This window comes from Lysinibacillus sp. RC79 (assembly GCF_041262405.1).
Taxonomy (GTDB): domain Bacteria; phylum Bacillota; class Bacilli; order Bacillales_A; family Planococcaceae; genus Lysinibacillus.
In genome coordinates, this window is sequence record NZ_JBGCCD010000012.1 from 57,672 (window position 1) to 143,281 (window position 85,610).

80 protein-coding genes and 1 riboswitch (1 of these 81 only partly in view) are annotated in these 85,610 nt (G+C 38.8%); of the genes, 7 read left to right on the forward strand and 73 right to left on the reverse strand.

Going from position 1 to position 85,610, the window contains the following annotated elements:
• The 19 genes from ABH968_RS13350 to ABH968_RS13440 form a co-directional block, all read right to left on the reverse strand.
• Positions 1-164 carry the 5' end (the start) of a flagellar hook-basal body protein gene (locus ABH968_RS13350; protein ID WP_370044609.1) on the reverse strand. 670 nt of this gene lie to the left of the window's left edge, so only the first 164 of its 834 coding nucleotides appear in the window; its start codon is at positions 162-164; the stop codon falls past the left edge of the window.
• A 21-nt stretch (positions 165-185) separates the two neighbouring features.
• Positions 186-1,181, reverse strand: a complete 996-nt coding sequence (mreB, locus tag ABH968_RS13355) for a rod shape-determining protein (RefSeq protein ID WP_370044610.1) — start codon at positions 1,179-1,181, stop codon at positions 186-188.
• Between the two features lie 459 nt (positions 1,182-1,640).
• On the reverse strand, positions 1,641-1,901 hold the full coding sequence (locus tag ABH968_RS13360) for a sporulation transcriptional regulator SpoIIID (protein ID WP_053484600.1): 261 nt from the start codon (positions 1,899-1,901) through the stop codon (positions 1,641-1,643).
• A gap of 298 nt (positions 1,902-2,199) precedes the next feature.
• The gene (locus ABH968_RS13365; RefSeq protein ID WP_370044612.1) at positions 2,200-2,868 is read right to left on the reverse strand and encodes a peptidoglycan DD-metalloendopeptidase family protein; all 669 of its coding nucleotides are present in this window, start codon (positions 2,866-2,868) and stop codon (positions 2,200-2,202) included.
• Between the two features lie 37 nt (positions 2,869-2,905).
• Positions 2,906-3,841, reverse strand: a complete 936-nt coding sequence (spoIID, locus tag ABH968_RS13370; RefSeq protein WP_370044614.1) for a stage II sporulation protein D — start codon at positions 3,839-3,841, stop codon at positions 2,906-2,908.
• Between the two features lie 485 nt (positions 3,842-4,326).
• Positions 4,327-5,640: a UDP-N-acetylglucosamine 1-carboxyvinyltransferase gene (gene murA, locus ABH968_RS13375; protein ID WP_370044616.1), complete on the reverse strand. Its 1,314-nt coding sequence runs from the start codon at positions 5,638-5,640 to the stop codon at positions 4,327-4,329.
• Between the two features lie 795 nt (positions 5,641-6,435).
• Positions 6,436-6,675: a DUF1146 family protein gene (locus ABH968_RS13380; RefSeq protein ID WP_370044617.1), complete on the reverse strand. Its 240-nt coding sequence runs from the start codon at positions 6,673-6,675 to the stop codon at positions 6,436-6,438.
• Positions 6,676-6,772: 97 nt separating this feature from the next.
• Positions 6,773-7,180 carry a F0F1 ATP synthase subunit epsilon gene (locus ABH968_RS13385; protein WP_100545243.1) on the reverse strand — a complete coding sequence of 136 codons (408 nt, stop codon included), beginning with the start codon at positions 7,178-7,180 and terminating at the stop codon, positions 6,773-6,775.
• Positions 7,181-7,204: 24 nt separating this feature from the next.
• Positions 7,205-8,620 carry a F0F1 ATP synthase subunit beta gene (gene atpD, locus ABH968_RS13390; protein ID WP_323654278.1) on the reverse strand — a complete coding sequence of 472 codons (1,416 nt, stop codon included), beginning with the start codon at positions 8,618-8,620 and terminating at the stop codon, positions 7,205-7,207.
• 49 nt (positions 8,621-8,669) lie between these two features.
• Positions 8,670-9,527 (reverse strand): ATP synthase F1 subunit gamma, encoded by an 858-nt coding sequence (gene atpG, locus ABH968_RS13395; RefSeq protein WP_370044620.1) that lies wholly within the window; start codon positions 9,525-9,527, stop codon positions 8,670-8,672.
• A 47-nt stretch (positions 9,528-9,574) separates the two neighbouring features.
• A complete protein-coding gene (gene atpA, locus ABH968_RS13400; RefSeq protein ID WP_370044621.1) occupies positions 9,575-11,083 on the reverse strand; it encodes a F0F1 ATP synthase subunit alpha in 1,509 nt (502 codons plus the stop codon).
• Positions 11,084-11,111: 28 nt separating this feature from the next.
• Positions 11,112-11,648, reverse strand: a complete 537-nt coding sequence (locus ABH968_RS13405; protein WP_370044623.1) for a F0F1 ATP synthase subunit delta — start codon at positions 11,646-11,648, stop codon at positions 11,112-11,114.
• Positions 11,645-12,166, reverse strand: a complete 522-nt coding sequence (atpF, locus tag ABH968_RS13410; protein ID WP_370044625.1) for a F0F1 ATP synthase subunit B — start codon at positions 12,164-12,166, stop codon at positions 11,645-11,647. The genes ABH968_RS13405 and atpF overlap by 4 nt, the downstream gene beginning before the upstream one ends.
• 173 nt (positions 12,167-12,339) lie before the next feature.
• Positions 12,340-12,552 carry a F0F1 ATP synthase subunit C gene (gene atpE / locus ABH968_RS13415; RefSeq protein WP_049668022.1) on the reverse strand — a complete coding sequence of 71 codons (213 nt, stop codon included), beginning with the start codon at positions 12,550-12,552 and terminating at the stop codon, positions 12,340-12,342.
• A 65-nt stretch (positions 12,553-12,617) separates the two neighbouring features.
• The gene (gene atpB / locus ABH968_RS13420) at positions 12,618-13,340 is read right to left on the reverse strand and encodes a F0F1 ATP synthase subunit A (RefSeq protein WP_370044627.1); all 723 of its coding nucleotides are present in this window, start codon (positions 13,338-13,340) and stop codon (positions 12,618-12,620) included.
• A 36-nt stretch (positions 13,341-13,376) separates the two neighbouring features.
• Positions 13,377-13,748 carry an ATP synthase subunit I gene (locus tag ABH968_RS13425; protein ID WP_053484445.1) on the reverse strand — a complete coding sequence of 124 codons (372 nt, stop codon included), beginning with the start codon at positions 13,746-13,748 and terminating at the stop codon, positions 13,377-13,379.
• A 518-nt stretch (positions 13,749-14,266) separates the two neighbouring features.
• Complete coding sequence (gene wecB, locus ABH968_RS13430) at positions 14,267-15,388, reverse strand: non-hydrolyzing UDP-N-acetylglucosamine 2-epimerase (protein ID WP_370044629.1); 1,122 nt, start codon at positions 15,386-15,388, stop codon at positions 14,267-14,269.
• Between the two features lie 207 nt (positions 15,389-15,595).
• A complete protein-coding gene (upp, locus tag ABH968_RS13435; RefSeq protein WP_370044630.1) occupies positions 15,596-16,225 on the reverse strand; it encodes a uracil phosphoribosyltransferase in 630 nt (209 codons plus the stop codon).
• A 126-nt stretch (positions 16,226-16,351) separates the two neighbouring features.
• Positions 16,352-18,496: an EAL domain-containing protein gene (locus tag ABH968_RS13440; protein ID WP_370044632.1), complete on the reverse strand. Its 2,145-nt coding sequence runs from the start codon at positions 18,494-18,496 to the stop codon at positions 16,352-16,354.
• A 171-nt stretch (positions 18,497-18,667) separates the two neighbouring features.
• On the opposite strand from ABH968_RS13440, the gene ABH968_RS13445 reads away from it, so the two are divergent.
• A complete protein-coding gene (locus tag ABH968_RS13445) occupies positions 18,668-18,811 on the forward strand; it encodes a hypothetical protein (RefSeq protein ID WP_370044634.1) in 144 nt (47 codons plus the stop codon).
• Between the two features lie 798 nt (positions 18,812-19,609).
• On the opposite strand, the gene glyA is transcribed toward ABH968_RS13445, so the two are convergent.
• The 25 genes from glyA to ABH968_RS13570 form a co-directional block, all read right to left on the reverse strand.
• Positions 19,610-20,851 carry a serine hydroxymethyltransferase gene (glyA, locus tag ABH968_RS13450; protein WP_370044636.1) on the reverse strand — a complete coding sequence of 414 codons (1,242 nt, stop codon included), beginning with the start codon at positions 20,849-20,851 and terminating at the stop codon, positions 19,610-19,612.
• Between the two features lie 60 nt (positions 20,852-20,911).
• Positions 20,912-21,454, reverse strand: coding sequence for a TIGR01440 family protein (locus ABH968_RS13455; RefSeq protein ID WP_370044638.1), 543 nt, complete (start codon positions 21,452-21,454; stop codon positions 20,912-20,914).
• 79 nt (positions 21,455-21,533) lie between these two features.
• On the reverse strand, positions 21,534-21,971 hold the full coding sequence (gene rpiB / locus ABH968_RS13460) for a ribose 5-phosphate isomerase B (RefSeq protein WP_370044640.1): 438 nt from the start codon (positions 21,969-21,971) through the stop codon (positions 21,534-21,536).
• Between the two features lie 768 nt (positions 21,972-22,739).
• A complete protein-coding gene (locus ABH968_RS13465) occupies positions 22,740-24,023 on the reverse strand; it encodes a methyl-accepting chemotaxis protein (RefSeq protein WP_370044642.1) in 1,284 nt (427 codons plus the stop codon).
• An 8-nt stretch (positions 24,024-24,031) separates the two neighbouring features.
• Positions 24,032-24,472 carry a low molecular weight protein arginine phosphatase gene (locus ABH968_RS13470; protein WP_370044645.1) on the reverse strand — a complete coding sequence of 147 codons (441 nt, stop codon included), beginning with the start codon at positions 24,470-24,472 and terminating at the stop codon, positions 24,032-24,034.
• Between the two features lie 24 nt (positions 24,473-24,496).
• On the reverse strand, positions 24,497-24,994 hold the full coding sequence (locus ABH968_RS13475; RefSeq protein WP_370044647.1) for a manganese efflux pump MntP: 498 nt from the start codon (positions 24,992-24,994) through the stop codon (positions 24,497-24,499).
• Positions 24,995-25,239: 245 nt separating this feature from the next.
• A complete protein-coding gene (locus ABH968_RS13480; protein ID WP_370044649.1) occupies positions 25,240-26,274 on the reverse strand; it encodes an L-threonylcarbamoyladenylate synthase in 1,035 nt (344 codons plus the stop codon).
• A gap of 101 nt (positions 26,275-26,375) precedes the next feature.
• On the reverse strand, positions 26,376-26,975 hold the full coding sequence (locus tag ABH968_RS13485; RefSeq protein WP_370044651.1) for a stage II sporulation protein R: 600 nt from the start codon (positions 26,973-26,975) through the stop codon (positions 26,376-26,378).
• Positions 26,976-27,019: 44 nt separating this feature from the next.
• Positions 27,020-27,880, reverse strand: a complete 861-nt coding sequence (gene prmC, locus ABH968_RS13490; RefSeq protein ID WP_370044653.1) for a peptide chain release factor N(5)-glutamine methyltransferase — start codon at positions 27,878-27,880, stop codon at positions 27,020-27,022.
• Positions 27,867-28,943 carry a peptide chain release factor 1 gene (gene prfA / locus ABH968_RS13495; RefSeq protein WP_370044655.1) on the reverse strand — a complete coding sequence of 359 codons (1,077 nt, stop codon included), beginning with the start codon at positions 28,941-28,943 and terminating at the stop codon, positions 27,867-27,869. The genes prmC and prfA overlap by 14 nt, the downstream gene beginning before the upstream one ends.
• A 184-nt stretch (positions 28,944-29,127) precedes the next feature.
• Positions 29,128-29,700 (reverse strand): thymidine kinase, encoded by a 573-nt coding sequence (locus tag ABH968_RS13500; RefSeq protein WP_049668006.1) that lies wholly within the window; start codon positions 29,698-29,700, stop codon positions 29,128-29,130.
• A gap of 121 nt (positions 29,701-29,821) precedes the next feature.
• Positions 29,822-30,025, reverse strand: coding sequence for a 50S ribosomal protein L31 (gene rpmE, locus ABH968_RS13505; protein ID WP_370044657.1), 204 nt, complete (start codon positions 30,023-30,025; stop codon positions 29,822-29,824).
• A 566-nt stretch (positions 30,026-30,591) separates the two neighbouring features.
• A complete protein-coding gene (locus ABH968_RS13510) occupies positions 30,592-31,641 on the reverse strand; it encodes an NAD(P)/FAD-dependent oxidoreductase (protein WP_370044659.1) in 1,050 nt (349 codons plus the stop codon).
• A gap of 44 nt (positions 31,642-31,685) precedes the next feature.
• Positions 31,686-32,636 carry an ABC transporter substrate-binding protein gene (locus ABH968_RS13515; RefSeq protein ID WP_370044661.1) on the reverse strand — a complete coding sequence of 317 codons (951 nt, stop codon included), beginning with the start codon at positions 32,634-32,636 and terminating at the stop codon, positions 31,686-31,688.
• A 59-nt stretch (positions 32,637-32,695) separates the two neighbouring features.
• Complete coding sequence (locus tag ABH968_RS13520; RefSeq protein WP_370044662.1) at positions 32,696-33,730, reverse strand: FecCD family ABC transporter permease; 1,035 nt, start codon at positions 33,728-33,730, stop codon at positions 32,696-32,698.
• Complete coding sequence (locus tag ABH968_RS13525) at positions 33,727-34,779, reverse strand: FecCD family ABC transporter permease (RefSeq protein ID WP_370044663.1); 1,053 nt, start codon at positions 34,777-34,779, stop codon at positions 33,727-33,729. Before ABH968_RS13525 ends, ABH968_RS13520 begins: the two co-directional genes overlap by 4 nt.
• A gap of 44 nt (positions 34,780-34,823) precedes the next feature.
• Positions 34,824-35,618, reverse strand: a complete 795-nt coding sequence (locus ABH968_RS13530) for an ABC transporter ATP-binding protein (protein ID WP_370044664.1) — start codon at positions 35,616-35,618, stop codon at positions 34,824-34,826.
• 75 nt (positions 35,619-35,693) lie between these two features.
• Positions 35,694-37,418 carry an ABC transporter ATP-binding protein gene (locus ABH968_RS13535; RefSeq protein ID WP_370044665.1) on the reverse strand — a complete coding sequence of 575 codons (1,725 nt, stop codon included), beginning with the start codon at positions 37,416-37,418 and terminating at the stop codon, positions 35,694-35,696.
• 294 nt (positions 37,419-37,712) lie between these two features.
• Entirely contained in the window at positions 37,713-39,620 is a 1,908-nt protein-coding gene (locus tag ABH968_RS13540; protein WP_370044667.1) for a helix-turn-helix domain-containing protein, read from the reverse strand.
• Positions 39,621-39,833: 213 nt separating this feature from the next.
• Positions 39,834-41,117 (reverse strand): transcription termination factor Rho, encoded by a 1,284-nt coding sequence (gene rho / locus ABH968_RS13545; protein WP_370044668.1) that lies wholly within the window; start codon positions 41,115-41,117, stop codon positions 39,834-39,836.
• Between the two features lie 275 nt (positions 41,118-41,392).
• Positions 41,393-42,349, reverse strand: a complete 957-nt coding sequence (gene glpX, locus ABH968_RS13550; RefSeq protein WP_100546229.1) for a class II fructose-bisphosphatase — start codon at positions 42,347-42,349, stop codon at positions 41,393-41,395.
• A 95-nt stretch (positions 42,350-42,444) separates the two neighbouring features.
• Positions 42,445-43,731, reverse strand: coding sequence for a UDP-N-acetylglucosamine 1-carboxyvinyltransferase (locus ABH968_RS13555; RefSeq protein WP_370044670.1), 1,287 nt, complete (start codon positions 43,729-43,731; stop codon positions 42,445-42,447).
• A gap of 61 nt (positions 43,732-43,792) precedes the next feature.
• The gene (fsa, locus tag ABH968_RS13560; RefSeq protein ID WP_053484463.1) at positions 43,793-44,443 is read right to left on the reverse strand and encodes a fructose-6-phosphate aldolase; all 651 of its coding nucleotides are present in this window, start codon (positions 44,441-44,443) and stop codon (positions 43,793-43,795) included.
• Between the two features lie 227 nt (positions 44,444-44,670).
• Complete coding sequence (locus tag ABH968_RS13565; RefSeq protein ID WP_370044672.1) at positions 44,671-45,525, reverse strand: class II fructose-bisphosphate aldolase; 855 nt, start codon at positions 45,523-45,525, stop codon at positions 44,671-44,673.
• Between the two features lie 366 nt (positions 45,526-45,891).
• Entirely contained in the window at positions 45,892-46,248 is a 357-nt protein-coding gene (locus tag ABH968_RS13570; protein WP_370044674.1) for a response regulator, read from the reverse strand.
• 156 nt (positions 46,249-46,404) lie between these two features.
• Here ABH968_RS13570 and ABH968_RS13575 point away from each other — a divergent pair, with 156 nt between their 5' ends.
• Complete coding sequence (locus ABH968_RS13575; protein WP_370044676.1) at positions 46,405-46,935, forward strand: DUF2529 family protein; 531 nt, start codon at positions 46,405-46,407, stop codon at positions 46,933-46,935.
• Between the two features lie 164 nt (positions 46,936-47,099).
• On the opposite strand, the gene ABH968_RS13580 is transcribed toward ABH968_RS13575, so the two are convergent.
• The 20 genes from ABH968_RS13580 to ABH968_RS13675 all read right to left on the reverse strand — a co-directional run bounded on the left by ABH968_RS13580 (position 47,100) and on the right by ABH968_RS13675 (position 73,081).
• Complete coding sequence (locus tag ABH968_RS13580) at positions 47,100-48,692, reverse strand: CTP synthase (RefSeq protein WP_370044678.1); 1,593 nt, start codon at positions 48,690-48,692, stop codon at positions 47,100-47,102.
• A 430-nt stretch (positions 48,693-49,122) separates the two neighbouring features.
• Entirely contained in the window at positions 49,123-49,260 is a 138-nt protein-coding gene (locus ABH968_RS13585) for a hypothetical protein (RefSeq protein WP_370044680.1), read from the reverse strand.
• Between the two features lie 366 nt (positions 49,261-49,626).
• Complete coding sequence (gene rpoE, locus ABH968_RS13590) at positions 49,627-50,169, reverse strand: DNA-directed RNA polymerase subunit delta (RefSeq protein ID WP_370044682.1); 543 nt, start codon at positions 50,167-50,169, stop codon at positions 49,627-49,629.
• Positions 50,170-50,320: 151 nt separating this feature from the next.
• Positions 50,321-50,482 carry a hypothetical protein gene (locus ABH968_RS13595; protein WP_370044684.1) on the reverse strand — a complete coding sequence of 54 codons (162 nt, stop codon included), beginning with the start codon at positions 50,480-50,482 and terminating at the stop codon, positions 50,321-50,323.
• Between the two features lie 147 nt (positions 50,483-50,629).
• Entirely contained in the window at positions 50,630-53,878 is a 3,249-nt protein-coding gene (icmF, locus tag ABH968_RS13600; protein ID WP_370044685.1) for a fused isobutyryl-CoA mutase/GTPase IcmF, read from the reverse strand.
• A 415-nt stretch (positions 53,879-54,293) separates the two neighbouring features.
• The gene (locus tag ABH968_RS13605; RefSeq protein WP_370044687.1) at positions 54,294-54,929 is read right to left on the reverse strand and encodes a TetR/AcrR family transcriptional regulator; all 636 of its coding nucleotides are present in this window, start codon (positions 54,927-54,929) and stop codon (positions 54,294-54,296) included.
• Positions 54,930-54,932: 3 nt separating this feature from the next.
• Positions 54,933-56,069 carry an acyl-CoA dehydrogenase gene (locus ABH968_RS13610; protein WP_370044689.1) on the reverse strand — a complete coding sequence of 379 codons (1,137 nt, stop codon included), beginning with the start codon at positions 56,067-56,069 and terminating at the stop codon, positions 54,933-54,935.
• A 318-nt stretch (positions 56,070-56,387) separates the two neighbouring features.
• The gene (locus ABH968_RS13615) at positions 56,388-57,524 is read right to left on the reverse strand and encodes an acyl-CoA dehydrogenase (RefSeq protein ID WP_370044691.1); all 1,137 of its coding nucleotides are present in this window, start codon (positions 57,522-57,524) and stop codon (positions 56,388-56,390) included.
• A 69-nt stretch (positions 57,525-57,593) separates the two neighbouring features.
• Positions 57,594-58,445 carry a 3-hydroxybutyryl-CoA dehydrogenase gene (locus ABH968_RS13620; protein WP_370044736.1) on the reverse strand — a complete coding sequence of 284 codons (852 nt, stop codon included), beginning with the start codon at positions 58,443-58,445 and terminating at the stop codon, positions 57,594-57,596.
• The gene (locus ABH968_RS13625; protein ID WP_370044693.1) at positions 58,445-59,650 is read right to left on the reverse strand and encodes an acetyl-CoA C-acetyltransferase; all 1,206 of its coding nucleotides are present in this window, start codon (positions 59,648-59,650) and stop codon (positions 58,445-58,447) included. Before ABH968_RS13625 ends, ABH968_RS13620 begins: the two co-directional genes overlap by 1 nt.
• 231 nt (positions 59,651-59,881) lie before the next feature.
• Entirely contained in the window at positions 59,882-62,071 is a 2,190-nt protein-coding gene (locus tag ABH968_RS13630; RefSeq protein WP_370044694.1) for a heterodisulfide reductase-related iron-sulfur binding cluster, read from the reverse strand.
• A gap of 433 nt (positions 62,072-62,504) precedes the next feature.
• Positions 62,505-63,068 carry a cob(I)yrinic acid a,c-diamide adenosyltransferase gene (locus ABH968_RS13635; RefSeq protein WP_370044696.1) on the reverse strand — a complete coding sequence of 188 codons (564 nt, stop codon included), beginning with the start codon at positions 63,066-63,068 and terminating at the stop codon, positions 62,505-62,507.
• A gap of 5 nt (positions 63,069-63,073) precedes the next feature.
• Positions 63,074-64,540 (reverse strand): adenosylcobinamide amidohydrolase, encoded by a 1,467-nt coding sequence (locus ABH968_RS13640; protein WP_370044698.1) that lies wholly within the window; start codon positions 64,538-64,540, stop codon positions 63,074-63,076.
• Positions 64,537-65,538 carry a FecCD family ABC transporter permease gene (locus tag ABH968_RS13645; RefSeq protein WP_370044700.1) on the reverse strand — a complete coding sequence of 334 codons (1,002 nt, stop codon included), beginning with the start codon at positions 65,536-65,538 and terminating at the stop codon, positions 64,537-64,539. The genes ABH968_RS13640 and ABH968_RS13645 overlap by 4 nt, the downstream gene beginning before the upstream one ends.
• Positions 65,535-66,500 (reverse strand): ABC transporter substrate-binding protein, encoded by a 966-nt coding sequence (locus ABH968_RS13650; RefSeq protein ID WP_370044701.1) that lies wholly within the window; start codon positions 66,498-66,500, stop codon positions 65,535-65,537. The genes ABH968_RS13645 and ABH968_RS13650 overlap by 4 nt, the downstream gene beginning before the upstream one ends.
• A gap of 249 nt (positions 66,501-66,749) precedes the next feature.
• Positions 66,750-66,932, reverse strand: a riboswitch (cobalamin riboswitch).
• A gap of 86 nt (positions 66,933-67,018) precedes the next feature.
• The gene (locus ABH968_RS13655) at positions 67,019-68,686 is read right to left on the reverse strand and encodes an acyl-CoA dehydrogenase family protein (RefSeq protein ID WP_370044703.1); all 1,668 of its coding nucleotides are present in this window, start codon (positions 68,684-68,686) and stop codon (positions 67,019-67,021) included.
• Position 68,687: 1 nt separating this feature from the next.
• Complete coding sequence (locus tag ABH968_RS13660; RefSeq protein ID WP_370044704.1) at positions 68,688-70,190, reverse strand: class I adenylate-forming enzyme family protein; 1,503 nt, start codon at positions 70,188-70,190, stop codon at positions 68,688-68,690.
• The gene (locus tag ABH968_RS13665) at positions 70,183-70,572 is read right to left on the reverse strand and encodes a MerR family transcriptional regulator (protein ID WP_370044706.1); all 390 of its coding nucleotides are present in this window, start codon (positions 70,570-70,572) and stop codon (positions 70,183-70,185) included. The genes ABH968_RS13660 and ABH968_RS13665 overlap by 8 nt, the downstream gene beginning before the upstream one ends.
• Before the next feature lie 410 nt (positions 70,573-70,982).
• The gene (gene argS, locus ABH968_RS13670; RefSeq protein WP_370044737.1) at positions 70,983-72,650 is read right to left on the reverse strand and encodes an arginine--tRNA ligase; all 1,668 of its coding nucleotides are present in this window, start codon (positions 72,648-72,650) and stop codon (positions 70,983-70,985) included.
• Entirely contained in the window at positions 72,650-73,081 is a 432-nt protein-coding gene (locus ABH968_RS13675) for a YwiB family protein (RefSeq protein WP_370044708.1), read from the reverse strand. Before ABH968_RS13675 ends, argS begins: the two co-directional genes overlap by 1 nt.
• Before the next feature lie 205 nt (positions 73,082-73,286).
• On the opposite strand from ABH968_RS13675, the gene ABH968_RS13680 reads away from it, so the two are divergent.
• Positions 73,287-74,216: a threonine ammonia-lyase gene (locus tag ABH968_RS13680; RefSeq protein WP_370044710.1), complete on the forward strand. Its 930-nt coding sequence runs from the start codon at positions 73,287-73,289 to the stop codon at positions 74,214-74,216.
• A gap of 73 nt (positions 74,217-74,289) precedes the next feature.
• Here the strand turns inward: ABH968_RS13680 and ABH968_RS13685 are convergent, their stop codons facing one another.
• The 6 genes from ABH968_RS13685 to ABH968_RS13710 all read right to left on the reverse strand — a co-directional run bounded on the left by ABH968_RS13685 (position 74,290) and on the right by ABH968_RS13710 (position 78,439).
• Positions 74,290-75,051 carry a CPBP family intramembrane glutamic endopeptidase gene (locus ABH968_RS13685; protein ID WP_370044712.1) on the reverse strand — a complete coding sequence of 254 codons (762 nt, stop codon included), beginning with the start codon at positions 75,049-75,051 and terminating at the stop codon, positions 74,290-74,292.
• A complete protein-coding gene (locus ABH968_RS13690; RefSeq protein WP_370044713.1) occupies positions 75,048-75,617 on the reverse strand; it encodes a TetR/AcrR family transcriptional regulator in 570 nt (189 codons plus the stop codon). The genes ABH968_RS13685 and ABH968_RS13690 overlap by 4 nt, the downstream gene beginning before the upstream one ends.
• A gap of 485 nt (positions 75,618-76,102) precedes the next feature.
• Complete coding sequence (locus tag ABH968_RS13695; RefSeq protein WP_370044715.1) at positions 76,103-76,879, reverse strand: CPBP family intramembrane glutamic endopeptidase; 777 nt, start codon at positions 76,877-76,879, stop codon at positions 76,103-76,105.
• The gene (locus tag ABH968_RS13700; RefSeq protein WP_370044716.1) at positions 76,876-77,202 is read right to left on the reverse strand and encodes a TetR-like C-terminal domain-containing protein; all 327 of its coding nucleotides are present in this window, start codon (positions 77,200-77,202) and stop codon (positions 76,876-76,878) included. The genes ABH968_RS13695 and ABH968_RS13700 overlap by 4 nt, the downstream gene beginning before the upstream one ends.
• A complete protein-coding gene (locus tag ABH968_RS13705; protein WP_370044718.1) occupies positions 77,193-77,444 on the reverse strand; it encodes a TetR/AcrR family transcriptional regulator in 252 nt (83 codons plus the stop codon). The genes ABH968_RS13700 and ABH968_RS13705 overlap by 10 nt, the downstream gene beginning before the upstream one ends.
• 611 nt (positions 77,445-78,055) lie before the next feature.
• Entirely contained in the window at positions 78,056-78,439 is a 384-nt protein-coding gene (locus ABH968_RS13710; RefSeq protein ID WP_370044719.1) for a winged helix-turn-helix transcriptional regulator, read from the reverse strand.
• 164 nt (positions 78,440-78,603) lie between these two features.
• Between ABH968_RS13710 and ABH968_RS13715 the strand changes: the two genes are divergently transcribed.
• A complete protein-coding gene (locus ABH968_RS13715) occupies positions 78,604-79,320 on the forward strand; it encodes a 3-ketoacyl-ACP reductase (protein WP_370044721.1) in 717 nt (238 codons plus the stop codon).
• Positions 79,321-79,554: 234 nt separating this feature from the next.
• On the opposite strand, the gene speB is transcribed toward ABH968_RS13715, so the two are convergent.
• The gene (gene speB, locus ABH968_RS13720) at positions 79,555-80,427 is read right to left on the reverse strand and encodes an agmatinase (RefSeq protein ID WP_370044723.1); all 873 of its coding nucleotides are present in this window, start codon (positions 80,425-80,427) and stop codon (positions 79,555-79,557) included.
• Between the two features lie 453 nt (positions 80,428-80,880).
• Here speB and ABH968_RS13725 point away from each other — a divergent pair, with 453 nt between their 5' ends.
• Positions 80,881-82,935 carry a transglycosylase domain-containing protein gene (locus ABH968_RS13725; protein WP_370044724.1) on the forward strand — a complete coding sequence of 685 codons (2,055 nt, stop codon included), beginning with the start codon at positions 80,881-80,883 and terminating at the stop codon, positions 82,933-82,935.
• Positions 82,936-83,290: 355 nt separating this feature from the next.
• Here ABH968_RS13725 and ABH968_RS13730 read toward each other — a convergent pair whose 3' ends face one another.
• Complete coding sequence (locus ABH968_RS13730; protein ID WP_370044726.1) at positions 83,291-83,806, reverse strand: YwhD family protein; 516 nt, start codon at positions 83,804-83,806, stop codon at positions 83,291-83,293.
• Positions 83,807-83,975: 169 nt separating this feature from the next.
• Between ABH968_RS13730 and ABH968_RS13735 the strand changes: the two genes are divergently transcribed.
• Both ABH968_RS13735 and ABH968_RS13740 read left to right on the forward strand, forming a co-directional pair.
• A complete protein-coding gene (locus ABH968_RS13735) occupies positions 83,976-84,161 on the forward strand; it encodes a 2-hydroxymuconate tautomerase (protein ID WP_370044727.1) in 186 nt (61 codons plus the stop codon).
• Between the two features lie 223 nt (positions 84,162-84,384).
• Positions 84,385-85,053: a class A sortase gene (locus ABH968_RS13740; RefSeq protein WP_370044729.1), complete on the forward strand. Its 669-nt coding sequence runs from the start codon at positions 84,385-84,387 to the stop codon at positions 85,051-85,053.
• A 50-nt stretch (positions 85,054-85,103) separates the two neighbouring features.
• Here ABH968_RS13740 and ABH968_RS13745 read toward each other — a convergent pair.
• On the reverse strand, positions 85,104-85,610 hold a 507-nt coding region (locus ABH968_RS13745; protein ID WP_370044731.1), incomplete at its 5' end, for an LPXTG cell wall anchor domain-containing protein.

Consider the following 85,610-nt stretch of genomic DNA (forward strand, 5'->3'; position numbering starts at 1 on the left):
GTTTTTCCTACACTTGACATGAGCATGTCTGGAAATGAGCGAATTGTTGATTGGTCTGCTTTAAATCCTGGTGTATTTGCATTTGATAAATTATTGGTAAGTAATTCTGTTCGTCTTTGTTGTGCAATCATACCAGTTGCAACTGTATAAAACCCTTTAAACAAAGGAATCACCTCATTGTATTTTTATAAGGATGCGGGCACTCGATCAATATTTTCAAGCATAATGCCTGTACCGATTGCTACACAATCCATAGGTTGCTCTGCAATGAACACAGGTACCTTTAGCTCTTCGATTAATAGCTGGTCCATACCGTGTAGTAATGCACCACCGCCAGTAATGATGACCCCACGATCAATTATATCAGCCGATAACTCTGGTGGTGTTTTTTCTAAAACATTTTTTGCAGATTGGACGATCATAGCAACCGATTCATGTAATGCACGTTCAATCTCCTCTGAGTGAATCGTTATTGTACGTGGTAGACCTGTCACCATGTCTCGGCCACGAATATCCATTGAATCGTCTCGGCTACCTTTAAAGACTGTACCGATAGTAATTTTTATGGCTTCTGCAGTACGTTCACCAATTAGCAATTTATATTCTTTTTTAATATATTGTAAAATATCATTATCAAAAATGTCTCCTGCCACTTTAATGGACTCGCTCGTTACAATATCACCCATTGATAGGACTGCAATATCTGTTGTTCCGCCGCCAATATCGACTACCATATTGCCGCTAGGTTGGAATATATCCATGCCTGCTCCAATAGCTGCAACTTTTGGTTCTTCTTCTAAGTATACTTTTTTTCCACCTGATTTTTCTGCAGCTTCACGGATAGCTTTTTGCTCAACACTAGTAATGTTTGTTGGACAGCAAATTAAAATACGTGGCTTAGCTAAAAATCCTTTGACGTTTAATTTGTTGATGAAATGTTTTAGCATCGCTTCTGTAACGTCAAAATCTGCAATGACACCATCTCGTAGTGGACGAATTGCAGTAATATTACCCGGTGTACGCCCTACCATTTGGCGAGCCTCTTCCCCCACCGCTAATACTTTATTTGTTTTTTTATCAATCGCCACAACAGATGGTTCATTTAAGACGATTCCTTTACCTTTAACGTGTATTAATACGTTCGCAGTTCCTAAGTCAATGCCAATATCTTTCGAAAACATTTTATAATTTCTCCTTCCCGCCATTTCCAACTACATAACGTTCATTTTTATCTGTTTATCTAGAATATTTTATCATATCCTATTGGTAATTACACCTAATTTTAGTGAATAGAACTTCATTCTTTCAATTATATGAATACTTATTGAAAAGAAGAAATCGTTTAAATAATTTTTTGTATTGTTTCATTATTGAAAGTTTGGGATGACATATTTCAAACGTATTTATGTGAATAAGTTGATTGGAGTGGAGACTGGGCGACTCCTTGGGGATCAGCAATAGAGGAACGAATGCTAAAACCATCACATCCTGTGATAACGCCTTCGTGATTAACATCGTGTTAGCCCGACGCCCCCAGGAAAGCGCCCAGTCGGAACGGAAATCGACCACACGTTATTTTGAGTAGCCTTTTATGAGGATATATGTATCTAGCTTGTCCTTTGCATCAAAAAAAGAACGAATCATTCATGACTCGCTCTTTCTTTCCACTTGTTTTTCGTTGCCTCTCCTCCACGAATATGACGTACGGCCTTATGGTAGGCGAGTATTTCCTTTACTTGCTCAGCTAATGCTTCATGAATTGTTGGTAGTCGCTCTGTTAAATCTTTGTGCACCGTACTTTTTGAATAACCTGTCATTTTCGCGAGGACACGCACAGTCTCACGCGTCTCAATCAATAATTCACCGAGGCGTATGCAGCGCTTCCGAATGTGCTCGTGCACGTTCTTCGTCCTTTCCACACAATTTCACAAATGGCATCAGATGCACGTCTGCGCATTTCTTCACCTTATGTGAGGACAAAGCTATTCAGAACACATTTTACATTTTCACGATAAAATACCGATTTTTTATGCATTTTTTAGTATTCGTTTCTCTCAATGTAAATTATCATTTACTATATTTGAAATCTACGAATTTTCCTATCATCAATTATGCCTCAGTTTGGATACCCGCTGAAAAGTGGCTTAAACCAGTAGAAGTCTCTCGCCTATAGAGGTGAGAGACTTCTACTGAAATAAGTTAAAAGGCTAGTAATTTTTTCGGATTAATATATTTCCCGTTTTCTAGTACTTCAAAATGCAAGTTAACGCCAGCTGATTGGTTCCACTCATTGTCAGTCGCTTTTCCAAGTACTTGACCTTGTGTTACCTCATCGCCTTCCTTGACAGCAATGTCTTTTACAGAGCTATAATGTGTTTCCTTACCATCTGCATGCTCAATAACAATTTTATTGCCTGTAAATGCATCAAGTTTTACTTGTTTTACTTTACCACTTAGAGCAGCAAGTACTTCAAATTCTTCACCATTCATAGAAAGAGTAATACCGGAAGATGTCGTAAATGTTTGATTAAATACCATTAGTGCTTTTTCACGCGACTCTGCATTAGCCTCTACTTCATAAAACTCTTGTGAAACTTGAATCTTACTAAGATTCGCTTCCTTGAACGGGTACTTCATTGTTTCTGTTTTTGCATTTGTTTCAACTACAGGACCTGAATCTACTTCTGCTACATTTGTTGACGGAGCCTCTTCTACTTTTGATACGAGACTATTGTAACCAAGCAGCAAACCTGCTAGCATTAGAGCCCCACCAGCGTAAACAACTGGCCAAAACCATGGTTTCTTCTGTAATTGAACTTTTTCATCTTGTTGATTCTGAGAAGTTTTACTATTTTTATCCTCTCTCATTTTCATCACCTCTAATTGCAGTGTGAACAACTAGAAGTTATTTTAAACATGCATCTATCTTTTTTATTTCAATATCTTGATAATAATAGTGTAAAATTTCGGCAGCATTTTTCCCATCACTTGCCAAAGCCTCTGCTCCATATTGACTCATTCCTACCCCATGCCCGTATCCTTTCGTGCTCACTTGCACTTTTCCAGCGGTGGAATTATATGAAATTTTAAAATCCGTTGATGATATTTGCAAAAGTGTTCGAACTTCTCGCCCTGACCACACATTCTTACCTAACTGCATGCGTTCAACACGTCCTGTATCATTTAAAAAGAACTGTGCACGGTTGAAATCACTTGCTTGCCATTTAATAGGCCACAGTGCATTCCATTCAGATAATGTCCATTCTTTCATCGCTGAAAACTTTGGTGATGATAGATCCGACATACTCGCAACGCTTTGTAAATAAGGTACATCATTGCCACTAAAATCGTAGGCACTTTCTGTTTTCCCATTGCTAGTAGAGTGAAACATTGCCGTAATTAATTCATTATTATATAGAAGAACTTGTCCTTTCGTTTCGTTAATAGCCTCGACAATTTTCTTTTCATTCCCCGGGAAATTGCTAGTCCAATTCGCTTTTCTTTGCTCCTTATCGTAAAAAACTTGTCTAGCAACAGTAGGAGCGATGGCTATTTTACCGTAATTTGTCGATTTCAACGCGTATGTCCTTGCTGCAATAGCCTGCGCCTTTAAAGCTTCTTTTTTAAATGAAACAGGCATTTCTGCAGCTACTACACCAGTTATATACGTTTCTAAAGAGATTTTCTCCTGTTGCCCCTCCACTTCTATGAATATTTCACAAGCTTGCTCTGCTGTTGAAGGTGAATCCTCAACCGTGCGTCTCTCATTAAATGCCACAGGAAGCATATATAATGCACCAATCAAACAAATTATGCCTATACTCATTATCCATTTTTTCATAAGGAATAATATGCTAGAACTCTTCAAAATATGTGGCCGTTGGCGGAGGTAAAGCATGGTAAACATGATTGGGGGCTGCACATGTAAAGCATGAGCGTTAGGTGGCACGGAGGTTAAAACCGTCTTATCTAGTGACAATGTATTTGCGGAAAAGAAGCGTTTTCCGCCTTATGAGAGGATGTTAGTTCCTATTTAGCGCTTTTAAAATGTATGCCATGCCATGTTATAAGGTGATTGGAGTGGAGGCTGGGCAACTCCTTGGGGATCAGCAATAGAGGAACGAAGGCTAAAACCATCACGTCCTGTGATAACGCCTTCGTGACTAACATCGTGTTAGCCCGACGCCCCCAGGAAAGCGCCCAGCCGGAACGGAAATCAACTTCACGTTATGGTGAGCGATTTTTAGGCTAACACTTCACTTTCGCCAGCATGGATTAAACTATAAAAAAACCCTCTGCATCTAAGCAAAGGGTTTATAAATCTATTTAGTTTGTTGGTAATTCAACAGTTGTTTTCTCTTTAATGATAACTTCCTCAAGTGGTACACGTTCAATGTGTGCGCCAAGTGCAGCCAGCTTGCCATGGAAATCGACATAACCGCGATCTAAGTGATGAAGCTTTGTAACTCTAGTCACACCTTCAGATACAAGACCTGCTAAAATTAGTGCAGCCGCAGCTCGTAAATCAGTCGCCATTACTTCAGCACCCTGAAGGTTTACAGGCCCTTCGATAAACACAGAACGTCCTTCTATTTTAGCACCGGCATTCATACGGCGGAACTCCTCAACATGCATAAAACGATTTTCAAAAACTGTTTCCGTAATAATACTCGTACCTTCAGCCGTTAACATCAAGGCCATCATTTGAGATTGCATATCTGTCGGGAAGCCTGGATGCGGCATAGTTTTAATATCAACAGCTTTTAATGTTTTAGGAGCACGTACACGGATTCCTTCATCTAGTTCAGTTATTTCTACACCCATTTCACGCATCTTTGCAATTAATGCTGTCATATGCTCAGGGACTGCATTTTCAATCGTTACATCCCCTTTAGTAATTGCTGCTGCAACCATAAATGTGCCAGCTTCGATACGGTCAGGAATAATATGATGTTCTGTTCCATATAATGTATCGACTCCTTCAATACGAATCGTATTCGTACCTGCACCGATAACACGACCACCCATACTATTAATGAAGTTTGCAAGGTCTACAATTTCAGGCTCTTTCGCTGCATTTTCAATTACAGTTGTTCCTTGCGCTAAGGCTGCAGCTGTCATAATATTTTCTGTTGCCCCAACACTTGGGAAGTCCAAATACACATTTGCGCCTTTTAAACGTCCTTCTGCCTTCGCCTCTACATATCCATGACCAAAAGAGATTTTTGCTCCCATAGCTTCAAAGCCCTTTAAATGTAACTCAATTGGACGGGAACCGATTGCACAGCCCCCAGGTAAAGCAACACGAGCATAGCCATTTCGAGCAAGTAAAGAACCCATCACTAAAATCGATGCACGCATTTTACTGACAAACTCAAATTGAGCTTCGCTAGAAAGTTCTTTTGTTGTATCTATATATACTGTATTGTCCTCAGGTATATATGTAACTGCCGCATTTAGACTTTTTAGTACTTCATTTATAGTAAAGACATCTGCTAAGTTAGGGACTTCTTTAATTACATTTTCTCCTTTAGAGGCAAGTAAAGCCGCTGCTAGGATTGGTAACACCGCATTTTTTGCGCCCTCTACGCGCACTTTCCCCTGTAGCTTTTGGCCGCCAGTCACTATTATTTTTTCCACCCTATGTCCCTCCGAATTCAATCTATTAATCTATCAAAATTTTATTTTAAAAAGAAGTATAATGTCATAATCAGTAAACAAACAACTTTATAGTACAACTTTTCTTACGCTCGTTCAAGCATCCAAATCACTATTTTACGTCATTTATTGATATTTTGCTATTTATTTATTGTACGCATGAAATTTTTTTTTGTGAATGACCAATAACACGGAAGAAAAGCGGAAATTTCTAATATATACCCAAAGATATGTGAACAAAAAACAAAATCTATGAATTTCATCAATTATGCCTCGGCATAATTGGTCCGGAATCGGCTTTGTGCTTAGGCCTGCACGAGGGCCGACACGATGTCGGTCATTTCGGTAATGCCACAGGACGTGGCGTTTTTACCGATGCAGGTCAGTTAGCCGTTATCGCATGGATGCGATGATTTTAGGCTAACATCCTTTATTAACTCCTTTCCGATTTCCGTGACATCCGCCGGAGGCTTAGGCCAACAGATGTTTTTTGTGCGAAAGCGTAGTGCTAACGCAGCGGCAGCAACATGATGTTGGTCACTCAGTCGTTGCCACAGGACGTGGCGTTCTTAGACTGAGTTCCTCTATTTCAGCGGATGTTTGTATAAAAGTAACTTAAACTCGCATTCATCTCACCACCTATAGAGATGGGAGACTTTTACTGAAAGAAGTTAAAACTGATTTTTACATATTTCAAAGGACCACATAAATTATGTTATAAAGCCCTGTGAAACATGTAGATTCAATTACTAACATAAAGATAGTAATAAGGGGCTATTAAAATAAATACGGAAGCTTCCCTGACCAGTTTGAAATTTGCAGAAAGAAATTAGAAACGGCTGATCCTATCGCAATACTCAATAAAATATAAATTAATTGGATTTGAAAAACTTTATTCTTCTTAAAGATTTTTTCTAGCATAAACGCTTGTAGCGCATAAAAAGTAATAGCGATAAAAAATATATGCGAAAAAATCCCTATTAAAGCTTCTTGCCCTATTGCCTCATATATTTCCATGTTGGTTCCTCCATATTAATTTCTCTAGCGATACTCTCAAACGGTTGCATAAAGTTAAAAAACGGACAGATGTTGAATCTGCCCGTTAAAATTCGAATTAGATATTACCCTCATGAACGTTGATACGATTCAACGCACGTTTTAATGCTAGGTCAGCACGTTTGAAATCAATGTTATCTTGTTTATCTTGAAGACGACCTTCAGCACGTTTAACGGCTTCTTTAGCACGTTTAACATCGATGCTTTCAGCAATTTCAGCAGACGGCGCTAAAATTGAGATTTTTTCAGGGCGAACTTCAATGAAACCACCGCTTAAAGCTACAAGTTCAGTTGAACCGTTTTCTTTTTTAAGCTTCACTGCACCAATTGCAAGTGGAGCAACCATAGGAATATGGCCTGCAAGAACACCGATTTCACCTGAAGTTGTTTTAGCGATTACCATTGATACTTCAGAATCGTATACCGGGCCGTCGGGAGTGACAATATTGACTAGAACTGTCTTCATATTTTTTCCTCCTCGTCCCTAGTATTAAACCTCTACGCCCATGCTTTTCGCTTTTTCAACTACTTCATCAATAGAACCAACTAGACGGAAAGCATCTTCTGGTAGGTGATCCCATTTGCCATCAAGGATTTCCTTGAATGAGCGAACAGTTTCTTTAACAGGTACATAAGAACCTTTTTGACCAGTAAATTGTTCCGCAACGTGGAAGTTTTGAGATAAGAAGAATTGAATACGACGAGCACGTTCTACTGTTTGTTTATCTTCATCAGATAATTCATCCATACCTAAGATAGCAATGATATCTTGTAATTCACGGTAACGTTGGATTGTACGTTGTACACCAGTAGCGATTGCGTAGTGCTCAGCGCCTACGATTTCTGGTGATAAAGCACGAGAAGTCGAAGCTAATGGGTCAACCGCAGGGTAGATACCCATTTCTGATAATTTACGCTCAAGGTTAGTAGTTGCATCTAAATGGGCGAAAGTTGTAGCTGGAGCCGGGTCAGTATAGTCATCGGCTGGTACATAGATCGCTTGAATAGAAGTTACAGAACCTTTGTTAGTAGATGTGATACGTTCTTGTAATTTACCCATTTCAGTTGCAAGTGTTGGTTGGTAACCTACCGCAGAAGGCATACGACCTAATAGGGCAGAAACCTCAGAACCTGCTTGTGTGAAACGGAAGATATTGTCGATGAATAAAAGTACGTCAGCACCTTGCTCATCACGGAAGTATTCTGCCATTGTAAGACCAGTTAAAGCTACACGCATACGTGCACCTGGTGGTTCGTTCATTTGACCGAATACCATCGCTGTTTGCTTGATAACGCCTGAATCGCTCATCTCGAAGAATAAGTCGTTCCCTTCACGAGTACGCTCACCTACACCAGCGAATACAGAGATACCTGAGTGCTCTTGTGCGATGTTGTTGATTAATTCTTGGATTAATACAGTTTTACCTACACCGGCACCACCGAATAGACCGATTTTACCACCTTTGATATATGGTGCTAATAAGTCTACTACTTTGATACCTGTTTCAAGAATTTCAACTGTAGTTGAAAGTTCATCGAAAGATGGTGCTTCGCGGTGAATTGAATCACGACGAACGTCAGCTGGAATCTCTTCACCTAAGTCGATTACTTCTCCAAGTACGTTGAATACACGACCTAAAGTAACTTCACCAACTGGTACTGAGATAGCTTTTCCTGAGTCTGTTACTTCTGCTCCACGTTGTAAGCCATCAGTAGATGACATTGCAATTGTACGAACAGAATCATCACCTAAATGAAGAGCAACTTCTAATGCAAGAATTGTTGGTTCTTCATTAGGACGTTCAATCTTAACTGTTAGTGAGTTATAGATTGCTGGTAATTGGCCATTGTCAAATTTTACGTCAACAACTGGACCCATTACTTGAATAACATGTCCTTTATTCATTACTGTGTATCCTCCTATCGTATTCTTATACGACATTGGGAAGCTGGGCCTATTCTAAGGCTGCAGCTCCACCAACGATTTCTGTAATTTCTTGTGTAATCGCCGCTTGACGCGCACGGTTATATTGCAATGAAAGGTCTGAAATAAGATCAGATGCGTTATCAGTTGCATTTTTCATAGCCGTCATACGAGAAGCATGTTCACTTGCTTTTCCATCTAATAATGCGCCGTAAACTAAGCTTTCCGCGTATTGTGGAAGTAATACTTCAAGAATTGCTTCACCAGATGGCTCAAATTCGTAAGAAGCATTACTGCTAGCAGGTGCAAGATCCGTTAATGGAAGAAGTTTTTTCTCTGTCACTTCGCTAGCAATAGCGCTGACAAAGTGATTGTAGTACATATAAAGTTCATCATACGTACCGTCAATGAACATACCAACAGCTTTACGAGCGATTTCTTTAATATCAGCAAATGATGGTTGGTCCGGAAGACCGATAACATCGCTGACGACATTATGATCACGTTTCACAAAGTAGTCACGAACAACACGACCTACTGCTAAAATCACGTATTCGTCTTTAGATTTATGACGCTCGTCAATTGTACGTTGTACTTGACGTAGGATACTTGAGTTGTAAGCACCTGCAAGACCACGGTCAGAACCAATGACTAAGTAAGCTGTTTTCTTAACAGGACGAGCAGTTAACATTGGATGTCCACTGTCTTTTGTCCCTGAAGCGATCGCGCCTACTACGTCCTGGATTTTTTCCATGTAAGGAACGTACGCTTTAGCGTTTTGCTCTGCACGACGTAACTTGGAAGAAGAAACCATCTGCATCGCTTTCGTAATTTGTTTCGTACTCTTTGTAGAATTAATACGACCTTTTATTTCGCGTAAGTTTACCACTGGTATTTCACCACCTTTTGTTTTTTAATCAAGTGACTAGCTCGAACTTATTCTGATTTAGCGAAAGTTTTTTTGAACTCAGTTAAAGCTGCTACGTAATCAGCATCAGGAGCAAGTTCTTTTGTAGTACGAACGTGATCTAAAACGTTTGTGTGGTTTGTATCTAACCAGCTTAAGAATTCACCTTCAAAGCGAACGATATCTTGTACTGGAATATCATCTAAGTGACCTTTAGTTAATGCATAAAGGATAGCAACTTGCTTTTCAACTTTAAGTGGTTTGTTTAGGTCTTGTTTAAGAACTTCAACCGTACGTTTACCACGCTCAAGTTTAGCCAGTGTGATTTTATCTAAATCAGAACCGAATTGAGCAAATGATTCAAGTTCACGGAATGCAGCTAAGTCAAGACGTAGTGTACCCGCAACTTTTTTCATCGCTTTAATTTGAGCAGATCCACCAACACGTGATACAGAAAGACCCGCGTTAATCGCTGGACGTACACCTGAGTTGAATAAGTCAGATTGTAAGAAAATTTGTCCATCAGTGATTGAGATTACGTTAGTTGGGATGTATGCAGAGATATCCCCAGCTTGTGTCTCAACGAATGGAAGAGCTGTAATAGAACCATTTTGATATGTTTCGTTTAACTTCGCAGCACGTTCAAGTAAGCGGCTGTGTAAGTAGAAAACGTCACCAGGGTATGCTTCACGACCTGGAGGACGGCGTAGAAGAAGTGAAAGTTCACGGTAAGCTGATGCTTGTTTAGAAAGATCATCATACACGATTAATACGTGCTTACCTTGTAACATGAATTCTTCTGCCATAGAAACACCAGCAAATGGTGCTAAGTATAGTAATGGAGCTGGTTGAGATGCAGCAGCAGTTACAACGATTGTATAATCTAATGCACCGTGCTTACGTAACGTTTCAACTACACCACGTACAGTTGATTCTTTTTGACCGATGGCAACGTAGATACAAATCATATTTTCACCAGTTTGGTTTAAGATTGTATCGATTGCTACTGATGTTTTACCTACTTGACGGTCACCGATGATTAACTCACGTTGACCACGACCGATTGGTACTAAAGCGTCAATCGCTTTGATACCAGTTTGTAGTGGTTCGTGTACTGATTTACGAGCCATTACACCGAAAGCTGGACTTTCGATTGGACGAGATTTTGTTGTGTTGATTGGACCTTGTCCATCCACTGGTTGACCAAGTGGGTTTACAACACGACCAATTAGTTCTTCACCAACTGGTACTTCCATGATACGACCTGTACGACGAACTTCATCGCCTTCTTTGATGTCAGCGTATGGACCTAAGATTACGATACCAACGTTACCTTCTTCTAGGTTTTGAGCCATACCCATAACACCGTTAGAGAACTCTAGAAGTTCTCCAGCCATGGCGTTGTCGAGGCCATGAGCAAGAGCGATACCGTCACCAATACGGATAACTGTACCAACTTCGCTTACTTTAAGTTCAGATTCATAATTCTCAATCTGTTGTTTAATCAGACTGCTGATTTCTTCAGCCTTGATGCCCATGTATGTCACCTCTCACATTTCTAAATTATTAACCGATTAATTCACGTTTTAGGCGCTCTAGCTTGTTCGCTACTGAGCTATCATAAATATGATTACCGATTTGAACACGAATACCACCAAGAAGTGATGGATCAATTTCGTTTGTAATGTTTAATGATTGTTTTCCTACAAGTTTCGCAAATGTTGTAGAAATATTAGCGCTTTCTTCAGCAGAAAGTGCACGAGTAGAGAATACTGTTGCATCTGCAGTACCTTGTGCCTGTGCAGCAAGCTCAGCATATGCGTTAGCAATAAGCTTCAGTTCGTTTACACGTTTTTTCTCAACAAGTAGTTGAACTGCGTGTACAACCTCTGGAGTTGCACCTGCAAAGATTTCTGCTACCATTTGTTTCTTACGTTCGATAGAGAACTTAGGAGCATTTAAAAGTGTTAAAAAATCAGGAGATTCTTTGACAACCTTTGTTAGCTCGTTTAAGTCTGCTCCAACTTCAGCAAGAATGTTTTTTTGTTGCGCTAATTGAAAAAGCGCTTGTGCGTAACGTTTTGCTACAGTTGAATTACTCATCGAGCTTCCCCTGCCTTCGCAATCGTCTCTTCAATTAGAGCACGGTTGTCTGCCTCAGAAATCTCTTTGCTAAGGACTTTAGATGCTGCAAGTACAGATAATGAAACGACTTCATCACGTACAGCTGCAATAGCTTTTTCTTTTTCAGACTCAATTTCACGTAAAGCCGATTCTTTTAAGCGGTTTGCTTCATTGCGAGCTGCAGTAAGAATTTCTTCTTTTTGCGTTTCGCCTTGCTTCTTAGCGCCTTCAACAATCGATTGTGCTTCCGTACGAGCTTCTTTAAGAAGGCTCTTTTGTTCTTCTAAATATTGGTGAGAATCTTTGCGGGCTTTTTCAGCTGCTTCGATTTCACTAGCTACTAATTCTTCACGTTGTTGCATGATGCCCATAAGTGGACCCCAAGCGAACTTTTTAAGTAAAAGCATTAACACTAAGAAGATAATTAATGTTGCGGCGATATCACCACCATTGAAACCTTCACTAGCGTTGCCTAGTACAAGATAATCTAAAAACACGATTGTTTCACTCCCTTCAAGAGCTTTAACTTCAACATAATAATTTAATAACTTGAAAAACTACCTATTTTAAAAAGCTATATTTACACATAGCTTTTATCAGTTCCAAAATGAATGGCGAAGTTTCATCTGGAGATTCCTGCTTCGCCACTAGAATTCAGTGTACAACTGAATTATTTGTTCATTACGATGAATGCGATTACTACTGCGATGATTGGTAGGGCCTCAACTAATGCTACCCCGATGAACATTGTAGTTTGAAGAACGCCACGAGCCTCTGGTTGGCGAGCGATACCCTCTACTGTTTTTGAAACGATAAGACCGTTACCGATACCTGCACCAAGTGCACCTAAACCGATTGCGATTGCTGCTGCTAATAAACCCATTTGAAAATTTCCTCCTTGGAATTGTTTGTTTTTTTTTAGTTCAAGCATAAGATATATGCTTTATATTAATGGTCATCGCTCACTTTATGAGCCATGTATACCATTGTTAACATTGTGAAGATAAAGGCTTGGATAAAGCCGATGAAAATAGAGAAACCTTGCCATGCCATCATTGGAACAATTGCTCCGATGAATCCAATAGCACCTGATGATGCTAAACCTGCGATTAAGCCAAGTAAAATCTCACCTGCATAAATGTTACCGTAAAGACGAAGACCTAATGTTAAAGTGTTCGCAAATTCTTCAACGATTTTTAGCGGGAACATGAATGACATTGGTTTGAAGAATGTACCCACATAATGGCCTGTCCCCTTCATTTTAATACCATAGAAATGTGTTAAGGCTAAAATCATTGCTGCAAGCGTCATTGTAACAGTTGGGTCAGCTGTAGGAGATTTCCACCAAAGTTCGCCGTTATAGGCGATAGAGAATGGAAGACCTAATAAGTTAGATACAGCGATAAACATAATAAGTGTGATACCTAATATGTGGAATCGTCCACCAGTTTTCCAGTCCATATTGCTTTTTATGATGTTCTTTACGAAATCCATAATCCATTCCATAAAGTTTTGCATGCCAGTAGGTTTTAACTTTAGGCTTCTAGTTGAGATAAATGCGATTAAGAAAACGATTACGGCCGCAACTAGTAACATCATAACAGTTGAAAGGTTGAACGTTAGCTTGAACAAACCAAAATCAACTACTTGTAATGGAGCTTCATGATTCATTGTTATTTTTCACCTCTCTTTCTAATTTAAAGCACATTAGCGGTTCCTTACATGTGACACAATTCTCTCGACAAAGAGAAAAACGTACGGAATCATTAGCCCTATGACCGTGCTAATTAAGTGAAAATAGTTTGGCAACGAAATGGCTAAAGCGACTGCCGCTACACCTGATGCAAAGCGAAGCGCTGTACCAAGTGAGCCTACTTTCTTCCCTTCACTAATGGATCGATCAAACTTGTCCATACGGCGAACTAAAATCCAAAAATTATACGTACCAAAGAATGCACCGATTGCGATGCCCGCAAAAACCGTCTGATAGGGTGTAAATCCCCAGCCTAATGCACAGAGTGCGAGCAAAAAAAATAACGCTCTCTTCTGCACAGCAATAATGTGATGCAAATCTAGCATTGGTTTATAATCTCCTGAATCATTTTTTCGAGTAAAGAAACGTTTGCTGACCACTATGTGAAATCAGAAAAGAGCAGTGAAAAACACTACTCACAGCGGAATAGTAACGGGAGAGCGTCATTTTGAAATTACAGGTGTAAATCCCAAAAAATATCTTACACCCCGAAACGCACAAAACGTTGCAAATCGACAGCTTATGGTTTGAACTGTCAATTTAGTAGAAACTTGATGTAACAAGTGTTTCAACCTCTATTTACGATTTGAAACCCTTATCATTATTACCCTTTGTAAGCATACAATAGGAGATATTTGAAGTCAATTAGTAAAGGAGAAAAACTTCACAGCCACTATACTCTTGTCAAATTGTTGACAAATTTGTGTATGGAAATTCATAGTTTCAAAATCAAAGTTCACGTTTGTGCAAAAAAAAGCTAATTTACGACACATTTATGCTCGCAAATTAGCTCACTCATCACGGTTAGTACATTAGACTTATTTTTCGTTTTCAATAAGGGATATTACTTGCTTTTTTGTAAAAATCCCAAAAGAGCCTTCACAATACGCTCAGAAGCGTGTCCATCACCATAAGGATTTGACGCTTTTGCCATTGCTTCATAGGCATTTGTATCTTCTATTAATTGCTTAGCTAGAGAGTAGATTGTTTCTTCTTCCGTTCCAGCTAGCTTAAGAGTCCCTGCTTCAATACCTTCTGGGCGCTCTGTTGTATCTCTAAGTACTAAAACTGGTTTACCTAATGAAGGTGCTTCTTCTTGGACGCCACCAGAATCAGTTAAAATCATATAAGAATTAGCCGCAAAGTTATGGAAATCGAAGACCTCAAGAGGTTCAATTAAATGTACACGCTTATGATCTCCTAAAATCTCATTAGCTATTTCTCGTACAGCTGGGTTCATATGGACTGGGTAAACAACTTGTACATTCTCATGCTCTGCTAAAATTCTAATAATCGCTCTAAACATATGACGCATAGGTTCACCTAGATTTTCACGACGATGTGCTGTTAATAAAATCATACGATCCGAACCTATTTTTTCTAACACAGGATGTGTGTAATGTTCACTTACTGTTGTCGCTAATGCGTCGATAGCTGTGTTACCTGTCACAAAAATAGTCTCAGGGTTTTTATTTTCATCTAAAAGGTTTTTCTTTGATACTTCTGTCGGTGCGAAATGAAGGTCAGCCATGACACCTGTTAACTGGCGATTCATTTCCTCTGGGTATGGTGAATACTTATTCCAAGTTCGAAGACCTGCTTCTACATGTCCGATAGCAATTTGGTTATAAAATGCAGCTAGGCTTGCAATGAACGTTGTTGCTGTATCGCCATGTACTAAAACAATATCCGGTTTTGCTTCTTTCATGACTTTGTCTAAGCCTTGTAATGCATTAGTCGTCACGTCAATTAATGTTTGACGATCCTTCATAATATTTAAATCGTAGTCTGGTGTAATTTTAAATGTGTCTAAAACTTGATCGAGCATTTGGCGATGTTGGGCTGTTACCGTCACAATCGATTCTATTTGCTCAGGATGCTTTTGTAACTCCAATACAAGTGGAGCCATTTTAATAGCTTCTGGTCTCGTACCGAAAATCGTCATTACTTTCCATTTTTTCATCAAAACGATTTACACCGTCCTTTGTTATATTTGTATGAAAAGTGCTTTACTTCCATTGATCTGCGTCATATGAGAAAAGTGCCGGACTTCAAGAGAAGTAATTCGCCTAACATACTATGAAACGTCCTTCAATATTGAAGGACGCTCTCAAAAGTTATAAGTTGCCAAAAATTACATACTAAATGAATTCAACTGGTAAACTGTTCAGTATTATTTCGTACCGAATAAGCGGTCGCCTGCATCACCTAAACCAGGGACAATATAGCCATGGTCATTTAATTTTTCATCAAGTGCAGCGATATAGATATCTACATCTGGATGCTGTTCTTGAATTTCTTTTACACCCTCTGGCGCTGCGATTAAGCACATGAATTTAATGCTTTTCGCACCACGTTTTTTCAGTGAGTTGATCGCTTCCACTGCTGATCCACCTGTTGCAAGCATTGGGTCTACAATGATGAAATCACGTTCTTCAACATCTGCAGGAAGTTTTGCATAGTATTCTACAGGTTTTAAAGTTTCTGGGTCACGATAAAGACCGATATGACCAACTTTTGCAGCTGGAATTAGATTTAATACACCATCTACCATGCCAATACCTGCACGTAAAATCGGTACAATCGCAATTTTCTTACCAGAAAGTACTTTTGTCTTAGCGACTGTAACAGGTGTCTCAATTTCAATTTCCTCTACTGGCATATCACGTGTAATTTCGAATGCCATTAATGTTGCAACTTCGTCTACTAGCTCACGGAATTCTTTTGTTCCTGTATTCTTATCACGAATATAAGTTAACTTATGTTGGATTAGTGGATGATCAAATACGTATACTTTGCTCAAAGGGATTCGCTCCTAACCGTTCGGATTTCATTTTTATCTCACCTAGTATAACAGAAAAAAGGAGTCGTCTCAAAAATAAATTTGGGACAATTCCTTTTCAAGAATGTTTACTACATATAAAAGCGATTATTCATCAAGTATTGCATCTAACTGTTCTATTGTCATCGGCTTATAATAGAAGTAACCTTGTCCTATTGTACAGCCGAGTGCGCGTAAAATCTCAACCTGCTCTTTACTTTCAATACCTTCTGCGACTGAAGTCATTCCTAAATTTAATGCTAATTGAATAATGGATCGGACAATAGCGAGTGTCGCAGCATCATTAATAGCATTAATAAAGCTTCGATCTATTTTCAATTCAGTAAACGGCAGTCTTTGTAAATAACTTAGTGATGAGAAGCCTGTTCCAAAATCATCCACCGAAGTTTCAAAGCCGTACCCCTTTAATTCCTGAATAATAGAAAAAGCGGTCTGAAAATCAACTAGGCCAATAGTTTCCGTTACTTCTAAAATGATATATCTCGGATCTATATCGTATTTCTGAACAAGCTCCAATGTATCCTGCACAAAATTAGCATAGTAAAAATGATCAGGCGAAATATTTACTGCTACCTTCACTAATTTTTTCCCTAATCTTTTACGCCCTGCTAACCACGAAAGAACTATCTCTAATATTTGAATATCGATTTCTCGTACCTTTCCCGCACTTTCTGCCACTGGAATAAAGATTGCCGGAGACACGAAACCGAGTTTCGGAGAAATCCAGCGAGCGAGCGCTTCAATACTTTGAATTTCACCTGTCCGTAAATCAACCTTTGGCTGTAAATTCACCGAGATTTCTTTGTTTTTTAATGCTTGTGCCAAATGGTTTAACACTGTCATTTGCTGCTCAAGCACATCATTTCTTTCTTGCGTAAATATTTCCGTATGAGTACCTGGTTTATTGGCCGCAAAGGATACAGCATTATCTGCAAAGCGAATTGCATCAACCATTTTTATCTCATCATTATATAAAGCAATTCCAGTTTTCAGTGTAATATAAATTTGCTTGCCACCTACAATAAAGGGCTGACGAATAATCTCTTTTATACGCCTTTCATAATTTAAGAAACCTTCATCGGATGTCGCATTTGAAATGATTAAACTAGAGCTTGTAAACCTAGCGATATATTCGTTATGCTCATACTTCTCTTCATTTAGACGTTTGGCAATTTGTCTTAAAAGCTCATCTCCCGCTTCACGACCATATAACTCGACAATTTGAGGGAATTCGCTCGGCTTTAAAATTTTGATATTGCCATTTTGACCGCATTCTTTTTCTACCTTGTTTAAAAAACCATGTCGATTAGGCAGCCCCGTTGTGATATCGGTATAGGCTAAATCCCATATCCTTTTTTGTGTTTTTGCATACGAATATGCCAATGCAACAAGAGCACCAATTTTCCGAAACAAACTTTCAAAAAACTTCTGGTCATGTTGCTCTAAAAATATCGCAAATAATCCAATTGCTTGCTGTTGTTGATTGTATATTGGCATAAACCATCCAAATAGCTTTTTAGAGGAATTGGCAAACATTTTATGTTCTATTGGAATATCAATTTCATCCAAGCTCTTAACGAGAATGGATGTCTCTCCTTGCATAACTCTCTTAAAAAATTCATTGTTTTCACAACGCTCCGGTAAACCTTTTGTTTTATCGTTCCCACTAAAAATTCGTAATTGATCTGCCTCCGTTTTGACAAGTACCATACTTGATATATCTGGCATAAAAAATTCATCAAGACTACTGCAAATAATGCTCATCTTTTTATCAAAGGAATTGTCCTTTTCAATCGCTTCGTACATAGCTTTCTCAAGGCGCATTAAAAATTCATCGGTGTGATAGTACGTAACATCCTTCACAAGTACTAGTACAAATAATGTTTCATTTTTATTATTTTGAAATGGGAGTGCTTGTATCTCTGCCCAAAAAGGAGGTTTATCGAAACAATTATAGTGCCATTTTGCTTGCACTATGACTCCGCTATGTATTTTTTGTTTAATCTTTTCAATAGTTGTCTGTTCTTCGTTTCCCATCAATAAAAAATAATCGTTATTTATTATTTTTGAACGTGTAGTATTTGTAAGCGTACAAAAAGAATTATTACATTCTATTACGCAATGATTATTTGTTGCATCAAAAATAACGTAGCTTTCTTTAGAGTTATCACCTAACCTACGAATTGTATTTAATAGCATTTCATTTTCTATGTACATTGTTTTAGTAACCATCCAGTCCCTCCTCCCTCTATCTCTATCAATTATGCCTCGGCATATTTGCGTCCGGAATCGGCTTTGTGCTTAGGCCTGCAGATGTTTTTTGCGCGAAAGCGAAGCGGCAGCAGCAGATGTTTTTTGTGCGAAAGCGCAGTGCTAACGTAGCGGCAGCAACGTGTTTTGTCTGTGCGAAAGCGAAGCGACAGCAACAACGTGTTTTGTCTGTGCGAAAGCGAAGCGACAGCAACAACGTGTTTTGTCTGTGCGAAAGCGAAGCGACAGCAACAACGTGATGCAGGTCAGTTAGCCGTTATCGCATGGATGCGATGATTTTTAGGCTAACATCCTTTATTAACTCCTTTCCGATTCTGTGACATCCGCCGGAGGCTTTAGGCCAACAGATGTTTTTTGCGCGAAAGCGTAGCGTCAGCGGCAGATGTTTTTTGCGCGAAAGCGTAGTGCTAACGCAGCGGCAGCAAGGTGTTTTGTCTGTGCGAAAGCGAAGCGACAGCAACAGCACGAAGTTGGTCACTCAGTCGTTGCCACAGGACGTGGCGTTCTTAGACTGAGTTCCTCTATTTCAGTGGATGTTTGGACACCCGCTGAAAAGTAACTTAAACCTGCATTCATCTCCCCACCTATAGAGGTGGGAAACTTCCGCTGAAAGAAGTTAAATCTCTCTAATATTGTACATAAAAATTCAATAAATTGTCACTTTTATGAAAAATTTTCTTCGCAAGGGGACATTATCTGTCTCACTCTACTATAATATATCCTTTTCTACTAAGTTTATGTAAATAAATTCAAAAATAGGAGTATTTTATTTCTATGTTAACAAAAAACTGCTCATCTTCAAAACGTGTGGTTGATTTCCGTTCCGACTGGGAGCTTTCCTAGGAGCGTCCGATAAGCTGCTTGTGCCAACAGATGTTTTTTGCGCGAAAGCGAAGCGGCAACAACACGGGGTTGGTCACGAAGGCGTTATCACAGGACGTGCTCTTAGCCTTCGTTCCTCTAACTTCCAGGGTCTCATCTGTGACGCTGATGCCCAGCCTTCACTTTTAACTAATAAAAAAAGCTGTGGTTAAAGTGCAATCTATCACTTTAACCACAGCCTTATCTATTAAATTATGCGTATAATGGATGTTTGTCAGTTAAAGCTTTGACGCGAGCTTTTGCTTCCGATTTAACTGCTTCATCTTCTGGGTTTTTAAGAACCGCAGCAATAATTAAACCAACTTCTTTCATGTCCTCTTCTTTGAAGCCACGAGATGTCACAGCTGGTGTACCAATGCGGATACCAGAAGTTACGAATGGAGATTCTGTATCGTAAGGGATTGTATTTTTATTTGTTGTAATGCCTACTTCATCAAGTGCATGCTCTGCTACTTTTCCTGTTAAGCCAAGAGATTTCACATTAAGAAGTAACAAGTGGTTATCCGTACCACCAGATACAATTTCAACATCTTCTGCAATTAATACTTCTGCTAAAGCTTTAGCATTAGCTTTAATTTGTTTTGAATACTCTTTGAATTCTGGCTGTAATGCTTCACCGAATGCTACAGCTTTTGCAGCGATTACGTGCATTAATGGTCCACCTTGGATACCCGGGAATACAGATTTGTTAAGCTTTTGCTCCCATTCTTTCGAAGCTAGGATTAAACCACCACGTGGGCCACGTAATGTTTTATGTGTTGTAGATGTTACAAAATCAGCGTATGGCACTGGTGATTGGTGCTCACCAGTAGCTACAAGACCAGCGATATGTGCCATATCCACCATGAAATATGCTCCTACTTCATCAGCGATTTCACGGAATTTAGCAAAATCGATTTCACGTGGGTATGCAGATGCTCCTGCAACAATTAGTTTTGGCTTATGCTCTAACGCTTTTTGGCGCACATCTTCATAATCGATTACTTGAGTATCTTTTGTTACGCCATATTCAACGAAGTTATATAGAATACCTGAGAAGTTTACAGGAGATCCATGTGTTAAGTGACCGCCATGAGATAAATTCATCCCAAGTACTGTATCACCTGGTTCTAAAATCGTGTGGTATACAGCCATGTTTGCTTGTGCACCTGAGTGTGGTTGTACGTTTGCATATTCTGCACCAAAGATTTCTTTCACACGGTCACGTGCGATATCTTCCACAACATCTACGTGTTCACAACCGCCATAGTAGCGTTTACCTGGATAACCTTCAGCATATTTATTTGTTAGAACAGAACCTTGTGCTTCCATTACCGCTTCAGATACAAAGTTTTCTGATGCGATTAACTCAATATTTGCTTGTTGGCGTTTTTTTTCCGCAAGAATTCCGTCTAATACTGCTTTGTCTTGTACTGCTAATTTTTCGTATGCCATGTTTGAAAAAGCCTCCTAAGTATAATCGTTATTTGTATACCACTGATTTCAGAGGTAATTTTATTTATATACTGCACGCTCTCCACCAATCAGCTTCGGACGTGTTGTTGCAATTGTTACAACCGCTTCTCCTACCATTCGCACAGAAGTACGAACTGGAACAGCTACTGCCTTTAAATGCATACCTATGAGTGTTTGACCAATGTCAATACCTGCATTTGCTTGCACAGCTTCCACAACAACTGGATTTGTAAATTGCGTAAACGCATAAGCGGACATCGAGCCACCTGCTGTACGAACTGGCACAACTGCTACTGGTTCATAACCAAATTGTTCTGCTGTTGTTGCTTCCATTGTAATAGCACGATTAATATGCTCACATCCTTGGAACGCTAGATGTAGTTGATGTTTCTTTGCAAATGCCTGCAACGGCTCAAAAATCGCCTCTGCAATTTCCAGCGCGCCTGCTGTGCCAATTTTCTGACCAATCACTTCAGATGTCGAGCAGCCTACGACAAAAATAGTATTTGGTCGTAGGGTTACCTGCTCTTCAAATTCACTGAGTAACTGAGTCAAATGTGTTCGTATTTGTTGTACACCCACTATGCTCAGCCCCTTTATTTCTAAATTATTTATGTCACACTAAACTTAGGACATATGTCAGCAAACTTAGTTGCTTTTCTTATTGCTCAAGCTCAGCAATTTTTTCAATGCGGCGCGTATGACGACCACCTTCAAAATCTGTTTCAAGCCATACTTTAGCAATTTCACGTGCAAGGCCTGGCCCAATAACACGCTCACCCATCGCTAAAATATTTGAATCGTTGTGGCAACGCGTTGCTTTCGCGCTGAATAAATCATGCACTAAAGCACAACGAATCCCCTTAACTTTATTTGCAGCAATGGACATCCCAATGCCTGTACCACAAATTAAAATACCTTTATCAAATTCCCCGCTAGCAACACCTTCAGTAACTGGTTTTGCATAATCAGGATAGTCTACTGAATCCGCAGATTGTGGACCAAAATCTTCGTAGCTAATATGTAGCTCATCTAACAGCTGCATAATCTCACGACGTAAGTTATTGCCTCCGTGATCAGAAGAAATTGCTATTCTCACTGGGTTCCCTCTTTTCGAATTATAGTCAACACTAGTGTACCACTTCTATCTCAAGAATAACATGATTTTTCTTGCATTTTTATGCTGATTTCTCCTAAAAGACGAACAATTCTTGTAAATTCACATAAAATCATTCACTTTTAAATTCATTTTCCTGTGGATATTGTGAATATCATGTTGATAAATTCGGATAATGGTTATTTGTTGTAATATTCTAGCTTCTAAAGTTTTTTTACCTTTTCAATTACAGTGGACATACTATATCAATATTTTTCTATGCATTACCAATAGTTAGCGATATAGAGAGATTCTATGCTAAATGCGAGTGTGGCGTAATGTGAAGCCTTTTTAGTTTGATGTTCTATCTGTTGATGTAGCTCTTCTTTCCGTCGTTGCTGCTCTTCTTTCCGTCGCTTTGCCTATTCTTTCCGTCGTTGCTGCTGTTCTTTCCGTCGCTTCGAGTTCTATCCGTCGCTTCTGTTCTTCTTTCCGTCGCTCTGCCTGTTCTTTCCGTCGTTGATGCTCTTCTTTCCGTCGCTTCGAGTTCTATCCGTCGCTTCTGCTCTTCTTTCCGTCGCTTTGCCTATCCTTTCCGTCGTTGCTGCTGTTCTTTCCGTCGCTTCGAGTTCTATCCGTCGCTTCCGTCGCTTCGAGTTCTATCCGTCGCTCCCAACTCTTCGGGTACCATATACAAGCCTTAATACACTATAAAAAAAACTGTAGCAAACTCGATACTTACTCGAGTTTATCTACAGTTTAAAATCATATTTATGCTTGTCTATCAAATTGTTGGATCATTTTATGCAGTTCTTCTGATTGTATCTTTAAGCTTTCTGCTAGTTTTTCTACTTGCTCAATGGCGTATGCTTGTTCTTCTGTTGCGCTGCGAACTTCCTGTGCACCTGCTGACGTTTCTTGAGCAATGGCTGCAACTTCTTGTGATTGACGAGCAGTTGTTTCAATATTATGCATTTGCTGTTCAATTAGTGAAGAAATTTCCACAATCGATGTTGCCATTTCGTGTACACTTGAAGACATACCTTCTACCGCTGTCGTAGTTTCTGATACACGTGCAGCTTCTTTTGTCGCAAATGTCACCTGATGATTCATTTGTTTTACAACAATCTCAACGTTTTGTTGCATAGATTGAACAAGGGAAGTAATGCCTTGTACCGCCTTCGCACTTTCATCAGCTAAACTACGAACTTCTTCAGCTACAACAGCAAAACCTTTTCCATGTTCTCCAGCACGTGCTGCCTCAATTGAAGCATTTAAAGCTAGTAAATTTGTTTGTGCTGCAATATCGCCAACTAAGCTAATGATACGCTCTACCTGTCCAGCGTTTTCCTCTAATAGGCGAATGCTTTCTAATGCCTCATTATTGCCAGCCGCAATTTGTTGAATACTATTCACTAACGTTTCGATCGCTTTTGTTGTTGTCGTTAAATTATGTAGAATCTCTTTGGATTGTGATGCAGATGCCTCTGCTCTACTATTGACTTCTGTTGCGAGAGCTCGTACATCTTCAATAGCTTCAGCTGTATCTTGTACTGCTGTAGCAGACGCCTCTGCTCCTGTAGAAATATGTTTTACGGTAGAGGCAATATTCTCTGCCTTTTTTGTTGCAACTGCAGCTTCATCAGATAGTTGAATTATCGATTGATTTGTTTGTTGGAAGTTAAGATCTATACTTTCAACCATCTGTCGTAAATTTAATACCATTTGTTGAAATGCCTCTGCCACAGAACGAATCTCATCACTTGTTTTCGGCATTTCTACATCCTGTCCAATTTTCCCTTGTGCTACACGGGAAGCTGAATTTTCGAGCTGCTGTAAAGGTTTAATTAAGATTACACTGAAAACTGCAGCCAAAATACCCGACCACACAATCCCTGACACATAAGTAAAAATTTCAAACAGTTTACGATTAGTCTCTGGGAAAAAGGTAGGTTGTAAATATTCGATGAAAATAAAACTGATACTGTACGTGATTAGTGCAAGTATACTGACAAATAATACTAGTTTAAGTCGTAAGCCAAACTGTTTTTTCATAGCGACCCTCAATCCTCTTCAAGTTTTTTTGCTAGTCGTTCTACCAATTCCGTTAATTCTGCAAATGTTACTTCATAGATTTCTTTACTACCTCCGTAAGGATCTACAACATTTCCTACGCTACCTTCACTTGTATATTCTTTTAAAGTAAAAACTTTTTGTTCTGCATTTGGAAAATGAGCGATGATTGTATCTTTGTGAGCTGTTGTCATTGTTAAAATTAAATCAGCCCACTCCATTTCAATTATTGATAATTGTGTTGCTAAATGCTGATGCGTCATATTTGCTTCATATAATACTTGTTGTGCATGTGCAGACATTTCCGCATTTGGCATGGCATAAATGCCCGCTGAACGGACCTCTACATTGTCAATTTGTTTATGTTTTAAAATTACCTCTGCCATTGGACTGCGACAAGTATTCCCGGTGCAAACAAATAGTATTTTCATACTTATCACCCTCCACTGTTTTCTCTATTGCCGGATAGCTAGTACACTCATAATGATAAAAAAAATTCCTGTAATTATTTGAAATTTATTGCCAAGCAAGACCTGACTTCTTCGTGCAATGACTAATGACCCATAAGAGCAAATAAGCGCACTTACACCTGCACTTATAATAAATACTGTTTTCTCTAAGTGTAGCATACCAAAAGAAACACTTACTGAAAAGGTATCTAGGCTTGCAGTCACAGCTAAAAGTATTGGTGAAATTGTCACCTTTTCATCTTTTCGCGAAAATAATAGTAAATGTAAGCCCATGCAAAATAATAAAATACTTGAAATCCATTGTCCCCACTCTAAGAGGAAATGCACTAAAAAGTGTCCTAATTCGAAACCTAATAACGGGAAAAGCATATGCAAAGCAGCTGTCCAAACTGACAAAAAAAATCGATATCTAACATTTGGTATCAATACATATAAACCAATCACATCTATAGACGTTATTATACCTGCAAGAATTCCCTGCAAGAAAGCACTCCTTCACTCTCTAATATTTTATCATTTTATGCTCGGAAATACAGTATTATCATAATACAATTTCCTTACAAAGAGGTGTTAAAAGTCACTCAACAATGAACAATCGCCTTCCGTTATGGTAAAAACTCGCTACGCTTTCCACAACTATAGCTCAAGTACAAAAGTCTAAGTATCTTCAATACAAAAAATAGCATGCTAGAAGTTACTTCTAACATACTATTTTTATAGGTATTTTATTAACGAGTATACCATTTTCCTCCAGCCGCTTTCTCAAGTCGATTCATAATGGCAGCTCCTACCCCTTCAGTCGATGTAGTAGTCGCTAGGATAATTGTAGCTGCTGTTTTATCGCAAGCTCTTAGGGCATGGTACAATGTCGCACCCATTTCTTCTTTACTACCAGCTTCTCCTACTGAGAAATAAAAATCAGCCTTACTGTCAACAAAGCTAGCTGGTGCAAGTAACGCTACTTTATACCCTTGTTTTTGTAATTGATGTACAGCCTCATGGACTTTCTTCAAATCACATTCAATTAATAGTACAGGTGCGTTAGGAGCATAGTGTGTATATTTCATACCAGGGGCTTTTGGAGTAGCCTCTAATTTTTGCTCTATTTTTGAAGGTTGAAGTACTTGACCAATCTTAGCCTCTAACATTTCCTTCGTAATTCCACCTGGACGCAAAATTACTGGAGGTTCATGTGTTACATCTAACACAGTGGATTCGAGTCCAATCCCAGTAGAACCTCCATCTAAAATATAAGGTATGTACCCTCCCAAATCATCCTGAACATGTATTGCTTCTGTAGGACTTGGCTTCCCACTACGATTAGCACTCGGCGCAGCAAGTGGCTTTTTTAATTGTTGTAGTAAGGCGAGCGCAACTGGATGATCTGGCATACGAATGCCGACAGTCGTTAGACCAGCTGTCACACTGTTTGCCAGCACGTTTGGTTTTACAGGCATGACAAGTGTCAGCGGACCTGGCCAAAATAAATCCATGCATTTTTTGGCTACTTCTGAAATATGTTCTATATAGAGTTCAACTTCTTCTTTCGTGCCAATGTGAACAATTAGCGGATTGTCTGAAGGACGACCTTTTGCTTCAAATATCTTTTTAACTGCTGCATCATTTGTTGCAACAGCTCCTAGGCCATAAACCGTTTCTGTTGGAAATGCCACGACTCCACCTGCATTTAAGATATCCACAGCCTGTGTATAATTTTTCTGACTATTCACATTACTGTCCACAATCTTGCAACCGGTTTCCATAATTAAAACCTTCCTTCAATTATTCGTTTTCACTGAATTATCCACATAATGTTTATAACTTACTAAAAATTGTGTATAAGTTGTCTGAATTCGTGAACAATTCATTCAAAAAAACCTTTAATCCATTCCCATATAAAAAATGTAACGTGTTCCTTCTCTTCTTTTGGTTCTACTTTTTGTTCTTCTTTATCGGGCTCACAAATTGATGGGAATATGCTACACCACCAGTTATCACCACGTGCATCACCGATTTTCACGACAATCGAATGATATAAATTTTGTGGATAAAGTACAGCGTTCTGTCTTTTTGGTGGAAATAAGTTATCCCCAAGTACAACTTGTGCATGAAGTTGTGGATAATTTTCTTTTATTTCTGCTTCAATTTCTTGTTTTAATGAAAGTATTTGCTCGTTATCCACAGTTTTAGATCCAGCACTAGCGACTACTTGCTTGAAATACGGCTTTAAATTTTTGACAAGCTGCTCCTTTTCAAGCTGATCCTTTGTCGTGTTGCTATTGGCAATAACGCGTATACGAAAATCATTTTCTTGTTCATGATTGCTAGCTTCTTTCGCAAAACCTACTAATGATGGAATATATAAAATACATAATTGTAAAGCAATCGCAATTAATACTAATCTTGCAAAAGCTAGTAAAATATTTTGTTTAGGTAATCTAATAATCTTGTATTCGTTTAACATAAAAATCCCTCCTTGCTCAACATTGTTGGCAAGAAGTAGATAGTTTATACATGAATTTCACAAAAAATCATTCGAGGCTTACCATTTATATCTTTTTCTATTGAAATTGTAGCTTGTGGAAAACTATTTTTAAAGAATTGAGCCACCTTCTCCCCTTGTGTATAACCGATTTCAAGACCAATGAGGGCAGGTTTATTCATAAGGGGCGGAAGTTGCTCAGCTAATTTTCTATATAAAATAAGCCCGTCTTCTTCTGCAAAAAGAGCACTATGTGGTTCATGCTCCAGCACAGTACTTGACATCTCTTTCGCTTCATCAAAAGCAATATACGGTGGATTCGATAAAACGATATCAAATTTCTCACCTGCCAGAGGCTTTGCTAAATCCCCTAGTTGAAAATCAATATCCGCCGCCAATCTTTGTGCATTTTTATGTGCTGTAGTTAAAGCGGCTTCGGATAAATCAGTGGCTACGACCGTTAGCTCTGGACATTCTAGCTTCATAGAAATAGCAATTGCACCACTGCCCGTTCCGATATCTGCAAGCTTCAATTCTTGATGATTAAATATTTTGTTCATGCGATTGATTGTTCCAAGCACTAATTCCTCGGTCTCAGGTCTAGGAATAAGTACTGACTCATCGACAATAAATGAACGACCATAAAATTCTTCACTACCGACGCAATACTGTACAGGTCGTCCACTTGCATGCTCTTCGATGAGTTCTTTAAATTTTTCTTTTTGTTCAGCTGTTAATACGTCTTGAAGGTGTAGCATTACTTCTGAATAGCTAGTGCCAAGTATATGCTGCATGACAATACGTGCTGCGGTTTCCTCACGACCATTATCCACTAAAAAAGAAGAAGCCCATTGAAGGGCCTCCATTACATTATTATAGGTCATCATTTAATCGCTCTAACTTTGATGCTTGCTCCTCTAAAATGAGCGTATCAATGATTTCGTCTAGTTTACCTTCGACGATTTGATCTAGTTTTTGAATCGTTAAACCAATACGGTGGTCTGTTACACGGTTTTGTGGATAATTGTATGTGCGAATACGCTCAGAGCGATCGCCTGAACCTACAGCTGATTTACGTGTGGCATCGATTTCCTTTTGTGCTTCTTGCAGATACATATCAGCAACACGAGCACGCAGAATTTTCATTGCCTTTTCACGGTTTTTAATTTGTGATCGTTCATCCTGCATCGATACAACAACACCTGTCGGTAAGTGAATCATACGCACAGCTGACATCGTAGTATTTACCGATTGACCACCGGCACCAGAAGATGCAAATGTATCAACTCGGATATCTTTTTCATGGATCTCAACATCTACTTCTTCAACCTCAGGTAAGCAAGCAACTGTCGCTGTCGATGTATGAATACGTCCTTGAGATTCTGTTGCAGGTACACGTTGTACACGGTGCGCACCATTTTCAAATTTGAATTTTGAATAGGCACCTTGACCGTTAATCATAAAAATAACTTCTTTATAGCCGCCCATTGCGTTTGGCGTCGCTTCCATTACGTCAATTTTCCAGCCTTGTGTCTCAGCATAACGAGAGTACATACGGAACAAATCTCCTGCGAAAATATTCGCCTCGTCTCCACCAGCTGCTCCACGAATCTCCATAATAACGTTTTTATTATCATTTGGATCTTTCGGAATTAATAGAATGCGTAAACGTTCTTCCAACTCTTCTTGCTGATCTTTTAGTAAGTTGAATTCTTCTTTCACCATCTCGTGCATATCAGGATCTTTTTCATTATCTAGCATTTCACGTGTATCCGCTAATTGCTCTTTTACACTTTTATATTCACGATAAGCTTCTACAGTTTCTTGGATATCTGATTGCTCTTTGGAATATTCACGTAATTTTTTACTATCATTCACAATATCGGGATCACTTAAAAGCTCTGTTAGCCTTTCGTAACGATCCTCTACTGCTTGTAATCGATCGAACATGGATTTCACCTCTATTAAATTTTTATGAAGTTTGCTCTTTTGTAACTGCAGAGAAACTTTAAATTAGAATTACGCTAAGCGCGTAAGAATATTTTTGAACATTTTTCATTTCCACTACTTAGTATAAGGAAATTTCCGCATGTATGCTACTTTTTCTTAGTTCAATCAACTCAATCAGTTTACATTATAGCGGCGGATGCGCGTGACACTTTCGACAAACTGGATAGTAGGAATCATTCCCGCCAATTTGAATTTGATCACCTGTATAAACAGGCTTTCCACTTTCATCAACACGTAAATTCATTGTCGCTTTTTTATGACAGAACCAGCAAATCGTTTTCATTTCCTCAATTTTATCTGCATATGTAAGCATGTACTGACTGCCTTCAAATAGCTCATTTTGGAAATCGTTTTTTAGACCGAAGCCCATGACTGGAATATCTAACTCATCTACGATATATGCTAACTGCAAAACATGCTCTTTTTTTAGAAATTGTACTTCATCAACAAGTACACAATATGGTTTTACAGCATTGTTTTTTACTAGCTCAAAAATATTTGTATCATCATTAACAGGAATGGCTTGTTGACGTAAGCCTACTCGACTTGAGATAAAGCCTACTTCATCTCGCGTATCTATGCCTGGTGTAAACATCATTACAGGTTTTTGTTGTTCTTCATAGTTATGCGCAACTTTTAGAATTTCTATGGATTTACCACTATTCATTGCACCGTGTTTAAAATATAGCTGTGCCATTTTTGTCTTCTCCCTTTCTTCTTGTCGATCTGGATACTGAAAAGACTCGCATCAACGTATTTCCTTGATATACTGAAAAAAATACCTGCCAAGCACATGCTTGGCAGGTATTAAACTAACATTAGTTTTTAAGACCGTATTTTTTGTTGAAACGATCCACGCGACCATCAGCAGACGCGAATTTTTGACGGCCAGTATAGAATGGGTGACATTCGTTGCAGAACTCGACAACGATGTTTTCTTTTACTGAACCAGTTTTGAAAGAGTTACCACAAGAGCAATTTACTGTTGCTTCTTTGTAATCTGGATGAATTCCTTGTTTCATATTCGTTTTCTCCTCTCGCCCTGAACCATCTGGAACAGAGTATTATCGAACTGTACCTTACATAGCCCGAATATGTCGGCTACATATGTACACGTTGCATACTTAGCAATATTACCATATGAAATATACATTTGACAATAGTTTTGAATGTATTAACGATCAGTTATTTAAAAAATTTAAACACTTCTCCGATTGCAGAATCTATCATAAATGAGAAAACAATCGAAGATAAAATAACTGTTACTACTTTCTTTTTTTATGTTCATAACTAGTGGAACCTTCTTTATACCTCGATTGCAACTTTACTACAGTATGCACAAAACAATACTTCCTCACTATTTTGCTCCCCGCAATTTGTGCGAAATTCCACTAATAATACCCATTCCCTATACATTATAACAAAATTATACAACGGAAAATTGTAAATTAATACATTTGGTTACTATATTTCTTCATACCTTTCTTATGGTAAAAAATTCACCATCGACTATTGCTAGTCAATGGTGATTCATGTTTATAGTTTGCCTTTAGATTTTTATTTAACTTCCCTTCAAAAAAATTAATAGTTAACCGCGTACTTCACGATAGTCATTATCCACTAATCCTATTTTTTTATTTCGTTCTTTGAATCGAATATTGTGGGAAGACACGTACGCCACTTTTGGTGCATCCGGCTCTAAATAAAGCTTTGCACTATTCAATGCTAGAATACCATCTGTAAATGCACCTGCTATTAATCTTACCTTAGAAGGATGATCTACAAAATCTCCTGCACCATAAATACCTTCTATATTTGTTTCACGCTTTTCATTGACAATAGCTACTCCGTCTTGAATATCTAAGCCCCACTCTTCTAGTGCGCCATAATCACATTTTAAGCCATGATTAACGATGACTGCATCCACTTCTAATTGTTCTATTTCGTCCGTTTCTTTATTGGCGATTGACACGGACTGTATTAAATCACCATCACCATGCAATTGCACCACTTCATAAGGTGTTTTTATAGATACAGAGGATTCGCGCATTTTTAGTACATTTTTTTCATGACCACCAAATTCATCACGTCGATGAACAATTGTTACACTAGCAGCAATTGGCTCTAGCTCATTTGCCCAATCTACAGCAGAATTACCACCACCAGAAATTAAAACATGCTTATTATGGAAAATTTCTAACTCCTGTACTGTGTAATATAAATTTGTCACTTCATAGCGATCTACTCCTGCTATCTCGAGCTTTTGCATAGAAAGTACACCGTATCCAACTGCTAAAATGACCGTTTTCGAATAGTGTTTCTCACCTGTTGAAGACGTTAATATAAATGTACCATCACTCTGTTTTTCTAATTTTTCAACTTTTTGATTTAAGACAATAGTTGGGTCAAATGTTTTTGCCTGTTCAACTAGTTGTTCAATTAGCTGTCCACCTAATATTGGTGTTACAGCACCAACATCCCAAATCATCTTTTCTGGATAAATTAACATTCGACCACCAAGCTGAGAGCTATATTCTATAATTTTCGTCTTTAAGTCGCGCATCCCACTATAAAAGGCTGTATAAAGTCCTGCGGGTCCCCCACCAACAATCGTTACATCATACATTTCTAACGTCATATTCGAAATTCCTCATTTCATCTTTTTTGTACAAACATGACCATTTATTTTTCACTCTTTTTCTTTTCTAACAGCATATTTGTCACTTCTTCTACTTGTGCAAGTACAGCAATCGGGTCAAACGGCCAAAATCTTTTAGCATCTAAATAAAATACATTGTTATTTTTCACTGCATCCATTGACTTCCACAGAGAATCTTCTCTGTTTAACTTACCACCATTTGTTTCATCTAAGAAAATATAGTCTCCCGCATATTCAGGTAATACTTCATAAGAAACTTGCTTGTACGTTTCCCCTGTTTCAATTAACTCCTTTTGAATACTTTGGGGCGCTTTTAGTTGCAATTGCTTATAAATGGCTTGCCCGCCGCGATAAATACCGTCACCGTATAAATAAAAATCTTTGCCCAATACCCCAAAGATAGAAAACGTTTCATTTGGATCTAAAACTTCTGCTAACTTTTCACGATTTTCTGATACTTTCTCTGCAAACATTTTCAGCCAAGCTTCTCCTTCAGCTTGTTTTCCTAAAATTTCAGCAAGCCCTTTTACTTCTTCTTCCACACTACGGTAGGTTTCGTACAGCAAAACAACCGTTGGCGCTATTTTTGATAACTTTTCATACGATTCTGCATCCGCTGTAATAATTAAATCTGGCTTCAACGCTAAAATAGATTCAATTGCACTTTCTCCTGTATTTTCTATATCATCAATTTGGTCTTGAATGTGGACATTTTCTAAATCTCGTTGTGTCGCACCTACTGGCATTACCCCTAATAGTAATGAAGTTGGCAAATATCCATCCACTACAAGTCGCTCAACTTTCGTAGGAATTTCAATTTCTCCATTAATAGTGGGTACCTTTTTCGTCGTACCTCCTGTCTCTTCTTTAGTATTACTGTTCACTTTATTATCCTTAGAGGTCTCATCATTGCTGCTACATCCCACAAGCATAAGTGTTAATATAATTAAAAAAATAGTTAGCTTTTTCATCATTCCACCCTACCTTTGATAATAACTTTCATTCTCAATCAAAAATTTTGAAATGCTTCCTTTTATTCCTTTAAACGCGCTAATAAATATAAGAAATATGGTGCTCCTAAAACTGCTACAACAATTCCGGCTGGTATTTCTGATGGCTCTAAGATCAAGCGACCGATTGTATCAGCCATTAACACTAATAATCCCCCTAAAAGTGCGGCAGCTGGCAGTAAAAACTGATGTTTAGCCCCAACGAGCTGACGTGCCAAATGTGGAGCGATTAATCCAACAAATCCAATACCCCCACTTACTGACACACTTGCCCCAGCTAACCCTACAGATGCTGCAAGAAGCCAACGACGCTCCCTTTCAATAGAAGCTCCCAAACCGACTGCTGTTATTTCTCCTAAATTTAAAACATTCAATACGCGGGACTTTGAATACACAAATGGTAGTAAAATTAGTAACCATGGCAATAAAGATAATACGAATCTCCAATTCGATCCCCAAATACTCCCCGCCAGCCACGTTGCAACGAATTGATAATTTTCAGGTGTTAAACGCAGCGTCAGCACAATCATCGCTGAGCTAATACCCGCTGCTACTGCAATCCCTGTTAATATTAAGCGCATTGGGGTAATTCCTTCATGACGTCGATAAGAAAGTGTATAAATTAAAACAGCTGTCATCCCTGATCCTACAAATGCTAACACTGGCAGTAAGTATACAGGTGCTGCTTTAGTAGATGGAAAAAATGAAATATAAAGCATAACTGCAAGTCCAGCTCCTGCATTTATACCCAAAATGCCTGGGTCAGCTAGAGCATTTTTAGAAATGCCTTGTAAAATAGCCCCTGAAACTGCTAAGCCCATCCCCACTAAAACAGCGATAACAATACGAGGTAGCCTAAATTCAAATAAAATAAGTTGCTGTTGGGCATCCCCCTGACCAAAAAGTGTTTGAATAACCTCCATTGGTGTTAGCTTTATAACCCCTGTATTCATACTAATGACAAATGTGATGACAATTAGTAAAGCTAGCGTACCCAGAATTAAGAAGTTTTTCTTTTTAACTTTTTGTTGAGTTAATGTTAAAAAACTATTACTCATAGTTCTTTTCCTCCTTTACGGGCTATATATAGGAAGAATGGAACTCCAATAAAGGCAATTAGCGCTCCAATTGGTGTTTCGTAAGGTGGATTCATCATCCGTGCAACAAGATCAGCCAACACAACAAGTAATGCTCCATATACTAATGAACACGAAATAATCCAACGATAATCGTGTCCAACTATGTATCTCATAAAATGCGGAACTATTAATCCAACAAACCCGACTGCTCCTACGACTGATACTGCCGCTCCTGCCAACACTAAAACAATCACCATTCCCCATATTTTTACTACTTTAGTACGTTGCCCAAGTCCTAGGGCAATTTCTTCGCCTAAACTCAGTAAAGTAATGGAGCGTGATAAAATTAGAGCTCCAATCATTGCCGCCAGTATCCATGGCGACAATATTTGAAGATGATACCATTTTGTACCTGAAACACCTCCTGCATACCAGAAGGCTAAGTCTTGTCCAATACGATAATAAAGGGCAACGCCTTCCCCTAGCGCACCTAATAGAGCACTTACAGCAGCACCTGCCAACACTAATCGCATTGGTGTTAGACCACCTTTTGACAGCGAACCTACGCCATAAACAATCGCAACACCTAAGCCCGCTCCAACAAATGACCATAAAATTATATACATGTACGATAAATTAGGGAAAAAAGCAAAGCAGATTGCTAGCATAAACGCGGCCCCAGAATTTAACCCTAATAATCCAGAGTCAGCCAATGGATTGCGTGTCATGCCTTGCATAATCGCACCTGCGACCGCAAAGCATCCACCTACTAATCCTGCGCCTAACACTCGTGGTAATCGAATATCATGTATAATTTGATGTGTTGTTAAATCCGGTGAAAAATGAGTAATAGCTGTCCATACAGTACTCAACGATATATCTGCCGCACCAAATGAAATAGACAAACCGATTGCAAATATTAACCCTATCACCCCAACAATTATAGCTACTACACCACGGACTGGATGAGATCGCTGCTGTAGTTCCTCTAAATCTCTAAGCCCTCCTACTCCTGTCGACGTAGTCATACACTTCCTCCTTAATCCTTACGATTTCAATTTCCTACTTAACGCTATTCTTTCATGTCGTACAGTTGGTAAGATAAGCAAATTGGATTTTTACTATATGGGCAGACAGCCATTTCCGCATCAATATTGAACACCTTTTGTAAATTTTCCTTTGTCATCACTTCATTTGGCTGACCATTCACAATTAATTGTCCATCTCTCATAGCAATCATAAAGTGAGAAAAACGAGAAGCATGGTTCAAATCATGTAATACCATCACAATCGTTCGTCCTTCCTCTTTATTTAACTTTTGTAACAGTAATAAAATATCAAGCTGATGTGCTAAATCTAAATAAGTAGTAGGTTCATCAAGTACTAGAATATCTGTTCCTTGAGCTAATGCCATGGCAATCCATACTCGTTGACGTTGACCACCTGATAGTGCCTCTATCGGACGGTCACTAAACTCTCTAAGACCTGTAACATCAATAGCCCAATGAATATATTCATAATCTTCCTTGTGCAATGTACCAAACCCTGCTTGATGAGGAAAACGGCCATAGGATACTAGTTCAAAAACTGTTAATCCTCCTGGGGCTGTTGCTGTTTGAGGCAAAATTGCCATTCTTTTCGCCACTTCTTTTGTCTTTAATTGATGAATTGCTTTTCCATCTAAGTAAACTGCTCCATCTTGGGTCCGTAGTACACGCGCAACGGCCTTTAATAAGGTAGATTTGCCACAGCCGTTTGGACCAATAATCGTTGAGATTTGTCCTTTTGGAATTGCCACACTTAAATCATGTACAATGAGCGTCGAGGAGTAACCAATAGCCACACGATCTATTTCAAGAACTGACATATACAACTTCCTTCCTTTTATCAATTTCGCCTTGGCGTAATTGCGCTGAATGACGATGAAATGACAAATTACCGCTTAGATTTGCAAGCCGAATTGCGCTGTATACAAACCATAATAAGCATTTTTTCTATCCATTAATTGCTCATGAGTACCTTCTTCAATAATTCCTTTTTTCGATACAACGACAATTCGATCAGCATCCTTTATCGTTGCTAAACGGTGTGCAATCACTAATGTTGTACGGCCTATTGCTAGTTCGTTTAAGGCTTGTTGAATTGCCAGCTCGGTTTCTGTATCCAAAGCAGATGTTGCTTCATCCAAAATCAATACTTTAGGATTTTTCAAGAATATACGTGCAATCGATAATCTTTGCTTCTGTCCGCCTGATAATTTCACGCCACGTTCACCAATTAATGTATCCATGCCATCAGGTAGAGCTTTAATGACATCTGTAAGCTGCGCTCGCTGTGCAGCAAACCAAATATCTTCCTCACTCGCGTTTAAATCACCATAAGCAATATTTTCTCGAATTGTGCCATCAAACAAAAAGACATCCTGTTGAACAATTCCTATATGTGAACGTAAAGATTGCAGCTTAAAATCTCGTATATCAATGCCATCAATTTTTATTGAACCTTCATTTACTTCATAAAAACGTGGCAATAAACTGCAGATGGTAGATTTCCCCGCACCAGATGGACCTACTAGCGCAACCGTTTCACCAGGATGTACCTTTAAATTAATATGATGTAAGGCATGATTATTTTCAGAGTAACCAAACGATACATTATTAAATGTAATTTCTCCTCCAATTTCATTGATAGCTTTTGCCTCTGGACGATCTGCAATTTCAGGTGCTGTTTCTAGAAATTCAATGTATCTTCTAAACCCTGCCATTCCTTTCGGATAACTTTCAATAAACATATTAATTTTATTGATTGGGTTTAAGAGAATACCTGATAATAAAATAAATGCAATGAATTCACCATTTGTTAAATGGCCATTTAAAACGAAATATGCACCTACAAGTAGTGTGAATAATGACAAAATTTTTGTGAGAATGCCTGAAATCGCTTCATTCCAAGCCATTACTTTATAGGAAAAAAGTTTTGTCATTCTAAATCTTTCATTGTTTGCCTTAAAGCGTTTAATCTCATGCTCTTCATTCGTAAAGGCTTGTACAACACGAATACCACTTACATTATTTTCAACACGTGCATTAAAATCTGCAATATCCCCAAACATTTGACGGAATGCTTTGGACATTAACTTTCCAAAAATAATCGTTAAAATTAAGATGATTGGAACCAGTAGGAAAATTAGTATTGTAAAGGTTGGATCAATGTAAAACATAACACCGAATGTACCTACAATCGTCATTGCAGCAATGAACATATCCTCTGGTCCATGATGTGCAAGTTCACCAATGTCCATTAAATCATTCGTTAATCTTGAAACTAGGTGCCCTGTTTTATTGTTATCGAAATAACGAAACGAGAGCTTTTGAACGTGACTAAACGCTTCCCTTCTCATATCCGTCTCAATATTGATGCCTAACATATGTCCCCAATACGAAACAATAAAATCAAAAATAGAATTAATTATGTAAAGCATTAATAGCAATAAACTCGCCATGAAAATCCACTTTAGTTCACCGTCTGGTAGAATATCATCAATCACCTTATTTAAAACGATTGGAAATGCTAATTCGATAAGGGCTACTAGTATGGCACAGGAAAAATCCAAAATAAATAATCCTTTATAGGGCTTGTAATATGAAAAAAAACGCTGTAATAACATTGAGAAGCCTCCTATTATCAATATCATTCATAGTGTTCTAGTAAATAAGCTACCCGATCATACATAGGTAGCTCACATTTTTTTGCCATCTTCATTCAGGTGTGTGGATTAACCGTTTTTTTCATTCAAATTAATTCGAAAACGCTGATTTCCGCTACAGGCTACTCGCTTTCCTGCGGGAGTCGAGTAGCCCTACGCTACAATTAGTTAAAAACGGGAATATATTAGCAAAATAGCAACAAAATAATCCTTTTAATAAACCTATTTTTTCCTAATCAACACGCCTGATCTTCATTATTTCTGTTGAGCCTTTGTAAACTCTACTATTTTGTCAGCCATATCTTCGGCTTGATGTAATCCAGAGAGTGGATCAGAAGCAAAATAATATTCTGGTTCTAATTCTATTGTTTTATTATTTTTGACAACATCGAGATTTTTCCAAGTGGAAGGGAATTTCTCTTCTTTATTAAAGAAATTAATAACAAAAACATAATCCCCAACATAGTCTCCTACCACTTCATAGGAAATTTCATAACGCCCACCTGTAAAATCTTTTGTATCAAAAAGCTCCTGCACCTTTTCTTGAGGCTTCATACCAAGTATTTGATAAAGTGCTCTACCACCTGACACACTTGAATTCCCTACAATTGTTGCATTTTTTTCGAATACGTCATAAATAGTAAAAGTAGCTCCTTCTGGGATAACATTATTTATTTTTTCCTGTGCTTGCGCTATACGATTCTCAAAATCTTGAACAAATGCGTTAGCTTCGTCCTGACGACCTAAATATTCTCCCATCGCTTTAATTTCCTCGGTAGCCGATTTATGCGCTGTTTCCGAAAATACAATAGTTGGTGCAACCTTTTCATATTTTTCTACATCTTCTTTATTCCATGTAATGATTAAATCTGGCTTTAATTCTAAGATCTTTTCTAATGATGCACTCCCATCTGTACCAATGTTGGAAATTCCACCTTCCTTGTAATACGATTTTAAAAATGCTGCAAAGTCTAAATTAGCTGTCACTGCTCCTACTGGAATAACATCCAACGCTAGAATTTGTCCAAGATACCAGTCTGTCACTACCCGTTCTGCTTTTACTGGAATCTCTACTTGTCGTCCACTATCATCTGTCACAGTTCTAGTCTTTACTTCTTCTGACTTAGGTTCATTCTCTTTATGTTCAGTAGATTGTTTTGTATCTTCTCCACATGCTGCAAGTAAAACGAACAAACTTAGCAAAAATGGTATCTTTACATGCCTACTTATTTTTTTCATCATTATGTTATTTTCCTCATTTTCAAATTGTATTGCTTGCGCGAGCTGATTCTTATTGTATTGAAAATGATTCTCATTTGTAATGGCGATTTCGGACAAGTTTGATGTATATTTCAGCCTAAAATTACTTGGTGCCATATTTGTTGCCTTTTTAAAAACCCGACTAAAATAATATTCATCTTCAAATCCAAGCGAAATAGCTATTTCTTTTATGCCGTATTGATTTGCTACCAAGTATTGCTTTGCCTTTTCTATTCTCAGCTGTTGTAAATAAATTTGTGGACCTACTTCATAACGAGCCTTAAAAATACGTAATAAATGACGTGCACTAATGTTAAGTAAATCAGCAAGTGCCTGTATGGATAAAGATTCATGTATGTTTTGCTCTATATACAGACGTGCTGCTTCTGCCCTATCAATGTCGTGCGGTTCCCCCTGCCCCTCAGCTAGTTCTCGAAAAACACGATAAACGAACTCATAAAAGGATGCTTTCACTGATAAATGTTCTTGAATAGAGCCCGACTGCCATTTGCCGTACATATCTTGCAAAATTGTATGCAGGGCTACTGGATTTGCAGGTATACAAGAGAAAGTTGTTTGGAATGGCTGATATTGCATCTGTAAATGTTGCATAAAAGCATCTTTGTAAATTACATCCCCTTTATAGGAGATAAGGAAGTAGCTAATGCTATCTGGTGCCGTAATATGGAGGGATTGGGACTTTCCAATATGGAAAATACTAAAGCGCTGTACATGATAAGGTTGCTCATCAATGACAATTTCTGCATCTCCTGCTGTCATGATAAGGAATGCGCTATTTTTTAAAACCTTTGTCATTCGAACATCGGTATTACTAACATAGTCAATTTGCTTCAACTGGATATTTGCATTTTGCCATAGAAGCATATAAGCATCATAATTCATCTCTGTCTCCTTAAAAATAAGATTTCATGCTACCATTATATTGGTAATGATAATGATTATCAATTTCATTATGATTTTGCGAGATAAAAATGTATAACTAGTCAAAGCGAGCCTATATTTATCGGAACAATCTCAGTTTTTATGTAACGCTATGCCCCTTTTTAATCAAAAAAAAATCACCATCGACTATTGCTAGTCAATGGTGATTCATGTTTATAGTAAGCCTTTACCTTTAGTAGCTTTTTTCATATCTTCATTTAACTTTTCAAAGAATTCTTCATTTGATTTTGTCGTACGTAATTTTTTCATGAAGCGCTCCGCAAAATCAGGTGCGTCCGAGAATGTTTTACGAATTGCCCACAGTTTTTCAAGTTGCTCAGGCTCAAGAAGAAGCTCTTCCTTACGTGTACCTGAACGGCGGATATCAAGCGCAGGGAAAATACGACGCTCTGCTAATTGGCGATCAAGATGAAGCTCTAAATTACCTGTTCCTTTAAATTCTTCATAAATGACCTCATCCATACGAGATCCAGTATCCACTAAAGCTGTCGCTAAAATTGTTAAGCTACCGCCTTCTTCAATATTACGTGCAGAACCGAAGAATCGTTTTGGTCTATGGAAGGCAGCCGGATCAATACCACCTGAAAGCGTACGACCGCTCGGAGGAATAACTAAGTTATAAGCTCGTGCTAAACGTGTAATAGAGTCCATTAAAATAATAACATCACGCTTATGCTCAACTAAGCGGCGTGCACGTTCTAATACAATTTCTGCAACTTTCACATGATTTTCTGGAACCTCATCGAAAGTCGAGCTCACTACATCCGCATTCACTGAACGTTCAATATCAGTTACTTCCTCAGGGCGTTCGTCAATAAGTAATACAATTAACTCCGCCTCCGGATAATTTGTTGTAATAGAATTCGCGATTTCTTTTAATAATGAAGTTTTCCCTGCCTTTGGTGGTGCAACGATTAATCCACGTTGCCCAAAGCCTACAGGTGCCACTAAATCCATAATACGAGTCGATAAATTACGTTGAGTTGTTTCAAGCTTAATTTGTCGGTCAGGATATAAAGGCGTTAATGCAGGAAAATGCACACGTTCCTTTGCTACCTCTGGGTCTTCGCCGTTAACAGCATCTACCTGTAGTAGTCCATAATAGCGTTCGTTTTCTTTAGGTGGACGTACTTTACCAGATACCTTGTCCCCATTTCGTAGGTCAAAGCGACGAATCTGAGAAGCAGAAATATAAATATCCTCTTTACTTGGTGAGTAGTTAATTGGTCGAAGGAAACCAAAGCCCTCTTGCGAAACAATTTCTAGTACACCTTCCATAAAGAAATAGCCCTCTTGCTCCGAACGTGTTTTCAAAATAGCAAATATTAATTCTTTTTTCGTTAGCTTGCTATAATATGAAATTTTATATTGGCGTGCAAGGGCGTAAAGCTCTTTTAACGTCATGTTTTCTAATTGAGCGATTGTCAATGCAGACATATGCACAACTCCAGTCTTTTTCAAAATATAATTGCCATTTTTGGGGTTATTAAAGAAGTTTTTTACGATAGGCTCTGTAATCATTTCGTACCTGTCATCATTTTCATTCATAAGTCAGAAATGAAGCAGTTTGAAGCAAAGCGATAGGTACTTTAATTAACTATGCAAAACATTAAAGCATAACTAGCCTTATAAAACTATGGGATGGTTGAAAATTTAGAAGAAGGTACCTAGCGCAAAAAGATGCACTAGGTATATTTTAGAAGAAATTTTTATTAATAGCTAGGTTTTTTATCAAGAGCGTGACGACCTTCTACAAAACGCACAGTTCCAGATTTAGCTCGCATAACAACTGAATGCGTTAATGCATAGGCTCCTTTATATTGAACGCCTTTTAAAAGCTCACAATCTGTTACTGCAGTCGCTGCAAAAATAGCATCGTCACCTTTAACTAGGTCATCTAAATAAAGAACTTTATCTACGTCTACACCCATTTTTTTACAACGCTCTAACTGTTCCTCGTCTTCTGGCACTAGCTTAGCTTGGAAGTCTCCACCTAGACATTTTAATGCAACAGCTGAAATAACACCCTCTGGAGCACCACCTGTACCAAACATAATATCAATGCCAGTTTCATCAAAAGCAGTATTGATAGCTGCTCCAACGTCGCCGTCTTGAATAAATTTAATACGTGCCCCAGCTTCTCGGATTTCATCAACAATTGCTTGGTGACGTGGTCGATCTAAAAGTGTAGCTACTACGTCTGAAATATCTTTATTTTTAGCTTTTGCTACCTGTAATAAATTATACGTAACAGAAGCGTTAATATCTACCTTACCTGCTGCTTCTGGACCTACTGCAATTTTCTCCATGTACATATCAGGTGCGTTTAACAGATTACCTTTATCTGCAATAGCAAGAACTGTCATTGCACCATTTGTACCCTTCGCTACAATATTTGTACCTTCTAATGGGTCAACTGCGATATCTACTTGAGGCCCTCCATTACGTAGGCCAAGCTCTTCACCAATATAAAGCATTGGTGCTTCATCCATTTCGCCTTCACCAATCACTACTGTAGCATGCATTGGAATTGTATCGAACATCACGCGCATCGCTGTCGTTGCTGCATCATCTGCCTCAATTTTTAAACCTCGACCCATCCATTTCCCGGATGCGATTGCTGCTGCTTCTGTTACTCGTACTACTTCCATCGATAAACTACGTTCCATTGTTTTATTTGCCTCCCGTTATCGGCATATTTCTTCACCGAAACATTCAAATTACCTCTATTGTAACATAGTTAGTACAAAACTTTTAGCTCTCATTATTCCTTTGTCTCTGCTACGCGAGCCATTATTGTTTCACGTCGAATATCAGCGCCTAAATCACGTAATTTCTCAATAAGTGAGCTATAACCACGCTCAATATGATAGATATCATGAATTTCTGTTTCGCCTTCAGCTAAAAGGCCTGCTAATACTAATGCGGCACCAGCACGAAGATCTGTAGCTGTTACAGTTGAACCATGTAATTTACTAGGACCTGTAATCATAGCTGTATTTCCTTCAACGCGTGCATTGGCATTCATACGACGAAGTTCATCAATATGCTTAAACCGAGCTGTATAGATTGTATCTGTTACCTTTGAGGAACCAAATGCTTGAGACATTAACACAGAAAGTGGTTGCTGAATATCCGTTGGGAACCCCGGATACACTAATGTTTTAACATCAACGGCTTGCAATGAGGAGAGGTCCGTTTTTGGCACAAAAATACTTTCATCACTGATTTCAATTTTTACGCCCATTTCACGAAGCTTTGCAGTAATCGCCTCTAAGTGCAATGGAATAACATTATCGATTGTAACGCCTTCACCTAAAGCGGCAGCCATAATCATAAACGTAGCAGCCTCAATACGATCTGGAATAATCGTATGCTCCGTACCATGAAGCTCCTCTACGCCTTCAATACGGATGACACTTGTACCCGCACCTTTAATATTAGCTCCCATGTTAGTGAGAAGAGTTGCTACATCAATAATTTCCGGTTCTTTTGCTGCATTTTCAATAACCGTACGTCCCTTCGCGAGGACAGCAGCTAACATAATATTAATTGTTGCGCCAACACTGGCAACGTCTAAATATATTTTTGCGCCAATTAATTCATCAGCACGTAAATAAATTGCTCCATGCTCATTTGTGATTTTCGCACCTAATGCCTCAAAGCCTTTTATATGTTGGTCAATAGGACGTGGCCCTAAAAAGCAGCCTCCTGGTAAACCAATCACAGCTTTTTTAAAGCGACCAAGCATTGCTCCCATTAAGTAATAAGAGGCACGAAGCTTTTTCACGTTGCCGTTTGGTAATGGCAAAGCAATCATATCTGTTGGATCAATTGTCATTTTGCCATCCTCAAATGAAACTTCTCCACCAATTTCCTCTAATAAAGCCTTTAACGTCCATGCATCGGAAATTTCTGGTATCCCTCCGATTATCACTGGAGAGTTCGCCAAAATTGATGCTGGAATTAAGGCAACTGCACTATTTTTTGCACCACTAACTTTTATTGTACCCTGTAGACGATTTTCGCCTGTAATTTTATAAACATCCATTTTGCGTTCTCCCTCATGATTGGAAAGTAATTTTCTACAATTGGCTCACTATATAATCTTATTATTCGCCTTTTCTCTTATTCCAATCCGCTAAAAATCCTTCAATTCCTTTTTCCGTTAATGGATGATGGAAAAGTTGCTTTAATACTTTAAAAGGAGTAGTTGCAATATGTGCACCAGCAAGTGCTGCAGCTGTTACATGCTGCGGATGACGAATAGATGCAGCGATAATTTGCGTGTCGATATTATGAATTGTAAAAATATCTGCAATCGTTTCAATTAGTTCTACACCGTTTTGACCCATATCATCTAGACGACCGATAAATGGTGATACATATGTAGCACCCGCACGAGCAGCCATTAATGCTTGGTTTGCACTGAAGATTAATGTTACGTTCGTTTTAATTCCTTTGTCTGCAAAGAAGCGACATGCCTCTAAGCCAGCTGGAGTCATTGGCAGTTTAACTGTAATATTTGGCGCAATTGCAGCCAATTCTAAGCCTTCTTTAATCATACCTTCCGCGTCTAGAGCAATTACTTCCCCACTCACTGAGCCATCTACAAGCTCTGTGATTTCACGAAGTCGATCATGGAAAGAAACATTCTCTTCTTTAGCAACTAACGATGGGTTTGTTGTAACACCTGATAAAATACCCCATGCGTGTGCTTCTTTAATCTCTTCAAAGTTTGCTGTATCAATAAAAAATTTCATAATATTCCCTCCTGATCACTGTTTTGGCTCACTTACCATACTTGAGGTTGATTATTCACATGACATACGTTTAACAAATGTCATCCACAACTTTTGGTAATGAGCCTTATATTTGAATTTTCGCCAAAAATTTTTTATTTCAAAATTAAGAGAAGGTCGATAAAAGCATCAACACTTCTCTTATTATGTGTATTCATCTGTATTTTTGTAACATATAGATACAAAAATTATGCTTTTTGTGCACTACCAAATTCACGGATTTTCCCAATAACTGTTGCTTTAATCGCTTCACGTGCTGGAGCAAGGAATTTACGAGGATCATAAACAACTTTATCATTATCAAGAACTTCACGGATTACTTTTGTAGCAGCAATTTGATTTTCAGTATTAACATTAATTTTTGCTGTACCTAATGAAATTGAACGTTGAATATCTTTTGTTGGAATACCTGTACCACCATGTAATACTAATGGAAGATCTGCTAAGTTTGAGATTTCTTCCATTTCTTTAAAGCCTAAGTTTGGTTCTCCTTGGTAAGGACCATGTACAGAGCCAAGCGCTGGTGCTAGGCAGTCGATATCTGTTAGCTCAACCATTTTACGGCATTCCTCTGGATCAGCATACATAATACCACCGATAACGCCATCCTCGTCACCACCTACTGTTCCAAGCTCAGCTTCAACAGAAACACCTTTCGAATGAGCGTACTCAACTACTTTTGAAGTAGTCGCAACATTTTCCTCGAATGGATGATGAGATGCATCAATCATAACGGAAGTAAAGCCTGCATCAATGGCTTCTTTACATTTTTCAAAGCTTGAACCATGGTCAAGATGAATAGCTACAGGTACTGTAGTGCCATAAGACTCCATTAAACCTTTTACCATGTGTACAACAGAGATGAATCCGCCCATATATTTACCTGCGCCTTCAGAAACGCCTAGAATAACTGGAGATTTTTCTTCTTCTGCTGCTTGTAAAATTGCTTGAGTCCACTCAAGGTTGTTGATGTTGAACTGACCAACCGCATAACCTTCTGCTTTTGCTTTAATTAACATCTCTTTCATAGATACTAATGCCATACTAAAAATCCTCCTCTTAGGACTATTCTTTTTACATAGATATGCTATTTAATCATAGCAAAAATAACAGCCCCTGAAAAGCAGGGGCTGTTATTTTCTGCACGAAAGCGAAATGCAACGGAGCGGCAGTGCCAACCGTAGTGTAGTGCAACGGAACGAAGGTTACGTGAAAGCGAAGTGCAACGTTGCGACAGCGTCTTCTTTGCTACACGAAAACGAAGAGCAAATACAAAAATTTCTTCAGTACCAAAGCAAAGATACACTCAAAATATATTTTGGAAGCAAGTGAATATGAAACGGTAGTAAATTACTACAAATTGTCTAACAACCATGAAAAACAGGCGGTGTTGACCACTGCCTGTTCATCTAAACTTTTAATGTTTTATTAACTTCATCACGTACTTCAAAAATATCAAAAGGCTTAGTAAAGTATCGAATTGCTCCTAAATCTAATGCCTCCTGTACAACATCCAATTCCCCATATGCAGTCATCATGAATACCGGGAGTTGTGGCCACTTCTCTTTTAAGCGCTTTAAAATTTCTATGCCATCCATCCCTGGAATTTTCATGTCTAATAGGACACAATCCATTCCCTCCTCAGCAAACTTCAGTGCTTCCATACCATTTGCAGCTAAATATGTACCATAACCTTCCTTTTTCAACACTTCATTTAAAAGCAAACGAATTCCTGGTTGATCATCGACAATTAGTAATCGTTTCACATTTCATTCCGCCCTTTTTGAGTTATTATTCTTGCACAAAAACTTCCTATATTATGTATTATTCTCCTTTAACCTATTAATACCTTCTAGTATTATAAATTATCTACTTTTGCTTTATGCTCTTTTCAAACCTATAATATTGATTGAGGTGGGACCATGTCAAAAATTCTAACAACACAATTGAGTGGATTATTACAAAGAATAACACAAAATGAAGAAGAAGCTATTGAAGAGACAGCGCGATTACTTGCACAAGCGGGTATTGGTGAAGGTAATGTCTATTTCGCATGCTTTGGTGAAATGCAAGTTATCGAATTAAATGCATGTCAAGCTGCGGAACGTTTTACTAAGTTAGTCCCTTGGACAAAAGATACAGTTATCACGGAAGCTGATCGTGTATGCATTTTTACACGTAGTGCACATGATGAGGATGCATTATCCTTAGCACAGCAATTAAATAATCAGTTTATTCCATTTGCAGCAGTTGCTAGCGAGGCTGCTAATTCCGAAAACCCACTAGCAGATTTAGCGTATACGTATATTTCAACACGCATACGAGGTGGTTTATTACCGAACGATTTAGGAAAGCGCATAGTTGTGCCACATGCTATTGCTGCCCTTTTTGTTTATGAAGCAGTAAAAATCGCGTATGATGAAATGCTTGGACTTGATGACGAAGAGTTATAAAAATCCCATCAATTTCGCCTTGGCGTCATTGATGCTGTCGCGCAAATAAACAATGCGTTCGGAGGCTTTATCTTCATTCAATAGGCATACTATCGCTACCAAAATAATTGATGAATGAAGATAAAAAAGAGTTGTCTCAGCACTTGAGACAACTCTTTTTTTCATTATTTGAATGTTGCTCCGATAAAATCACGGAACAATGGCTGTGGACGATTTGGACGTGATACAAGCTCAGGGTGGAATTGGCATGCTACGAAGAAATTCTTTTCTGGTAACTCGATAATTTCCACTAATTTCCCGTCAGGACTTGTACCTGAGAAGACAAAACCTGCAGCTTCCATCGCTTCACGATATTCATTGTTAAATTCATAACGATGGCGGTGGCGCTCATAAACAAGCTCTTGACCATAGGCTTTGCTTGCCTTTGAGCCATCTTTTAACTTACATGGATATAAACCTAAACGTAATGTACCACCGATGTCTACACTGTCGTTTTGATCTGGTAGGAAGTCAATAATAGGATATTCAGTATTTGGATCAAGCTCTGTAGAATGCGCTCCTTTTAAACCAAGTACGTTACGAGCAAATTCTACTGTTGCCAGTTGCATACCTAGACAAATACCTAAGAATGGTACATTATTTTCGCGAGCATATTGTGTCGCTAAAATTTTACCTTCAACTCCACGATCACCGAAACCACCTGGAACTAGAATGGCGTCAGCCCCTTTTAATAACGTAGCAACATTGTCAGCATCTACATGTTCTGCATTAATCCAGTCAATTTCAATATCAGAATTAAATGCATAGCCTGCATGTTTTAATGCCTCTACAACAGAAATGTAAGCATCTTGTAGTTCTACATATTTACCTACTAATGCTACTTTTCGTTTATTTGGTAAGCTCTTCACTTTTGCTACAAGCTCACGCCATTCTTCCATATCCGCCTCTGGTGCTTCAATGCCAAAATGGTCAAGCACGATATCATCGATATCTTGTGCATGTAGGTTTAAAGGTACTTCATATAAATGTTCTGCATCGCGAGATTCAATAATTTCGTGTGGCTGAACATCACAGAATAAAGCTAATTTTTCTTTCATCTCTTGAGGCACTTCTTGCTCTGTGCGCACAACGATAATATTTGGCTGAATACCTAAAGAACGTAATTCTTTTACAGAATGCTGAGTTGGCTTTGTTTTTAGCTCACCTGCAGCTTTAATATAAGGAATAAGTGTACAATGCACATACATCACATTGTTATGACCTAAATTCGTTTTCATTTGGCGAATTGCTTCAAGGAATGGCAATGACTCAATATCCCCAACTGTTCCGCCTACTTCTGTAATAACTACGTCTGCATTTGTTTCGCGACCAGCTCGTTGAATACGATCTTTGATTTCATTTGTAATGTGAGGAATTACTTGTACTGTTCCACCGTTGTAATCACCGCGGCGTTCTTTTTGTAATACAGACTGATAAACACGACCTGATGTTACTGTAGAATGTTTTCCTAGGTTAATATCAATGAAACGTTCGTAGTGACCTAAGTCTAAGTCAGCTTCTGCGCCATCATCTGTTACGAAAACCTCACCATGTTGATAAGGACTCATTGTACCTGGGTCAATATTGATATATGGGTCAAATTTTTGAATCGTTACTTCTAATCCACGATTTTTTAATAAACGACCTAGAGATGCTGCTACAATCCCTTTTCCAAGTGATGACACAACCCCACCTGTTACAAAAATATACTTCGTCATGAAAAAATTCCTCCTTATGTTGTTCTAGAAATTGCTAGTAAGAAAAGTGCATTCACGCCACATGCTGATTCTAAGCATTGGTGCAAATATCTCTACAGGCTAAGAAAATTAATTTTCTTAGCCCTAAAATAAGAAAAGCCGAGAATGCCTACAAAATTGTAGTCGATTCGAAGCTGTAATCGTTTCTATCTCTTTTCTACTTTCCCTTTAAAAAGTTCTAACATATACTCAGTCACCGTTTATTATACATCATGAATAATTTAGAGCGTTACTATTCATTCCGTAGCTATAAACATGGGAGAACTTGACTGAATAAAGATCAATTATGCCTCGGCATAATTGCGTCTGGATTCGGCTTTGTGCTTGCACAAAGAACTCCTTTCCGAATTCCGTGACATCCGCCGGAGGCTTTAGGCCAACACGATGTTGGTCACTCAGGCGTTTTCACAGGATGTGAAGTTCTTAGCCTGAGTTCCTCTATTTCAGCAGATGTCTTTTGTGCCGAAAGCGTAGCGACAGGTACAGGTGTTTGGACACCCGCTGAAAAGTAACTTAAATCTGCATTCATCTCACCACCTATAGAGGTGGGAGATTTCTGCTGAAAGAAGTTAAAAAATAAAAAAACGCCCCTCCTGCATAGGTTTGCAGGGGGAGCGTATTACATACACGGTATTTCTCCTTTAATTAAGGAGCCCAAGTAAAAGATTAAACGTAACCGCGATAGAAGTCAAGATTTTTCACCACAAGGATAAAAGAAAGAAAATTTCAAAGAGTAATTATCATCAATTATGCCTCGGCATAATTGCGTCCGGAATCAGCTTTGTGCTTAGGCCTGCACGAGGACCGACACGATGTCGGTCATTTCGGTAATGCCATAGGACGTGGCATTCTTAGACTGAGTTCCTTTATTTCAGCGGATGTTTGCTGAAATAAGTTAGACTTCTTCCTCTTCTTCTTCAAGTTCTTCATCATCATCGATAAAGTCTTCGTCGATTTCCTCATCGATTTCTTCTATATCCTCTTCTTCAAAGTCGATATCTGCTTTATCATCTTCTTCTTCTTCTTCATCTAGATCATCTTCTTCAACGAATTCTTCATAATCTTCATCAAAGTCAATGTCTTCCTCTTCTATATCTTCATCTAAATCATCTTCATCCTCAACGGCAGCTTTAGATTTTTTCTTATGAGTTTTAACAGAAGGAGCTGTTTCTTCTTCAATCTGTTCAACTTTATACCATTCACGTAAGCCCCAGCCTGTTTCCTGATTAAATAAGAAGCGGCCATCTACATTTAAATCTGTGTAAAATTGTAGTAGGCGAGCTTTCATTTCTTCATCACTACGGCCCACAAACTCTTGTATAATTGTTAATAAGTCATTAAAAGACACTGAGGCACGTTTTTCACTTAAAATTGCATAAGCTAAGTTAATTAACGATTCTTCCGTTAACTGTTCTTTTGTCATTTCACGAAAATTCATTCGTGCACTTCCTTTCCCTCATCACAATGGACGTTTTAAAATTCATATAGCTTTATTTTCGGAGCGCAGCAAAAAAGGCCGCACAAAAGTAACTTTCCATATCATAAGCATAATACCCATTATATACAAAGTTTTATCCTCATTGCTAGCTTCAATTACTGTTTTTTATATCACGCATTTTTTTTATCCCACAGTAAAACAAATAGACAGATAATAATAGTAAAGGAACAGCACCAATTTGCTTATCATACAGGAAAATAACTCCTAACACTAAAGCTAAAATAATGATGTAGTTAATAGCTGATTTCATCATCTACTGCGCCTCCCCTTTTTTTACATTTCTATTATAACGGAAATAAAAAGAAGTGCCTAATCCTAAGACTAGACACTTAAAACTACACAAACATTTTGTACAAAATAGAATAGATGTTATACAGCCAGAAGATATGCACGTTTAGAATTACATATTACGACGATATTGTCCGCCTACCTCATATAAAGCATTTGTGATTTGCCCTAAACTAGCGACTTTTACGGTTTCCATAAGCTCCGCAAAAATATTACCGTTGTTTACAGCTACTTGTTGTAAACGAGCAAGGGCCACTTCGTTCTCTCCTTCATGTTGCTTCCAGAAGGCTTGTAAATTATGAATTTGCGTCTCTTTTTCTTCCGTCGATGCACGCGCAATTTCCATATTGTTAATTTCATCTTCTGAAGGAGGATTCGGATTTAAGTATGTGTTCACACCAATGATTGGTAACTCACCAGAATGCTTTAGCATCTCGTAGTACATGGATTCCTCTTGAATCTTGCCACGTTGATATTGTGTTTCCATTGCACCTAGCACGCCACCACGATCATTGATACGATCAAACTCTTCTAGTACCGCTTCTTCTACAAGGTCTGTTAACTCCTCTACGATAAACGCTCCTTGTAATGGATTTTCGTTTTTCGCTAAGCCATGTTCCTTCGTAATAATCATTTGAATGGCCATTGCACGACGTACAGATTCTTCCGTAGGCGTTGTAATGGCCTCATCATATGCATTTGTATGCAATGAATTACAGTTATCCTGTAATGCCATTAACGCCTGTAACGTTGTGCGGATATCATTAAAATCAATCTCCTGTGCATGCAAACTGCGTCCAGATGTTTGGATATGATATTTTAATTTTTGTGCTCGTTCATTAGCACCGTACTTATCACGCATTACAACTGCCCAAATACGACGGGCTACACGTCCAATAACTGTGTACTCTGGATCAAGTCCGTTAGAGAAGAAGAATGATAGATTTGGCGCAAAGTCGTCAATATTCATTCCTCGACTTAAATAATATTCCACATACGTGAAGCCATTTGCTAATGTAAAGGCCAATTGTGATATCGGGTTCGCACCAGCTTCGGCAATATGGTAACCAGAAATAGATACTGAGTAATAATTACGAACTTTATGATCGATAAAGTATTGCTGAATATCTCCCATCATTCGTAACGCAAACTCTGTTGAGAAAATACATGTATTTTGCCCTTGATCTTCTTTTAAAATATCTGCTTGCACGGTTCCACGTACAACCTGTAATGTTTTCTCTCGTGTCTCCGTAAATTCTTCAACTGTCAAAGGTCGACCAAGCTCTTCCTCACGTAGTTTCACTTGTTGATCAATAGCCGTATTCATGAACATCGCCAAAATAACCGGTGCTGGACCGTTAATTGTCATCGACACTGAAGTTGATGGTGCACATAAATCAAAGCCTGCATAAAGCTTTTTCATATCTTCTAGTGTACAAATGGATACACCTGACTCTCCAACCTTCCCATAAATATCTGGTCGGTAATCTGGATCCTCACCGTATAGCGTTACCGAATCAAATGCTGTTGATAAACGTTTTGCATCATCATCCTTCGATAAATAATGGAATCGTTTATTTGTACGCTCAGGCGTTCCCTCGCCAGCAAATTGTCGCTTCGGATCTTCACCTTCACGCTTAAATTGGAATACCCCTGCTGTATACGGGAATTCACCAGGTACATTTTCTTTATAAACCCAGCGTAAAATTTCACCATAATCTACGAATTTCGGCAAAGCAACTTTAGGTATTTTTGTACCAGAAAGGCTTGTTGTCTTTAAAATTGTTCGAATTTCCTTATCACGAACTTTCGTGACAAATTCGTCTCCAGCATACGCTTCTTTTAAAGCATGCCAATTATCTAATATACGTTTAGACTCAGCCGTTAATTCATCTCTAACACCTTCCGCTAAAGAAGTGAGGGATGCGACAAGTGCATCATTTGGCGCTTTTTCATTAATCGTTGCAATAGCTCCCTCTAATTGGAATAGACGACGAGCAAATTCCACCTGCTGCTCTGATTTTTTATGATAGCCACGCACAGTATCTGTAAGTTCTCGTAAATAATAACGACGGTCGTTTGGAATGATCACATCTTGTTTTTGAGTTTTCGCAAATTGCTCATAACCCGTTTCCCAATTACTTCCTACCTTCATATTAATGATATTTACTAATGCAGCGAATAAAGCATTCGTTCCTTTATCATTAAATTGACTGGCAATCGTACCGTACACAGGCATAGTATCTATCGATTCATCCCAAAGCTCTCGTGAACGTTGATATTGCTTTTGTACTTGACGTAGCGCATCCTCAGAGCCTTTGCGTTCAAATTTATTGATGGCGATCACATCCGCAAAATCAATCATGTCAATTTTTTCAAGCTGTGTTGGAGCACCAAACTCACTTGTCATTACATACATAGATAGATCAGTGTATTTTGTAATTTCCGCATCACCCTGACCAATACCACTTGTTTCTACAATAATTAAATCATAACCCGCTACACGCGTTACATCTAGCACATCCCCAATGGAAGCAGTAAGCTCTGTACGAGATCCACGGGTTGCTAAACTACGCATATATACGCGATTATTGAAAATCGCATTCATACGAATTCGGTCACCAAGTAAAGCCCCACCTGTTTTTTGCTTTGTCGGATCGACAGAAAGAATAGCTACGCGCTTATCCGGAAACTCCTTCAGGAAACGACGAATTAATTCATCCGTTAAGGAAGATTTACCCGCACCACCTGTCCCTGTAATACCTAATACAGGTGTTCCATTTGAGCGTTTACGAGCTTCCTCTAGCATCTTTTTCGTTTCTTCATCATCATTCGACTCAGCAGCAGTTATTAAATTTGCTAAAATTTCTGGTGTTTCTGTCGATAGAGCATCAAGTTTTTCTTGATAGTTACCTGTAGCAGTTGGGAAATCAGTTCCTTTAATTTTCTCATTAATCATCCCTTGTAACCCTAAGATACGACCATCCTCCGGAGAGAAAATCCCTGCAATCCCGTAACCATGTAGCTCTTTAATTTCACGTGGTAAAATAACACCACCGCCGCCACCGTATATTTTAATATGTGGCGCCCCTTTTTCACGCAGCAAATCATACATATATTTAAAGTATTCCATATGCCCGCCTTGATAAGAAGATACCGCAATGCCTTGAGCATCCTCTTGAATAGCAGCATTTACGACTTCTTCCACGGAGCGGTTATGTCCTAAATGGATTACCTCTACACCGCTTGATTGTAAAATACGTCGCATAATGTTAACCGAAGCATCATGTCCATCAAAAAGACTCGATGCTGTTACAAAACGTACGTGATTTTTTGGACGATATACTTCTACCTTTGTCATATGAAATCCCCACTTTCTCCCCTTAATGTTCTTTATCAGCTTACCATCATAACGAGGGGTTGATTTCCGTTCCGACTGGGCGCTTTGTCGCTGCCGCTTCGCTTTCGCGCAGATAAAACATTTGTTGCTGACGCTTCGCTTTCGCACAGAATACATCTGCTTCGCTCCAGGGTCTCGGGCCAACACGATGTTGGTCACGAAGGCGTTATCACAGGATGTGATGGTTTTAGCCTTCGTTCCTCTATCGCTGATCCCCGAGGAGTCACCCAGTCTCCACTCCAATCAACTTATTTACATTGCATGCGTTTTTAACAAATACTATCCCCTACTTTTGGTGATGAGCCTTTTTATTCATAAAAAAAATCGGTAATTGCAATGTCGCACTATGCAATTACCGACAACCCCTTTACGGAACTTATTTGAACCCCTTTATGCCTGAAATAAACAATGTTATTTGCATTTCAATAAAATCGTCAATAGAGTGCTGACGGTGGAGCGCCCATTTACGGAATGCCCAGCTTTGTCCAGAAACGACTAAGTTATTTGCTGCCAAATGAATTTGTTTATCGGTCATCGTTATTTCACCTGACTGCACACAGCGTTGTAGTAATCGCTCAAAAGTACCAACCATTTCAAACTCCTTACTAAATACATATCGCTGCGCTTCTTTTGACAATGATTTAGTTTCCTGATACATGATTGTCAGCTCATCAACCATACTATCAATTTGCAAGAAATACTCTCGAATCATTTCCTTTAACTCTTCTATAGTTCCTGCCTTAATCTCATAACTTGAAAGTCGCTCCATCGCATGGTGATAAATGCTATCACATACAAGGTAAAGGACGTCTTCCTTAGTACGAATATATTCATATAATGTTCCGATACTAAAGCCTGCAGCTTTTGCGATTTCTCTCGTCGTAGCACGATGAAAACCTTTTTCTCTAAATAATTTAATGGCTCCCTCTATCATTTGTTCTCGACGAATGGCGATGAGATTTTCATCTTTTACCGTTGACTGTACTTGGGGTCTTTTATCTCTTTCTGTCATACGTTATTTTGTCAACATACGGGAGATAACAAGTCGTTGAATCTCTTGTGTACCTTCGTAAATTTGTGTGATTTTTGCATCACGCATGAAGCGCTCAACTGGATAATCTTTCGTATATCCATATCCACCAAAGACTTGAACCGCCTCAGTCGTTACATTCATCGCAGTATCGCCAGCCATTAATTTTGCCATTGCAGATGCCTTACCATATGGTAGACCATTTGATTCCAACCAAGCCGCTTGGTATGTAAGCAGTCGAGATGCTTCAATTTGAGTTGCCATATCCGCTAGTTTAAAGGATACACCTTGGTTGGCAGTAATCGGTTTGCCAAATTGCACACGTTCTTTTCCATATTCGACCGCTGCATCCAATGCTCCTTGTGCAATCCCTACAGCTTGTGCCGCAATACCATTACGTCCTCCATCAAGTGTTGTCATCGCAATTTTGAAGCCTTCTCCCTCAGCTCCAAGCATGTTTTCTTTCGGAACACGACAGTTATCAAAAATAATTTCAGTTGTAGGAGATGAACGAATTCCTAGTTTTTTCTCCTTCTTCCCTACCGAGAAACCTTCATAGCCAGCTTCAACGATAAAAGCAGTTGTGCCATGTTTAGCTTCTGGATCTGTTACTGCAAATACAACATATGTATCTGCTACTCCACCATTGGTAATGAAAATTTTCGAGCCGTTTAAAATATAATCATCGCCATCACGTTTTGCATATGTTCTCATGCCACCAGCATCAGAACCTGATCCTTGCTCTGTTAAGCCATATGCACCGATATGTTTACCTTCTGCCATTGGACGAAGATATTTTTGTTTTTGTTCTTCATTACCGAATTTAAAGATCGGCCAACCAGCAAGCGAAGTATGTGCAGATAAAGTTACCCCCGTTGAAGCACATACACGTGATAATTCCTCTACAGCAATGACATATGCAAGATAATCAAAGCCTGCACCGCCATATTCTTCTGGCCATGGAATACCTGTTAAGCCTAGCTCCGCCATTTTATCGAAAATTGCACGATCGAACTCTTCGTTCTCGTCACGTTCAGCTGCTGTTGGTGCTACTTCATTAATAGCAAAATCACGAATCATTTCGCGTAATTGCTCATGCTCTTCTGATAATTGAAAGTTCATTGTCCATTTCCCCTTTTTCATTAGACTCTGATAGTGCTATATTGTTGATTGCTATATTTAATAACGTTTCTGTGTTATTGTTTCGGCAAGCTGAGCAAATCTATTGGTTACCTGATCAGTTCTTCGAAGTACCTGAGCGATTCATTGCTTGACCTGATCAGTTCTCCGGATTACCTGAGCGTTTTATTGGTTTACCTGATCATTTCTTCGGATTACCCGAGCAATTTATTGATTTACCTGATCATTTCTTCAGTTACCCGTTCCCCTGAGCAATCGACATCATCCGTAAGAAATCAATTTCGCCACATGCATCAGACTTCATTTAAGTAAATGTTTACTAATGACTAGCTTTTGAATTTCACTTGTACCCTCGTATATTTCTGTCACCTTGGCATCTCGGAAATAACGCTCTACGGGATAGTCTTTTGTATAGCCGTAGCCACCAAAAATTTGTATAGCGTCAATCGCTGTTTGTACGGCTGTACGAGAGGCAAAAAGTTTCGCCATCGAGGCCTCGGCTCCGCACGGCAACCCTTTTGTGCGTAAATCTGCTGCTCGATAGACTAGTAATTTTGCTGATTCTACGGCAGTTGCCATATCAGCAAGCTTGAAGCCAACCCCTTGTTGCGCTGCAATAGGCTTTCCAAATTGAACACGCTCTTTTGCATATGCAGTAGCTGCCTCTAGTGCTGCTTCAGCAATGCCTAGAGCTTGTGCTGCGATTCCAATACGGCCAACATCTAAGTTAGCCATTGCAATTTTAAAGCCTTCCCCTTCCTCCCCAAGAAGGTTCGTGGCAGGAATGCGACAGTTGTCGAATGTTAGTTGAACTGTACGTGAGCCGTGTAGACCCATTTTATGTTCGTCTTTCCCTATGATTAAGCCCGGTGTTCCTTTTTCAACAATAAATGCTGAAATACCACGTGTTTTTTCAGTTGGATTCGTTGAGGCAAATACAATATAAACATCTGCTTCTCCACCGTTTGTAATAAACACTTTGGAGCCGTTGATGACATATTCATCTCCATCTCGCACCGCTTTGGATTGTAAAGAGCCAGCATCAGAACCCGCGCTAGGCTCTGTTAAACAAAATGCCCCTAAATATTCACCTGCAGCAAGCTTTGGAACATAACGTTTCTTCTGTTCATCGTTGCCGAAATAAATGATAGGATTTGTTCCAACCGAAGTATGCACAGATAAAATAACCCCCATTACTGCGCTAACCTTCGATAGTTCATTGATAGCAATTATGTACGATGTAAAATCCATCGCTGAGCCGCCTAATTCTTCAGGCGTCGTGATCCCCATTAAACCTAATTCTCCCATTTGTGCAAGGAGTTCGCGTGGAAACTCTCCTGCCTCCATACGTTCTACCCACGGTTCTATTTTATCCTGAGCAAAATTGCGAACCATATCACGCATCATTATTTGTTCATCTGTAAATTGTAAATGCATCTATAATGTCACCCCTGTACGTTGTCCCGTAGCATTACTTTTCGTTTGAATTGTCCCATCCCCATAGGATTATTCATAAACGTAAAAGCCTCTTCCAGATTTTTTACCTAGCCATCCTGCTGCCACATATTTACGAAGCAATGGACAAGGTCTATATTTACTATCCCCTAAGCCCTCATGTAAGATCTCCATGATGGATAGACATGTATCAAGACCAATAAAGTCTGCTAATGTCAACGGACCCATCGGATGATTCATTCCGAGCTTCATCACATCATCAATAGCTTCTTTCGATGCTACACCCTCATACAATGCGTAGATCGCTTCATTAATCATTGGTAATAAAATACGGTTCGAAATAAAGCCTGGGAAGTCATTTACTTCCACTGGAGTTTTCGATAATTTTACTGTCATGTCTTCAACCGATTTGTAGACTTCATCACTTGTTGCTAACCCTCTAATAATTTCTACAAGCTTCATAACAGGTACCGGATTCATAAAGTGCATACCAATCACTTGCTCTGGACGATTTGTTACAGCTGCAATCTCCGTAATTGGTAAAGATGATGTATTCGTAGCTAAAATGGCATGTGCTGGTGCAATCTGATCAATTTGCTTAAAGATGGATTGCTTCACTTCCATATTTTCCACAGCTGCCTCGATGATAATATCTACGTCACTAGCATCCTGTAAATCTAGTGACATACTAATACGACCTAAAATAGCCGCCTTCTCATCCTCAGTTTTACGACCCTTTTCGACATCACGTGTCAGGTTTTTCGTAATGACTCCTAAACCACGTTCGAAAAATTCTTGCTTCATGTCGTTCAGTTGGACATTATAACCAGCTTGTGCACAAACTTGTGCAATGCCGGAGCCCATTTGTCCAGCACCAATAACCATCACTTTTTGAATTCCCATCATTCGTGTCCCCCTGTTTTCGGTACTTCAATCATAATCGCATCGCCTTGCCCTCCACCTGAGCAGATTGCAGCAATTCCGATACCGCCACCACGACGTTTTAATTCATGTGCAAGTGTTAAAATAATGCGTGCTCCAGATGCTCCGATTGGATGACCTAGTGCAACTGCACCACCGTTAACATTGATCTTTTCAGCATCTAAATCCGCCAGCTGCTTGCTGACAAGGGCTACTGCTGCAAATGCTTCATTGATTTCGATCAAATCAATGTCAGTTAATGATTTCCCTGTCTTTTTCAGTAATTTGTTAATGACAAGTCCTGGTGTTTGCGGGAAGTTCTCTGGCTCAATAGCGATCTCTTCATGGCCGATAATCACTGCAAGCGGCTCTCTACCTTCACGCGCTGCACGTTCCTCACTCATTACTACTAAGGCACACGCACCATCGTTAACACCAGGTGCATTCCCTGCTGTAATCGTTCCGTCCTTGTCAAAGGCTGGCTTGAGTTTTGCAAGTACCTCCATTGACGTACCGACTCTTGGTGCCTCGTCTGTGTCGACATGAAGCGGTTCTCCCTTACGTTGTGGAATTTCCACAGGCACGATTTCTTCAGCAAAGTAACCTTTCTCAATTGCTGCAAGTGCACGTTCATGACTGCGAACTGACCAAGCATCCTGCTCCTCGCGGCTTAACGAATATTCTTTGGCCGTTGTATTACCGTAACTTCCCATATGTGGCCTTGCCTTATCAAAGGCACATGTTAAGCCATCATATAGCATGCCATCCACCATTGTTGAGTCGCCCATGCGTAAGCCTGTTCGACCATTTTGTAGATAATACGGTGCATTGGACATGGACTCCATACCACCAGCGATAATTACTTCTTCGTCCCCTAATCGAATTAGCTGATCCGCTAGTGTTACAGCACGCATCCCTGACGCACAAACCTTGTTAATCGTTTCTGTTTTCACTGCTACTGGTAAATTTGCTTTGATCGCAGCCTGCCTTGAAGGAATTTGGCCCTGTCCCCCTTGTAAAACGGAGCCTAAAATTACTTCATTCACTTCATCAGGCGAAATATTCGCTTTCTCAAGTGCCCCTTTTATGGCGATTGCGCCTAAATCACTCGCGCTTAATGCTGATAGTGAACCTCCAAACTTACCAAATGCAGTTCTTGCTCCTACTAAAATTACTGCTCTATTCAAGTAAAACACCCCTTTTGTTTTACGTTCTAGAAGAAGTATAAGAGCATTTGCGTTGACTGAACGCTCGCTCGACCTCTTGCGATGAAAAATGGGAGTTTATAGATCAACTCCCATTTCCATTTAATCTTATTCTACAAAACAATTATTTATTGTGCAATTTATATTTTTCAGATAACTAAAATATTTCTGCAATAACCATTATTTTTCTGCGTTAGTTTCTGCATTCTTGTCTTATTCGACACTGTCTACAGCAGCTACTACTCCTTCAACCATTACATCCACTGCTTCTTCAACAGACTCTTCGACAGCTTTCACTTTTTCACCAAATACTGAACGCTCCAATAGTTCTGCAACATCGAATGTACTGATTATATCTTCAACCTCTTTTGCCTTTGTACCATCCTCAAGCATTGTTAAGCAGTAAGGACATCCAGAAGAAATAACTGAAGCATCCGTTGCTAAAGCTTGCTCTGTTCTTGCTACGTTAATACGGTTGCCGACATGCTCTTCCATCCACATTAAGCCGCCACCTGCACCACAGCACATTGCTGACTCACGATTACGCTCCATTTCCACAAGCTTAACACCTGGAATACCACGTAATATCTCGCGTGGTGCATCATAAACATCGTTATAACGACCTAAATAACAAGAATCGTGGAAAACAATCGTTTCATGAACTTCGTAATTTAACGCTAGACGATTTTCATCAATCAATTGATTCAATAGTTCAGTATGATGGTAGACCTCGCCCTTCCAGCCAAAATCTTGGTATTCATTTTTAAAGATATTGTAAGCATGCGGGTCAATCGTAACGATTTTCTTCACGTCGTTTTTCTCAAATTCATCAATATTCGCTGTTGCCAGCTCTTGGAATAAGAATTCATTTCCTAAACGACGAGGAGTGTCCCCTGAGTTTTTCTCTTTATTTCCTAAAATCGCAAACTTCACACCTGCCTCGTTTAATAAACGACAGAAAGCTAAGGCAATTTTTTGCGAGCGGTTATCAAATGCACCCATTGAACCTACCCAGAATAAATATTCCATTTCCTCGCCTGATTTTTTCAGCTCTTTCACTGTTGGAATATGAATTGTTGGATCTAGGTCACGCCAATTTTCTTTTTCTTTACGGTTTAAGCCCCAAGGATTGCCTTGACGCTCGATATTTGTCATCGCGCGTTGTGCATCAGGGTTTACTTTCCCTTCAGTCATTGTTAAGTAACGACGTAAATCAATAATTTTATCGACATGCTCGTTCATAACAGGACATTGATCCTCACAGTTACGGCAAGTTGTACATGCCCAAATCTCTTCTTCTGTAATGACATCGCCGATTAAAGAAGGGCTGTAGATATCTTCAATGACTGCCCCCTCAGCACCAGCTGCCATCGCTAGCTGATTCCCCTTTGTTTTCGCAAAGAATTGATAAGGTACCCAAGGCTTTTGCTTTGTCACAACAGCACCTGTAAATGTTAAATGATCTCGTAGCTTCACGATTAAATCCATCGGTGATAGCATTTTCCCTGTTCCTGCTGCTGGACACATATTTGTACAACGTCCGCACTCTACACAAGAATATAAATCTAGCATTTGTTTTTGTGTAAAGTCTTGAATACGTCCAACACCAATTGCTGGAATATCCTCTTCATCTTCAGCATTTTCTAATGCTTCAAAGTCGATCGGTGTTAGCGTACCTGTACGATCTAAACGGTTCATGTACACATTAATCGGGCTTACAATCAAGTGGAAGTGCTTCGATTGTGGTACATACACTAAGAATGTCAAAAGAGTTAATAAGTGCGCCCACCACATTACATAGAAAACAACAGCCGCTGCTGATGCTGGCAAAAAGCCAAAAATAGCAGCAATGCCAGAAGCAACTGGCTCTGTATAAGTTAGTCCTTCACCATGCCAAATTATTCCCATACCATTTGCAAGCAATGTGGATACCATTAACCCGCCAATGAATATTAAGACAAGTCCATTTTTCCAACCTCGTTTTAGACGTACTAGCTTTTCTACATAACGACGGTAAAATGCCCACACAACCGCCACTAAAATCATTAATACTACAAGCTCTTGGAAGAATGTAAACACACTGTAGAAAATGCCAAGTGGCAAATGTGATCCAGGTGCTAACCCCTTCCAAATTAAATCAATGGCCCCTAGCTGCACCATTAAAAATCCATAGAAGAACATGACGTGAATTAAACCACTCTTTGGATCTTTTAATAGCTTGTTTTGGCCAAGTACATTAACCATAAGATATCGAACTCGTTCTTTAACACTTTCATCAAACTCAACCTTTTTCCCCAATTGCACAAATTTATAGCGTGTTTTTAACAGATAGAAGAACAATCCTACTGCATAAAGCACAACCACGACTGTTAGAACAATGTTTGCAATTACTAATGGACTCATGGTTGGTCCCCCCCTTAGTTTGTCGTAAGTTTCTCTCTTTGTGATAAATTTGCTAGTTCATACGTAAATGTACGTCATTCCATCATTATATTCCTATTCTAATAAATGAGTGAGCATTCAGTCAACATAAAACGGAAATATTTCTGATAATTTTATATTCTTACATTTTACAAGAAAAAAAGCCACCCTGAATTTTTCAAAGTGACCATTTTTTTGCATTATTTTCAATACTAATATGAGTTCTCACCATAACGTGGGGTTGATTTCCGTTCCGACTAGGCGCTTTCCTGGGGGCGTCCGATGAGCCGCTTCGCTTCGCTGCAGGGTCTCATCTGTGACGCTAATCCCCAAGGAGTCGCCCAGTCTCCACTCCAATCAACTTATATATGGCATACGTTTTAAGAAATGTCATCTACAACTTTTTGTGAACAGGCTATTTTTTAAAGACATTGCCGCTTCGGATATATTCAACATCCGCGACATTCAATCTAAAATTAACAACACGTGCAGCTGCAAATAGATAATCAGATAGACGATTTAAATATTTTTGTACAATCGTCGGTACGTCTTCGATTTCCTTCATAAGCGTTACCATTTGACGCTCTGCTCGACGTGCTATTGTGCGACCTATGTGTAAAGTTGCAGATGCTGGTGCACCACCTGGTAAAATAAAGCGCTGTAACGGTGGCGCTTCATCTGACAATGCATCAATACGAGATTCCAACACCTCAATTGGCTGCTCTGTCAGCTTATAATGACGCTCCTTCATGACGTTAGCGAGGTCGCCGCCTGCATCGAAAAGCTCATGCTGAATCGTTTCTAAATCAATTAGAATATCCTTGAATAACTCACGATCTAGTTCACTAACAGCCTTACCAATAAAAGAATTTAATTCATCGATGGCCCCATATGTCTCTACGCGTAAGCTATCTTTATCAACACGCCCCCCGATAAGACTTGTTTTCCCCGTATCGCCTGTTTTTGTATAAAGCTTCATTTCTCTCATCTCCTAAAATTATTTTTGTAATTTTTTATCGCCTGCACAGTTGTTTCAAAAACACCTTTACCGATAATCTTACCTACATCAGTAATGGGGCCACCGTACAGCATTTCTTCCCCTTTTTGTGTCGCTGCAATCAATAAACTATCTGTAGCTGTACCTGTCGCAATCGTACCACTAAGCTCATCACGAATATTTTCTGATTGCAATGCCTTTGTTTTCGCCTCATTAGCTGTCATCATTGCTTGGAAAAACGCTTCTTCTGATAAACAACCATTAACGATGACCCACGTATTTATAGTACCAATATGTGGTTCATCTTGTCTTTCATGTGCACGAGACACATCAACAGCATTGCCAACTCCAGCCGTAACGGCAACTAGGACACTGCCAAAGGAAGCTTTAAATTCATTAATAGCTACTAGATTTGTTGGGACAGCTGTTAACATGACGACGGTGTTTGTAGATGAAAAATGCTCCTTTAGTAAAAATTCAGCGACCTCTCTCTTTACATCATAAATGACATAATCTATTGGTACAGAGCGATTTAGCAGACAATCATACCAACCGATACCCGGATTATGGACAGCTGAGGACACTGTTTTTAAAGGAAACTCTGATTGAAGCTGAATGTAACGATCTGTAATAGTGAAATTTTCTTTTTTAATGACAGCACGTTGCTGATGTTCAACTGAGGCTGGCATCATGGTAATTTGAGGCTTTGGGATTTCTGGATGTGCATAAGTTGCAACTCGGGCATGATAGACGTCTTCGATTTGCGAAGCGATTAATACTTCATGTGGCGCCCCCAATGCCCGCATCCGTCCTTCCTCCATTAGTAATAATTCATCACAATAGAGAGAAGCTAAATTCATATCATGCAGCACCATAATAACGGTTAAACCACGTTCAATTGCTTCCTTTCGCACCATATCTAAAATTTGACGTTGATGAGCAATATCTAGATGGTTCGTTGGCTCATCTAGCAGCAATATTTCCGCTGTTTGTGCAAGAGCTTGAGCTACAAAAACTCTCTGTTGTTCACCGCCCGACAAGAATTCCATCGATGTCTGTTCATAGCGTTTCACACCTGTTTGTATCATTGCATGTTGAACTGCTTGTTCATCACGATCAGTCCAGCTTGAAAAGAAGCCCGTTTGATGTGGATAACGTCCAAGTGAAACTGCCTCCCGTACACTGTTTGAAAAGGCATTAGCATGTAATTGTGGTAGCACCGCCATTTTTTTTGCTAATGCACGAGCATTGTAAGAACTAATATTTTTACCATCTACTAATATAGTGCCTGCAGTTGCTGGTAGTATGCCACTTATTACTTTTAACAGCGTGGATTTCCCGCTACCATTCGGCCCTAAAATCCCTAGTATTTTTCCTTTTTCAACGGAAAAACTAATATCATGGACGATCGGTACATCTTCATAGCCACCAGAAAGATGTTCAACAACAATCATGCCCGTACCCCCTTGCCTCTACGTTGCTTATAAAAAATATAGGAAAAAACGGGCGCCCCAATAAATGCAGTAATGACACCAATCGGTAGCTCTCTTGGTATAATAATTGTTCGTGCTATTAAATCACAAATAATCAACAAAGTTGCTCCATTTAAAAATGATAATGGCAATAAATGACGATGATCGGAACCCCAAACCATTCTCGTCATATGAGGAACAACTAAACCGACAAAGCCAATCGTTCCAGAAACCGCTACCGCAGCTCCTGTCAACATTGATCCACCCACTAAAATAATATATTTACTACGCTTAACATTGACACCTAAATGCTTCGCGCGTTCTTCACCATATAACAGAACATTTAACTCGCGTCTTTGTGTCCAAAGCATAATTGAGCCAATTATGACAAACGGGATGATCATCTGAACGTATGGCCAACCACGCATCGATACTGAACCGAGCAACCATCCGATAACTTGGCGTAGCTCCTCACCAGACAATGCAATCATTAATGAAATCAGGGAACCTAGAAATGAACTAAATATTACCCCTGTTAAAATAAGAGTTTCCATTTTTAACGAGCGGTCTACTATTCTAGCAAAACCCATAACAGCTACCATCGTTAATATGGCACCAATCATACTAAAGATTGGCAATGTAAAATGGCCGACTACAGGTATTGATATACTAAAGAAAATCGTCATAACTGCGCCAACTGATGCACCAGAGGAAACACCTAACGTATAAGGGTCAGCCAAAGGATTTTTTAATAAGCCTTGAAAAGCTGCCCCTGCAATAGCAAGTGATGCCCCTACAAGCCCTGCTAGCAGAACTCGAGGTAAACGAATCTTCCATAAAATATTGGCAGCTGTTTCATCAGCCGCCTTATTCCACACTACTTCTAGTGGAATATGAACTGAGCCTATCGCTACTCCACACCAGATGCTAATGATAAGAAGTGTAATTGCTGATCCATAGGCTACAATTGTTTTACTCATTTAAACGCCTCTGGGTAGACGGCCTTCGCTAATTCCTCTAGACCATCTGCTAAACGGGGACCTTGACGACTTGTCGTATTTTCATCCACTTGCACAATGGCTTTATTTTTCACAGCAGTAATTGTCTCAAAGCCTGGACGTTGCGGAATTTTCGTTAAAATATTTGGTACATAATTATATGCCACAACAATGACATCTGGATTTTTCGTGATAATTTGTTCAGCATCAATTTGATACCAGTCATTTGTATCTGCTGCCACATTTTCGGCATGAATCATTTCTAGCATCTCATTCATAAATGTACCTTTACCAGCTGTATAAATCTGTGGCTCATCAGAAGATTCTACAAAGACTTTTTTTGGCTCAACACCCTCAAGTTTTGTTTCAACTTCTTCAACTTTTGCCTTCATGTTTGCGACAATTTTTTTAGCCTCTTCTAGTTTTCCTGTTGCACGACCAAGCTGTTCAATCGTTGTGTAAGTTTCATTAAAGTTTTTGGCATCCGCTACAACAAATACTTTCACACCTGCAGCCTCAAGCTGTTCAACTGCTCCTTTTGAATAACCCATACCCGATGCATGCGCAAAAACGATATCTGGCGATAAAGCAATAATTTGTTCAATATTATAATCCATGCCGCCAACCTTTTCTTTTTTAGTAACCTCTGGCGGATAATCATCATTATCTGTTACACCAACTATTTCATCATTTAAGCCAAGGCTAAATAAAATTTCTGTGTTACTTGGAATGAGAGAGACAATTTTTTCAGGAGGTGCTTCTAGCGTAATATCCTTGCCAGTAGCATCTGTTATCGTCATTGGGAATGTTGCTTGATCTACTTTTGCAGTCTCTTGTTGCTCTGCAGATGACGGCTTGTCATTTGTTGCCTCTTTTGTATTACATGCAGCAAGCAAGCCAATAGCTAAAAATGCTGATAATCCTATTTTCCAAAATTTCTTCATGTGAATCCCCCTTATTCTATTAGTGCATATAGTTTTTAACGCTTTGTTTTTCTGATTTATCGATACATTTTAGTTTTTTATCGCCTAACATTGTGAGTTTATTGCCCAACTTCATGGATTTATCGCCCACTTTTTCAAATTTATCGACATTCATCTTCCAAAACAAATACCCCTCATCATAAAACAATGAGGGGTCAAATTTGCACAAAAAACATATACAAAATCCACCATCCTATCCTCGTAGGCTACAACGTGTTTTCTATAAAGGCAGGTCTCCTGGCTCGTGCTCCATACGCTTTTTCAAGCCTTCCCGAAAATTTCAGTGGCGTAGATTGAAAAAACTCACACATACAGTGGCGGGACCGCATCGGAATTACACCGATTTCCCTTTTCACTTTACTTAAGTAAAGAACCTTTATAATATTCAGTTGATTGTATTATACATGAAAATGAAAGAAGTCGCCTCCATTCGAGACGACTCCTAAACAAATCAATTATGTCCGGCATACTGAAAGAAGTTAGACTATATCTGAAAAATACTGTACCGTTTTCATCGGTGCACCCATTTCTCGTAACGCCCATGTGTGCTCTAAATAAATATCTGCTAGCTTCTCATATTTGCCGCCGAATCTTTGTGCCCATTCGACTGCTACAACACTTTCATATAAATGTGCCATTTTCTCAGCGACTTTTTTTGCTTCAAACGTTTTTGTTGCATCATCTAAACGACTAAATGTTTGCAAAGTTGCATCTAGTTTTGCTAATTGATCCACGACAATTTCGACTAATGGATTGTCAGCTAGCTTTTCTAGACGTTCTTCCATGACACGAACAAACATTTCGTGCGCATGAAACTTATCAACTAAACGAATGAGCTCTAAAGCTAAAATATTCGCAGTCCCCTCCCACACAGTAAGTACCTGTGCATCTCTTAATAACCGAGGTGTAACAAAATCTTCAATATAGCCATTTCCGCCATGTAATTCAATGGCTTCACTCGCATAATGTACAGCTTGCTCTGCCGTTTCTTTTTTCATGATCGCAATATACAAGCGATTCAAAATGATGTCCTCTTTATTCCCCTGCCCACTAGTTACTTTATCGTACAGCTGAATAAGATCAAAAACCGTGGCAACTTCTACATGAAGCTTGGCAGCGAATTTCCCAAGTGTATCCTGAATCATAGGGTATTGCGTTAAAGGCTTACCAAACGCATGACGATTTGTCACATAATGCTTCGCCTCTAAATATCCGCGGCGCATAATGCCGATAGAAGCAACCGCATTGCAAATTCTTGATAAATTAAGCGCCTCCAGCATATAATAAATTCCTTTATTCGGATCACCTACGACATAAGCTAGCGCACCATCAAATTCAACCTCACCAGAAGGTACTGCTCTAACGCCAAGCTTATCCTTTAAACGCCGAATGCGGAGATTATTAACTGTGCCATCCTCATTTCGCCATGGAGCTGCAAACAATGTTAAGCCTTTTGAGCCTGCCTGAGCCCCTTCCATGCGTGCCAATACCATGGTTACTCCACACATTCCCGCGTTAGATGCAAAATATTTCTCCCCATATAAACGATACTGATTGCCGTCCTTTCTTGCCTCTACAACATTCGCCCCAACATCAGAGCCACCTTGACGCTCCGTTAAAAATGTCGCCCCCTCATATAGCTCCGTATCTCCTGTTGCACAAACATGCGGTAAAAAGCGTTCCTTCACCTCATCACTCGCATAATGATCAAGGAGATAAGCAGCTGCCATTGTTAAAGTAACAGGACAGTAAAAGCCTGGCTCAGCATGTGACAGTATATAGCCTTGAGCAAAGCTATAGACATAGTTGCCCTTTCTACCTAATTGCGGAATATCCTTGTGCACATAGCCAACAATGCCGGTATTGTATGTTTCTTCAATTGTTTTTTTATAGCCATCATTGACCCAAACTTCTGACACTTCTTCACCATAGGCATTATACCTTTGTAATCGAGGTTCACCCTCTCTATCCGTATGTTTGGCTCTCACATCAATATCTCCAGCACAAAGCTCACCGAAATCTGTTAGCTCACGTGTTGCATAGTCCACAAACTCTTTATCTAGCATCATTTCTAAAATTTTATGCAGTGTATCATTATCTTTAAAAAAGTTCATTGTTTTCATTTCTTCCTGTTGTAAAACCTTCATGCTATCTCACCTCTTGTCCCTTCAAGGTTTGTTTTAATATTTTGCCCGATGCATTTCGTGGTAGCGCTTCCACACGTTCAAAGATGCGTGGAATTTTATATTTAGCAAGATGCTCCTCTAAATAAGCTTTAAGTCCGCCCTCGTCAATATCTGTTTTAGCTGCATAAACAGCCTTCACCGTTTCTCCCCACTCCGGATGTGGTACACCAATAACAGCAACTTCAAATATCCCCTCATAGCTCAACATACTATCTTCAATTTCTTTCGGATAAATATTCACACCGCCTGAAAAAATAACATCCTTTTTACGATCCACAATCCAAATATAGCCGTCCTCATCTATCCGAGCTAAGTCACCTGTTTTCAGCCAGCCATCTATAAATGCAGCCTTTGTTGCAACATCATCCTTGTAATAACCCAGCATATTGCTCTCACCGAATAACACAATTTCTCCTACTTCACCAACACTGACATCTTCTCCATTGTCGTTAATAATACGCAGCTCCGCTCCAAGTGGTGCACGTCGACCAACGCTCCCCGCCTTCGTTTCATGCTCTTCACCAAACAATATTGAACCGTTTGGACCAGCCTCTGTTAAACCATAAACACAGGTTAAATTTTCTGTTCTGAAAGCTTTTTGTAAATGGCGGACTTCGTTTTGTGATAACGGCGCTCCACCATAAGCCCACCATTTCATCGATGATAAATCAGTTGTTTGCAATCTTGGCAGTTGGGCTGTTAACAAATAAGCAACAGGTGCTCCAAAGAAATGCGTTGTCCGTTCCTGCTCAATTGAGTCAATAAATAAATCGGGTGTAAATGTTGGTGTTAGCACATTTGTTGAGCCTACAAGTACTCCTGCCATTAAAAATAAATGTAATGGGGCTGAATGCGTCAACGGCATCATAAGAAGGATCCGGCTTTCAGGCTTTACTTCCATTTCTACCGCAATCATTTGCGCTACAGTTATAATATTGCGATAGCTAAACAATACTCCCTTTGGTTTTCCAGTTGTACCCGAGGTATATAAAATCGTTGAGACATCATCTTCATTCAACTGGCAATCAATTGTTTGAATGCTTGCATGTTGAATAAGTGTTTCATAGTTTAGCCAACCAGCCTGCTCTTGACCTGTTTTGATTTTTAAAGGAACAACCGTGATGTTTTCGACAGCTGCAAAAATTGCCTCATGGACTAGAATAGCTTTAGCATCAGCATGCTGTGCTACATATTCGACCTCTTGCAGCGTAAACTTCGCATTTACTGGAACGACAATAGCTCCAATACGCTGAATAGCAAAATAGCTAACAACAAACTCTACAACATTAGGCATAAAAATGATTACTTTATCGCCTTGACGCACACCCTGCTCTAATAAAGCATGACTAAAACGTGTCACTTGCTCATCTAAATCACGATAAGTCACTCGTCTCCCCTGACAAACAACAGCTTCACTCATAGGGTACTTTCGTGCATTACGTGCTAACAAATTAGAACTATTCATCGTGCATCTCTCCCTTTAAAGTCGCTAATTTTTCTATAAAAACGCCTTGTAATTGCTGTATTTCACTCTTCATTTGTGCAAGCTCTGCTATTTTGCTATCAATCTCTTGAATTTTTTGCTCCCCATATTCGACCGTACGCTCCAACTGCTGAATGCCCGTGCGATCATAATCAAACAGCAACACCATCTCCTTGATCTCCTCAAGTGAAAAACCGTAACGCTTTCCTCGGAAAATAAGCTTAAGTTTCGCTAATTCTTTTTTTGAAAAGGTTCGCTGATTAGTAGATGATCGATTAGGATTAAGCAGCCCAAGCTCCTCATAATAGCGAATTGTCCGTGTTGAAACATTAAACTGCTTAGCCACTTCCTGAATCGTCCTCAACATCATCTCCCCTTTCCGTTTTCCATCAGTATATCATTGACGCTAGCGTAAACTTCAACAAAATATATGGAATTTACAGAAAATTATTGTTTTAAGTAGATGAATTTGTTTCAAGGTGCTATCCATCGCTTTAGCGGTTCTATCCGTCAAGTCCTTAATATTGTGTAAAATTCTATACAAAGTTTTTCAACCCTGACTTTAGATTTGTCAAATTGTCCAGCTTATGTTGGAATTCGCCGCTAAAAGTGTGAGTTGCGCCGCGAACCAAGCAAGGAACGCCGCTAAAACCCGAAATTCCGCCGCTAAGCACAAGACTTTAGTCAAGTCGCTTCATAGCCATAGCTGTTTAAGCCCTATCAACATAAAAAAACCCCGGCACATTGTTGTGCCGGGGGCTAGAAAGACTATTATTACATTTTTTCCGGTGCAGATACGCCGATTAAGCGTAATGCGTTGGCAATTGTTGTACGTACAGCAGTAATAAGCGCTAAGCGAGCCTCTGTTAGCTCTTTATTTGAAGCGTCTAACACTTTTTCAGCGTTATAGAAGCTGTGGAATGCAGCTGCTGTTTCTTGAATATAGTTGGCGATACGGTGTGGTGTACGGTGCTTCGCAGCATCTGCTACCACTTTCGGGAAGTCGCCCACTTTTTTCAGTAAATCAATTTCTTTTTCTGCAGTTAACAGCGTTAAATGCTCTGTTGTTGCAGCAAATCCTTGCTCATTCGCTGAGCGTAAAATAGAAGAAATACGTGCATGCGCATATTGTGCATAATACACTGGGTTTTCATTTGATTGAGATACGGCAAGGTCAAGGTCAAAGTCCATGTGAGAATCGCCCGCAGTTTTCACGAAGAAATAACGAACTGCGTCTAAGCCAACCTCTTCTACAAGCTCACGCATTGTAACAGCGTTCCCTGTACGTTTAGACATTTTGAATTTCTCACCGTTTTTATAAAGCTGAACCATTTGGATGATTTCTACTTCAAGTGTATCACGGTCGTAGCCAAGTGCTTGAATAGCAGCCTTCATACGTGGGATATAACCGTGGTGGTCAGCTCCCCAAATATTAATTAATTTATCGAAGCCACGTACAATTTTATCCTCATGGTATGCGATATCTGGAGTTAAATATGTGAAAGAGCCATCATTTTTAATTAACACGCGGTCTTTATCGTCGCCAAATGTTGTCGAACGGAACCAAGTAGCACCGTCTTCTTCAAATACATGACCATTGGCTTTCAGTTTATCTAACGCTACTTCAATTTTGCCGTTTTCATACAGAGAAGTTTCTGAATACCACACATCAAAGTTTACACGGAAGTTTGCAAGGTCTGTTTTTAACTTGTCTAATTCTAACGCTAAACCATGTTGACGGAAGAATGCAAAACGTTCTTCTTCAGATTTTGATAAAATTGCATCGCTATGCTCTCCTGCTAGTTTACCAGCGATTTCAATAATATCTTGACCGTGGTAACCATCCTCTGGCATCTCAGCATCCAACCCTAAAGCTTGCTTATAACGTGCTTCAAGTGAATAAGCTAAGTTATTAATTTGGTTACCTGCATCGTTAATGTAGTACTCACGAGATACATTGAAACCTGCCATATCTAGCACATTACATAATGAATCCCCTACAGAAGCTCCACGTGCGTGACCTAAATGAAGATCACCTGTTGGATTTGCAGATACGAATTCAACTTGAACTTTTTCTCCCGCCCCAGCATTAGAACGACCATAGTCAGCACCTTGCTCAAGCACTGCTTTTACTACACCTGCTAGGAAATCTTTACGCACAGTAATATTCATGAAGCCAGGACCAGCAATATCGATTTTCTCAATATCTGTACCTGCTGTTTCAAGATTTTCTAAAATGGCTTCTGCAATCGCACGAGGTGGTTTTTTTGCTAATTTCGTTAATTGCATAGCAATATTTGTCGCATAGTCTCCATTTGCCTTATCTTTCGGTGTTTCAAGGTGAATATTTAACTCTGTGCCAGCATCGACTAAGCCAGCTTTTTCAACAGCCTGCGCAATCGCTACTTTAATGGCTTGTTGTACTTGTTCTACTGCGTTCATCATTGTACCTCCGTAAATGTAATGTCTAATTTATAATTGCCAACGGATTGCCCACCCATTAGTAAATCGTACTGTACATGGAAATCTCCGCTTACTGCCTGTTTTGTAAACGTCATTTTTTTCGTGTGGATGACGAGTGGCATTGAACCGAATTCACTTTCATAATGACCTATTTGTTGTTCAATTATGTTAAGTGGTAGTCGCATTTTTACTGCTCCAGCACGCATAATTAATGCCTGTTCATTGCCTAGCTTCATAGTTGTGCGGATGGTTTTATCCTCCTGCACCTCTTCATATTTCAAATACATGCTTCCTGCTTTTTCAAGTAGCTGCCCTGTCAGCCACATTTCATAACTTTCAGACTCCCCATTAATCGGGTGAATCGTAGAAATGAGCTTAATGTTCACCTGCGATCTTGCTTCGTTCGCCATTACGGACGCTCCCTTTTATTGTTTTTACTATAACCTTTTTATTATAGGATGAATCCTCATATTTTTTCAAGGTAGAAGTAAGTATTCTATCCAATGTGGCAGTAATTAGTTCATTATTTAATGATTGACACAAACTTCCTGTAAATCTAAAGTTATATTAAGAAGTTGGAATATTCATTCATTTTAATGAAATGGGGGCTGCTGTATGTTAACACTTGAACAAATTCATGCTGCTAAACGAAGAATTTCATCTTATATATACGAAACGCCTATTATTCGATTAAATGGGCTCGATCAATTTTTAGGATGTCACGTCTATATAAAAGCCGAGAATATGCAAAAAACAAACTCCTTTAAGCTTCGAGGGGCTCTCAATAAAATGCTTTCCATGCCGTTAGAACAATTACAAAAAGGAGTAGTCGCTGCATCCTCAGGTAATCATGGCAAAGGTGTAGCCTATGCTGCCAAGCTATTAAATAGTAAGGCAACAATTGTTCTACCAGATTCAGCTCCTACCGTTAAGGTTGATGGAATACGTGCATTAGGTGCAGAAGTTGTACAGTGTAAACTGGCAGAAAGACATGTACTAACAGAAAAACTCAGTCGTGATCATGGCTTTTGCAACATACATCCTTATGATGATTACGATATTATGGCAGGACAAGGAACAGCAGGTTTAGAAATATTAGCACAGCTTCCTGATGTCGATACTATTGTTGTTCCTATTGGTGGTGGTGGATTAATTAGTGGCGTTGCAACTGCTGTAAAATCCATAGCTCCTCATATCAAAATAATTGGTGTGGAGCCTGCTGTTGTTTCGCGTTATAGCAAAAGCTTAGATGCTGGCGAAAGATTGCTGTTAGCTGAACAAAAATCTTTGGCTGATGCTCTACTAACTTTACAGCCTGGGGAACGGAACTTTCCAATTGTTCAACAGCTTGTCGATGAGGTTGTAGGTGTAGATGAAGTATTGATTCAACGCGGGATGAAAACCTTACTCTCAGAGGGTAAAATCATCGCAGAACCCTCCTCTTCTATCGGCATTGGCGCTGCCCTGCAAGGGGCTTTACCTATTCGTAAAAACGAAAAAGTGTGCTTCCTTATTTCAGGAGGTAATGTTGGATTACAACAATAAGCTCATTAAGGTGACTAGACAAAAAAAGCATCCACTCAAATTTAACGAGTAGATGCTTTTTTGCTTGTCGAGTTTAAACGTAACTCTCAGGATTTTTTAAATTCATAACAGCCTTTTTAGGAAATAAAGCTCTCCAGAAATAAATTGCGAGACCAATTAACACTAGACAATGAAAGATATAAATAGAAGTAGCAAGAACAGTTATCTCACTTGAATCAGTCATGAAAGCAATAAAATCGTGCGTAGCGTGCCAGATAATTGGGAAAATAATACTTTTTGTCTTTGCAACAATTTCTGCACAAACTAGCCCAAAGAGGAATGCAAAAGTTATTTGTAGTAATGTCATTAATAAATCAGCACCGGAAAGTATATTTGCAAGATGTCCGATACCAAACAAAATTGAGGAGCCTATAATAGCCACTTTAAGCCCTTTCGCTGATAAATATTTGAGAATTAGGCCACGGAAAATAAACTCTTCAAAAAGACCAACGGCAATAACAAATAGAAACAAAATAAGTACATATTGCGCAGAAAAACCATCTCGATCTGTAATACCACTAAAGAATGCAGTCAACTCAGAAATAACGATAACAGCCATCCATGCCTCTGCTTTAAACTTTCTAAATCCGAAATCTTGGAAAGAGAATTTACTTTTTTTCATGATCCAAAGAGTAACTAGTACACCAACTGCAGTGGCAATAAATTGAATCAAAGTTATAGAGCTTAAACTACTTATATTTTTGACAGCTATAATTACACCAGCTATGGTAGGAAAAACAAGTGCAAGCAAAGTAAATAGTATCGATAAAAGAATAGGCGAATTTTTCATTTTCATTGATTTTCTCCATTCAATAATTTTTGTTTAACACCTTCAAAAACATCTTTTAAAATACTCTCAATTTCCGAGCTATCTAAATCGCAAGTATTCGTCGCACACATTGTCGCTATACCATGCGTTGTTAACCATATATCTATAAATAAAGATTTTGCAGAGGCTTGTGTTAATCCCGTTAATTTAGAAATTAGCGCTATAATTCCTTGGTTTTCTACGTCATTTATTAAATCCGAAAAGCTTGAAATCTTATATTTATTGGATAGGAATAACAGCTCAAATAACTTTTTTTCCTCGCGAGCAAAGTTAATATAAGCTAATCCCATTCCTAAAAAAGAACTTTCTTGCAAACCTTGAAACATTCTTTCGTTATAAAGATTGCCAGCCCTTTCATATATTGCATACTTCAAATCGTCCATACTCGAGAATAATCGAAATATAGGCTTTGTCGAACAACCTAACTCTTTTGCTAAATCCCTTGCATTCACACTATCAATGCCACTCTTCCTAACCATTTCAAAAGCACAATCCAATAAAATTCCCTCAGTAAATCGCTCTTTTGGTGCCAAAAAATTTTACCTCCTTTCGATAGGTAACGTTTGTTACCTATAATGTAACAGTGTTTTCCTATTAATGTCAATAAGATTTCAAAAAAATTCCAAAGAAATAAAAAAAGCTCACTTTGTAAATGAGCCTTATTTTCCCCTAATAGCTATTGTGATAAACAACGGTATCCTTGGAATGATTATGTTAGTTTTAAAAGCAAGCGGGGCTAAAAGTGAGCTCATTACGCTTCCCCACTTTTAGCCCCACATTATAAAACAAATTGTTTTACCTAGCCCAGTACCAGTTCTCTTAGCGGATTCCATTATTCCAAATTTAACAAATTCGAAATTATTTCTGCACTTCCTGGTGAAAACATAAATATTGAGAATGAAATACATAATAATCCTACAAACACAATACTAATTTTCTTCATTAACAAAGATTGCTTTTGCATAAATAGTCCTATCAATTATGCCGAGGCAAAATTGATTGAGTAGATGCTTTTTGTTTAAACGTAACTTTTAGGCTTCCCTTTGTTTATGATAACCGCTCCCGCCTTATCTTTCTTAGTAAATAAAGCTTTCCAGAAATAAATTGCTAGACCTATTAACAATATACACTGAAAGACATAAATAGAAATCGCAAGGACATCCGGCTCACTTTTATCAGTCAAGAATGCAAAAAAATCGTGCGTAGCGTGCCAGACAATCGGGAAAATAATACTTTTTGTCTTTGCTACAATTTCTGCACAAACTAGCCCAAAGAGGAATGCATAAGTTATTTGTAGTAATGTCATTAATAAATCAGCACCGGAAGCTAAATTTGCAAGATGTCCAATACCAAATAAAATTGAGGAGCCTAGAATAGCCACTTTAAGCCCTTTTGCTGATAAATATTTGAAAATCAGGCCTCGGAAAATAAGCTCTTCATAAAAACCAACGGCAATAACAAATAGAAACAAAATAAGTACATATTGCGCAGAAAAAACATCATTATCTGTAATACCATTTAAGAATGCAACCAGCTCAGAAACAACGATAACAGCTATCCATGCCTCTGCTTTAAACTTTCTAAATCCGAAATCTTGGAAAGAGAATTTACTTTTTTTCATGATCCAAAGAGTAACTAGAACGCCACCTGCAGTGGCGATAAATTGAATCAAAAATATGGAGCTTAAGCTACTTATATTTTTGACAGTTACAATTACACCAGCTATCATAGGAAAAACAAGTGCAAGCAAAGTTAATAGTATCGATAAAAAAATAGGTGAATTTTTCATTTTCATTTATTTTCTCCATTCAACAATTTTTGTTTAACACCTTCATAAACTTCTTTTAAAATACCCTCAATTTCCGAGCTATCTAAATCGCCAGTATTCGTCGCACACATTGTCGCTATACCATGCATAGTTAACCATATATCTATAAATAGAGATCTAGCAGAGGTTTGAGTTAATCCCGTTAATTTAGAAATTAATGCTATAATTCCTTGGTTTTCCACGTCATTTACCAAATCCGAAAAGCTCGAGATCTTATATTTATTGGATAGGAATAACAACTCAAATAACTTTTTTTCTTCGCGAGCAAAGTTAATATAAGCTAACCCCATTCCAAAATAGAACTTTCTTGTATGCCCTGAACCATACTTTCGTTATAAAGATTGCTAGCCCTTTCATATATTGCATACTTCAAATCGTCCATACTCGAGAATAATCGAAATATAGGCTTTGTCGAACAACCTAACTCTTTTGCTAAATCCCTTGCATTCACACTATCAATCCCACTCTTCCTAACCATTTCAAAAGCACAATCCAATAAAATTCCCTCAGTAAATCGCTCTTTTGGTGCCAAAAAGATTTGCCTCCATTCTATAGGTAACATTCGTTACCTATAATGTAAAAATTTTTTCCCGGCTATGTCAATAAGATATGTGAATCTAATCCAAAAGTTTCCAAAAAAATAAAAAAATCACTTTGTAAATGAGTTTTTTTCCCAAGAAAGCATGTTAACTCCCCATATCTATTGAATCCTGTAATGATTATGTTAGCCAAATACAAGCAGGGCTAAAAGTAAGCTCATTACGCTTCCCCACTTTTAGCCCCACATTATAAAATAAATTATATTACCTATATTTCCCTCATTCCAAATTTAACAAATCCGAAATTACTTCTGCACTTCCTGGTGAAAACATAAATATTGAGAATGAAATACATAATAATCCTACAAATACAATGCCAATCTTCTTAATTAACAAAGATTGCTTTTTCATAAAAAGTCCTTTAAATATCAAAAACAACCCCACAAATAAGATTAAGAAATACCAAACCCCCATTAGTTCACCCCTTTTACAAATAAGACGTTAAAGGTTACAGTAAGTTCAGCCGCCTTATTTGCATATAGAAATAAAAGAGGTGATAAAGTACCCATCAATCTGCTGTTTTAGCACGGCCATTCTAATCATCCTAAATGACCTCGTTATTGCTTTCTTGTTTAATTTGATCAATTCTTTTTTTGCCCCAATCATACATCATCTCAACGATAGGTAATAACGTCATCCCTAGTTCTGTCATGGAATATTCGACTTTCGGAGGGACTTCTGGAAACACTTCTCGATGAACAATCCCATCTTCCATCAGTTCACGTAATTGGTTTGTTAATATCTTATGAGATATTTTTGGAAAAAGTCTTTGAAGCTCACTGAAACGATGCGTCCCTTCTACACCTAAATGCCACAAAATAACTACTTTCCATTTCCCGCTAATAATTGATAAGGTAAGTTCTTTTTCGCAATGATAATCGTTATTTAATATTCTCTCTTTTATCTCTTCTCTTAATTTATCTGACATAGAGCTAACTCCCTTTTCATATAAGTAACTTTTAGTAACCTCCGCACCAAAAAGTGCACTCTTCACAATGTAGAAAACCGTAGTAAAATGAGGATAGTCTTAAAGATAAATCTTAATCTATTTTTTCGTCTAAATAAAACATCTTATCTAAAGGAGCGAAAAACATGCAAACAATCGCAGGAAAAGTGGCGTTAATTACAGGAGCAGGGCGTGGAATAGGACGCGCAACAGCAGTAGCTTTTGCACAAGAAGGTATTCACGTAGGTCTTGTTGGACGTACTCTTGAAAATTTACAACAAGTAGCAGAGGAACTTAAACAGTATGATGTGAAGGTAGCAATCGCAGTGGCAAATGTAGCGGATCTAGATTCTATTACCACAGCCGTTGAATCTATTCGTGGCGAGCTTGGCGCAATCGATATTTTAGTAAACAATGCCGGCATCTCAAAATTCGGTAACTTCATGGACCTATCACCTGAAGAATGGACAAATATTATCGATGTCAACGTAAAAGGTGTGTACTACACAACACGCGCTGTATTACCCGAGATGATAGAGCGCAATACAGGCGACATCATTAATATCTCATCAACAGCTGGTCAAAAAGGTGCACCGATTACAAGTGCATACTCGGCTTCAAAAGCTGCAGTTATCGGATTAAGTGAATCATTAATGCTTGAAGTGCGTAAGAAAAATATTCGCGTTACAACTTTAACGCCAAGTACAGTTGCTACAGATATGGCGGTTGAGCTTAACTTAACCGATGGCAATCCCGAAAAAGTGATGCAAGCAGAAGATTTAGCAGATTTAATGGTTGCACAGCTAAAACTTCATCCACGTGTTGTATTAAAACATGCTGGACTTTGGTCTACGAACCCTTAATAGAACTCTTCGAAATATCAAGGCGCTATCTTTTGGATGGCGTCTTCTTTTTTATAGCGATAAGTAAAATGGGGCTAGCTTATCGCTAACCCCACTCCAACCGATTTATATCAATATTAGAAAACCCTACTTATTTTACCCAACCCAGAATCATTTCTCTTAGCAATTTAGAAGCTGTATTTGCGACTGGCATTTCACTTTCGTCGCAGAATGCATTATTTAGTGTTTCTGGCCTTATTTTACCCAGCCCAAAATCATTTCTCTTAATAGTTTTGAAGCTGTATTCGCTGTCATTTCTGATGAATCGTAGATTGGTGCTACTTCAACTAGGTCAAAGCCAACTACATTGACGTTACTTGCTGCAATCGCATGGATTGACGCTAGTAATTCTTTTGATGTAATGCCTCCGCAATCTACTGTTCCTGTACCTGGTGCATGCGCTGGGTCAAGTACATCTATATCAATCGTAACGTAAACATTACGTCCCGCTAAAGACGGTAATACTCCTTTTAATGGTTCTAGCACTTCAAATTTTGAAATGTGCATGCCATTTTCCTTCGCCCATTCGAATTCTTCCTTCATACCTGAACGAATACCAAATGAATAGACATTTTTCGGTCCGATATGTTCAGCAATTTTGCGAATCGGCGTTGAGTGAGAAAGTGGCTCCCCTTCATATTCTACACGTAAGTCTGTATGTGCATCGAAGTGGATAATTGCTAGGTCATCATATTTTGCTGATACAGCTTTCATAACAGGCCACGATACTAAATGTTCGCCACCCATACCTACAGGAATCTTGTCATCTGCTAAAAGCTTCTCGATATACTTTTCAATTTCATCTAGCGAGCGCTGAGCGTTGCCGAATGGTAACGGTATATCACCCGCATCAAAATATTTCACTTCTTCTAGCTCGCGGTCTAAATATGGACTATATTCTTCTAGTCCAATAGATACTTCACGGATACGCTGCGGACCAAAACGTGAGCCCGGACGATAACTAACTGTCCAGTCCATTGGCATACCATAAATGACTGCCTGAGCATCCTCATATGTAGGATGACTTTTTATAAAAACATTTCCTGAATAAGCTTCATCAAATCTCATTACTCGACCTCCACTTTTAGAAATTAATCCTATTAAATTCATTTTCATCAGCTCATCACTATAACTCAGGGTTGATTTCCAATCCGACTGGGCGCTTTCCTGGAGGCGTCCAGTCGGATCGGAAATCAACTTATCCATATAGCATACGTTTTAGCAAAATATTATCCAAAACTTTCAATGATGAACCTTCTTATTATTACTCTATTAACGACTTACAGGATTGTAATGAAACCTCTATCCTTGTATCCTCGTATACATTATTGGAACATCTAGCAAAATTCGATTAAAATCTACAAGGTGGCATTCTTTTGTCGAACGCTAGCATTTCAAACAGTACAAAAAAAGTATAGATGTTTTTGAATAAAGTGCAATAGTTTTTACCAATAATTTCGATTAAATATGAATGTTCAGACACATACTATACGCAAGTGTGAGAAAACGAGGTGAAGTCGGATGAAGAGAAAAAGCTATCAACGTAAACAAAAACGTACGAAGCGTACACGTAAAGCACTTACCCTTTTTATCGCCTTTACATCTGCAATTGTAGTAGCATTTATAGCTTTACGCGTCTATGTTCAAGTGGCTGGTGCCCCTCCTTTAACCGTACCTAAAGCCTCTATTTTCTTAGATGAAAATGAGAACCAAATTGGGGATCACTTTACGAATGAACGACGTTATTGGGTTAGTCTCGATGAGATGTCCCCCTATTTAAAGCAAGCAGTAGTAGCTGTTGAGGATAAAGATTTTTATAAGCATGGCGGTTTGGATTTTTCTCGTATCGCTGGTGCATTATTAGTGGATCTTAAGGCTGGAGGTAAGGTGCAAGGAGCAAGTACAATTACACAACAATATGCTCGAAATCTATATCTTTCACATGAAAAATCGTGGACACGAAAATTAAATGAAGCACTGTATGCTTATAGATTAGAAGTTTTTTATAATAAGGATGAAATACTGGAAGGCTACTTAAATACTGTTTACTATGGCCATGGTATGTACGGCGTAGAAGCTGCAAGTCGATTTTATTTCGGAAAATCTGCAAAAGATTTAACACTTGCGGAAGCAGCAATGTTAACTGGGGTTCCAAAAGGGCCAAGTATTTACTCCCCTATTGTCAATTTAGATAAGGCAACTAATCGCCAACACGTTATTTTAAAACTGATGACCGATCAAGGTGCTATTACGCAAGATGAAAAAACACGTGCAGAAAGTGAAAAGCTTGTCTTAAAGAGTGATAGCTGGGTAGCCACAAAATCTGTTGCACCATTTTTCCTAGACGTAGCATGGCAAGAGTCTAGTGAAATTTTGAAATCAAAAAATCTCGATATTAGTGAAGGTGGCTGGACTATCCAGACAACTCTTAATCTAGAACACCAAAAGGCAGCAGAAGGAGCTGTAGCCAAACATATGCCTAATGATGATCTCCAAACTGCTTTTGTTAGTATGAAATCCAAAACAGGTGCCGTTACAGCATTAGTTGGAGGTCGTGATTATGCTACAAGTTCATTTAACAGAGTTACACAGGCAAAACGTCAGCCAGGCTCAACCATTAAACCTATTTTATATGCGGCAGCTTTAGAGAATGGTTATACACCTTTAACATATTTAAATGTAGGTGAGACGACTTTCACTTATGATCATGGACGTGCAACATATTCACCAAAAAATGTTAACGGTCAATTTGCAAAGCATGATATGTCAATGGCACAAGCTATCGCTATTTCTGATAATATTTACGCTGTTAAAACTTTAGAGGAGATTGGATTTAAAGCATTTCACAATATGGCAAATCGCTTCAACGTGACTATCGGTACTAAGGACAATTTATCCATCGCGCTTGGAACGACCGAAACAACATTATATGAAATGACGAATGCTTATAATATTTTAGCATCGCAGGGTAAAAAAACTACTCCTACTACTATTATTTCTATTAAAAATGCTAATGGCGATATCATCTACGAAAATAAAGAAGTTAGTAATGAAGATGAGACAGTTCTCTCAAAAGAAAATACGTATATCTTAACAGAAATGATGACAGGTATTTTCGATCCAGTCTTTAGCGATTATTCTCCAGCTACAGGGATTGGCATTCGCTCTCGCATGACGCATACGTATGCAGCAAAATCTGGCTCTACAAATAGCGATCAGTGGCTAATTGGATTTACACCTAGCTTAACTGCCGGCGTGTGGAACGGCTATGACCAAGGAAAAAATCTAACGGAAAGAGAAGATACTGCATCTACAAAGCAAATTTGGATTGACTTTATGGAGGCTGTCAATAAAGGTACAAAGAACGAAGATTTTGCAAAGCCTAAAGACGTTAAAGGTGTGGTCATCGATATTGAATCAGGTAAGTTAGCGACAGATGCCTGCCCTAAACAACGTCTCGTCTATATGGATGCGAAAGATGTACCAACTGAAAAATGTTCAAACTTCGATATTCTCGATACCAATACATGGGGGAATTTCTGGAACATGCTTCCATTCTCTATTTTCAAAAATTAACGAATCATGCGGAACCTTTATTAGGTACAAACGTTTCAATTAACGAAGGCTCTCGACAAAGTAACAGACATATACAAAAAAGAAAAGCTTTCTCTTCCCCGGAGACGTGTCCGTGGGAACAGAAAGCTTTTCTTATTTATTTATGGTTCGCGAAGTAGATGAGCATCATGGGGCATTTGGCTTGGGTTTGGGTTGTTCAAATGCCGCATAGCGCTCATCACATTCGCAGAACCAAGTGTCCTAGCTTACTAAAATGTAAGCTCTTTATCAAGTTTACTTTGTTTCAAACCCACTTTCAACCTTATATCGAAAGCGATCGCAAAATGTCACAGATTGTTCAATCATTGTAGGTCTATTAAACAAATAAATCTTGACGCAATTGCTCCTCACTACGTGCCCACAAGTCCGGATTGAGCTCTTCTAGGAAAGAAGCTAACATTTTTTTAGACGGTGCATCCATATGTTCTACAATAATATGACGCTTCATAGATTTATCCATTCTATTCACATGATCAGCTAAAATTTTATAGCCACGACGTTTTTCTCGATTGACTACCATTTCACACGCAGTTACACCTGCATAGTAAGGTCCATCCGCTTTATGGTCTATCGTCACCCACACCAGCCAATACGGTTTCCCACCTTCTGAATCAGCGCGATCTGTCGTAAATTTAATACCTCTCTCCACATCACTGCGAGCATGCATAGCACCGATTTCAACTGATGCCGTCCCCTCTTCTATATCGATAATGACTGGCGATACGTTTTCTAGTGAAAGCGAACCGATACCAAATCCCTTATGTCCATCTGTTGGGTCATTTTTGATAATAGTAAAGCCCATTTTTTGTTTTGGTTTTTCTTCATTTGCCATACTCTAACTACCTCCATTCTGCTATTATAAAAGTAAAGCATAGTTAAGCGCATTAGCGCCGTAATGATAGCGACACTGGCATTGCGCAAATGCCTACATACAAGTAAGAAGTTTATATACTTTCTTATAAACTTACTATACAACATTATTCAATAAAGGAGGCAATATTATGCCATACGTAACAGTGAAAATGCTTGAAGGTCGTACAGACGAACAAAAACGTGCACTAGTAAAAGAAGTAACAGAAGCCGTTTCTCGTACAGTAGACGCGCCACCAGAAAACGTAACAGTTTTCATCGAAGAAATGCCTAAAAACCATATCGGTGTTGCAGGCGTGCGCTTCAGCGATAAATAAAGATTAGAACGGGTAGAGCACATAAAGCTCTACCCATTTTTAACGTATGGTAGCTTTACGAGTGCTTTACAACGTTTGGAATGCTGTAATTGCCTTGTTATCGGCATTTTTCGGTTTTAGCGGCGGAACTTGGCCTTTTAGCGGCGATTCTCCCAGTTCTAGTGATGGAACTTGACCTTCTGCCGGCAACTCGTAATTTCAATACTAGGATGTGATCTATAAAATGAATAAATTTAAACTGTCACTACTCATTTGTATGCTCATCGTTGGCCTCTTACTTATTTTTATTAACCCCATTCAAAATGCAATCATCGCTCACTTGAGTAAACAACTAAATACAACTGATTACAGTGCAGAGGATATTGAAAAAAACAATAATGCAGATGCCAATTTTGAATTTGAAGCAGTGCAATCTCTATCCATTGCAGAAGTTTTAAAAGCCCAAACAACCGCAAATAAAATGCCTGTCATTGGTAGTATCGCTGTCCCTAGTGTTGGTATGAAACTTCCTATCGTCAAAGGAGTTGGGAATGCCTCTCTTGCCGTTGGAGCAGGCACTATGAAGCCTAATCAAAAACTTGGACAAGGAAACTACGCATTAGCAGGTCATTACTTTGAGGAAAAAGATATTTTATTTGGCCCCTTATACAAAGCGAGCATAGGCGATACGATTTATTTAACGGATTTAACGAATATTTATGAGTACAAAATAACGACTAAGGAAATCATCGCTGCAACGGATGTTTATGTTATTGATGACATCCCTGACAAAACTATCTTAACCCTCGTGACATGCGCTGATAAAGGTACGAAACGACTTGCCGTTCAAGCAGATTTTGTCGAGCAATATCCATTCGACCAAGCACCAGCAAAACTATCAGAGACTTTTTAGTATAAGAAAAGCCCCAAGATTTTATAATCTTGGGGTTTTCTTATTGAAAATTATTTCACTTCTGTATTGCGACGACGCAATAAGAATAATGCACCTAGAACAAGAGCTACACCAATTAGTGTAAGAGCCGTTTGGTTTGCTCCATTTGTTTGTGGCAGTTGGCCTTGCGCCTTTAACTGCGCTTCCATTTCTTTAGCATCTGCTTTGATTTTGTCAATATCAAGAGATTTTGCTACTTCTTCCTGTTCCTCTTTAGATAACTTGTTGTATTTATCGAGGAAATCCTTATATGCATCTAAAGTGTCTTTATTTGCTATAGAAGGATTGTATGGCTTTAAGTCTTTCCCTTGGTCAATGACTTCTTGTACAGATGGTTTAGATGTTTCAGGTTTTCCAGGATTTGTTGGATTTTTCGAATCTGTTGTTGGGTTACCTGGATTTTCTGGATCAACTGGTTTCTCCGGATCTGGATTTGGTTTGTTTGGATCAACCGGTTTCTCTGGATCTGGATTTGGTTTGTTTGGATCAACCGGTTTCTCTGGATCTGGATTTGGTTT

What these genes read in the sequence shown, in the direction of transcription:
- mreB (WP_370044610.1), bottom strand. Translation starts at nt 1,181, where the DNA reads ATGTTTTCGAAAGATATTGGCATTGACTTAGGAACTGCGAACGTATTA.
- ABH968_RS13595 (WP_370044684.1), bottom strand. Translation starts at nt 50,482, where the DNA reads ATGATGAAATCAGCTATTAACTACATCATTATTTTAGCTTTAGTGTTA.
- ABH968_RS13675 (WP_370044708.1), bottom strand. Translation starts at nt 73,081, where the DNA reads ATGGCGAACGAAGCAAGATCGCAGGTGAACATTAAGCTCATTTCTACG.
- ABH968_RS13565 (WP_370044672.1), bottom strand. Translation starts at nt 45,525, where the DNA reads ATGGCATTAGTATCTATGAAAGAGATGTTAATTAAAGCAAAAGCAGAA.
- atpA (WP_370044621.1), bottom strand. Translation starts at nt 11,083, where the DNA reads ATGGGCATCAAGGCTGAAGAAATCAGCAGTCTGATTAAACAACAGATT.
- ABH968_RS13730 (WP_370044726.1), bottom strand. Translation starts at nt 83,806, where the DNA reads ATGGCAAATGAAGAAAAACCAAAACAAAAAATGGGCTTTACTATTATC.
- prfA (WP_370044655.1), bottom strand. Translation starts at nt 28,943, where the DNA reads ATGTTCGATCGATTACAAGCAGTAGAGGATCGTTACGAAAGGCTAACA.
- atpB (WP_370044627.1), bottom strand. Translation starts at nt 13,340, where the DNA reads ATGAATCATGAAGCTCCATTACAAGTAGTTGATTTTGGTTTGTTCAAG.
- ABH968_RS13710 (WP_370044719.1), bottom strand. Translation starts at nt 78,439, where the DNA reads ATGTCAGATAAATTAAGAGAAGAGATAAAAGAGAGAATATTAAATAAC.
- glpX (WP_100546229.1), bottom strand. Translation starts at nt 42,349, where the DNA reads ATGGAACGTAGTTTATCGATGGAAGTAGTACGAGTAACAGAAGCAGCA.
- ABH968_RS13610 (WP_370044689.1), bottom strand. Translation starts at nt 56,069, where the DNA reads ATGAACTTTCAATTATCAGAAGAGCATGAGCAATTACGCGAAATGATT.
- ABH968_RS13700 (WP_370044716.1), bottom strand. Translation starts at nt 77,202, where the DNA reads ATGGGGTTAGCTTATATTAACTTTGCTCGCGAAGAAAAAAAGTTATTT.
- ABH968_RS13660 (WP_370044704.1), bottom strand. Translation starts at nt 70,190, where the DNA reads ATGAATAGTTCTAATTTGTTAGCACGTAATGCACGAAAGTACCCTATG.
- ABH968_RS13440 (WP_370044632.1), bottom strand. Translation starts at nt 18,496, where the DNA reads ATGGTTACTAAAACAATGTACATAGAAAATGAAATGCTATTAAATACA.
- ABH968_RS13620 (WP_370044736.1), bottom strand. Translation starts at nt 58,445, where the DNA reads ATGGGAATTCAAAAAGTGATGGTTATTGGTGCTGGACAAATGGGCTCC.
- ABH968_RS13405 (WP_370044623.1), bottom strand. Translation starts at nt 11,648, where the DNA reads ATGAGTAATTCAACTGTAGCAAAACGTTACGCACAAGCGCTTTTTCAA.
- atpE (WP_049668022.1), bottom strand. Translation starts at nt 12,552, where the DNA reads ATGGGTTTATTAGCAGCAGCAATCGCAATCGGTTTAGGTGCACTTGGT.
- ABH968_RS13650 (WP_370044701.1), bottom strand. Translation starts at nt 66,500, where the DNA reads ATGAAGAAATTTTGGAAAATAGGATTATCAGCATTTTTAGCTATTGGC.
- icmF (WP_370044685.1), bottom strand. Translation starts at nt 53,878, where the DNA reads ATGACAAAGGTAGAAGTATATCGTCCAAAAAATCACGTACGTTTTGTA.
- fsa (WP_053484463.1), bottom strand. Translation starts at nt 44,443, where the DNA reads ATGAAATTTTTTATTGATACAGCAAACTTTGAAGAGATTAAAGAAGCA.
- ABH968_RS13645 (WP_370044700.1), bottom strand. Translation starts at nt 65,538, where the DNA reads ATGAGTAAAACAATTGTAGCCTATGGATCAGCAATTACACTTCTTATC.
- ABH968_RS13680 (WP_370044710.1), top strand. Translation starts at nt 73,287, where the DNA reads ATGTTAACACTTGAACAAATTCATGCTGCTAAACGAAGAATTTCATCT.
- ABH968_RS13535 (WP_370044665.1), bottom strand. Translation starts at nt 37,418, where the DNA reads ATGTTATTACAGCGTTTTTTTTCATATTACAAGCCCTATAAAGGATTA.
- spoIID (WP_370044614.1), bottom strand. Translation starts at nt 3,841, where the DNA reads ATGAAAAAATGGATAATGAGTATAGGCATAATTTGTTTGATTGGTGCA.
- rpmE (WP_370044657.1), bottom strand. Translation starts at nt 30,025, where the DNA reads ATGAAACAAGGAATTCATCCAGATTACAAAGAAGCAACAGTAAATTGC.
- prmC (WP_370044653.1), bottom strand. Translation starts at nt 27,880, where the DNA reads ATGATGACCTATAATAATGTAATGGAGGCCCTTCAATGGGCTTCTTCT.
- ABH968_RS13640 (WP_370044698.1), bottom strand. Translation starts at nt 64,540, where the DNA reads ATGATTGTTGTTGAACATCTTTCTGGTGGCTATGAAGATGTACCGATC.
- glyA (WP_370044636.1), bottom strand. Translation starts at nt 20,851, where the DNA reads ATGGCATACGAAAAATTAGCAGTACAAGACAAAGCAGTATTAGACGGA.
- ABH968_RS13425 (WP_053484445.1), bottom strand. Translation starts at nt 13,748, where the DNA reads ATGCTAGATTTGCATCACATTATTGCTGTGCAGAAGAGAGCGTTATTT.
- ABH968_RS13465 (WP_370044642.1), bottom strand. Translation starts at nt 24,023, where the DNA reads ATGAAAAAACAGTTTGGCTTACGACTTAAACTAGTATTATTTGTCAGT.
- ABH968_RS13555 (WP_370044670.1), bottom strand. Translation starts at nt 43,731, where the DNA reads ATGGATGTTTATAAAATTACAGGCGAAAATCGTCTACAGGGTACAATA.
- ABH968_RS13685 (WP_370044712.1), bottom strand. Translation starts at nt 75,051, where the DNA reads ATGAAAATGAAAAATTCGCCTATTCTTTTATCGATACTATTTACTTTG.
- ABH968_RS13655 (WP_370044703.1), bottom strand. Translation starts at nt 68,686, where the DNA reads ATGAAGGTTTTACAACAGGAAGAAATGAAAACAATGAACTTTTTTAAA.
- ABH968_RS13365 (WP_370044612.1), bottom strand. Translation starts at nt 2,868, where the DNA reads ATGAGAGAGGATAAAAATAGTAAAACTTCTCAGAATCAACAAGATGAA.
- atpD (WP_323654278.1), bottom strand. Translation starts at nt 8,620, where the DNA reads ATGAATAAAGGACATGTTATTCAAGTAATGGGTCCAGTTGTTGACGTA.
- ABH968_RS13695 (WP_370044715.1), bottom strand. Translation starts at nt 76,879, where the DNA reads ATGAAAATGAAAAATTCACCTATTTTTTTATCGATACTATTAACTTTG.
- ABH968_RS13480 (WP_370044649.1), bottom strand. Translation starts at nt 26,274, where the DNA reads ATGGAAACCGGTTGCAAGATTGTGGACAGTAATGTGAATAGTCAGAAA.
- ABH968_RS13485 (WP_370044651.1), bottom strand. Translation starts at nt 26,975, where the DNA reads ATGTTAAACGAATACAAGATTATTAGATTACCTAAACAAAATATTTTA.
- ABH968_RS13605 (WP_370044687.1), bottom strand. Translation starts at nt 54,929, where the DNA reads ATGACAGAAAGAGATAAAAGACCCCAAGTACAGTCAACGGTAAAAGAT.
- speB (WP_370044723.1), bottom strand. Translation starts at nt 80,427, where the DNA reads ATGAGATTTGATGAAGCTTATTCAGGAAATGTTTTTATAAAAAGTCAT.
- argS (WP_370044737.1), bottom strand. Translation starts at nt 72,650, where the DNA reads ATGAACGCAGTAGAACAAGTACAACAAGCCATTAAAGTAGCGATTGCG.
- ABH968_RS13380 (WP_370044617.1), bottom strand. Translation starts at nt 6,675, where the DNA reads ATGGAAATATATGAGGCAATAGGGCAAGAAGCTTTAATAGGGATTTTT.
- ABH968_RS13635 (WP_370044696.1), bottom strand. Translation starts at nt 63,068, where the DNA reads ATGAAGCTTTATACAAAAACAGGCGATACGGGGAAAACAAGTCTTATC.
- ABH968_RS13575 (WP_370044676.1), top strand. Translation starts at nt 46,405, where the DNA reads ATGTCAAAAATTCTAACAACACAATTGAGTGGATTATTACAAAGAATA.
- ABH968_RS13715 (WP_370044721.1), top strand. Translation starts at nt 78,604, where the DNA reads ATGCAAACAATCGCAGGAAAAGTGGCGTTAATTACAGGAGCAGGGCGT.
- ABH968_RS13470 (WP_370044645.1), bottom strand. Translation starts at nt 24,472, where the DNA reads ATGAAAATACTATTTGTTTGCACCGGGAATACTTGTCGCAGTCCAATG.
- ABH968_RS13510 (WP_370044659.1), bottom strand. Translation starts at nt 31,641, where the DNA reads ATGACGTTAGAAATGTATGATGTAACGATTGTTGGTGGGGGACCCGCA.
- rpoE (WP_370044682.1), bottom strand. Translation starts at nt 50,169, where the DNA reads ATGAATTTTCGTGAAATGACAAAAGAACAGTTAACGGAAGAATCGTTA.
- ABH968_RS13615 (WP_370044691.1), bottom strand. Translation starts at nt 57,524, where the DNA reads ATGCATTTACAATTTACAGATGAACAAATAATGATGCGTGATATGGTT.
- ABH968_RS13580 (WP_370044678.1), bottom strand. Translation starts at nt 48,692, where the DNA reads ATGACGAAGTATATTTTTGTAACAGGTGGGGTTGTGTCATCACTTGGA.
- ABH968_RS13525 (WP_370044663.1), bottom strand. Translation starts at nt 34,779, where the DNA reads ATGACTACGTCGACAGGAGTAGGAGGGCTTAGAGATTTAGAGGAACTA.
- ABH968_RS13735 (WP_370044727.1), top strand. Translation starts at nt 83,976, where the DNA reads ATGCCATACGTAACAGTGAAAATGCTTGAAGGTCGTACAGACGAACAA.
- ABH968_RS13520 (WP_370044662.1), bottom strand. Translation starts at nt 33,730, where the DNA reads ATGAGTAATAGTTTTTTAACATTAACTCAACAAAAAGTTAAAAAGAAA.
- ABH968_RS13530 (WP_370044664.1), bottom strand. Translation starts at nt 35,618, where the DNA reads ATGTCAGTTCTTGAAATAGATCGTGTGGCTATTGGTTACTCCTCGACG.
- ABH968_RS13585 (WP_370044680.1), bottom strand. Translation starts at nt 49,260, where the DNA reads ATGAATGCAGATTTAAGTTACTTTTCAGCGGGTGTCCAAACACCTGTA.
- ABH968_RS13515 (WP_370044661.1), bottom strand. Translation starts at nt 32,636, where the DNA reads ATGATGAAAAAGCTAACTATTTTTTTAATTATATTAACACTTATGCTT.
- ABH968_RS13725 (WP_370044724.1), top strand. Translation starts at nt 80,881, where the DNA reads ATGAAGAGAAAAAGCTATCAACGTAAACAAAAACGTACGAAGCGTACA.
- ABH968_RS13500 (WP_049668006.1), bottom strand. Translation starts at nt 29,700, where the DNA reads ATGGCACAGCTATATTTTAAACACGGTGCAATGAATAGTGGTAAATCC.
- rho (WP_370044668.1), bottom strand. Translation starts at nt 41,117, where the DNA reads ATGTCTGCATTGACAATCGCTCAATTAGAAAACATGACGTTAAAAGAG.
- ABH968_RS13540 (WP_370044667.1), bottom strand. Translation starts at nt 39,620, where the DNA reads ATGAATTATGATGCTTATATGCTTCTATGGCAAAATGCAAATATCCAG.
- ABH968_RS13385 (WP_100545243.1), bottom strand. Translation starts at nt 7,180, where the DNA reads ATGAAGACAGTTCTAGTCAATATTGTCACTCCCGACGGCCCGGTATAC.
- ABH968_RS13630 (WP_370044694.1), bottom strand. Translation starts at nt 62,071, where the DNA reads ATGAGTCCATTAGTAATTGCAAACATTGTTCTAACAGTCGTGGTTGTG.
- ABH968_RS13740 (WP_370044729.1), top strand. Translation starts at nt 84,385, where the DNA reads ATGAATAAATTTAAACTGTCACTACTCATTTGTATGCTCATCGTTGGC.